The sequence below is a fragment of the Pseudomonas sp. RP-B7 genome, assembly GCF_059803535.1.
Map to the genome: position 1 here is coordinate 115098 of NZ_JAPFHC010000002.1, position 115343 is coordinate 230440.

A 115343-nucleotide genomic window follows, 5' to 3' on the forward strand; every position below is an offset into this window, starting at 1 on the left:
CAACGCCTGGAACGACACGCTGGCTTTTTGCGAGGCGACCATCACATCGGTGAGGTCCACGCCGCTTTTGCCGATTTCGAACGCGCTCGCCAATTGGTTGGACGCTTGTTGGGTGTCACTGACTTTATTGATTGCCGAACCGAGCATGTCGGCGAAACTGCTTTGGCCCAATTCCGGCGCTGGCGCGACGGATTTCGGTTGAGCCATGGCATCCATTTGCATGGAGCGCATATCCAACATCAACCGATTGAACTCAATACCCTGGCTCATGACCTTCTCTCTCCGACAACCCGCATTTTTTTTGACACTACGCCGCAATTACCAAGGGAAGTAGCAACAAGGGTGCCAGCTCTGTATCGATTCGTAAGAAAAGGCGACAAACCTTGTCGGTCTTAATACCGACTAGGTGGCAAACAGATAAGCTTCCACATCCATCCCCGCATCGCGCATCTGCGCCAGCTTGTAGCGCAGGGTGCGCGGGCTGATGCCCAGGCGTTCGGCAGCCTCTTTGCGCCGGCCGCGCTCGGCGCGCAGGGTGTCGATGATCATCTGAAATTCGCGGCGGCGCAGGTCGTCACCCAACGCTCCGGCAGACTCGGCCTCGGCCACCACTGGCGCGGGCGCCAAGGTCGGCACTGGCGCGGCACCGCTGCCCATGGCCAGGCAGAAATCCTGGGGTTGGATCAGGCCGCCCTGTTGCAGGATCAGCGCGCGCTGGATCGCGTTATCCAACTCGCGCACGTTGCCGGGCCACGGGTAGGCGATCAGGCAGGCCTGGGCCTCGGCCGACAGGCGCGCCTGGGCGTGCTTCATTTTTTTGACGTGGTTATTCAGCAGGCGCTCAGCCAGCGGCACGATGTCGGCCGGGCGTTCACGCAGCGGGCGCCAGGCCAGGGGGAACACCGAGAGCCGGTAGAACAGGTCTTCACGGAAGCGCCCCGCCGCCACTTCACCCGCCAGGTCGCGGTTGGTGGTGGCGACCACGCGAATATCCAATTGGATCGGTTTGCGCGCGCCGACCCGCTCCACCTCGCGCTCCTGTAGCACCCGCAGCAATTTGGCTTGCAGGCCCAGGGGCATTTCGGAGATTTCATCGAGCAGGATGGTGCCGCCGTCGGCCTGTTCGAACTTGCCGGCCTGAGCCGCGATGGCGCCGGTGAACGAGCCTTTTTCGTGGCCAAACAGGGTGGCTTCAAGCATGTTGTCCGGGATCGCCGCGCAGTTGATCGCAATGAACGGCTGGCTGGCGCGACTGGATTGCTGGTGGATGTAGCGCGCCAGCACCTCCTTGCCGGTGCCGGACTCGCCGGAGATCAGCACCGTGGAATCGCTGCGCGCGACACGGGCCGCCAGTTCCAGCAACTGGGCGCTGGCCGGCTCGAAGGCAATCGGGCCTTCGCCGTCGCTGGCCGAGACCACCCCAAGGGCATGGCGCGCGACCAGGTCGATCAAGGCCTTCGGCTCAAAAGGCTTGACCAGATAGTCCGCCGCCCCCTGACGCATGGCATCCACCGCGCGCTCTACCGCGCCGTGGGCCGTCATCAGCAACACTGGCAGCTGTGGCTGGCGCGCGCGCAGCAGGCCGAGCAATTGGTGACCATCCATGCCAGGCATGTTGACGTCGCTGACCACCAGGCTGAAGGACTCCTGCTCTACCGCCTCCAAGGCTTCCTCGGCCGAGCCGACCGCCCGATAGTCATGGCCCGCCAACAGCAGCGTGTCAGCCAGTGCTTCACGCAGGGCGCGGTCGTCTTCTACCAATAAAACCTTGATTGCCATGTTCGTTTACTCCGTGCTTGCCACGCCTGAAAACAGCGGCAAGGTCATCAATGCACAGGTGCCACGCCCCACACGGGAACGCAGCTGCAATTCTCCCTGATGGGCGCGTGCCACGGCCTTGACCACGGTCAGGCCGAGGCCCGTTCCGTTGGTCTTGGTGGTGAAAAAGGGTTCGCCCAGGCGCCGCAGTACCTGCGGGTCGATGCCGCTGCCACTGTCGCTGATGCACAGGCGCAGGGTTTGTTCGCGGCAGTACAGGTGAATCTTCAGGCGTGCGCCGGGGGCGCTGGCCTGGGTGGCGTTTTCGATCAGGTTGAGCAGCGCGCCGACCAGGGTGTCGCGATTGCACAGCAGTTCGCCGAGGTGGCTATCGCACTGCCAGCGCACCTGGACGTCCTGGATATGGGTACTCGCAGCCGCTTGCAGGGCACGCATCAGCTCGGCCGGGGTGATGCGATCGGTGAGCGGCAACTCGCCACGGGCGAACACCAGCATGTCGCGCACTTGGTGTTCCAACTCGTGCAGGCGTTCCTTGAGGCGCCCGGCAAACCGCTGCTGGGTCTGTGGTGGCAATTGCTCATCAGTCAAATGACTGGCGTAGATCAACGCGGCCGACAGCGGCGTACGGATCTGATGCGCCAAAGAAGCGACCATCCGCCCTAACGACGACAAACGCTCATGCCGCGCCAACTGGTCTTGCAGGTGACGGGTTTCGGTCAGGTCGTTGAGCAGCACCAACTGGCCGGGCTCGGCATCAAGCGAGCGGGTGGCGATGGACAGGCGGCGCCCGTCTTTCAGGGAGATTTCATGGCCGTCGTCTTCACGCGGGGCGAAACAGCGGGTGATGACGTGGCGCCACAGCTCGCCTTCCAGTGGCAGGCCGAGCAGGTCGCAGGCAGCCGGGTTGGCCTCGCGCACGCGGCCGTCTTCGTCGATGACGATCACGCCACCAGGCAACAGCGACAACAGGTTTTGCAGACGGTTGGCCAGGCGCTCTTTCTCGGCCAACTCTTCCATGCGCTGCGCACTGACCACGGCCAGCTCGCCTTTTAGCTCGGAAACCCGGGCTTCCAGCAGGCTGTAGGAGTCTGTCAATTGGCTGGACATCTGGTTGAACAGCGAAAAGGCCTGTTCCAGGCCATTGCGGCTGAGCTGCTCGGCGTCAGGCACCGAAGATAGTTGGGCGGCGTGGGGCATCATGCTCTCTCGCTTGGCTGACCGTCAGTTAAACGGAACGTTGCGAGGGCTGTAGCAATACCCGTGCCTAAAAAAAACCACTGAAGTTTCAGTGGTTTAAAAAACAGGCGTCAATCATCCGCCTGTTCATCACCTTCTCGACGGCTCATGCCGTACTTGCGCATCTTCTCCACCAGGGTGGTACGGCGGATACGCAAGCGCTCGGCGGCGCGGGCGACGATGCCGTTGGCGTCGTCCAGGGCCTGTTGGATCAGGCCTTGTTCCAGGTTGCCGAGGTAATCCTTCAGGTCGAGGCCTTCCGGCGGCAGCATGGCGGTGGAACCGAAGTCCGGGGTATGGCCGTTGATGGCTACACGCTCTTCCATGTCGCTGCGCAGGCTGTCGAGTTGCTCGTCTTCGTCGTCGACATAGCGGAATTTCTTCGGCAGCTCGACCACGCCGATCACACCGTAGGGGTGCATGATCGCCATGCGCTCGACCAGGTTGGCCAGCTCCCGCACGTTGCCCGGCCAGCCGTGGCGACACAGGGACATGATCGCCGCGGAGTTGAACCGGATCGAGCCGCGCTTTTCGTGCTCCATGCGCGAGATCAGTTCGTTCATCAGCAGCGGGATGTCTTCGACGCGCTCGCGCAGCGGGGCCATCTCGATCGGGAAGACGTTGAGGCGGTAGTACAGGTCTTCGCGGAAGCTGCCGACCTCGATCATGCTTTCGAGGTTTTTGTGGGTCGCCGCGATGATGCGTACATCGACGCTCTGGGTCTTGTTGCTGCCCACGCGCTCGAAGGTGCGCTCCTGCAACACGCGCAGCAGCTTGACCTGCATCGGCAGCGGCATGTCGCCGATTTCGTCGAGGAACAGGGTGCCGCCGTTGGCCAGCTCGAAACGCCCGGCACGGCTGGTGATCGCCCCGGTAAAGGCGCCCTTCTCGTGGCCGAACAATTCGCTTTCGAGCAGCTCTGCCGGGATCGCCCCGCAGTTGACCGGCACAAAGGGCCCGTCACGACGCTTGGAGTGGTAGTGCAGGTTGCGCGCCACCACTTCCTTGCCGGTGCCCGACTCGCCGAGGATCAGCACGCTGGCGTCGGTATCGGCCACTTGCTGCATCATCTGGCGCACATGCTGGATCGCACGGCTGGTGCCGACCAGGCTGCGGAACAGGTTGGGTTCACGGTGGCGACCGCGCTCGCGGGCCTGGTCGTACATCTCGCGATAGACCTGGGCGCGGTGCAGTGAATCAAGCAATTTGCTGTAGCTGGGCGGCATTTCCAGGGAGGAAAGTACCCGGCGACGCTGGTCTTCGGGCAGGTCGACGGGAGAAATTTCGCCAATTAGCAAAACTGGAAGGAACTCATCCCAGGTGGACAGTGTCTTTAACAAGCCCAAAACAGCGCCAGGAGCGTTTACCGTCCCGATCAGCACACAAATGACTTCACGGCTCGATGACAATGAGCTGACCGCCTGCTGCCAGTCATGGCTGCCGCAGGGCAGATTTTCTTCGCCAAGAAAATTCAAAATCACCGCTAAATCGCGGCGGCGGACGCTATCGTCATCAATCAGCAGAATTTTGGTTTCACGCCACATGCAATAGCAACTTCCCTAGTAAAACTTCCTGCCCAAGAATGAGGGCAATCAAGACGCTTGTACGATTTTGTACCTTACTAGACGTCTGAAATCTGAAAACAGCACTAGTTAAGTCAAAAATGCTGGCACAGTCAAATATATGACGCACCGTTCGGACCAACTGACGCTATTCAGCCGAACAGATGGTAAACCTTTGACGCATTTTTAGCTTGGTTGATCTGCGACATCTCTTCAAAAATCGCCTGTCTTTCGCCCGTCGTCACTTCCAGCAACTGCTGATATACCGCCAGCAGGCTCTCGAGTTTTTCGCGCAACATGCTCTCGTCTTCCGGCGCTTCGCTGAGCGCCTCATCGATCACACTGCGGCAACCCAGATCGAGCTCGCCAATAGCGTCCCAATTGCGTTCCGCCAGCGCGCCCATCAGCGCCTCGCGAGTTTCATCAATGCGTTGCAGTGCATGGCTCATGACGTGATCCTCAAGGCCCTCAGGCCTTATTCAGCGGCGGCCTGCGGCGCGCCAATAGCATCCCAGCCTTCTTTTACGGTAATCAGCAAACGGGCGACTTCGTCGATCATGTCCGCATCGTTATGCAGGTTCGCTTCCATCAGACGGTTGGTCATGTAGGCGTACAGGCTTTCCAACTGCTGGACGTAAGCCGGGTTGTCACTTTTCTCGGCGTCAAGCCCATCACGCAGGCCGATCACGATGTCGATGGCCTTGCCGAGCATCAAACCCTTTGCCGCGATGTCACCACGTGCCAACGCGCCTTTGGCCTGGGCCATGCGGTCGAGCCCACCTTCCATCAGCATCTGCACCAGACGATGAGGGCTGGCTTCGGAGATCTGAGCATGGGAATTGACCTTCTGGTATTGGCGAAGGGCTCTCATGGGATTCATGTTTCTACCTCGTGACGGGCGACAGCGGAAAGTGGTTGAGTAACCAATATGTCGACTGGCTCGCAAAAAGCTTTAGCGCCAGTCGTCTCTCGATAAAAAAGGCCAGGCAGGTCGCCTGGCCTTTTTTTATGACGCGGAATCAACTATTGGTCTTTACGTTGTTCAGCGCATTGAGCGTGGTCATGACACTGGTGCTTTGCTGGCGCAATTGGGCGACCAGGGTGTCCATGGCGTTGTATTTGGCCGACAGGCTGTTGGTGAGCAAGGTCATGCGCTCGTCCAGGGTGGACTGCTCCTTGGTCAGGTCCTTGAGCGTGTCCGACAAGGAGGTCGAACGCGTCGCCAGGATGCCGGTGCTGGCCTTGGCGAAATCGTCGGTGGCGCTTTTCATCCGCGCCAGCATGCCGTCCTTGCCGGAAAACATGCTGTTGATGTCGGCCGCGTTGGTTTTAACCGCTGCATCCCACTTCTTGTCATCGATCGTCAGCAGGCCAGTGGTCGAACTGGTGCTCACGCCAAATTGTGCCAGGGACTTCAACGCCCCTGTGCCCGACAGCGTGTTGAACTCGTTGCGAATCGCGCTCTGCAGGGAGCGCATGGTCGAGTCGCCCGTCAGCGTTGCCGCCGTGGTGCTACCGTCCAGGTTCTTGGTGACCTTGGTTTCGGCGTTCATCGCAGTGATCAAGGCGTTGTAGGTATCAATGAAACCCTTGACCCCGGACTTGAGCGCCGTGGTGTTGGTGCTCACCGTGATCAGCGTGGCGTTTCTCTCCGGATTCGGACTGACATCACCTGCCGTCTTGAGCGCGGAAACCGACACCAGCTTGATGTTCACGCCACTGAGTGCCCCTTCAATGTTGTTGGTCTTGGACACCGAAGAAACACCATCGATGCTGTACAACGCATCCTTGGGCTCATCAACGACACTAGCCCCGACATCCAATCCCGAATTACCCGAAAGCGTCAGGTCAGAGCCCGTACCCATCTTGGTCGACGTCAGGATCAACCGGGAACCATTGGAGTCGGTCTGGATGTTGGCGCTCAAACCCGACGTACCAAACTGGGTGTTGATCGAATCCCGCACCTGCTGCAAGGTCGCACCGGCCGGGATACTCACGTCATAGTCTTTGCTGGACTGGGTAATCGTCAGCGTCGTCGGCTTGTTGGTGGCATTCACCACCGAAGAAGTACCACCGGAAAAATTGGCACTCGACAGCTTCGACGCCTGGGCCAATTGGTTGACGATCAGTCGGAAGCTACCTGTCGAAGCGGTATTGCTGGAGGTCATGGTCGCGACTTTTTCATCCGAGGATGAACCGGTCAGGCCGGTAAAGCTGCTGTCCTTGGCCATCGTGTCGAGCGCACCACGAAACGCGTCCAGCGCCGCTTGAATCTTGCCGATCGAAGACAGCGTGGTGGTCGCTTTCGCTGATGCGGTATTGATCTGCGTCTGCTTGGGCACCTTTTCGGCGTTCACCAAGGACGTCACGATCGCCTGCGTATCGATATTAGAACCGATACCACTTACCGTTGAACCCGCCATCTTCGTATCTCCTGTTCGGTGGCTGCCGTTATCTTGACTTATTGCGCCTCAAGACCTGACAGCAACAAGTTTCATGCCAGCTCAGGCCTTGTCGTCGAACAACAAGCTGCTGGCGCTGGAAAGGCTCTGTGCCAGTTTCAATGCCGTTTCCGACGGAATCTGGCGAATCACTTCACCACTGTCGGTGGCGATGACCTTGACCACCACGCGATGGGTGGAGTCATCAATGGAAAAATCCAGGCTGCGCTGGGCAGCTTGAACGAATTCTCGAATATCGGTTACTGCTTGTTCCAGGTCGGCACGCTCAGGCTGTTTTGCTGTGGCGGCGGCTTCCTGGGCTTTTGGAACGGCTTTATCAGTCACTACCTGGGCAGATGCGCTTAGGGGTGCAACCGGCGGATAAGACTGGTTCAGCTTTACACTCATGTCCATGTCCAATCTCCTCTAAACCGAAAAAACGGAAGGGCACGTAGACGCACCCTTCCGTTAGTTACCAAGCGCTGGGATTACTGAAGCAGCTTCAGTACAGCGGATGGCAGCTGGTTAGCCTGCGACAGGATCGCGGTGGAAGCCGACTGCAGGGTTTGTTGCTTGGTCAGTTCGGCGGTTTCGGAAGCGAAGTCGACGTCCTGAACGGTGGAACGTGCAGCGGTGGAGTTCTTCTGAATGTTCTGCAGGTTGTCTGCAGTGGTAGTCAGACGGTTCTGAGTAGCACCCAGGCCCGAACGAACGCCGTCGATGGTGCCGATGGCCTTGTCGATAACAGCCAGCGCGTTTTGAGCGTTGGTAGAGTCGGTCACGTCGGTGTTAGAGATGGTGGTCTTGGTCGACGAAACGGTAGCAGCCGCGAACAAGTCCGATACACCAGTACCAGCGTCGCTCAGGGAGTAGCCTTTAGCCGAATCCAGGGAAACCTGACCGGTCACAACGATTGCAGCAGCACCCAGAGCAGCCGGGGTGGCGAATGCGCCAGCGCCGTCTTTTGCGCCAACCAGGATGTTGGTCTGAGCGTTGGCATCAGCACCCGAGAACGACAGGTTTTCGCCGGAATCCGACTTAACCGACAGGGTTTTGTTGGATTCGTCGTAGTTAACGCTGATGCCCAGTTTGGCAGCGTTCGATTTCAGCTGGTCAGCCAGGCCGGCCAGGTCCTTCACGCCGACGAAATCAACAGCATTACCGCCACCTACAGCCAGCTTGAAGTTCGACGGAGTGGCAGCGCCTACTTCCAGTTTGACTTCAGTGCTGGCGGTAGCGGTCAGGCCACCGATCGAACCGTTCAGGCCCGCAGCGATGTCTTTAGCCGAAGCGCCTGCAGCGTAAGTTACGGTTTTGGTCTGACCGTTGCCGGTAACAGTGATGTCGCCGCCAGCCAGGCCAGTGGCGCTAGGTGCGATGGCCTTGGTTTTGATCTGCTGCGAACCAATGTTGTTGGCTGCAACGTTTTCCAGGCTCAGGTTGATGGTTTCGTTAGCGTTGGCGCCAACCTGGATGGCTTTGGTACCGTACGAACCGTCCAGCAGCTTCTGGCCACCGAAAGTAGTGGTTTGCGAGATACGGGTCAGTTCCGAAGTCAGAGCCTGGTATTCGTCGTTGTTCGACTTACGGTCGTCAGCGCTCAGGGAACCGGTAGCGGAGGACAGAGCCAGGGTACGCATTTTTTGCAGGATGTCGGTCGAAGCCTGCATCGCGCCTTCAGCGGTCTGAGCGATGGAGATACCATCGTTCACGTTTTTTACTGCTTGGCCCAGGCCGTTGATTTGGCTGGTCAGGCGGTTAGCGATCTGCAGGCCTGCAGCGTCGTCTTTAGCGCTGTTGATACGCAGGCCGGAAGACAGGCGCTGCATGGAGGTGGCCAGGGCGCCGCCGGCTTTGTTCAGGTTGCCCTGAGTAGTGATCGAAGCAATGTTGGTGTTTACTGTTAAAGCCATGACGAAATCCTCGTTGGATGGATACTGCGGCTTCCGGCCCTGGCAACCGCCGGGTGTGGCCTGAGAACCTACGTAATAGTTATCGTCGTGCTGGGCAGTTGCTTGAGGATTTTTTTTGATTTTTTTGCTGGCGACGTGCCACCCCTTGCAATTCAAGGGCTTACGCAGGCAAAAAACCCCGGATTCATTGGCTTTTCTGGCGCCAAATAAAAAACGCCGATGATCTTTCGATCATCGGCGTTTTTTTTGTGCTATGCGCTAAAGGCTCACGGACGATGCAAAATCGCCGAACCCCACGACAGGCCCACCCCAAAACCGCTGATGGCTACGCGCTTCCAGGTCGCATCCATCACGTGCTTTTCCAGCAGCAATGGAATGCTCGACGACACGGTGTTGCCGGTCTCGACCATGTCCTTGATGAACTTGTCCACCGGCGCATCTTCAAACCGACGCGCCACGGCATCGACAATCGCCGCACTGCCCTGGTGGATGCAGAACGCATCGATGTCATCCGCTTGCAGATCCGACTCATTGAGCAGCTCGTGCAGATGCGCAGGCACTTTAAGCAGGGCAAAGTTGAACACCTGGCGACCGTTCATGAAGAACACGCCGTCGCTGACCTTCAGGTGCGGCGCGCCGGAACCGTCGGTGCCGAACTTGGACTTGCCCAGCAGCCAGGACGCGTCTTCGCCCATCCAGGTCGCGGTGGCAGCGTCACCGAACAGCATGGTGGTGTTGCGGTCTTCCGGATCAACGATCTTCGAATACGGGTCGGCGGTGATCAGCAGGCCGTTTTTCAGGCCAGTGGCTTCCATGAAGCCCTTCATCGCGTAGATGCCGTAGACGTAGCCGGAGCAGCCCAGGGAAATATCGAACGCCGCGACGTGAGTCGGCAAGCCGAGCTTGTCCTGGACGATGGCGGCCGTGTGGGGCAAACCCTCTTCATCACCGTTCTGGGTGACGACGATCAGCGCGTCGATGGACTCACGCTTCAAATCGGGGTTATTGGCAAACAAAGCGTTGACCGCCTCGACACACAGATCGGAGGTTTCCTGCGCGGCTTCCTTGCGCGGCAGGAACGCCGAACCGATCTTGCCAATGATGAACTCTTCATCCTTGGCGAATTTGGCACCCTGGGCGTAGTTATCGATCCCGTCGGCCGGCACGTAACTGGCGATGCTTTTTATGCCAATCATTGTGGCTTCCCAATACTAAATAGCTGGAGATCACCCCGCGAGTCGCCTCGCCGGGTGCTGACAATAAAGGGGGCAACCCCGCAAAAAACTCGCTGAAAGCCGCTGCGCAAGGACTCTGAGACGACTTATCCTTTTCACACGATACAGTGAAGATGCGCTTTATGACTCACAGGTCACTCAATTCTGTGTGGTTTATGCAAAACCTTCAAACAATTAAACCGCGTAAACGACAACGGCCCAGCCTGTTTCCAGGCTGGGCCGCTGGGGATGACGCCGTTTACATCTTGTTGAACAGGCTCAACTGCGAGACTTTCACAAATGCCAGCTGCGAGGCTTCGAGCATGGTTTGCTGCAAGGTCAGGTTGATCGCGGCCTCACCCATATCGACGTTGGCCAGGGCACTCATAGTGCTGGTATTGGCCAGACCGACACTGGTGTTTTCGCTGGACTGCACATTCAGCGCATTCTGCCGCGCACCGATGGAACCACGCACGTTATCCACCTGGTCGGTTGAGCTGGTCAGGTTACTGACGGCAGCGTTCAAGGCGTCCTGCAGCTTGACCCGTGCACCGGGAATTCCATCCGCCGGTTGCTCCAGAGCAATGCGCAGCTGACTCAAGGTATCGAGGGCGCTCTGGGTTTTCTGGGTACTGGCACCGACCGAAAACTGATCGCCGACATTCGGCGCGCCGCTCAGGCTGAACGTAACGCCCGCCGCCGTGATCGTCGGGCTCGGCGTGGCGGTCGCATCGATGACACCCGAATCAATCGCCTTGCTGTTGGGGGTGTAGGGCTGCGAAAACACCTCGTAGGCGTTCGGATCGGTATCGCTGAACTTGATCAGCACGCCACTGTTGGCCGGGAAGGTGCTGGCGTACTTGGCCGGGCTACTGACCGTGGCATTGGTCAGTTGCGTCGGCGACGTGTTACTCGCGGTGCGGGCGACGTTGAACGTGTCCGGCTTGGCCGAGAGCGTGAACTCACGCCCCTTGACCATCGCATCGGCATCCGGCCCGGAGGCCTTGTCGGTCAGGTCGACACTGATGTCGAACTTGACCCCGCGCAGGTTGACGCTGGCACTGCCCTCCTTGGTAGAGTCGAACGTCCCGTTGCCCGGAAGCTGCGAGGTAATGTCGTTGCCGCCTTTATCCGTCACCACATACTGGGTGCTGCTGGTGAAGGTCAGCTTGTACGGCTGGCCGTCGGCGTACGACTTGTTGTATTCAATACCCGACGTCACTAGGCCCGCCGAAATGGCGACCTTGTGATCGTCCACTTGCGACGGAGTAGTCGCGGGCGGCACGGGTGCAGGCGTGGTGTATGTGGACTTCGTGCGGCTGTTGTTGACCGCGCCTTCCAGGATCGTCTTGCCCGTATCGCCGGTGCGTACGGTCAGCGTCTCGGACACTTGCAGGCTCAGCTCATTTTCGTCGCCCTGATAGTTGTAAGTACCATCATTGTTGCGCGAATACGGCGGCGTGTCGGTCTTGGAACCGGAGAACAGGTATTTGCCCGCCGCGTCCTTGCTGTTGAGCAAGCCCAGCAACTGATCCTCAAGAGCACCCACTTCAACGGAAATGGATTTGCGGTCCGCATCGCTGGTCACGCCACCGGCCTTCAAGGCCAACTGGCTGGCCGCCTGGAGGGTGGTGTTGATCGCATCCAGCACGCTTTCTTGGTTGGTCAGCGAACTCTGGATATTGGTGATGTTGCCGCTGTACTGCGCCAGCATGTCTTTCTGTTGTTGCAGCATCAGCAAACGCTGCGCGGCAACCGGATCATCGGCGGCGGTCTGCACACGCACGCCTGAACTCGCCTGCTGCTGCGCCTTGACCACGCTGGAATAGTTATCCGTATAGCGAGTCGCGCTGGTGTCGAAATACTGCTGTGTCGAAATGCGCATCGTCCCAGGCTCCCTTAAAGACTATTGATCAGCGTGCTGAAGGTTTCTTGCGCGGCCTTGATGATCTGCGACGACGCGGTGTAGTACTGCTGAAACTTGATCATGTCGCCCGCCTCTTCGTCCAGGTTGACCTGGGACACCGAGTTGCGCGCATTCTTGTTGGCCGTCAGCAGCGCGTTGGTCGCGGTGGTGTCGGTGGTGGCCGCGGCCGCCTTGGCGCCGACGGTGGACACCAGCTTGCTGTTGGCCCCCACCAGGCTGGTGCCACCGCTGCCATCGGCGGCTGTACCGACGGTCGCCTTGGTCTGCAGGTCCAGCAGTTTCTGGGCGTTGCGGTTGTCGGAAACGCCCGTGGCATTGAACGAAAACGAGGTGCTGTCACCGTCGGTCGGCGAGCCGCCTACCGTGGTGTCGAAGCTGAAGCTCTTGGCCGGGCTCACCAGCGTGCCATCCGCAGCGCGCATCGGCACGTTGATGGTGATCTTGTTGGCCTGCCCCGGGACGATGCTGCCGGAGCCGATCGGATCGCCCTGGGCGTTATTGATCGTGTAGCTCTGGGTGCCATCGGCCGCCGGTTTGCCAAAGACCATTTTCACTGGCATCGAGTGCTCGATACCCACTTGCAACTGCGCGGTCGCGGCACCGCCGGCGATGTCCAGAGGCACTGTCAGGGTCGGCGGCGTGAAGGTGCCGGTGCCCTGGTTGGTCTTGCTGCCCTCGCCGGACAATGGCGCGGCAAAGGCAATCTTGCTCGGGTCGGTAAGGACCGTGCCGATTTCCTTGGCGCCGTTGGCGGTCGGGCTGACCTTGAAGCTGTCGCCCGGCTGCATGGTGCCGGTCTTGAGGGTCAAGGCGAAACCGTCGATCACCGGCGCCGGCTGGGTCGGGTCCAGGGTGAAGTTACCCATGGCCTTGCCATCGGAACGCACCACGCTGTACTTGTCGGCTGCGGTGAAGGTCACCTTGTAATCGAAGTTGGTCAGCTTGCTGCTGTCCTTGATCGTCACGTTCAGGCCACCGTCGCCGGTGTTGGACGCCGATGCCACGCTGCGCTGGGCAATCGAGGCGACACTGTTGATGTCCTTGAACATCGCGGCACCGAACTCGCCGTTGAGGTCCAGGCCCTGGCCCAACTGGCTGTTGATCACGTCGGACGTCACCGTGGCGATGCGGCCCAGGTCATTGATGGCCGGCGTCAACACGTCGCTGCGATACCGCAGCAGGCCGCCGATGCTACCACCACTGATCACGTTGCCCAGGTCGACCTTGGTGTTGCCGGCCATGTTCAACTGGATGGTGTATTGGCTTGCATCGCTGTCGCTCGGCACGGCGGAGATAGTGTTGGACTGGTCGCCCATCACCAGCGATTGGCCGGTGCCGGTGCTGACGCTGAACACGCCGTTCTTCTCGCTGGCGGTCACGCCGATCAGCTCATTGAGCGAGCGCACGGCTTCGGCACGCGCGTCCAGCAGGTTGGCCGGGGTAACGTTGCTCGAACCCTGAACCTGGTTGATCTGTTTGTTGAGGGACGCAATCGACGAGGTCAGCTGGTTGACCTGATCGCTCATGGAGGTCAGCTGACCGTTGATGGTCTCTTTCTGCGTGCTCAACTGGGTGGAAATCGCGTTGAAACGGTTGGTCAGGGTCTGCGCATTGGTCAGCAGGATCTGGCGCGCCGACGCATCGCTCGGGTTCGCCGAAGCCGTCTGCACCGCGGCGAAGAACGAACTGAGCACAGCGGACATGCCGGTGGTCTTGTCCGACAGGGTCTTGTCGACCGCACTTACCTGGTCCAGGTAGGCCTTGGCATCGCTGTTGAGCGAGGTGCTGTTCTGGTAGGCCGCGTCGAGGTATTCGTTATACACCCGGCGCACGTCGGCCAGGGTGGTGCCGCTGCCGATGAACACGCCGCCGTAAGGGTTCGACGCGTTGGCGCTCTGGGTAGTCTGCTGACGCGAATAGCCCGAGGTATTGGCGTTGGCAATGTTATTACTCAAGACCGACAACGATCCTTGAGCGGCATTGAGCCCTGACATCCCGATACTGAGCAAACTCATGGTTCAGACCTTATAAATGTGTGGTTGCGCCAGCGGCAGCGTAATTCTGGTAACTGTCCATCGTTTTGGCGATCTGCGAAATCTTGCTGGCATAGGCCGGGTCGGTTGCGTAACCGGCTTTTTGCAACTCGCGTACAAACTGTTCGGGGTTATCGGCCGATTTCACAACTTCTTTATAGCGATCATTGCTTTGCAGCAAGGTCACGAGGTCGTGGAAGCTGTCCTGGTACGAGGCGTAGGAACGGAACTGCGCCGTTTCCTTGACCATCGCGCCATCGCGGAACTCGCTGGTGATCGCACGGGCCTGACCGCCCTGCCAGCTCTGGCCGGCCTTGATGCCAAACAGGTTGTGGCTGCTGCTGCCGTCTTCGGCACGCATTACCGATTTGCCCCAGCCGGTTTCCAGGGCAGCCTGGGCCACCAGGTACTTCGGATCAACGCCAATCCGCGCGGCGGCGGCCTTGGCCATCGGCAACATGGTGGCGACGAACTCATCCTGGGAACTGAAGGCTTTTTTCGCTGGCGCCAGCGGCGGCTGGGCGATGGCGCGGCTGTAGATCTGCATGCGATCGCTGGGCACGGCAAAGCTGCGCGTGGTGCTGTTGACCACATTGTCATCGGCAGCGCTGTTACGCAGCGGTGCAGCCTTGGCGACCGTGGTGTCGGTGCTGGGCACGATGCCGGCCAGCAGGCGGTCGGTGAGTTTGCTCGGCAAGGCGATGCGGCGCTGGTTCATCAGCTCCATATCGTTGACGTGAGCGCTGGCAGTGCCTTCGGGCACCGCGACGCGATAGGCCCACAATGGACGCTGGCCATTGGAGCGACCGAGTGCACCGTCGGCCTGGGTACCGGCACCAATTTCCGTCGGCACATCGACCTTCTTCACCGGCTCTGCCGCCGCCGGGCCCTGCAAGGTGGCCGCCTGGGCGTCCACCGGCTTGTTCTTCTGCATCTGGCGCATCAACACATCGGCCAGGCCGATACCGCCGCCTTCGCGGGACATCGACACCGCCAACTGCTGGTCGTACATTTCCTGATACTGCTTGGCCGCCGGCGTGTTCATCGGGTTGTCCTTGCCCAACGCCTCGGTGGCCGAACGCATGGACTTGAGCATTTCGCTGACGAACAACGACTCAAACTCCTGCGCCACCTTGCGCATGTTGCCTTCGCTGTTCTTGTCGGCGCCGACCTTGAGCTGGTTAAGCCTGCCCAAGTCGGAGTAAGACCCCGAGTCCGCCGTGCTGCTGATCCCGCTCTTGCGCATATCCATGGCCATGGCCTCAGATCACGATCAGGTCGGCTTGCAAGGCGCCGGCCTGTTTCAATGCTTCAAGGATCGCCATCAAGTCGCCGGGCGCTGCGCCCACCTGGTTCACCGCACGGACAATCTCATCCAGGGTGGTGCCGGGGCCGAATTTGAACATCGGCTTGGCTTCTTGCTGAGCGTTGACACGCGAGCGCGGCACCACTGCCGTCTGGCCGTTGGACAACGGCCCAGGCTGGCTGACGATCGGGTCTTCGGTGATGGTCACGGTCAGGCTGCCGTGGGTCACCGCCGCCGGCGAAACCTTGACGTTCTGGCCGATCACGATGGTGCCGGTACGCGAGTTGATGATGACTTTGGCCACCGCCTGGCCCGGGTCGACTTCAAGGTTTTCCAGGATCGACAGGTAGTCCACCCGCTGGCTTGGGTCCAGCGGCGCGGTCACGCGGATCGAGCCGCCGTCGATGGCCTGGGCCACGCCAGGGCCGAGCATGTCGTTGATCTTGTCAACCACACGCTTGGCGGTGGTGAAGTCGGAACGGTTGAGGTTCAGGGTCAGGCTATTGCCTTGGTTGAAGCCGCTCGGCACGGTGCGTTCCACCGTGGCGCCGCCAGGAATCCGCCCGGCCGACGGCACGTTGACGGTGATCTTCGAACCGTCGCGACCTTCGGCGTCAAACCCGCCCACCACCAGGTTGCCCTGGGCAATGGCGTAGACGTTGCCGTCGATACCTTTGAGCGGCGTCATCAACAGGGTGCCGCCACGCAGGCTTTTCGAGTTACCGATGGACGACACGGTGATGTCCACCACCTGGCCCGGCTTGGAGAACGCCGGCAGGTCGGCACTGATCGACACGGCCGCGACGTTTTTCAGTTGCACGTTGCCCGAACCCGCCGGCACCTTGATGCCGAACTGCGAGAGCATGTTGTTGAAGGTCTGCAAGGTGAACGGGGTCTGGGTGGTCTGGTCACCCGTACCGTTGAGCCCCACCACCAGGCCGTAACCGATCAACTGGTTGGAACGCACGCCGGAGATGCTCGCGATGTCTTTCAGGCGCTCGGCCTGGGCGACGGCGCTCAGGGACAGCAAGAGTGCCGCTGCCATCAGCTGTTTGAGGTTCAAAGTCATCACCTAGAAAGGGAACAGCGGGCTAAGGAAGAAACGGTCGAACCAGCCCGGCTGACTTGCATCCGCAAACGAACCCGTACCCGAGTAGGTAATGCGTGCATCGGCAATCCGTGTGGACGGCACAGTGTTGTCGGTGGAGATGTCATCGGCACGGACCATGCCGGCAATGCGCACCAGCTCGTCACCGGTGTTGAGGGTCATCCACTTTTCACCGCGCACGGCGATGATGCCATTGGGCAGCACATCGGCCACGGTGACGGTGATCGAACCGGTCAGGCTGTTGCCCTGCCCCGCCGAACTCTTGCCGTTGGTGGCGCGATCACCGCTGTAGCCGGCGCTCAGGCTCAGGTCGCCATCGCCCAGTGGGTTGTTGGTGTTCGGCACGGCACCGAACAACGAGGTCAGGCCGATACCGGTCTTGCTGGTCTTGCCCACTTGGGAGTTGGCATTCTTGCTGGCCTGAGTCTTCTCGTTCAGGGTGATGGTGATGATGTCACCGACCCGGAACGCCTTGCGGTCGCTGTACAGGTTCTGTTCGAAACCGGCCTGGTAGATCGAGCCATTGTTGGCCGCCGCCGGCAGCGGCGTGCGTGGCAACACCGGCGCGTAGTACGGGTCATTGGGTTTTGGCGTAGGGGCGACACAGCCCGCGAGCACGGTGATCCCACTCAATGCCAGAACAGAAACGTAGCGATTCATGACCCTTACCTCACGGTGTTGCAGGCGCCCTCAAGAGCGCCCCATAGACTTGATTACAGATTCTGCGTGACAAACGAGAGCATCTGGTCGGCGGTGGAAATCACCTTGGAGTTCATCTCGTAGGCGCGCTGGGTGGTGATCATGTTGACCATCTCCTCAACCGTGCTCACGTTGGAGGTTTCCAGGGTGCTTTGCAGCGTGGTGCCGAAACCGTTCAGGCCAGGGGTGCCGATTTGCGGCGCGCCGCTGGAGGCGGTTTCGAGGAACAGGTTGTTGCCCATGGCTTGCAGACCGGCCGGGTTGATGAAGTCGGCGGTTTGCAGGTTGCCGATCACTTGCGACGCCGGGTTGCCGGCTACGGTGATCGACACGGTGCCGTCGTTGCCGACGGTGAAGGTCTTGGCATCTGCTGGCACGACAACCGCAGGCTCCAGGGCGAAACCGTTGGCGGTCACGATCTGGCCGTTGGAATCCAGGTGGAAAGTACCGTCGCGGGTGTAGGAGGTAGTGCCATCCGGTTGCAGGATCTGGAAGAAACCACGGCCGTTGATCGCCATGTCCAGCGGCTGGCCGGTCTGTTGCAGGTTACCGGCACTGAAGTTCTTCTGCGTGCCGACGATCTGCACACCGGTACCCAGTTGCAGGCCCGATGGCAGTTCGCTGTCCTGGGTCGACTGGGAGCCCGGCTGCTTCTTGATCTGGTAGAGCAGGTCCTGGAACTCGGCGCGGTCACGCTTGAAACCCGTGGTCGACACGTTCGCCAGGTTGTTGGAGATGGTGGTCAGGTTGGTGTCCTGGGCGGACAGACCGGTTTTGGCAACCCATAGAGCCGGAAGCATGCTGTTCTCCTCTGTGCGCCTGTTTGTTGGCGCGGCGTGGCAAATTAATTAGTGGGCTGCAATCAGCTCATCTGCATGACGCGAGTCATGGCCTGGTCGTCTTCTTTGGCGCTGTTCATCATCTTGATGTGCAGCTCGAACTGCTTGGAAAGCGCGAGCACTGCGGTCATTTCTTCCACCGCATTGACGTTGCTGGCCTGCAAGAAGCCCGAGGTCAGCTTGACGCCCGCATCGGCCTGGGCCGGCTGGCCATCCTTGGTGTGGATGGTGCCGTCGAGGCCTTTGGTCATATTCTTCAGGTCAGGCTGGACCAGCTTGATCCGGTCCACTTCAGCCATGACGCGCGGGCCTTCGCCCATGGCGCGGATGCTGATGGTGCCGTCGGCGCCCACTTCGATTTTCTGCTGGGGTGGCACCGCAATCGGGCCACCGTTGCCCATGATCGGCATGCCGTTGCCGGCACGCAGCACGCCCAACGCATCGACGTTCATGCTTGCGCTGCGCACGTAGGCCTCGCTGCCGTCAGGGGTTTGCACGGCCATCCAGCCGTCGCCGCTGACGGCCACGTCAAGGTCACGGCCGGTTTCGATCATCGCGCCAGGGGTGAAGTCGGTGGCCGGGCGTTCGGTCAGGGCAAACGCCCGCGCCGGAAAGCTGTCACCAAACACCGGCATCGAACGCGCCTGTTCCAGGTCGCGTTGGAAACCATTGGTGGAAATGTTCGCCAGGTTGTTGGCATGGGCCTTCTGCGCCAGAGCATTCTGGCTGGCGCCGGTCATTGCCACATAAAGGTACTTGTCCACGCTCTATCCTCTTTCTGACGGACGCTTGCCGCCCACCGCTGTACTGATAAGGGATAAGCAATTTGCGAACCAACTTTCAAAATGGCGTAAAAAGCCAATGAACACAGGGGGTTCAGGATTTTCCTCAAGCGTCGCGCCCAACAGATGAGTCGAAAAAACGGCGGAGTTATGCCGCTAACGGCAAACACCGGCGCCAAGGACCATCCCCCTCAAAAGATCTCGCCGCCCCAGCACAAACCAAGCCCGCGCATCCCGCAAAGTTGACTTGACTAATGCAACACAACCGAGACTTATTGATATAAATCTCAGGCCCTCTCTATTTATTATTTCAAAAATCACACGCACTGCGAAAACCGCCACCTCCACACACTCGCACAATTAGTTAAGGCATGTGTTTTAACTTGCATTCCACGACGCGCTGATAAGGCGCACTATTTTCCAATCGCGACCGGCACATAATTACATTTCCTCAAAAAAGCTCCCTTGCCGCACTTTTCCACCCGGCGTAACTTCCTCCCACCGCCTAACCGGCGGCGACCACTTACAACACCCAAGTCACTCCGCAATACACACTTATCCTCTTATACAAGGCCCACAAACATGTTTAGAGTTAACGACAACCCTTCAATCTATTTCAGGGAGCCTTACTTCCCAAACAACCACGACAGTCACTACGACCGACGCGATACTTACCGCACGTATACCGAACCCCATTACCACCGCTGCGATCGCGACCATAACGCAAACGGAGACTTTCCGGAGTTCGGACCGGATCGCGGGTACCGCCACGACCGTAGACTCCCCGACACCCATCGTGACTGGGACCACCGTTTCGACCGTCGACTGCCCGAAACCCGCCATGACCGGGACTACCACCCCCATCGTCGACTGCCCGAAACCCGTCATGACCGGGACTACCACCCCGACCGTCGACTGCCCGATACCCGCCATGACCGGGACTACCACCCCCATCGTCGACTACCCGAAACCCGTCATGACCGGGACTACCACCCCGACCGTCGACTGCCCGAAACCCGCCATGACCGGGACTACCACCCCGACCGTCGACTGCCCGATACCCGCCATGACCGGGACTGCCACCCCGACCGTCGACTGCCCGATACCCGCCATGACCGGGACTACAAACCCGACCGTCGACTGCCCGACTCTCGTCGCGACCCGGACGTTCGCCCTGCCCTCGACACATCTCAAACCACCCGGACCATTGAGGCAATAGGTCAATTACTCGACCGTATACCCAATCGAAAAACAGAGTTCGACCACGGTATTACGTCCGATGACATCCGAGCCGGCAAGTATGGAACGCTCCCACCAAACGCAAGGAAGGAGCTTGAAAAACTGGACGAAGGTCAAAACTACCGACTGGTCATTCTAAGTAGCGAAAAAGGTTTGGAGTCCGCCTGGATACCCACTGACGAGAACAAGCCCACCTTGACCCAACCGCTGAACGACGACGCTTCCAGGAAAAACATCGGACACCCAATATGGGACTTGCCAAACATAATTAAAACCAACGCAAACTCCATCAATCTTGGTGTAACTTCAGACGACTTAAAAAAAGGCGTACATGGCAAACTTTCACCAGAAATAAAGAAGAGCATGGACCTACTGACGCAAGGTAAAAACTATTCACTGGTCTCACTCCCCGATTACATGGGAAATGATACCTCCCTGCTCGTATGGGAAGAAAAAGGCAATCGAGACAACTACGTGCCCATTGGTTCTGTAGATGAGCGCTCACACTGATACCGCTCACGCACGCTAATTTGAACACTGCGCACCTTGCGTAGTGTTCAGCGCGCAACCCTATGGAACCGTTACTTGGTCACATGATGGTCCCGCAACTTATTGGCAATCGTGGTATGCGAAACCCCTAGCCGTTTACCTAACTGCCGGCTGCTGGGGTGTTCTGCGTACAGCGCCTCCAGCACCGCCTTCTCGAACCGTCCGACAATCTCTTCCAACCCACCCTCCAGGGAAAAATCGCCAAGGGGTTGACGCACCCCATAGTCCGGCAACCGAATATGCTCAACCTTCACTGTACCGCCCTCGCACAACGACACCGCCTGGAACAGCACGTTTTCCAGCTGCCGCACGTTGCCCGGCCAGTGGTAATGGCTGAGGCGCTCCATGGCCGCCGGCGCCAGCTTGGGCAGCGGGCAACCAATCTGGCGGCTGGCCTGGTCAAGGAAGTGATCAACCAATGGTGCCAAGCCATCCAGGCATTCGCGCAGCGGCGGGATATGCAGCGACAGCACGTTGAGCCGGTGGTAAAGGTCCTGGCGGAACTCACCACGGGCGCAGAGTTCCGACAAGTCCACTTGAGTCGCGCAGATCACCCGCACATCCAAGTAGACCTCTTCATCACTGCCCACACGCCGGAAGCAACCGTCCTGCAGGAAGCGCAGCAACTTCACCTGCAAGCGCGCACTCATTTCCCCGACACCATCGAGAAACAACGTCCCCCCCGCCGTCAGCTCCAGCAGCCCCAGCTTGCCTTCAGCCCGTGCGCCTTCAAATGCACCTGGGCCGTAACCGAACAATTCGGTCTCGGCCATCGACTCCGGCAAACCCGCGCAGTTGAGGGCCATCAACGGCGACTGCCCACGCGGGCTGGCCAGGTGGCAGGCACGCGCGAGCAATTCCTTGCCGGTGCCGGTTTCGCCTTCTATTAATAGCGGCGCATCCAGCGGTGCCATGCGCCGGGCCTCGCGGACCACGGCGGCCATGACCTTGGAGCTTTGGAAGATGCTGTCGAAACCGCGCAGCTCCTGCTTGCGTACGTTATAGATGCGCTCACCGACCCGATCGGCTCGGTGCAGGGTCAACACGGCACCGGCCATGGCTTCGCTGTCATCGTGCTCGGAAGATTGCAGCGGCGCGATGTCCGCCAGAAACACGTCGCCCTTGACCTTGACCCGCAGCCCGTTGATCCGCGATTTGCTCGCGCGCACCAGCTCCGGCAAATCGAAATCCTCGGCGTAGCGCGACAGCGGAATGCCCGGCACCTCATCCACCCGCACGCCCAGCAACTGCGCCGCGGCGCGGTTGGCGGCGACGATGGAGCCGCCCATGTCGATGGACAGCACCGGGAACTCCAGGGCGCCAAGCAGCGCATTGAGCTCCATATGCCGACGTTCGCTGGGCATCAGCCCTACCCTTTTCACACCAAACACCCCGGCAATCGCCTCGAATTGCGGGCGCAATGCCTGGAACTGCATGTTCACCAGGTTCGGGCAGAACAGATAGATGGCGTTGCCATGCTCACCGCCCACCTCGCCTTTGGCGACGTTGACGCCGTACTCCACCAGCAGGTTGAGGATGTCCCGCAGGATGCCGATGCGGTTCTGGCAGTGCACTTTGATACGCATGAAAAGACCCGAAAGGTGGGGAGGCGCCGCGTCTTTTTGTCGCTGGGCGCAGATAGTCGTCAAGATTATGTGACAGCTTGTGAGCTTTTCCCAGCCCAATGCAGCGCAAGATGCCACAAGCGTAACGATTACTTTACGAAAACCAGCGTATTTTCCTACACACCGTCGTCAGAGGCGGATGGATTCTTGCCCACGCCGGGTTATCAATAGAGGCACAGCAGGACATAACAAGAACGAATGCCTAGCAGGAGAGCCGTATGAAGCAGACGCAGTACGTGGCCCGCGAGCCCGATGCGCAAGGTTTTATCCACTACCCGCCGGAAGAACACGCGGTGTGGAACACCCTGATCACGCGCCAGTTGAAAGTGATCGAGGGTCGCGCCTGCCAGGAATACCTGGACGGCATCGACAAGCTCGGCCTGCCCCTGGACCGTATCCCGCAGTTGGGCGAGGTCAACAAAGTGCTGGCCGAGACCACCGGCTGGCAAGTCGCCCGCGTGCCGGCACTGATCCCCTTCCAGACCTTCTTCGAATTGCTCGCCAGCAAACAGTTTCCGGTAGCGACGTTCATCCGTACCCGTGAAGAGCTGGACTACCTGCAAGAACCGGATATTTTCCACGAGATCTTCGGCCACTGCCCGCTGCTGACCAACCCCTGGTTCGCCGAATTCACCCACACCTATGGCAAGCTCGGCCTCGCGGCCACCAAGGAGCAACGGGTGTACCTGGCGCGGCTGTACTGGATGACCATCGAGTTCGGCCTGGTCGATACGCCCGCCGGCCTGCGCATCTACGGTGGCGGCATTTTGTCGTCGCCCAAGGAGACGGTGTACAGCCTGTCGTCCGAACCCGAGCACCAAGCCTTCGATCCGCTGGAAGCGATGCGCACGCCGTATCGCATCGACATCCTGCAACCGCTGTACTTCGTATTGCCCGAGCTCAAGCGTCTGTTCGAAGTCGCGCAGGAGGACATCATGGGCATGGTCGAGCGCGGCATGCAGCTGGGTCTGCACGCGCCCAAGTTCCCGCCCAAACCCAAAGCCGCCTAAACCTCGGTTTTTTGCGCCAGGTGAGTCTGTTCCCTGGCCCCGCGTTGCTTTAGGGTGACGCCACTGACCTTCAAATACTCGAATTCAGGACACTTTCACATGACCACCTTGAACCAAGCCCACTGCGAAGCCTGCCGCGCCGACGCCCCGCAAGTCAGCGACGAAGAACTGCCGGTTCTGATCAAGCAGATCCCCGACTGGAATATCGAAGTGCGCGACGGCGTGATGCAGTTGGAAAAGGTCTTCCTGTTCAAGAACTTCAAATTCGCCCTGGCCTTCACCAACGCCATGGGTGAAATATCGGAAGCCGAAGGCCACCACCCAGGCCTGCTCACCGAGTGGGGCAAAGTCACCGTGACCTGGTGGAGCCACTCCATCAAGGGCCTACACCGCAACGACTTCATCATGGCCGCGCGCACCGACGAAGTGGCCAAGGACGCCGAGGGCCGCAAGTAATGCATTTTGATGCGATTGACCGCGTGCCCGGCGACCCGATCCTCGGGCTGATGGACCTGTATGCCCAGGACAGCAACCCGCACAAATTCGACCTCGGCGTTGGTGTGTATAAAGACGACCAGGGCCTGACGCCGATTCCCCACTCGGTAAAACTCGCCGAACAGCGCCTGGTGGACACGCAAACCACCAAGACCTACATCGGCGGCCACGGCAATGCCGCCTTCGGCACGTTGATCAGCCAACTGGTGCTCGGCAGCGACTCCACGCTGATCCACGCCCGCCGCGCCGGCGCTACCCAGACCCCGGGCGGCACCGGTGCCCTGCGCCTGAGCGCCGACTTCATCGCCCACAGCCTGCCCGGCCGTGGCGTATGGCTGAGCAACCCGACTTGGCCGATCCACGAAAGCATCTTCGCCAAGGCCGGGCTCAAGGTCAGCCACTACCCCTACGTGGGCGCGGACAATCGCCTGGATGTGGCAGCGATGCTCGCGACCCTCGCCACCATCCCCCACGGTGATGTGGTGCTGCTGCACGCGTGCTGCCATAACCCGACGGGGTTCGACCTGTCCCAGGATGACTGGCGCCAGGTGTTGCAGATCGTGCGCGAACGCCGGTTACTGCCCTTGATCGACTTCGCCTACCAGGGCTTTGGCGATGGCCTGGAGCAAGACGCCTGGGCGGTGCGGTTGTTTGCCGCCGAGCTGCCGGAAGTGTTGATCACCAGTTCCTGCTCGAAGAACTTCGGCCTGTACAGCGACCGTGTCGGCGCGCTGATCGTGTGCGCGGCGGATGCCGAAAAGCTGACGGATGTGCGCAGCCAACTGGCGAATATCGCGCGCAACCTGTGGTCGACACCGCCGGATCACGGCGCCGCGGTGGTCGCGACCATCCTCGGTGATGCTGGCCTGAAACAGCAGTGGAGCGAAGAAGTCGAAGCCATGCGTTCACGGATCGCGCACCTGCGCTCCGGTTTGGTCGAGGCCTTGGCCCCCCACGGTCTGGCCGAGCGTTTTGCTCATATTGGTGCGCAGCGCGGGATGTTTTCCTACACCGGTTTGAGTGCCGAGCAGGTCAAACAGCTGCGCGAGAAGCACAGCGTGTATATGGTCAATTCGGGGCGGGCCAACGTTGCCGGGATTGATGCGACGCGGTTGGCGCTGCTTGCCAAAGCGATCGCCGACGTTTCCAACTGACAAAACCCAGAGCTGGCCTGTGTGGGGGCTGGCTTGTGTGGGAGCTGGCTTGCCTGCGATAGCGGTGTGTCAGCCCCACATTTTTCACTGATAGACAGCTATCGCAGGCAAGCCAGCTCCCACATTTGGACCGAGGACAACCTCTCAGCCAGCAACCATTTCGGCCTTGAGCTGCGCCTCTTTGGCCTGCGCATCCGCCAACCGATACAACTCGATCTGCCCATCCCAGTGCTCGATCAGCGCCGTGCACGACTCCACCCAATCCCCGCAATTGAGGTAGTCCACCTCGCCCACCTTGCGAATCTCCGCATGGTGGATATGCCCGCACACCACCCCGTGCAGCTCACGCTTGGTGACCTCATGGGCGATGGCTTCTTCGAAATCGCTGATGAAGTTCACGGCCGTCTTCACCTTGTGCTTCAGATACGCCGACAGCGACCAGTAACCGTAGCCATACCGCGCGCGCCAGTGATTGAGCCAGCGGTTCAGCGTGAGGGTGAATTCGTAGGCCGAATCGCCAAGGAACGCCAGCCAGCGGTGATAACGGGTGATCACGTCAAACTGGTCACCGTGGATCACCAGCAGATGGCGACCGTCGGCCGTCACGTGCACCGCTTCGTCGACCAACTGGATATTGCCCAGGATCAGCTTCGAATAACGGCGCAGGAATTCGTCATGGTTGCCGGTGACGTAGATCACTTCAGTGCCACGCTTGGCCATGGTCAGCAGGCGACGGATCACATTGGTGTGAGCCTGGGGCCAATACATGCCGCCGCGCAGTTTCCAGCCATCGATAATGTCGCCCACCAGATAGATTTTGTCGGCCTGGTAGCCCTTGAGGAATTGCGACAGATGTTCGGCCTGGCAATCCCGGGTGCCCAGGTGCACGTCGGAAATCCACAGGGTACGCACCCGTTGCTTGCGGCTGGGCTTGATCAACTCGGCACTGGTCATGGGTGTCCCTCGACGGTGTTTTCGCGAGCTTGCGCCAGGGCGATTAATAGCCCATGACAACTGTGCGTCAGTCTGATGACAGCGCCCGCAAGACGCGAAGCGTTGTAGACTGCGACAGCCTGCCCCAGGAGACCGCGATGAGACCGATCCTCACGCTACGCCATTACACCACCGCCCCGATTGCCCACAGCCACGAGCATGCGCAACTGGTGTTCGGCCTGTCCGGGCACCTGGATTTCGAGGTCGATGGCCGTGGCAGCCAGGTGCGGGAAAGCAGCGTGATGGTGCTGCCCTACGACGCCCACCACGCCTGCGACAGCCGCGACGGCAGCCGCTGCCTGGTGCTGGACGTGCCCACCGAGCACTGGGTGCTGCAATCCTTGGGCGAGCACGCCGACGCCAGCCGCCGCCTGCTCGATCAACCGGCGCGCCTGGCCTTGGACGCCCGCCAACACCAACTGGTGCAATGGCTGGCCCGCAGTCCGGTGGACGACCCGCTGATCGTGCAGCAAGGCGCGGTGTTGCTGCTGGCCAGTCTCAATCATCCCCAGGAGCAGCCGCTGGCGGGCAAGCGCCTGCCGTATGCCGCGTTCAATGCGCACATCGAACGCCATGTCGCCCATCCCTTGCAGGTCGCCGACCTCGCACGCATCGCCGACCTGTCGGTGCCGCGCCTGCATGCGCGGTTCGTGGCTGAATGCGGGCAGACGCCCATGGACTACATCCGCAGCCGACGCCTGCAACTGGCCCTCGGTTTGCTGCGAAGTACCCCGCTGCCCATCGGCGAAATCGCCGAGCGAGTCGGCTACAGCTCGCAAAGCGCGTTTGCCGCCGCGATGCTGCGCGAGTTTGGCGCTTCGCCAGGCGCGCTGCGACGTTCAGCGTAGAAGAGTCCTGCGCTAAAAATCGCGAGTCGTACGACAGACACCCACGCCTGCAACCCCCTAGACTGGGCTTCTGTCACCTCGTTGTTTCAAGGATCGCAATGACTCCCCGTTCAGCCCTTGGCGCTCTGCATATCGGCGCATTGATGTTTGGCCTCACCGGCGTATTCGGCAAGCTGGCGGCGGCGTCGCCGGCCATTATCGTGTTTGGTCGCGCCGCGTTCGCCGTGCTGGCCCTGGCGGTGTTCGCGCGTTTCGCCAGCAATGCCCCCTGGAAACACCTGGAAAGCCGCGACTGGCGCCGGCTGCTGGTCAGCGGCGTATTGCTGGCGGCGCATTGGGTGACGTTCTTCATGGCGGTCAAGGTCGCCGGCGTGGCCGTTGCCACGCTGGGCTTTACCGCGTTCCCGGCGTTTACCGTGATCCTCGAAGGGCTGATCTTCCGCGAACGCATCCGCGCCAACGAAGTGCTGCTGGTGGTGCTGGTCAGCATCGGCCTGGTGTTGGTCACGCCAGACTTCAACCTCGCCAGCGCGGCCACCGGCGGCTTGCTCTGGGGCATCGCGTCGGGGCTGCTGTTTTCCCTGCTGTCGCTGAACAACCGCGCCAGCTCCGGACGGATTCCAGCGGTGCAGGCGGCGCTGTGCCAGAACGTGGTGGTCGCCGCCCTGCTCTTGCCCGTGGCGGCGCCTGGTCTGGCGGACGTGCGGGGCATTGATTGGCTGTGGATCGGCCTGCTCGGGGTGTTCTGCACCGGCCTGGCCCACAGCCTGTTTGTCGCCAGCCTCGCGGTGATCAAGGCGCGCACCGCGTCGGTGGTGTTCGCCATGGAACCGGTCTATGGCATCACCGTGGCCTGGCTGCTGTTCGCCGAAACCCCGACCTTACGCATGTTGCTCGGTGGCCTGCTGATCATCGTCGCCATTGTGCTGTCGGGGCTGATGGGCAGTGCGAGCCAGGCCAAACAACCCGCGACAACGGCCTGATCTATACTTTAAACATCCGCAACAGCCAGTAGTCGTTCAACGGGTACCCGACAGCTCGATGACAGCCCTGGTGTTTTCCGAAGTTGCTGCAAGCGAGTGGTCACCCCATTAACGCGATGCAGGAGCTTTACCATGGAAATGCTCATCAACTTGTTGGTTCAAATCATCAGCGGCGCAGTCGGTGGCAACATCGCCGGCATGACCAAACAAAGTATGGGGACCGGGCTCAACACCTTTCTCGGCGGTATCGGCGGATTGGTACTGGGCCAGATTGTTTCGGCACTGACCGGCACCGCCGGCACCGAAGCACTGGATGTGGCAGCGGTCGGCAGCAATATCGTCGGCGGTGGCGTCGGCGGGTTGGTGCTGACGTGGGTCATCGGCTTCATCAAGCAAAAGCTCGACGCCAAATAGGTGCCCGGCCACCGCCCTCTGGGGCGGCGGCCTTTACGGCGTGCGGTCGTTGTGCCCGAGGTCGCGTTGCGGGTCGATCCTGTCGCGCACGCGCTGCTTGAGTACCTTGGCTTCGGGGAAACCGCCATCAAGCTTGCGCTCCCAGATCTGCACGCCGTCGCAGGTGATGCGAAATGCGCCACCTGTGGCCGGCTCCAGCGCCACCCTGCCCAAGTCATCGGCGAAGGTGCTCAACAGTTCCTGGGCCAGCCACGCGGCGCGCAACAGCCACTGGCATTGGGTGCAATAGGTGATGACGATCTCGGGTTTGCACGTGGACATTTTTTGACAGGCTCCTGGCGTAACGGGCTCGGGGGTTCGGGTGGCTATAATACCGGCCTTTATCGCCCAGCCCCGAGATTCACGATGCGCCGCCTGTTGTCCTGCCTACTGCTGTGCCTGCTCCCCCTCCTCGCCCAAGCCGTTGAAAGCCCACGCCCGAAAATCGGCCTGGTGCTCTCCGGCGGCGCCGCCCGAGGCTTGTCGCATATCGGCGTGCTCAAGGCCCTGGAAGAACAGGGCATCCAGATCGATGCCATTGCCGGCACCAGCATGGGCGCTGTGATCGGCGGGCTGTACGCCTCCGGCTACAAGATCGACGAACTGGAAAAGCTCGCGCTGAGCATCGACTGGCAACAGGCCCTGTCCGACGCGCCGCCACGGGAAGACGTGCCGTTCCGGCGCAAGCAGGATGACCGCGATTTCCTGATCAAACAGAAACTCAGCTTTCGCGACGACGGCAGCCTGGGCTTGCCACTGGGTGTGATCCAGGGCCAGAACCTGGCGTTGCTGCTGGAAAGCATGTTCGCCCACGCCAGCAACACGCGAAATTTCGACAAGCTGCCGATCCCGTTTCGTGCCGTAGCCACCGACATCACCACCGGGGAAAAGGTGGTATTTCGCAAGGGCCATCTGCCCCAGGTGATCCGCGCCAGCATGTCGATCCCGGCGGTGTTCGCCCCGGTGGAACTGGACGGCCGACTGCTGGTGGACGGCGGCATGACCGACAATATCCCGCTGGATGTGGCGCGGGAGATGGGCGTGGATATCGCCATCGTGGTGGACATCGGCACCCCGCTACGTTCGCGCAAACAACTGGCAACGGTGGTGGACGTACTCAACCAATCCATCACCCTGATGACCCGGCGTAATTCCGAAGAACAGCTCAAGGACCTGCACCCCAAGGACGTGCTGATCCAGCCGCCCCTGGCCGCCTACGGCGTGACCGACTTCGGCCGCGCCAAGGACATGATCGACGCCGGCTACCGCGCCACCCGCGCCCTCGACTTACGCCTGGCGCACCTGCGTCCCGCCGCCCCCATCGACGCGCAATTGATCGCTGCACGCACGCCGGGCGAGCGCACGCCAGTGATTACCGCGATCAACGTGGAAAACGACTCCAAGGTCAGCGACGACGTCATCCGCTACTACATTCGCCAACCCTTGGGCGAACCGCTCAACCTGGGGCGCCTGCAAACCGACATGGGCACCTTGTACGGCCTGGATTACTTCGAGCAAGTGCAATATCGCGTGGTGAAAAAGGGCCAGGACAACACCTTGGTCATCAGCGCACGGGGCAAGCGCGCCGGCACCGACTACCTGCGCCTGGGCCTGAACCTGTCGGACGACATGCGCGGCGACAGTGCCTTCAACCTCGGCGCCAGCTACCGCATGAACGGCATCAACCGCCTCGGCGCCGAATGGCTGACGCGCGTGCAGATCGGTGATCGCCAGGAGCTGTACAGCGAGTTCTACCAGCCACTGGATACCGGCTCACGCTACTTCGTCGCGCCTTATATCAGCGCCCAGGCGCAGAACGTGGAACTGATCCTCGATAACGACCCTATCTCCGAATACCGCCTGGAACGCTACGGCTTTGGCTTGAACCTGGGGCGCCAGATCGGCAACAGCGGCGAAATCCGCTTTGGCGTCGGCGAAGCCTGGGGCAAGGCGGATGTGCGCATCGGCGACCGCGACCTGCCGAGCGTGAGCTTCAGCGAAGGCTTCTATGAGCTGAAGTACTCCTTCGACTCCCTGGATAACGTGTACTTCCCCCATACCGGCGAAGACATCGGCCTGGCCTACCGGGAATTCGAACCGGGGCTCGGCTCGGACCAGCGCTACCGCCAGTGGGAATTCAAGCTGGACAAGGCCATGAGCAGCGGCCCGGACACCCTGATCCTGGGCGGGCGCTACGGGCGTACGCTGGATAAATCCGACGTGGTGATTTCCAGCTTCCTGCTGGGTGGCGCGCGACAGTTGTCGGGGTTTCGCGAGGATGCCATCTCGGGACAGAACATCAGCCTGATGCGCGCGGTGTATTACCGCCGGCTGACGCCGCGCTCGTACTTGCCGCTGGATTTCCCACTGTACCTGGGTGCGTCAGTGGAACGCGGGCGGGCGTGGAACAACGACAACGAGTTCGACAGTGGGTATATCAACGCGGCGAGCGTTTTCCTGGGCTTCGATACGCCGTTGGGGCCGCTGAATTTCAGCTATGGGTTCAATGATGACAATCAGAAGGCGGTGTACCTGAACCTGGGCCAAACCTTCTAGAAAGCCGAACACAAAACCAAATGTGGGAGCGGGCTTGCCCGCGAAAGCGGTGGCTCAGCCAATGAACCTGTTGACTGACACACCACATTCGCGAGCAAGCCCGCTCCCACAGTTTGATCAATTAGTCGTATCCGAAATCAGGACTTTTCCAGGTTCGCCAGGATGTGCCCGTGCACCCGCATGCACACGCGCATATCCTCTTCATCCACACCTACAAACAGCTCACGGCGCAATTGAGTGGCAATTGTCTCGATCTGGTCGATCAACGGGCGCGCGGTATCACACAGCAGGATACGCTTGGCACGGCGGTCTTCGACCACAGCCTGGCGTTGCACCAGGCCTTGGCTTTCCAGGCTGTCGAGCAGCCTGGCCAAAGTTGGCCCTTCTACGCCGACACTTTGTGCGAGCTCACGCTGGGTAGGGGCTTCTTCGAACCGGGCCAGGTGCAACAGCACCAGCCAGCGTGCCTGGGACAACCCCAGCCCCGCCAGACGGCGATCCAGTTCGGCGCGCCAACCTCGGGACATTTGCGCCAACTGCATGCCAAAGCGGTGTTGATCGGTTAACGGCATAAAAAACTCATGGTTTAGACTGAAAATAAAGTGTGGCTAATTATTAGTCAGCTAAGCATGAGCCCTGCCAACAGGCAAGAGGTGCTATGTACTGATTCGTTACATTGTCGTAATTGGCACACTAAATTTCGAATTCAGACTGCAATGCGGCACGTACGCAGTACAAAACCCCTTCAGGCACACGCCCGGTGAACAACGGCGCGATCTCCGCCACAGGTGGCAATTCGCCCTCTCCGTCAAGGAACGCGTCCTGGATTTCGCCGAGCAGATCCTCCGGCAGATCAAGTGCCTGTTCCAGCGACAGCTGCTGGGCGCCAATGGACTCCGCCAAAAGGGTGTAGACGTTCTTCTCCGAACATTGCAACTGGCCAGCGATCTGGATCGGCGTCATGCCGGCGCGCGCCAGGCTGATCAGTTCGTGGCGAATATCCGCGACTTCCTTCGGCGCTTCGGCCTGGCCACCGAGCACTTCGAGGAACGCCTGCCCATAACGCTCCAGCTTGCGCGCACCCACGCCACTGACCCGGGCCATTTGCGCCATCGTTGTCGGCTGCTCGCGCAGCATCTCCAGCAAGGTGGAGTCGGGGAAGATGACGTACGGCGGCACGCTGTGTTCCTGGGCCAATTTGCGCCGCAGGGTGCGCAAGGCTTCCCACTGTTCACGCTCTTCGCCACGCACCAGTTGGCTGGCCTGGCTGGTGCTGGTCTTCGCAGTGGTTTGCGGCTTGAGGTCGCGGCGTAATTCAAGGCTGACTTCGCCCTTGAGCAGCGGCCGGCAACTGTCATTCAAGCGCAGGCCGCCATAGCCCTCGATGTCGATGTCCACCAGGCCACGCGCGACCATCTGCCGGAACAGCGAGCGCCACTCCCCTTCGGCGCGGGCCTTGCCAACGCCATAGACCGAGAGTTTTTCATGACCGAAGCTGCGGACCTTTTCGTTGTCCTTGCCCAGCAGTACATCCACCAAATGGCCAACGCCATAACGCTGGCCGGTGCGATAGATGGCGGACAAGCCCTGGCGTGCCGGCTCGGTGGCATCCCAGGTCTGCACGCCATCGGTGCAGTTGTCACAATGGCCACAGGGCTCGGGCATGTCTTCGTCGAAATAGGCGAGCAACGTCTGGCGGCGGCAGCGGGTTTCTTCACACAGCGAGAGCATGGCGTCGAGCTTGTGCTGTTCCAGGCGCTTGTGACGCTCGTCGCCTTCGGAGTTTTGCAGCATCTGCTTGAGCATCACCACGTCTTGCAGGCCGTAGACCATCCACGCATCCGCCGGCAGGCCGTCACGGCCCGCACGGCCGGTTTCCTGGTAGTACGCCTCAAGGGACTTGGGCAGGTCCATGTGCGCCACAAAGCGCACGTTGGATTTGTCGATCCCCATGCCAAACGCAATGGTGGCGACCATGATCAGGCCTTCCTCGTTGAGGAAGCGCTTCTGGTGCGCCGAACGCGTTTCGTTGGGCAGGCCTGCGTGGTACGGCAACGCCGGGTAGCCCTGCTCGCAGAGGAACGCCGCGACTTCATCGACCTTCTTGCGCGACAGGCAATAGACGATGCCCGCATCGCTGCGCCGCTCGGAGAGGAACGCGAGCAGCTGCTTGCGCGGCTGCTCCTTGGGCACGATGCGGTAGAAAATATTCGGGCGGTCGAAGCTCGACAGGAAACGCTCGGCGTTCTGCAAATGCAGGCGCTCGACGATTTCTTCGCGGGTCCGTTTGTCGGCAGTGGCGGTCAGGGCGATACGCGGCACATCGGGAAACAGCTCGGCCAACTGGCCCAGTTGCAGGTATTCGCGCCGGAAATCGTGGCCCCATTGCGATACGCAGTGGGCTTCATCGATGGCGAACAGGGCGATTTCCAGGCTCTGCAGGAACGCCAGCATGCGCGGCTGTACCAGGCGCTCGGGCGCCAGATAGAGCATCTTCACCTCGCCGCGCTTGATCCGCGCGGCCAGGTCGCGCTGCTGTTCGGCGCTGAGGGTGGAGTTCAAGGACGCTGCGGCGACGCCCAGTTCTTCGAGGGTCGCAACCTGGTCGTCCATCAACGCGATCAGCGGCGACACCACCACCGCCAGCCCGTTGCGCAACAGCGCCGGCACCTGGAAGCACAACGACTTGCCGCCGCCGGTAGGCATCAGTACCAGGGCATCACCGCCACTGGCCACGCGCTCAATGATCGCACCCTGGCGGCCACGAAAACTGTCGTAGCCGAAGATGTCCTTGAGGACGCGTTGAGCCTGCTCGAGCATGTAAAACTCCAAAATATCGCCGAAATCCCTCTGTACAGGCTGGCCGAAAAAATCCGTCCTCACGGGAAATAATCCGTAAGCGAAGTTTTCGCGGGTTGGCGCTTGGCCTGCAAGGGCATCACAAAACGCGGCAGTATACCCGAGCGACACCCGGCAAAGGGCGCGGCTGACGAATAGCGGCGGCGATCTAATCTGCCATGCGGCTGGCCTGGGCGCTCAAGAAAGCCTAGAATTCAGCATCGTTTATTCCCAAGGTAGTCCTTCAATGTCCTTCGCTGAGCAACTAACCCGCCTGCAAGCCTTCCTCGACGCCGATGAGCTGCATGACGAGGCGCTGGACTACGTGGCCGCCCACGGCTACCTGACCGCCCTGTCCATCTGTGCCGAGCCTGTTCCTGATCGTGAATGGATCGACGCCCTGTTCGCCGAAGAGCCGCACTACGCCGACGCCGCCCAGCGCGAAGAAATCGAATCGACCCTGATCGCCCTCAAAGCCCACATCGGTCGCCAACTGGCCTCCGACGAGGAGTTCGAGCTGCCGTGCGACCTGGACCTGGGCGAAGAGCCGGACGACTCCGACTTGCGCGGCTGGTGCATCGGCTTCATGGAAGGCGTGTTCCTGCGCGAAGCCGCCTGGTTCGAAACCGCCGAGGAAGAAGTCAGCGAGATGCTGCTGCCGATCATGGTCGGTTCGGGCCTGTTCGACGACCAGCCAGAGTTCGCCGACATCGCCTCCGACGCCAACCTGATGGACGACATGATCGTACAGATCCCGGAAGCCCTGACCGCCCTGTACCTGCTGTGCAACGCCCCTGACGAAAAACCGGCGATCCTCAAGCCACGTCACCACTGAGTCGTTTGCCCGTGACACCCATGGGCAATCGCTCGCCTCTCCTGCGTTACGTGCTGCTGGCCATCGGCTGGCTGAGCGTAGCGCTGGGGGTGATTGGCATTTTCCTGCCGGTGTTGCCGACCACGCCCTTCCTGCTCCTCGCCGCCGCCTGCTTCGCCCGCAGCTCTCCGCGCTTCTACCACTGGCTGGTGGAACACCCGCGCCTGGGCCCGTGGATTCGCGATTACCTGGACGGCAACGGCATCCCCCTCAAAGGCAAGGTCTACGCCATCGGTTTGATGTGGCTGAGTATCGGCCTGTCCTGCTATCTGGTACCTCTACCGTGGGCACGCGGCTTCATGCTGACCAGTGCCGTGCTGGTGTCGATCTACATCCTGCGCCAGAAAACCCTGCCGCCGCGCTAGACACGCCCTGCGACATTCTCCCTCACACGACCTTGGTCGACACTGACTAACCCCATGCATCATGCGAGACTGTCCAACCGGGCCTGAAATGCCCGGGCGTTCTTATGCTCGGAGTTACCATGACGCTGTCCAGCGGGCTGATCGCCGCCGTTGCCCTGGCCTATATGGCCATTATGTTCGCCATCGCCTTTTATGGTGACCGCCGCCGTGCGCCGCTGCCGCCCCGCATGCGTGCCTGGGTGTACAGCCTGTCGCTGGCAGTCTACTGCACCAGTTGGACCTTCTTTGGCTCTGTAGGGCAAGCTGCCGAACAGTTGTGGGCGTTTTTACCGATCTACCTGGGACCGGTGCTGCTACTGGTGCTGGCACCTTGGGTGCTGCAAAAGATGATCCTGATCAGCAAGCAGGAAAACATCACCTCCATCGCCGACTTTATCGCCGCACGCTACGGCAAATCCCAATCCCTGGCCGTGGTGGTGGCGCTGATCTGCCTGGTCGGCGTACTGCCCTATATCGCCCTGCAACTCAAAGGCATCGTGCTGGGGGTGAACCTGCTGATCGGCGCAGGTGCCGACACCACGGGCACCCGCGCCCAGGACACGGCGCTGATCGTGTCACTGGTTCTGGCCCTGTTCACCATCGTCTTCGGCACCCGCAACCTCGACGCCACCGAGCACCACCGTGGCATGGTGCTGGCGATTGCGTTTGAGTCGCTGGTCAAGCTGTTCGCCTTTCTCGCGGTCGGCGCGTTTGTGACCTACGGCCTGTATGACGGTTTCGGCGACCTGTTCAGCCAGGCGATGCTTGCACCGCGCCTCGACGAATACTGGAAAGAGACAGTCAACTGGCCGTCGATGGTGGTGCAGACCGGCGTGGCCATGATGGCGATCATCTGCCTGCCCCGGCAGTTCCATGTGACGGTGGTGGAGAACATCGACCCGCAGGACCTGCGCCTGGCCAAATGGGTATTCCCCGCCTACCTGATCCTCGCCGCACTGTTCGTCGTCCCTATCGCCCTCGGCGGCAAGATGCTGTTGCCCGGTTCGGTATTGCCGGACTCCTACGTAATCAGCCTGCCCATGGCCGAAGCGCATCCGGCCCTCGCCGTACTGGCGTTTATCGGCGGCGCCTCGGCAGCCACCGGCATGGTGATCGTGGCGAGCATCGCCCTGTCGACCATGGTCTCCAACGACATGTTGCTACCCTGGCTGTTGCGCCGTTCCAGCGCCGAGCGGCCGTTCGAAGTGTTCCGGCACTGGATGCTCTCGGTACGCCGGGTCAGCATCGTGATCATCCTTCTGCTGGCCTACGTGAGCTATCGCTTGCTGGGCTCCACCGCGAGCCTGGCGACCATCGGCCAGATCGCCTTTGCCGCCGTGACCCAACTGGCACCGGCGATGCTGGGTGCGTTGTATTGGAAGCAGGCCAACCGGCGCGGCGTGTTTGCCGGCTTGGCGGCGGGGACTTTCCTGTGGTTCTACACCCTGGTCCTACCTGTGACGGCGAAAAGTCTCGGCTGGTCGCTAAGTCTTTTCCCTGGCCTGACGTGGATGCACTCCCATCCGTTTGGCTTGTCCGTGACCTCATTGACCCTGGGCACCGTGTTCTCCCTGGCAGGCAACTTCACGCTGTTCGTGTGGGTGTCGATGCTGTCGCGCACACGGGTGTCCGAGCACTGGCAGGCTGGGCGTTTTATCGGCCAGGAAATCAGCCAGCGCGCCAACGCACGCTCGATGCTGTCGGTACAGATCAGCGACCTGCTCAGCCTGGCCGCACGTTTTGTCGGCGAAGAACGCGCCCAGCAGAGTTTTATCCGCTTCGCCTATCGCCAGGGCAAAGGCTTCAACCCCAACCAGAACGCCGACAACGATTGGATCGCCCACACCGAACGCCTGCTGGCCGGTGTGCTCGGCGCTTCGTCGACACGCGCTGTAGTAAAAGCCGCGATTGAAGGTCGGGAAATGCAACTGGAGGACGTCGTACGTATCGCCGACGAAGCCTCCGAGGTGCTGCAATTCAACCGGGCCCTGCTGCAAGGTGCGATTGAAAACATTACCCAGGGCATCAGCGTGGTGGACCAGTCTCTCAAGTTGGTGGCGTGGAACCGGCGCTACCTGGAGCTGTTCAACTACCCGGAAGGCCTGATCAGCGTCGGCCGGCCGATTGCCGACATCATCCGTTACAACGCCGAGCGCGGCCTGTGCGGGCCGGGTGAGGCCGAAGTCCATGTGGCGCGTCGCCTGCACTGGATGCGCCAGGGCCGCGCGCACACCTCAGAGCGCTTGTTCCCCAACGGGCGGGTGATCGAGCTGATCGGCAACCCGATGCCTGGCGGTGGTTTCGTCATGAGCTTCACCGACATCACCGCGTTCCGCGAAGCCGAGCAAGCGCTCACTGAGGCCAACGAGGGCCTTGAGCAGCGGGTGACCGAGCGCACCCATGAACTGTCGCAGCTCAACGTGGCACTCACTGACGCCAAGGGCGTGGCCGAATCCGCCAGCCAGTCGAAGACCCGTTTCCTCGCGGCGGTCAGCCATGACCTGATGCAACCACTCAACGCCGCCCGGCTGTTTTCCGCCGCGCTGTCACACCAGAACGACGGCATGTCCAGTGAAGCCCGGCAATTGGTGCAGCATCTGGACAGCTCGCTGCGTTCCGCCGAGGACCTGATCAGCGACCTGCTGGACATCTCGCGCCTGGAAAACGGCAAGATCAACCCGCAGCGCCAACCCTTTGCACTCAATGAGCTGTTCGACACCCTCGGCGCCGAGTTCAAGGCCCTGGCCCAGGAACAAGGCTTGCGCTTTCGCGTGCGCGGCAGCCGTTTGCGGGTGGACAGCGACATCAAGCTGCTGCGGCGAATCTTGCAGAATTTTCTCACCAACGCCTTCCGCTATGCCGACGGCCCGGTGCTGCTTGGCGTACGTCGCCGCGAGGGCGAGCTATGCCTGGAAGTCTGGGACCGTGGCCCCGGCATTCCACTGGATAAACAGAAGGTGATCTTCGAAGAGTTCAAGCGTCTCGACAGCCACCAGACCCGCGCGGAAAAGGGCCTGGGCCTGGGCCTGGCAATTGCCGATGGCTTGTGTCGCGTACTGGGCCACCCGTTGCGCGTGCGCTCCTGGCCGGGCAAGGGCAGTGTGTTCAGCGTCAGTGTGCCGTTGGCGCGCAACCAGGCCAGCCCACGGGTGTTGGCGACACTGGAGAACGGCCAGCCGCTGAGTGGCGCGCAAGTGCTGTGCGTGGACAACGAAGAGAGCATCCTGATCGGCATGCGCAGCCTGCTGAGTCGTTGGGGCTGCCAGGTGTGGACGGCTACCGACCAGGCGCAATGCGCGGCACTGCTGGCAGACGGCGTGCGTCCGCAACTGGCCTTGGTGGATTACCACCTGGACCATGGCGAAACCGGCACCGAGTTGATGGGTTGGTTGCGCGCGCAATTGGCCGAGCCGATTCCCGGCGTGGTGATCAGCGCCGATGGCCGTCCGGAGATGGTGGCCGAGGTGCACGCGGCCGGGCTGGATTATCTGGCCAAGCCGGTGAAGCCGGCGGCGTTGCGCGCGTTGCTGAGTAGGCATTTGCCACTGTAGCCAGGCCGTGCTCGATCGGAATTGTGGGCGGGGTTTATTCAGGCAGATGGGCAACGCCATCGGAATCGGTCATTGCCCGTTCCAGCAGGTCGGCAGGGAGACTTTTGCTGGCACGCGCACCAAGCAACTTTAACTGCTCGGTACGGCTGACCAGATTTCCGCGGCCATCTGTAAGCTTGTTCCGCGCCGAGCTGTAAGCCTTATCCAACTGCTGCAGACGATTGCCTACTTCATCCAGGTCCTGGATAAACAACACGAACTTGTCGTACAGCCAACCGGCACGCTCGGCGATTTCACGGGCGTTCTGGCTCTGACGCTCCTGCTTCCACAGGCTGTCAATCACCCGCAAGGTGGCGAGCAAAGTGGTCGGGCTGACGATCACGATATGGCGGTCGAACGCTTCCTGGAACAGGTTCGGTTCAGCCTGCAGCGCGGCGGAAAACGCCGCCTCGATCGGCACGAACAACAATACGAAATCCAGGCTATGCAAGCCTTCGAGGCGCTTGTAATCCTTGCCGGCCAAGCCTTTGACGTGATTGCGCAGGGACAATACGTGTTGCTTGAGCGCCGCTTGGCCGATCACTTCGTCGTCCGCGCCGACATACTGTTGATAGGCGGTCAGGCTGACCTTCGAGTCGACCACCACCTGCTTGTCGCCGGGCAACATGATCAGCACGTCGGGCTGGAAGCGCTCACCGTCCGGGCCCTTGAGGCTGACCTGAGTCTGGTATTCACGGCCCTTCTCCAGGCCAGCGTGCTCCAGCACCCGCTCAAGGATCAGTTCGCCCCAGTTGCCCTGGGTTTTCTGGCCCTTGAGGGCGCGGGTCAGGTTGGTGGCCTCGTCCGACAGACGCAGGTTCAGTTGCTGTAGGCGCTCCAGTTCCTTGGCCAGGGAAAAGCGCTCGCGGGCTTCATTCTGATAGCTTTCTTCCACACGTTTTTCGAAGGATTGAATGCGTTCCTTCAACGGGTCGAGCAACTGGCCGAGGCGTTCCTGGCTGGTCTCGGCAAAGCGCTGTTCGCGCTCATCGAAGATCTTGCCGGCCAGTTCGGCGAACTGCGCACGCAGCTCGTCACGCGAACCTTGCAGGTCAGTGAGGCGTTGCTGGTGGCTGTCCTGTTGCTCGCGCAACTCGGCGCGCAAGGCCGCCGACAGTGCATCGAGGCGGCGTAGCTCGGTGTCCTTGGCGTTGCGGTCGAGGTTCCAGGCGTGGGCGGCGTCGCGGGCATTGTCGCGGTCGATCTGCAACAGTTCGACTTCACGGCGCAAGGCGGCCAAGTCAGCTTGCTTGGCGGCGTTGGCGTGGCTCAGGTCGCTGATTTCGTCGCGACTGGCGTCCAGTTGAGCCGCCAGGCCTTCCTGGGCCAGTTGCGCAGTCGCCAGGCGCTCTTCGAGCAGCTCCCAGCCGGTGGTGCGGGCGGTCAGCCGCCGTTGAAGCTGCCAGCACACGGCCAACAGAGGCAACGCGGCGCCAGCAAGGCCCAGGGCAACACTGGTCCAGTCAAAAACCATAGCCATTTCTGCCATTACCGAAAAAGAGCAAGGTTAACGGAGCATAGGGTCTGACGACAGCTCAGTCTTCGACCTGGCCCAGTTCGCGTTGGGCGCGACGATCACCGGCGCGGGCAGCCTGGCGCAATAGGTCATGGCCGATGCGGCGGTCGCGGGCGTTACCGCATTCACGGCACATCAGCTGGCCCAGGCGGCTCTGGGCGGCCACCACGCCATCACGGGCAGGCTGCTTGAGCAAACGCCCGGCGAAGTGTTTGACGTTGGTGCTGTGCCCCAGGCGCGGGCTGTCGAGCAGCCACAAGGCAACCTTCAAGGAGAAACGCTTGGGTGCGGTAACAGTCTGGGGGGTGTCGGTAACAGAAGGTGATACTGAGCGAAACTTCATAAAGCACTGTGGGGCAGATCGGAAGGCGCGCCACTCTACTCTTTTTTTCGTACAGGTAAAGCTGAAAAATCTCAGCACGCCCGTTCTAGAGCAAGCGCTAGGGACAATCCACAGAAGCTGTGGATAACTCAGTGGACAACCCCCCTTTAACCCGCGCAAAGGCCCGTGGAACGGGGGCCGCAGTCAAACTGACGATTTTTTCACCAATTAAAAAAAGCGAGATTTTTCATTGACTTAAATTTCCATTGCAGGCTAAAGGCGGCCCTGCTAAGGAGTTGACAGGTTGGTTACACACTCCGCAACTAATGTGCACAAGTCCCGATCAGACGGTTATATCGGCGGCTTTTTTTGCTGCGACTTCTACGAAAAACGTTACCGGCGAGTCGCGTGGGAGGACTTTCCAAATCGATACAGGCTGGCCACACTGCTCTACCCATAACGCAAGCGTGCACCGCCCATGAAAGGAATTCTGTTATTCGCACTCCTGCTGCTCGCAATCTGCGCAACCGCCCTGGGCATCAACGCGGCCCTGCCCGCGCCTGACGGCGCGTTGTTTGCCATCGCCATCCTGCTGTCGGCCGCCTTTACTGCCATAAGCCTGTGCATCGAGTTGGGTGACGGCAGGATCAACGACATGCGCGACGTGATGCAGGTGATTGAAGCCGGCCAGTCCTGGCGCCTGACCCTGGCGGCGTACGCCTTGGGTTGCTCCCTGGCCGCAGCCGCTACGGTGCTGATCTATCGCAGCCTGATAGGGGGTTGATTGAAGTTTTTTGGCTAGCACACTTTCTTTCCTTGTTTCAATCCGTTACTATCCGCGGCGTTAGTACCAAGCTGAAAGTCAATTCTGGTCGAACAACTCCCCCGAACAACGCGGGACCGACCACCTCGATGGTTTCCAGGTATCACTTGCGACGACACTGCCTTTGAACAAGCAAAGGGTGCCGCGAAGTTTCAATACTCTGACCGAACCAACCTGCAAATTGATCAGGATCTTCACCCTGGGCCCAGAACCTTTGCCCCTGTTGTGTTGCCTGCCCTCCTAAGTACCTACCTGCCAGCCCAAGCGCGCCTAACTTATTAGCGCTTCAAACTGGCTGCTTTGTTCCAGTCGGGTTCTTCGTTTGATCAATGGTGATCAACGTTACTGGAACGTTTTAACGTTGCACGGTTCTTATCCGTGTCATTTGTAGGAACACCAATAATATGAACGCTCAAATCCATACTCAGGATGCCATTCGCACCCTCACCAACGCTTTTGCACCAATGAATTGCCTGATCATGGCTGCTCGCAAAGGCTGCTTCAGCTTCACCCTGGTCAACGAACACGGCATCGCTCGTCACAGCGAACGCCTGTACCCCGATCAATACTCCAGCGCCGAGCCGCTGCAGGCCGTGATCGAGCGTACCCGTCAGGCACTGACTGCCTGATCGACCCGAGTCGCTGAAACACAAAAAACCCTGTTTAAAACACAGGGTTTTTTATTGCCTTGAATGTGTAGATTCGGCTTTTTTACTAAGTTCAAACAGATATAAACGATATAACTAAATGAATAAGATGTTTTAAAAACAGTCCTTTACATCATGAATATGACACTACACTTCAACTCAAGCGGCATGATCCGCTTCCGGCGAGCCTGAGATCCGATCCACCGCTGCCAAGCCCCCACCTCTCAGGCCTCGTCGACCACTTCCGTCACGGATTGAGGCTTGTATGGGTATCGCTGCCAGCGAATTGTGTCGTTATGTGATCCGGCCAACGTTGATGTACCTGGGCCGCCACAACCAGACGGCTGAAGCCCTGCTACTGGGCATCGCGGCCAGCCAGTCGGAACTCGGCTCCGCCTTGCACGACCGGCGCGGCCATGGCCTGTACAGCATCACCGAACCTCGCCATCGCGCCCTGTGGGACAACTACCTGGCGCTGGACCCCGAACGCGCCAGCCTGGTACGCGGCTTGGCCAGCCAACATGCCTTTCTCAGTGCTCCCCAACTGGAACTCACCGTAAACCTGCGTTACGCCACCGCCATTGCCTGGCTATTGGTGGAACAACATCACCCCGCCCTGCCCCCTCCCGGCGATGTTTTAGCCATGGCACGTATCTGGAAAGAAATATTTCATCCCCAAGGAAGGCTGCGCGATTTCACGCAAACCTGGCAAACCTGTGTTTCACCCATGAATCACGCGGTTTGCTGACCGGGCAATTTGCAAGATTCGCCAAAAAACCCGAATTTTGGTCGGATTGTCCTACAAAACCGCTCTATCTCCTGCATTACAGCCTATAGCGCGATGTGAGATTTATTGATACTTTCCGCAGCGGTGATCACCACGGAGTTCTAATAATGAAAAAAGTAATGCTCAAGACCACACTTAGCCTCGCCGTTGCCATGGCATCCTCCCAACTGTTCGCAAGCGGTTTCGCACTCAACGAACAGAGCGTCAGCGGGATGGGTACGGGTTTCGCAGGTCGCTCCTCTTCTGCCGATGATGCAAGCACTGTCTACGGTAACCCTGCCGGTATGTCCCGCCTGAATGGCCAGCAAGTCACCGGTGGTGTTGCGGCTATCGATGCGTCGACCAATATCAAGGATACGGGTGGCGTTTCCAGCGGCTCCAACAAAGGTGACATGGTTCCATTCACCGCCGTACCTTTCGGTTTCTACACCAACAAACTCAACGATCAGTGGGCTGTCGGCTTCGGCGTGTACGCACCGTTCGGCCTGGTCACCGACTATGAAAACGGCTTCCAGGGCCGTGGTTTCGGCAGCAAGAGCGAAGTGAAGGTGATGACCTTCCAGCCAACTGTCAGCTATGCCTTCAACGACCGCGTGTCCATCGGTTTCGGTCCGACCATCAACCGGATCTCCGGGGTACTGGAATCGGAAAAAACCCTTAACGCGGCACTTCCCGACACCAACGTCAAGATCAAGGGTGACGACACCGCGCTGGGCTTCAACATCGGCGTGCTGGTCCAGGCAACCGATACCACCCGCGTCGGCCTGACCTACCACTCCAAGGTCAACTACAAGCTGGAAGGCCACACCACCGTCAGCGGCCCAGCGCAGACTCAAGGCTTCCTGCGTAACAACCGTTACGACGCCTCGCTGAAAATCGAGACTCCGGAATCCTACGACCTGTCGGTCACTCAAGACCTGACTGACGCCTGGAAACTCTACGCCGGTACCACCTGGACTCGCTGGAGCCGCCTGAAAGAGATCACCGTCAACAACGAAGGCGTGACCGGAGCCAACGGCGGCATTCTCGCCCCGAGCCGAATCAGCAGCATCACCGAGAAACAAGACTGGCACGACACCTGGGCTTACGCCGTGGGCACCTCGTACCAGCTGACCAAGCAGGTTGTGCTGCGTACCGGCCTGACCTTCGACCAGTCGCCAACCAACAACCAGGACCGCTCGCCACGTATCCCTACCGGCGACCGGACGATTTTCAGCGTTGGCCTGGGCTACGCAGTCATGGACAACATGACCATCGACCTGGCGTATTCCTACCTGAAGGAAGAGGACGTGAAGGTGAACAACACCGCCGCGCCGTCGAGCTACCGCGCCAAGTATGAAAACAGTGCCAACGGTTTCGGCCTGGGCATGACTTACAAGTTCTGATTCAGAACCGCGCAAAAAAGCCCCGCTCTCCTGCAAAGGAGGCGGGGCTTTTTGATGGCTGACGATCAGGGCTTCGAAGCCAACGCCTTCTCCACCGCTTCGATCAAATCCGGGCTGTCCGGCTTGGTCAGGCTGGAAAAATCAGCAATCACCTTGCCCTGGCGGTCGACCACATACTTGTAGAAATTCCACTTCGGCGCATTACTCTGCTGCGCCAATACCTTGAACAAATGCACCGCATCCGGCCCCTTGACCTTCTGCGGTTCGGTCATGGTGAAGGTCACGCCGTAATTCACGTAGCAGACCTTGGCAGTCTCCTCGCCGGTCTTGGCCTCTTGCTTGAAGTCATCTGAAGGCACACCGATCACTTCCAGCCCTTGATCCTTGTAACGTTGATACAAGGCTTCTAGGCCTTTGAACTGCGGGGCGAACCCACAGAAGCTCGCGGTATTGACGATCACCAGGGGCTTTCCAGCAAAACGCTGGCACAAGTCGATGGATTCCTTGGCCCGCAGCTTGGGCAATTGGCCCTCCAGCAACGGCGGGCAATCGGCGGCCATTGCGGCACTGCCAATCGCCATCAGCACGGGTACAGCGAGCCAGCGCATCTGCATGTCGTGTGTCCTTGAAAAAGTCAGAGTCCGAACTTAACAGATCGACATACCCAGTTGCATCAACGCCAGGCCACCGTGCTGCCAACCCCACCAGGCGAGCAGCGTCAGGACCAACCCCGCCGCGATCAGCAAACCCCTTGCCGCTATGCTCATGCCGCCTCCATCTGCGCCTGCAAACGTGCCACCGGCCGCTCGCGCACGGGCCAATTCAATGCCGCCGCGAGCAGGCTCAACGCGATTGCGCCCTGCCAGATCAAATCGTAGTTACCGGTTCGATCATAGACCACCCCGCCCAGCCAACCACCAAGGAAGGAACCGATCTGATGGAACAGGAACACAATCCCGCCAAGCATCGAGAGATTTCGTACGCCAAATAGCGTCGCGACCGTGCCGTTGGTCAGCGGCACGGTGGACAGCCACAACAAGCCCATCGCCATGCCGAACAGGTAGGCGCTGGCCTGGGTCACCGGCGCCCACAGGAACAAGACGATGACCACGGCGCGCAGCAGATACAACGCGGTCAACAAGCGCGGTTTGGACATACGCCCACCGAGCCAGCCAGCGGTGTAGGTGCCGATGATATTGAACAGGCCAATCAACGCCAGCACCGTGGTACCTGTGGTTGCAGGCAGATGTTGGTCCACCAGGTAGGCCGGCAGATGCACGCCGATAAACACGACCTGGAAGCCGCAGACGAAAAAACCAAACGCCAGCAGCCAAAACCCTGAGTGGCCGCACGCTTCTTTCAACGCTTCGCCCAAGGTTTGCTGACCCGCCATCGCCGGCAGCGGGCGATCCTTGAGCATGCCGACCAGCGGCAGAATCAACGCCACCATCAGGCCCAACGCCAGCAACGCAGCGGACCAGCCCAACCAACTGATCAAACCCAAAGTGCCTGGCACCATGGCGAACTGGCCAAACGAACCGGCCGCGCTCGCGATCCCCATCGCCATACTGCGTTTTTCCGGCGCGACGGCACGGCCAACCACGCCGAGAATCACCGAAAATGAGGTGCCGGACAGGCCGATACCAATCAGCAAGCCTGCACTGAGGGATAACGACCACGCCGAGTCGGACAAGCCCATGAATACCAGGCCCACGGCGTACAGCACCCCACCGACAAACACCACTTTGGTCGCACCGAAACGGTCCGCCAACGCACCGGCAAACGGCTGCGCCAGGCCCCACACCAGATTCTGCAAGGCGATAGCCAGGGCGAAGGTGCCGCGCCCCCAACCGAATTCGGCGCTCATCGGTGCCAGGAACAGGCCGAAGCCATGCCGCACGCCCAAGGACAACGCCAGGATCAGCGCACTCCCCACAAGGATCCAACCACTGGTGCGCCACATCGAGGTCATTTCTTATTCTCCGTTCGCGGGTATATACCCGCTTGTATTGGAACAGACCCGCCGTCAGGCGAGTTCGTCCAGCAAGGCCAACAAGGTTTCGCGTTTATCTGCGCCGAGTTGATCGATCAATTTCTGCTGCGCTGCTTCCCACGCCGGTAACGCCGCGGCTAATCGTTGCGCACCGGCCTCGGTCAACAGTACCAGGCGGTTGCGCAGGTCATTGCCTTCCACCAGTTGCACCAGGCCTTCGCCTTCCAGCACCCGCAGGTTGCGCCCCAAGGTGCTGCGGTCCAGGCCCATGGCTTCCGCCAGGCTGGAAATGCTCGGTTGATCCAGACGCTGCAAGTTGCACAGCAAAGAATACTGGGCAACGTTGATCCCGAAGCCGTCGAGAGCGCCGTCGTAATGCCTGCTGACGCCACGGGCGGCACGTCGCAGGTTGGTGCATAAACATTGGGAGGCAAGCATGGAACGTGTATATACCCGCGATTAAGGATTTGCAAGAAAGTGTTACAGCGCCAAACCGACCAGAACCGCGACTTCCAGCAGTTCCAGCAAGGCCCCGGCAGTGTCGCCCGTGGTGCCACCGAGGCGCTTGACCATCAGGTGGCGCAAACCGACAAAACATAGCGCCGCGAGCAGCACCGCGATCCCGCCGCTGAAACCACCGATCAGCAGGCACGCCAAGCCACTGAGGATCAGCACCTGTTGGGCCACAACTCTCGGTAAATGATCCGACAGCGCCTGCCCCAACCCGCCGGCACGCACGTAGCGCGTGGTCAGGAACAAGCCCAGCATCGATGCGCGCCCGATCAGTGGCGCCAGGATCAGCGCTGCGCCGTTATGCTGCTCGATCAACGCCACCAGCGCGGTGAACTTGAGCAGCAGCACCAGACCCAGCGTGACCACGGCAATCGGCCCACTGCGCGGGTCCTTCATGATGGTCAGCGTGCGCTCGCGGTCGCCGAAGCCACCAAGCCAGGCATCGGCGCTGTCGGCCAGGCCATCGAGGTGCAAGCCGCCACTGAGCAACACCCAGGCGGTCAGCAACAACGCGGCATGCAGCAACAACGGGGCGCCCATCAACAACGCGTTCAAGCCCCACAACAGCGAGCCGAACAACAGGCCGACCAGCGGATAAAACAGCAACGAGCGCCCCAGCTCCTGCGGCTGCGGCATGCCCGGTAGGCGAATCGGCAAGCTACTGAGAAATTGCAGGGCGATCCAGAACGGCAACATCGTCAGATTCCTTCCTTCAGCACGCCGTCAGCCGCGACCTGCAGATTGAACAGCGCGCCATGGCCGACTTCGACATTCAGCAATTGCTCACGGGGCAAGCCCCGCGCCCGCGCCAGCAACAAGCGCATCACGCCGCCGTGACTGACCAACAACACCCGCTCACCGGCGTGCGCTTGATGCAAGCGTGCGACGGCACCCAGAACGCGGTCGGAAAAGTCGCTGACCGCCTCGCCCTCAGGCGGTGTAAAGCTGTAGGGATCTGCCCAGAACAAGCCGAGCGCTTCGGCATCGGTCTCCATCAGCGCCGCAGCACTTTGGCCTTCCCAGGCGCCGAAGTGCAGCTCTTGCAGATCCGGCTCCAGGCTGACCGGCACCTGCAACTGAGCGCCCAACTCTTCGGCAAAACGGGCGCAACGCTGCAAAGGCGAGCTGACCAGCCGATGCCACGGCCCCTGGGCCACCACGGCGGCGCGCATCTGCTCCCAGCCCTTGGCGGTCAGCGCGTCGTCCAGGCTGCCGCGCAGGCCGCCGCCCAGCTCGGTCTCGCCGTGGCGCAACAGGTCCAGGTGCAAAGTCATGCCGGGCGGTCTGCCACGGCGGCTTCGGCGAAGGTGGCCATCTGGCCGTGCAAGGCACACGCCAGGCGCAACAATGGCACCGCCAGGGCCGCACCGCTACCTTCGCCCAGGCGCAGGCCGAGCTCCAGCAGCGGCTGGGCGTCGAGGCTTTGCAGCACGAGACGATGGCCTGGCTCGGCGCCCCGGTGGCCGAACACCAGCCATTCGCGGCAGCCCGGGTTCAGGCGTGTGGCCACCAGCGCGGCGACGCTGCAGATAAACCCGTCCACCAGCACCACGATGCCTTCCTGGGCGCAGGCCAGGTATGCGCCGACCAGCGCTGCAATTTCAAAGCCGCCGAGATTGAACAGGGTGTGCAACACGTCATCGCGCTGCCCGGCGTGCACCGCCAGTGCCCGCTCGATCACCGCAACCTTGTGACTGACGCCTTGGGCATTCAAGCCGGTGCCCGGCCCCGTCAGATCGCTGACCGGGCAATCGAGCAACGCACGCGCCAGCGCACTGGCGGCAGTGGTGTTGCCGATGCCCATCTCACCGCCGATAAACAACTGCGCACCGCTCGCCAGTGCGCGACGCGCACTGTCACGACCGGCTTGCAACGCCAACCGCCCCTGGGCTCCAGTCATCGCCGGGCCGTTGACGAAGTTGGCGGTGCCCGCGCCGATGTTCAGGTGACGTACCCCAGGCAGGTTCAGCGACGGCGTGACCGTGCCGAGGTCGATCACTTCCAACTGCGCGTCCAACTGCCGCGCCAGTACGCTGATAGCGGCACCGCCGGTGACAAAGTTATGCAGCATCTGCCCGGTGACTTCCTGGGGAAACGCCGACACGCCTTCGGCGACCACACCATGATCACCGGCAAAGATCGCGATCCACAGTTGATCCACCGAAGGTTTGACCTGCCCCTGCAAGCCGGCCAATTGCACGGCCAACGCTTCCAGCTGGCCAAGGGAACCCGCCGGTTTGGTCAGTTGCTGCTGACGCGCCAAGGCTTGTTCGTACGCCGCAGTGTCAATCGCCTTACATGGGTTGAGCCACCAGATGTCAGTCATAACGCAGTACCTTTCAAAGTCAGGGGCAGGCCGGCAACCGTCAGGACAACACGCTGACAACGCTCAGCCAAAGCTTGATGCAGCCAACCGGCTTCATCCACATAGCGGCGAGTCAATTCGCCCAGCGGCACGACACCGAGGCCGGTCTCGTTGCTGACAAAAATGATTTCACCCGGCAGCGCGGCCAGGGTTTCCAGCAGTTGATCGCGCTCGAACGCCAGGCGCTGGGGGTCTTCGAGCATCAGCAGGTTGGTCAGCCACAGCGTCAGGCAATCCACCAACAGGCAGCGGCCGGCGGCGGCGTTTTCGCGCAGGACGCGGGCGAGTTCGACGGGTTCTTCGATCAGCCCCCAGTGGTCGGGGCGACGCTGGCGATGCAGGGCGACGCGTTCGTTCATCTCACCGTCCAGCGGCTGGCTGGTGGCGATGTAGATGACCGGCAACGCGCTGTCGCTGGCGAGCTTTTCGGCGAGACGGCTTTTGCCGGAGCGGGCGCCGCCGAGGATCAGTTGCAGCATAAGGTCACACCTTCCTGTGGGAGCAGTGCAGCAGTTGAAACCCACATACAGTTAAATCCCACACAGCGTGCGCAGCAATTCAGTGTCCAGGTGGTTCTCCACCAAGTCCGCCAACCGCTCGATGTCACGCTCGCGCAACGCGTGGTAATCCACGCTTTGCACATCCTGCAAGCCCGCCCAGCGCAGCAACGCGCTGCACGCGGCCGGGGTTTCGAACAGGCCGTGAAGGTAGGTGCCGAGGATCTGCCCATCCGCACTCTGGGCGCCGTCGCTGCGACCGTCATCCAACAACACGGCGGCGTTCGCCAGCGCGCTGCCGGACGTCACGCCCGCATGGATCTCATACCCGCTGACCTCGGCGTTTTCCAACAGCAGGCGCCCGCGCACGTTGCGCAGCTGCTTTTCTTCTTCCAGCGTGGTGCTGAAGGCCAGCAGCCCCAAGCCATGGCTGGAGCCCGACGGCCCTTCCAGGCCCAACGGGTCGTGAACCTGCTCGCCGAGCATCTGCAAGCCGCCGCAAATGCCAAGCACTTTGCCGCCATAGCGCAAATGTCGCGCCACGGCGCTGTCCCAGCCGTTGGCACGCAAGTAGGCCAGGTCGCTGCGCACGCTTTTCGAGCCCGGCAGGATGATCAGGTCGGCAGGCGGAATCGGCTGGCCCGGCCCGACAAATTGCAAATCCACCTGGGGATGCAGGCGCAGCGGGTCGAAATCCGTGTGGTTGCTGATGCGCGGCAACACCGGCACCACCACCTTGAGCACTTGGGCGGCCTTGTCGATCTGGCGCTTGTCGATACCATCTTCGGCTTCCAGGTGCAGGTCCATCACGTAGGGCAATACGCCCACCACAGGCTTGCCGGTGCGCGCTTGCAGCCAATCCAGGCCGGGTTGCAACAACGCAATATCGCCGCGAAAACGGTTGATGATGAAGCCTTTGACCCGCGCCTGTTCGCTCGGCGAAAGCAATTCCAGGGTGCCGACCAGGTGCGCGAATACGCCGCCACGATTGATGTCGGCGATCAGCAGCACCGGGCAATCCACGGCTTCGGCGAAGCCCATGTTGGCGATGTCGTTGGCGCGCAGGTTGATCTCCGCCGGGGAGCCCGCGCCCTCCACCATCACCACCGGATAGGCATCGCTCAGGCGTGCATGGGAGGCCAGCACGGCTTGCATCGCGATGGCTTTGTAATCGTGATAGGCCACGGCGTTCATGCTGGTGACGGCACGGCCGTGGATGATCACCTGGGAACCGGTGTCACTGTTGGGCTTGAGCAGCACCGGGTTCATGTCGGTATGGGGCGCCAGGTTGGCGGCCTGGGCCTGCACGGCTTGGGCGCGGCCGATCTCGCCACCTTCGGCCGTCACGGCGCTGTTGAGGGCCATGTTCTGCGGCTTGAACGGCGCCACGGCCACGCCCTGACGGACCAGCCAACGGCACAGCGCGGTGACCAGGGTGCTCTTGCCGGCATCGGAGGTGGTGCCTTGCACCATCAGCGTACTCATGCAGCGTCCTTGTAGGCTGTCAGCGCTTCGTCAAGGCGCAGCCAATCGGCGGCGCTATCAGGCAAGCCAAAACGCAGGCTGCTGTCGTGAACGAACAGGCGCAGCAAGATGCCGCGCTGCGCCATGAATTCGTGCATGCGCTCGGCATGCGGGGTGATCAGCCATTGGAACAAGGCACAGCCGCCGTGGGGTTGGAAGCCGTGGCGCTCAAGCAGGTCGAACAGCCGCTGGCTGGCCTCGATACAACGCTCGCGCTGGCGCGTGTGCCCGGCCGTATCCGCCAGGCAGACTTGGCCCAGCACGCGGGTGGGGCCGCTGACGGCCCAGGGTCCCACCTGCTCGGCAAGCAGCCTGAGCAACTTGCGCTCGGCCAGGACAAAACCGAGGCGCACACCGGCCAACCCAAAGAACTTGCCGAACGAGCGCAACACAATCAACCCGACCTGATGGGCCTGGCTCGCCAGGCTCAGGTGCGGCGTGACGTCCATGAAGGCTTCATCCACCACCAGCCAGCCGCCCCGCTGCGCCAGCCGCGCGTGCCAGTCCAGCAGGCGTTGCGGACTCAGGCTGAGGCCGGTGGGATTGTTCGGATTGACCACCACCAGCACGTCGAGGTTGTCGAGAAAGAAGTCGACTTCCTGCTCCAGCACTTCGCGCACCACATAACCGGCGCGGCGCCAGGCTTCGGCGTGTTCGGCATAGCACGGCGACAGCACGCCGACCTTGCCCGCCCGCCGCAAGCGCGGCAACAGTTGGATCGCCGCCTGGGAGCCCGGCACCGGCAGCAAATGGGCGGCGCCGTAATATTCGCTGGCGGCGCGTTCCAGGCCGTCGTCGGTTTCCGGCAAGCGCGCCCAGGCCCGCAGCGGAATTTCCGGGATCGCCCACGGCCACGGCGCGAGGCCGCTGGACAGGTCGAGCCAATCGGCCTCGGCAATCCCGTATTGAATCGCTGCCTTGCGCAGCCGGCCACCGTGCTCAAGCATAGAATTGCGCCCCCGCGCATAGGATCAGCAGCCACAACCATACGCCGCGCTGCACCAGTTGCCAGCCTCGGTCGATGGAGTCCGCATCCGCCGCCGGGCCTTCGCCCAGTTGCGGACGTTGATGTACTTCGCCGTGATAAATCGCGGCGCCGCCCAATTCGACACCCAGCGCACCAGCGCCGGCCGCCATCACCGGGCCGGCGTTGGGGCTGTCCCACGTCGGGCCCTGGGTACGCCAGCACTTCAACGCCAGGCGGGTTTTGCCCAGCAACGCGTAGGTCAATGCCACCAGGCGCGCAGGAATATAGTTCAGCACGTCGTCGATCTTGGCCGCCGCCCAACCGAAACGTTCGAAGCGTTCGTTGCGATAGCCCCACATGGCGTCGAGGGTGTTGCTCAGGCGGTACAGCACCACGCCCGGCACACCGGCAACGACAAACCAGAACAGCGCGGCGAATACCGCGTCGCTGCCGTTCTCCAGTACCGACTCGGTGGCGGCGCGGGCGACTTCGGTACGGTCCAGTTCGCTGGTCTGACGGCTGACAAGGTAACTCACACGTTTTCGCGCTTCGTCCAGGTCATCACTGCGCAGCGCCTGGGCGACCGGGATCACGTGCTCGCCAAGGCTGCGCATGCCGAGGGCGCAGTACAACGCCAGGATCTCCAAGATCCAGCCGATATACGGCGCCCACGACAAAGCCGTGGCCAGCAGGGTCAACGGCACCACGGCGATAAACCACGCGGTCACGCCATGGCTGCGCCAGCCCCGGCCACCGCTGTTGAAGCGTTGCTCGATGCGCCCGGCGAAATTGCCGAACGCCACCAGCGGATGCCAGCGCCTGGGTTCGCCCAGCAGCGCATCCAGCGCGACTGCGGCGACACACAGCAAGGCCACACTCATTGACTCACTCCCCAAGAATTTTCGTACAGCATGTCACTCAGCGGCCGCGGCTCGGTCCAGCCTTCGAGTTGCAACATCGGCGCCGGGTAGAACGCAGCGACCGGGCCCAGGCACAGCACGGCCAGGGGTTTGGCGCCGGGCGGCAGGCCCAGCAGGTCGGCCAGGGCCTGGGGCTCGAACAGCGAGACCCAGCCCATGCCCAGGCCTTCGACGCGGGCAGCCAGCCACAGGTTCTGGATGGCACAGGACAGCGAGGCCATGTCCATTTCCGGCAAGGTGCGACGACCGAAGATGTGGCGCTCGCGGTCGTCCATCAGCGCTGCTACCAATACCTCGGCGCAATCGTGGATGCCTTCGACCTTGAGCTTCATGAATTCGTCGGAGCGCTCGCCCAGGGCTTCGGCGGTGCGGATGCGTTCTTCTTCCACCAGTTGCTGGATTTGCCCACGCAGTTGGCGGTCGCTGATACGGATGAAGCGCCAGGGTTGCATCAGGCCGACGCTGGGCGCCTGGTGTGCGGCCTGGAGCAGGCGCTGCAGCAGTTCAGGCGCGACGGTGCCGCCGCTGAAGTGGCGCATGTCGCGGCGTTCGGCGATGGCGCGGTAGACGGCCTGGCGGTCGGCCTCTGGGAAGGCGTTGTCGGTCATGGCCTCTTCGCGGGCAAGCCCGCTCCCACATTGGATTGGGTTTCGACGCGATCCCCTGTGGGAGCTGGCTTGCCTGCGATAGCGCCCTCCCGGTCTGGCGCAAACAGTGCCGCCACCGCCGCCGGATTCGACGGAAAGTAAAAGTGCACGTAGGAAGCCGTCATCCGCCCCTGTCGGAAAACCGCCTCGGCACCACGCCCACCGTTGGGGCTCACGCCACGGGCAATCGGCGTGCAGTCGGTGCTGGTCAGGGAGTGGTGATAGGTGTGACCGCGCAATGTGCCTTCCGGCAGTTCGACATTTTGCAGGGCCAGGGCGGCCAGTTTCTTTTGCATCACGGCATCGCCCTGCAGCAGACCGAGCAACTCGGCGCGCTGGCCGTCGACATCGGTGAGCGAGTCCAGCAGGTACAACATGCCGCCGCACTCGGCGAGCAGTGGTTTGCCAGCAGCGTGATGGGCACGGATCGCATCGAGCATCGCGGTGTTTTCCGACAGCGCCTGGTGATGCAATTCCGGGTAACCACCCGGCAGATACAGGCTGTCGGCGTCAGGCAATTGGCGGTCATGGATCGGCGAGAAGAAGTGCAACTCGGCGCCCATCGCCCGCAACAGATCGAGGCTGGCGCCGTAGGTGAAGGCGAAGGCTTCGTCGCGAGCCACGGCAATGCGTACGCCGTTGAGCAACGGCTCGGCCTCAATGATCTGCGGCGCAGCGAACGTCACCGGCGGCGGCAATGCGACTTCGCAACTGCTGCCCAGGGCTTGGGCGGCGGCATCGAGGCGCAGGTCGAGGTCATTCAGTTCGCTGGCTTGTACCAGGCCCAGGTGGCGGCTGGGCAATTCGATCCCGGTCTCGCGGGACAGCGCCCCGTACCAGCGCAGGCCTTCGGTCAGACTGCCTTCGAGCAATTGTGCGTGGCGCAGCGTGCCCACGCGGTTGGCCAGCACGCCGGCGAACGGCAGGTCCGGCTGATAACGCGCCAGGCCCAGCGCGAGGGCGCCGAAGGTCTGGGCCATGGCGGTGCCGTCGATCACACCGAGCACCGGCACGCCAAAGTGGCGCGCCAGGTCAGCGCTGGACGGCGTGCCGTCGAACAGGCCCATCACGCCTTCAATGAGGATCAGGTCTGCCTCGCCGGCGGCTTCCCACAACAGGCGACGACTTTCCTGCTCTCCCACCATCCACATGTCCAATTGATACACCGGCGCACCACTGGCGCGCTCGTGGATCATCGGGTCGAGAAAGTCCGGCCCGCATTTGAACACGCGCACCTTGCGCCCCAGGTTGCGGTGCAAACGGGCGAGCGCGGCGGTGACGGTGGTTTTGCCCTGGCCGGACGCCGGTGCGGCGATCAAGACGGCCGGGCAATGACGGGGCTGATTCAAAGTTCGACGCCCTTCTGTGCCTTGATACCGGCCTGGAACGCGTGCTTGAGCATGCCCATTTCGGTGACGGTGTCGCCCATTTCGATCAGCTCGGGCTTGGCGCCACGGCCGGTGACCACTACGTGTTGCATCGGCGGACGGGCTTGCAGGTCGCTGAGTACTTGGTCCAGATCGAGGTAGCCGTGTTTGAGGGCGATGTTCAGTTCGTCAAGGACGACAAGGCCGATGGTGGGATCTTGCAGCAGCTCGCGGGACACCGCCCAGGCGGCTTCGGCGGCGGCGATGTCACGTTGGCGGTCCTGGGTTTCCCAGGTGAAGCCTTCGCCCATGACGTGAAAACGCACTTGCTCAGGGAAGCGGCGGAAGAACAGCTCTTCGCCCGTGCTGTTGCGCCCCTTGATGAACTGCACCACACCGCACTGCATGCCGTGGCCCATGGCCCGAGCCAGCATGCCGAACGCAGAGCTGCTCTTGCCTTTGCCGTTGCCGGTGAGCACCAGCAGCAAACCGCATTCGTTGGGCGAGTTGGCGATGCGCTCGTCGATCACGGCTTTTTTGCGCAGCATGCGCGCCAGGTGGCGTTCGTCGCGTTCAGGGGAATCGGTCATGGCAGCTCTCCGTTGGGGCTGGACAAAAAACGGCGGGCAGGAAAAAGACAAAACAGACAGCCAAGCATCGCCCACCGTGATGCTGTTGGATGTTTCAGGCCGGTCTCCGGGCTCATGAGTGGCGATCGCCGACGCTGCGCCTTCCCATATCGCGGGGCGATACAGTGGCAGAAAGCAGGGTCTTGACTCATTTACCGTTGCGGGGGCAGCGCCGGGATCGCGGCAGCACTGTGTACAAGTGCGCTCACTCACCGGCTTCCCTGTTTCACTCGGTCGACCCGTGGGTCACAGAGCACCTGGAACAAGTCGCGAAGGGTAGAGGGTTGGGGGTGGAGCGTCAATTAAAGCCGGCTTCGCACTTGAACCATCGGACCGCTGCATGCCTCTACCCTTGCAGGTACCCAGGAGAAAAACATGCACAAGACCCGACTTGCCCTACTGATCATGTTCGCAGGCGCCCTCGCCGCCTGCGGTGAAAGTTCGACCTTGCAAGTGTCTGACGGAACCGGGCCTTCCCCCAAGCTACCGGAGCCGAACAAGACCCTGATCCCCACGGTAAACATCGCGCCAGCCATCGGCTGGCCTGCGGGTGCGAAGCCAACTCCCGCCGCGGGCACCCAGGTGGCGGCGTTTGCCGAGGGCCTGGACCACCCGCGCTGGCTGTATGTGCTGCCCAATGGCGACGTACTGGTGGCAGAAACCAATGCGCCGCCCAAACCCGATGACTCAAAGGGCATTCGTGGCTGGGTGATGGAAAAGGTCATGGGCCGAGCCGGTGCAGGTGTGCCTAGCCCGAACCGCATCACGTTGCTGCGCGATGCCGACCACGATGGCATCGCCGAGACCCGGACAGTATTTCTTGAAAACCTCAATTCGCCCTTCGGCATGACCCTGGTGGGCAATGATCTGTATGTGGCGGACTCGGACAAGCTGCTGCGCTTCCCCTACCAACCGGGAGCAACCGCGATCAAGGCAGCCGGTACCAAGGTGGTCGACCTACCCGGCGGCAGCATCAACCACCACTGGACCAAGAACGTGGTGGCGAGCAAAGACGGCCGCAAGCTGTATGTAAGCGTAGGCTCCAACAGCAACGTTGGTGAAAACGGCCTGCAGGCAGAAGAAGGCCGGGCGGCGATCTGGGAAGTAGACCGCGCCAGCGGCCAGCACCGCATTTTCGCCTCGGGCCTGCGCAACCCTAACGGCATGGCCTGGGAACCACAAAGCGGCAAGCTGTGGACGGCGGTGAACGAGCGCGATGAAATCGGTAGCGACCTGGTGCCGGACTACATCACCTCGGTTCAGGATGGCGCCTTCTATGGCTGGCCGTTCAGCTACTACGGACAGCATGTGGATGCGCGAGTCAATCCGCAAAACCTCGACCTGGTGGCCAAGGCGATTGCACCATACTACGCCGTAGGCCCGCATACCGCCTCGCTGGGACTGACGTTTGCCGAGAACAGCAAATTGCCCGCCCCCTTCACGAATGGCGCATTCATCGGCCAGCATGGTTCGTGGAATCGCAAGCCCCACAGTGGCTACAAGGTGATCTTCGTACCGTTCGAGGCTGGCCAGCCCAAGGGACAGCCGGTGGATGTGCTGACCGGGTTCCTCGACAAAGATGAGAAAGCCATGGGCCGGCCGGTGGGCGTGGTGATTGATCAGCAGGGGGATTTGCTGGTGGCAGATGATGTGGGAAATAAGGTGTGGCGGGTGTCGGCGGCTAAGTAGACAGGCTTCAGACCACCACAAAACCCATGTGGGAGCGGGCTTGCTCGCGAAGGCGGTGTGTCAGTCACAGATGTGTGGTCTGATCCGGCGCCTTCGCGAGCAAGCCCGCTCCCACACAAGCCCGCTCCCACATTCAGATCTCTGTCAGCTCAGGGATTACGTGCCAGATTCCCTGGCAACACGCGCTTGGCGCTCAGGTAAGCATTCTGCCAATACGCCTTGGACAAGGTGTCCAGCTTCACCGTGCCGCCGGTTTGCGGCGCGTGCACGAAGCGGCCCTCGCCCACATAGATGCCGGCATGGCTGACCTGTGAGCCGCCGCCGGTGGCAAAGAACAGCAGATCACCGGTTTGCAGGTTCTCTTCACTCACATCCTGGGCGCGCATCACGATCAGTTCGCGGGTGGTGCGTGGCAGGGAGATGCCGGCCGCATCGCGGTAGACAAAACCGATCAGGCCGCTGCAATCAAAGCCTGAGTCCGGCGTGTTGCCGCCCCAGCGATAAGGCGTACCGACCAGGCCGAGCGCGCGAAAGAGCACGTCTTCGGCGACAGGCGAGAAATTCTGGGTGGAATAGTTGAACACCGGCTTGGGCTTCACCGCTACGGGAGCGGGCGGTGGACGGCTGGCGCAGGCGCTGAGGAGCGCGGCGCAAACAATAAGAATCAGGCGGGCCGAGGTCGACATGTGCAGAACAATCCTGGTCTGGATGCGGCTTTCGCTGCCGAACGCTGAAAACCAGAACGCGCAAGCAGAGCTCGCGCGTACGGTTTACAACAATATCCAGGGATTCTAGCGCTTACACGTCAAACTTCAAGTATCACTTTAAGTTTACTTGCTAGCGGTAACCGTCGTCGGGGCCATGGCGAGTGCACGCTTGGCTTCGATGAAGGTTTTGCTCCAGTAGCTATCGCCCAGGTTGTCGACTCGGACACCGCCACTGCGACGGCTGCTGGAGTGGATAAACTGGTTATCGCCCAGGTAGATACCGGCATGGCTTACGCGACCACGGCCAGCAGTACTAAAGAAAAGCAGATCACCGGGCTTGAGGTTGTTGCGTGCGACCAACGGTGCATTCACGTTGATCATTTCGCGAGTGGAGCGTGGCAGGTTCATGCCAGCTTCTTCACGAAACAGGTAGCCGATGAAGCCGCTGCAGTCGAAACCGGCTTCAGAGGTACCACCGAAACGGTAACGGGTACCGATCAGGGACATGCCGCGTTCGAGAATGCTGTCGGCCAGGACTGGAAGCTGGTAAGGCTTGTTGCCGGAGAAGGCGCCCAGTTCCTTTTCAGTCGCCAGCTCTTCTTCATAAACAGAAGCAGACTGTGCAGCGACGAATTTTGCCTGATTTTGAACCTGAGGTTTTTGCTGCTCGGCCACCTGTTGAGGGTGGGAGGCGCAACCAAACAACAAGGTAACGAGTGCGAGAGGCACGAGGGGTGCGAAGCGATTTAGCATGGGCACGACCGTGGCTGATGTGTAAAGAAGCCGAGACTATGCCCGCTATCAGATCGATTTGCAAATTCAATCGTGATCTATGTGACTTCTTGTTTGGACGATGACATCTAAGCCCTTAACACCCTATGCGACCGATTTGCGTGGCCAACCCGGCCCAAACGCAGGTTTTCTGGCGCCTGGATTTTGCCGAAAGCCCCGAAAACAAAGGGCTGGCTACCAGCCGAGGGTTTCCTTGAGGAAAGGAATCGTCAGCTTGCGCTGGGCTTGCAGAGAGGCCTGATCGAGCTGTTCGAGCAAATCGAACAACGCGCTCATGCTGCGGGTACCGCGGGTCAGAATGAAGTGCCCGACCTCATCGGTGAGGTGCAGGCCGCGACGGGAGGCCCGCAATTGCAGGGCACGCAATTTGTCCTCGTCAGACAGGGGACGCATCTGGAAGATCAGCGCCAGGGTCAGGCGAGATTTGAGATCCGCCAGCTTGACCGGCAGCTCCCGCGGCGAGGTGGATGCAGCGATCAGCAAGCGCCGGCCGCTGTCACGCAAACGGTTGAACAGATGAAACAACGCCTCTTCCCACTCCGCCTTGCCGGCGATGGCCTGTAGATCGTCCAGGCAGACCAGCTCATATTGCTCAAGGTGGTCGAAGATACCGATACCGCGATCCATCAACTCGGCCAACGGCAAATAAACCGCCGGCTCGCCCATCTGTTCAAAACGCAAACACGCGGCCTGCAACAGGTGAGTACGCCCTACGCCGTGCTTGCCCCACAGATAGATCAGGCTTTCGGTCCACCCGGCGTCGGCTTCGCAGAGCCGCTCGACATAGCCGAGTGCAGCGGCATTGGCGCCTGGGTAGTAGTTGATAAAGGTGGCGTCGTCACGCAGACGCACACCCAAGGGCAGCTGAATCGGTTTCATGCTGACTGAACGGCTCCAAACGAACCGCTAGTGGCCTCTGTGTAAAGTTTGCAAAGTTTATACCCGTGACGCCGGGCGCACAATGCAGCAGACCACAAGCAAAATCAAAGGTTTGCGTTAACTTACCGGTTTTGCGCGGATTGTTTGACGCCCCACCCCCAGAAACAACAAACCCGACCAAGGCCGGGTTTGTGACGCAACGTTTACAGATCAGGGTCTTCGACCCCCGTGTACACATCCGAATCCTTGTACAAGTCATGCACATGGCGCACCAGCACCATGATCACCGCCGCCACCGGCAACGCCAGCAAGATGCCAGTAAAGCCGAACAGCTCTCCGCCCGCCAGGATCGCAAAGATCACCGCCACCGGGTGCAGACCGATCCGATCCCCCACCAACAACGGCGTGAGCACCATGCCTTCGAGCGCCTGGCCGACCATGAACACCGCGACAATCCCGAGCATCGGGTACAGGTCGCCACCAAACTGGAACAACCCGGCCACCAGCGCCGCGCCGATACCAATCACAAAGCCCATGTACGGCACGATGGCCGCCAGGCCGGCGATCAGGCCAATCAACAAGCCCAGTTCCAGGCCGATCGCCATCAGGCCGGCAGCATAGATAACCCCCAGGGCCAGCATCACCAGCAACTGACCGCGCACAAACGCACCCAGCACCTCATGACACTCCTCTGCCAGCGAGACGATGCGCTCTTCACGGTTGCGCGGCAGCAGGCTGCGGATCTTGGCCATCATGATGTCCCAGTCGCGCAGTAGGTAGAACGCCACCACCGGGATCAGCACCAGATTGGTCAACCAGCCTATCAGCGCCAGGCTGGACGCCGTGGCCTGGCTGAGTACGACGCCGACAATATCGGTGGTCTGCCCCATATGCTCGCTGATCGCGGCCTTGACCTTGTCGAACTTCCAGAACCCATTCGCCAGCCCCAGCTTGGCCTGGGCCCACGGCATCGCCGTGTGCTGCAGCCAATCCAGCATCTGCGGGGCCAGTTCATAGAGGCGGAACAATTGCTTGGCCAACATCGGCACCAGCACCAGCACCAGCGCCGTGATGATCAGGGTGAACAAGGCGAAAACCGTCACCACGCCCCAGGTCCGTGACAAGCCGACCTTCTCCAGGCGATCCACCACCGGATCAAACAGGTAGGCCAGCAGCAACGCAACCAGGAACGGCGTCAGGATCGAATGCAGCAAGAAAACAAACGCGCACAGCAGGACCAGCCCACCAAGCCACACCCAACGACGCGTATCCGCCATAAACCACTCCATTGCTTCTATATAAGGAAGAACTGTTACCAACGAAACCGCAGTTGCGCCGCAGGCGTTGCTGCCGCTGGTGCTTCACCAGGCCCAACCTCCTGCAACTTGGCCAGGCCCAACTGAGTACGCAATTGATCGACACTGCCGTTGACGCGATAGACGATGCGGTCGCCATCCACAGACTGCGGCTGGCCACCAAACGGCTCGAGCAGATGCCCCAGGGCGGCATAGCGCTCCAGGTTCATGCCTTGTACTTCGAGCAACTGCTCGCTGCTTACCCCGGCCTTGACCGCAAAGCGCGGTGCCAGCTTCTGGCTGACCGCCAGCATGACGGCATCGGCCACCGCGCCCGTATCGGCGCCTTGGACGCTGCCCTGCTCGCTCTTGTCGCCCAGCCACAAGCGCCACTTGGCCTGCCACTGGTTGCCTTCCTGGCGTGCATGCACGGCCAACAGGGCATCCGCGCCGTAGCGCTCGGAGGCGGCGCGCAGTGGCGTGGCGTCGGCGCTTTCCAGGTTGGACGCGGTGGCCACTACCTGCTCTTCCAAGTCACCCAGCGGCAGCCGCAACGGCAGCCCACGGTGCTGCGCCGCGCGACGCAGTGCCTGGGCGACGCTTTGGCCATCACCGACCAGACTGCTGCCTTCGGTAGAGTCATTCAGCCACCAGCCAAGGATCGACGGCCGGTTGCTGCCCCAGATCGACAGACCCGCATCACGCAAGGCGCGATCGGTGCTGACCGGGTCAAAATCCACTTGCAGGCTTTCCGGCGGGCCGGCGTCGTAGCCGTATTGCGTGATGATTTGCTGCGGGTCCTTGCGAACCGCCGCCAGGCCCGGGCCATCGGCGGCCTTGGCGTCGCCGGTCAGGCGGATCACCAGGGTTTGCACGGCACGCTGGGTCGCCTGGTCGCGCTCTTGCGGCGACTGGCTACTGACGGGTTCGAGCACTTGATACAGGCCATTGAGGGTTTCGGCATGACTCGCCAGGCTGACCAACGACAAGCAGCCTACAAAGAAGAATTTACACAGACGCATGGAAGATTCCCGAACGACAAATTTAGCGGCTGGAACAGACCGCGTGAATTCGGCTTACCAGGGCTGTGACCACAGCGGCTGGCAAAACATTCACGGGTATCGGTAAGTTTTCGTACTGTCATAACGATAGCGGGTTCAAGGCTATACCTTAATACGTACCAAAGCAGACCGGATTAGCATTTTTTTAACCCATATGCCTCTGCCCGTCGGCCCGAGGATGGCCGCTGCCCCTCAAGCCTGATAAAATCGCGCGCCTTCGCAGACCGTCAACGGCGTGGCCTTTATAAAAGCCCCCGCCCGCCCGGTCGTTACCCCTGAATCCCCCCTAAAGGCCTGGATCATGAGCAAGCAACCCTCCCTGAGCTACAAGGACGCCGGTGTAGACATCGACGCCGGTGAAGCATTGGTCGAACGCATCAAGAGCGTCGCCAAGCGCACTGCGCGCCCCGAAGTCATGGGCGGCCTGGGCGGTTTCGGCGCCCTCTGCGAGATCCCGGCCGGCTACAAACAGCCAGTGCTGGTCTCCGGCACCGACGGCGTGGGCACCAAGCTGCGCCTGGCACTGAACCTGAACAAGCACGACAGCATCGGCATCGACCTGGTGGCCATGTGCGTCAACGACCTGGTGGTGTGCGGCGCCGAGCCATTGTTCTTTCTGGACTACTACGCCACCGGCAAGCTCAACGTCGAGACCGCCACCCAGGTTGTGACCGGCATTGGCGCCGGTTGCGAACTGTCGGGTTGCTCCCTGGTCGGCGGCGAAACCGCTGAAATGCCAGGCATGTACGAAGGCGAAGACTACGACCTGGCCGGCTTCTGCGTCGGTGTGGTCGAGAAAGCCGAGATCATCGACGGCTCCAAGGTTGCCGCCGGTGATGCCCTGCTCGCCCTGCCATCGTCCGGCCCGCACTCCAACGGCTACTCGCTGATCCGCAAGATCATCGAAGTGTCCGGCGCCGACATCGAAAACATCCAGCTCGACGGCAAACCGCTGACCGACCTGCTGATGGCCCCGACCCGCATCTACGTCAAGCCACTGCTCAAGCTGATCAAGGACACTGGCGCCGTCAAGGCCATGGCCCACATCACGGGTGGCGGCCTGCTGGACAACATCCCGCGCGTGCTGCCAAAAGGCGCCCAGGCGATTGTCGACGTGGCCAGCTGGCAGCGTCCTGCAGTCTTCGACTGGCTGCAAGAGAAAGGCAACGTCAACGAAAACGAAATGCACCGCGTGCTGAACTGCGGCGTCGGCATGGTCATCTGCGTGGCCCAAGAGCACGTTGAAACCGCGTTGAACGTACTGCGTGAAGCGGGCGAGCAGCCCTGGGTCATCGGTCAGATCGCCACCGCACCGGAAGGCGCGGCCCAGGTTGAACTGAAGAACCTCAAGGCTCATTGATGTCCCAGACCTGTGATGTCGTGGTGCTGCTCTCCGGCACCGGCAGTAACTTGCAGGCCCTGATCGACAGCACGCGCACCGGCGACAGCCCGGTGCGCATCGCTGCGGTGATCTCCAACCGCAGCGACGCGTTCGGCCTGCAACGCGCCAGCGACGCGGGTATCGCCACCCGCTCCCTGGATCACAAGGCCTTCGAAGGCCGCGAAGCCTTCGATGCCGCCTTGGTCGAACTGATCGACGCCTTCAATCCCAAACTCGTGGTCCTCGCCGGTTTCATGCGCATCCTCAGCGCTGATTTCGTGCGGCACTATGCTGGGCGCCTGCTCAACATCCACCCTTCCCTCCTGCCTAAATACAAAGGCATGCACACGCACCAGCGGGCGCTCGACGCCGGCGACAGCGAGCATGGCTGCAGCGTGCACTTCGTCACCGAGGAACTCGATGGCGGGCCTCTGGTCGTACAGGCAGTGGTTCCGGTAGAGTCGGATGACTCAGCGCAGAGCCTTGCGCAACGGGTTCACGCCCAGGAACACAGGATTTACCCGCTGGCAGTGCGCTGGTTTGCCGAGGGGCGGTTGATTCTTGGTGAGCAGGGTGCATTATTGGACGGTCAGTTACTCGCGGCCAGCGGCCACTTGATTCGAACCTAGGAGATTTTATGCGTCGCGCCTTGCTCTTCGCTTTTGCTCTGTTTGCCTTGCCTGCCGTGCAAGCGGCAGACCTTCACCCTTTCTCCGTTAGCTACACCGCCGACTGGAAACAGTTGCCCATGAGTGGTTCGGCTGAACGCAGCCTGGCCAAGAATGGCGACGGCACCTGGACCTTGAACTTCAAGGCTTCCATGATGATCGCCAGCCTCACCGAAACCAGCGTGATCCTGTTTGACAAGGACACCCTGCAACCGAAGAGCTACATCTTCGAACGCGGTGGCCTGGGCAAAGCCAAGAAGATCAACCTGGACTTTGATCAAACCGCCAAGAAAGTCACCGGTTTTGAAAACAAAGACCCGGTCAACGTGGCCCTGCAAAGCGGCATGCTCGACAAGTCGACCTACCAGCTGGCCCTGCAGCGCGACGTTGCCGCTGGCAAGAAAAGCATGAGCTACAACGTGGTCGAAGGCACCGACGTCGACACCTACGACTTCCGCGTGATCGGCCCGGAAAAGGTCCAGACCAAGGTCGGCTCCATCGACGCGATCAAGGTTGAGCGCGTGCGTGACCCAACCCAAAGCAAGCGCATCACCCAGATGTGGTTTGCCAAGGACCAGGGCGGCATCCTGGTTGCCCTGCGTCAGGTCGAGACTGACGGCAAGGAATACAACATCATGCTGCAAGACGGTACGGTTGACGGCAAGGCTGTCAAAGGTAGCTGATCGGCTGATGAGTCAAAAAAAGAGCCTCGCTGACTGCGGGGCTTTTTTTTGCCTGCGGATTCTATGTAGAGGCTTGCCTGCGATGGCGATAGCGGGCTCTCAACATGAAACTTCTGTCATAAAACTCCAGCACCCATACCGCAACCCCCCAATCCTCAAGGCCTGCAGCACTGTTGCAGTTCCTGCAATGAATTGTTGCGCGAAAAGTCGGTTTACTTAGCAAGCTAACAAAACATATAACAAAGGCCTGCGACGACTTGCCGCAGACCCACCAGAGATTGGAGCAAGCAGATGACTGTAAAAGTAACTGAACGCGACGATGCACATATGTCCCATGAAGCGCTGGGCCATGGGATTCACATCTGGGATGTACACCAACAAGACCTGCTGGTCGGCATGTTTCACAACGAGAGTGACGCTCACAATTATAAGAACGAGCTCGAGTCGCTTGAGATGAAACGCCAGGCAGAAAGCTCCTGAGTATCGAAATCCTATAGGTGCTCCAGCCCACGCAGCCGGAGTACCTATCAACAAAAACCCCGCCTTTTGAGCGGGGTTTGTTGTTTCTACAGCCTTACCACATCAGATCATCCGGGATCTGGTAGGCGGCGTATGGATCATCCTCGTCCGGCACCTGGCTTTCGGTGAGGATGTTGAGCTGCACGATGCGCTCTGGCGCACGCTCCTGGATCTTCAGCGCCGCTTCACGCGGGATCACCTCGTAACCACCACCGTGATGCACGATCGCCAAGGAGCCGTTGCTCAGCTTGTTGCGCATCAACGTGTTGACCGACAGGCGCTTGACCTTCTTGTCATCCACGAAGTTGTAGTAATCCTCGGTGGTCAGCTTGGGCAGGCGCGAGGTCTCGATCAGTTGCTTGACCTGGGCCGTGCGGGCCTTGGCCTCGGCTTTTTCCTGCTGCTGGCGATTGAGTTCCTGGTCGCGCTTGACCTTCTCGGCCTTCGCTTCGGCAGCCAGGCGGGCCTGGGTGTCATCGGCCTCGATCTGGCCCTTGTGGACCAGGCGCTGCTGCTTCTGTTTCTCTTTGCCGACCTGCTTGGCCTGCTTTTGGTTGACCAGACCTGCTTTGAGCAACTGATCGCGAAGGGAAATGCTCATGGTGCTTACTCACTTAGGCAGCCGCTCAACCGCAGCTGGACATGTTCTTTTCCTGGCGTTTGGCTTCACCCCACAGGGCGTCCAACTCTTCGAGGGTGCAATCTTCTATGGATTGATGCGTATCGCGCAATGCCTGTTCGATAAATCGGAAACGTCGTTCGAACTTGGCATTGGCGCCACGCAGCGCGGTTTCCGGGTCGACCTTGAGGTGACGGGCCAGGTTGACCGCGGCAAATAGCAGGTCGCCAACTTCATCGGCGATGGCGGCTGGGTCGTTGTCAGCCATGGCTTCGAGTACTTCATCCAGCTCTTCGCGGACGTTGTCCACCACCGGCAAGGCGGATGGCCAGTCAAAACCGACCTGGCTGGCGCGCTTTTGCAACTTGGCGGCACGAGACAAGGATGGCAGCGCCGTGGGTACGTCATCGAGCAGGGACAGTTGCTCCGGTACGGAGGACTTTTCCGCACGCTCCTCGGCCTTGATCTGCTCCCAACGGTGCTTGACCTGCTCTTCGTTCAACCGGGGGGTATCCAGCGGTGCGTACAGATCGCCGCTGGGAAACACGTGGGGATGACGACGGATCAGCTTGCGCGTGATGCTGTCGATCACGCCGGCAAATTCGAAACGCCCTTCTTCCCGAGCCAGCTGGCTGTAATACACCACCTGGAACAACAGGTCGCCGAGCTCGCCTTGCAGGTGATCGAAGTCACCGCGCTCGATGGCATCGGCGACTTCGTAGGCTTCTTCAAGGGTATGCGGGACGATGGTGGCGTAGGTTTGCTTGATGTCCCACGGGCAGCCGTATTGCGGGTCGCGCAGGCGGTTCATCAGGTGCAGCAGGTCATCTAGTGAATACATCAGTTTCTGTCCGATCAAGTGGGCACGCAGAAGATCAAATGTGGGAGCGGGCTTGCTCGCGAATGCGCAGTGTCAGCCAATGAATCTGGCACTGACACACCGTATTCGCGAGCAAGCCCGCTCCCACGAAAGCCCTCCCACATGTTAGCCCGCGTTCATCCAGCTAATCATGGCGTACGGTTACGCCGCGTCTCGATGATGTTCGGCAACTGGGAAATCCGCCCCAGCAACCGCCCCAACGCGTCCAGGCCCGGGATCTCGATGGTCAAGGACATCAACGCGGTGTTGTCCTCTTTGTTCGAGCGGGTGTTGACCGCCAGCACGTTGATCCGCTCGTTGAGCAGCACTTGCGACACGTCCCGCAGCAAACCGGAACGGTCGTAGGCACGAATGACGATGTCCACCGGATAGGTAAGGACCGGCACCGGGCCCCAGCTGACCTGAATGATCCGCTCCGGCTCACGCCCGCCCAGTTGCAGCACCGAAGCGCAGTCCTGGCGGTGAATGCTCACGCCACGGCCCTGGGTGATGTAGCCGACGATCGCGTCGCCCGGCAACGGCTGGCAGCAGCCGGCCATTTGCGTCATCAGGTTGCCCACGCCCTGGATCTGGATGTCGCCGCGTTTGCCCGGCTTGTAGCCGGTGGCTTTGCGCGGGATCAACTCCAGCTGCTCGCTGCCGCGCTCCGGTTCGACCAGTTGTTGCGCCAGGTTGACCAGTTGCGCCAGGCGCAGGTCGCCGGCACCGAGGGCGGCGAACATGTCTTCGGCGATCTTCATGTTGGCCTTTTCGGCCAGCTTGTCGAAGTCCACCTGCGGCAGGCCCAGGCGGGCCAGTTCGCGTTCGAGCAGGGTCTTGCCGGCGGCGACGTTCTGGTCGCGCGCCTGCAACTTGAACCAGTGCACGATCTTCGCCCGCGCCCGCGACGTGGTGATGTAGCCCAGGTTCGGGTTCAGCCAGTCGCGGCTCGGCGTGCCGTGCTTGCTGGTGATGATCTCGACCTGTTCACCGGTTTGCAGGCTGTAGTTGAGCGGCACGATGCGCCCGTTGATCTTGGCGCCCCGGCAGTTGTGGCCGATCTCGGTGTGTACGCGGTAAGCGAAGTCCAGCGGCGTGGCGCCCTTGGGCAGGTCGATGGCATGGCCGTCAGGGGTAAAGATGTAGACCCGGTCCGGCTCGATGTCCACGCGCAACTGTTCGGCGAGGCCGCCAATGTCGCCGAGTTCTTCGTGCCATTCCAGGACTTGGCGCAGCCAGGAGATTTTCTCTTCGTACTGGTTGGACCCGGCCTTGACGTCGGTGCCCTTGTAGCGCCAGTGCGCACACACGCCCAACTCGGCCTCTTCGTGCATGGCGTGGGTGCGGATCTGCACTTCCAGCACTTTGCCCTCAGGGCCGATCACGGCGGTGTGCAGCGAGCGGTAGCCGTTTTCCTTGGGGTTGGCGATGTAGTCGTCAAACTCCTTGGGAATATGCCGCCACAGGGTGTGGACGATGCCCAGCGCGGTGTAGCAGTCGCGCATTTCCGGCACCAGCACACGCACGGCGCGCACATCGTAGATCTGGCTGAAGGCCAGGCCCTTGCGCTGCATTTTGCGCCAGATGGAATAGATGTGCTTGGCGCGGCCGCTGATGTCGGCATCGACGCCGGTAGCCTGCAACTCGGAGCGCAGCTGGTTCATCACATCGGTGATAAAGCGCTCACGGTCCAGCCGCCGCTCGTGCAACAGCGTGGCGATCTGTTTGTATTGATCGGGTTCGAGGTAGCGGAAGGACAAGTCCTCCAGCTCCCACTTGATATGGCCGATGCCCAGGCGGTGTGCCAGCGGCGCGTAGATGTCGAACACCTCGCGGGCCACACGGTTGCGTTTTTCGTCGTCGGCGGTCTTCACCGCCCGAATCGCGCAGGTGCGTTCGGCCAGCTTGATCAGGGCGACGCGTACGTCATCGACCATCGCCACCAGCATCTTGCGCAGGTTTTCCACCTGGCCCTGGGTGCCCAGCACCATCGACTGGCGCGGGCTGAGGCTGGCGCTAATGGCGGCCATGCGCAGCACGCCGTCGATCAGCTTGGCCACCACGGCGCCGAAACGCTGGCTGACCAGCGGCAACGCGATATGCCCTTCACGCACGCCGCGATAGAGCACGGCGGCGATCAGCGAATCCTGGTCCAGCTTGAGATCGGCAAGGATCTCGGCGATCTCGAGCCCGGTGCGAAAGCTCGAAGTGCCTTCGGCCCACAGGTTCTTGGCCGCATTGTCTTGTTGCTCAGACTCGCGAGCGAACTCGCAGGCTGCCTTCAAGGCTTCACGGTCCAGTGCCGGGTCGACACTGACGGCATGATCCAGCCATGCCTCGAGATTGATACTGCCGTCGGTGTTGATCGGCTGGTGTGCTCTCACCTGTACCATCTTGCTTACCTTCCCTACGACGCACCTCTGATGCGCCAAAATCATCGCCGACTTTACTGCGAACTCCGTGGCAGATCACAGGCCCTGGAGAACGCAGGCCAGTCGGATTAAACGGGCATCCTAGCCCGCTTCAAATAACGCCATGGCCTCGACATGCGCTGTCTGCGGAAACATGTCGAGGATCCCGGCACGTTTTAGCCGGTAGCCTTGCTTGACCAACTCAACCGTGTCCCGCGCCAGCGTCGCCGGGTTGCAGGACACATACACCAGGCGCTTGGCCCCCAGAGTGGCGAGCTTGCGCACAACCTCTTGGGCACCATCGCGGGGTGGGTCCAAGAGTACCGCAGAAAAGCCCTGTTTGGCCCATTCTGCGTCAGTCAAAGGCTGGGACAAATCGGCCTGAAAAAACTGCGCATTATGCAAATTGTTGCTGACGGCATTAAGCGCCGCCCGATCCACCATGGTCTGCACGCCCTCCACCGCGACCACTTCGCGTACTTGTCTGGCCAGTGGCAGGGCAAAGTTGCCCAGGCCGCAAAACAGGTCCAATACGCGTTCGTCAGGCTGTGGGGCCAGCCATTCCAGGGCCTGGGCCACCATCGCCGCGTTGACAGCGGCGTTGACTTGCACGAAGTCGCCGGGACGGTAGGCCAGTTCCAGGCCCCACTGCTCCAGCTGAAAACCCAACGCGGCATCGGCATCCACCGGCTCCGGCTGGCCCTCGCCATGCAGCCACAACTGGGCTTGATGGAACGCGCAGAATTCTTTCAATACCAGCAGGTCCGCGTCCGACAATGGCGCCATATGCCGCAGCAGCACGGCGATGGATGTACCGCTGAACAGCTCCACATGCCCCAGGGCCTGGGGTTTGCTCAGGCGGCGCAGCATGTTCGGCAGACGCTGCATGATCGGTTGCAAGGCCTGTACCAGCACCGGGCAATCATCGATGGCGACGATGTCCTGGCTGGCGACCGCGCGAAAACCCACTTCAAGTTTTTTCGCCTTGGCATCCCAACGCACCGCTACACGGGCACGGCGACGGTAGCCGAATTCCGGACCGCTCAAAGGTGCGGCCCACTCCTGCGGTTCGACACCCGCCACGCGGGACAGTTGCTCGGCGAGCATGCGCTGTTTCAGGGCAAGTTGTTCGCCATGGGGCAAGTGCTGCACGCTGCAACCGCCACAGCGGCCCACGTGGGCACACGGCGCCGGGCGGCGCAGTTCGCTGGCCTTGAACACCCGTTCGGTGCGCGCCTCGACCACTTTGCCGTGGGCCCCCAACACCCGCGCTTCGACTTCTTCACCGGCCAGCGCACCATTCACGAACCAGGTGCGGCCTTCGAAGAACACGATGCCACGGCCATCGTTGGCCAGGCGCTCGATGGTCAGGCGTTGTTTCTTGCCCACTGGAATCTGCGGGGCCCGGCTGCCGCCCGTCGGTTGGAAGCGCAGGCCTCTCTCGTGCTTGGCCATCAGTTGGGTTCGTCGAAAATGCCGGTCGACAAGTAACGGTCGCCACGGTCACAGATGATCGCGACGATCACCGCGTTTTCCACTTCTTGGGACAAACGCAACATACCCGCCACGGCGCCACCGGAAGACACGCCGCAGAAGATGCCTTCTTCACGGGCCAGGCGCCGGGTGGTGTCTTCGGCTTCACGCTGGGCCATGTCGATGATGCGGTCCACGCGCGTCGCGTTGTAGATCTTCGGCAGATACTCTTCGGGCCAGCGGCGGATACCCGGGATGGCTGCGCCTTCCATCGGTTGCAGGCCGACGATCTGGATCGCCGGGTTCTGCTCCTTGAGGTAGCGCGAGTTGCCCATGATGGTGCCGGTGGTGCCCATGGAACTGACGAAATGGGTGATGGTGCCCCCGGTCTGGCGCCAGATTTCCGGGCCGGTGCTGGTGTAGTGCGCCTCGGGGTTGTCGCCATTGGCAAACTGGTCCAGCACCAGGCCACGGCCTTCGGCGGCCATGCGCTCGGCGAGGTCGCGGGCGCCTTCCATGCCTTCTTCCTGGGTCACCAGCACCAACTGGGCGCCGTAGGCGGTCATCGCCGCCTTGCGCTCGGCGCTGCCGTTGTCGGGCATGATCAGGATCATCTTGTAACCCTTGATCGCGGCGGCCATGGCCAGGGCGATCCCGGTGTTACCCGAGGTGGCTTCGATCAGGGTGTCGCCGGGCTTGATCTGCCCGCGCAACTCGGCGCGGGTGATCATCGACAGCGCAGGGCGGTCCTTCACGGAGCCGGCCGGGTTGTTCCCTTCGAGCTTGAGCAACAGGGTATTGCTGGTTTCTCCCGCCATGCGTTGCAAGCGGACCAGGGGCGTGTTGCCGACGCAATCGGCAATTGTAGGGTACTGCAAGGTCATGGCGTATTCGCAATCCAGACTGCGGGGGCGGACATCATACCGGGAAAGCCCGGCGGGCCATATCACGCAAAGTAAGGTGCTTATTGCTGATAGGCATAAGCAACATTGGCGGCACCTGTGAAGTTGGCCCACTCACCTTCTGTCAACGCCAGAAGCAAGCGGTCCTCATCGACTGAGCGCCGGCTGGACAGGTCATTGGCCAACGCCAGGTAAGCCCCATCGCTCAGTTCTGCACGGTTGACTCTATCCAAGGCGTCCTCCAGCGCCTGATCGTAATGCCCCAGCGTGGCTTGAAGACGCACCTGATACTTGGCTTGCAGGAACTGCCGCCAATACGTCTTCTCAATCAGCCACCCAGGCCAGTCCAACCTCGTCTCGCCCGCCAGGATGCCGTTAAGCATCGCGGCAACGCTCTCGGGGCTGGGGGTGCCCAACGTCCGATCCAGCCGTTGATCGAAGCCCAGGGGGAGGTCCAGGGCCGCGGACAAGGCAATTCGGTAAGCCAGTATGCGTGTGCCCGCCAGCTCCGGTGTCTGATGCGGATCGAACAAAAGCACAGCGTTCGTGATGGCCGCCAAGCGGCTGCTGGCCCGCAAACAATTGAGCAGCGGCATCCCATCGCCGTCGCCCCCGGTGAGCAGTTCGAACATTCTGAACTTGAGCTCCAAATTGTTGAGCGACACCATGCAACCGTTCACGCCAGCGCTCATGTCGTACCGATGCTCGAACAGGATCGTCGCCAGTTGCGGGGTGTTGGCAGCCCCTTCGATCAAGCGCCAGACTCTGCCGGTGAGGTCTTCTCGCAGGGCTCGGTAACCCACGGCAACAAACTTGGGATCAGCGGCAACACGCTCGATCAGCGTGAAAAACCGCGCAAAAATCTCCCGCCCCTGCAAGTCCTGCCAAAGCGCGAGGTGCGACGGTACGTCCCTGACCGCCAGCACCGCCAACCAGCGGTCGGGACCGGCAGTAACGGGAATATCATGCGGATGCAATCCGAAATGAATGCCAGAACGCCCCGGCTGCTCGCGATAAACACGAAGCATCTGAAGCGTGCCCTGCGACAAGGGGTTGCCGGACAGGTCCATGGCGCGATGGACATCAGCGTAGATAAACAAGTCAGACCGAGTCAGCACTTGGATGCGGTTGTTTGCGAGGTCAAACACCTCCAGCCATTTCAGGGTGACAGCCCCCTTGGGCAGGCTTTCCAACTGAGTGTTGCGCAGGTTCAGATAGCGCAGGTGTTTCAAACCCGACAAGTTCAGTCGCTGTCCTTGGCGAAGGGGGTTCGAGGACAAATCCAACACGCGCAATTGCGTCAGCTCACTCAGCCGGATCACATCGCCCAGCCTGAACTTGAGTCGATTGTTGCCCAGGTACAAGGCCCTCAGCCGCGGGACCTCGGAAAGCCCCGGCGGCATCTGCTCGAACCTGTTGTCGCTCAGGTAAAGCCGCGTCACGCCCGGGAAACAGCGCAGGAAACGCGTAGGCAATTGAGACAGTTGGTTTCGCTTCAGGCTCAATACCTCCACGTGTCCGAAATGCGCGCCCAACGTGGGCAGATCGGTCAGGTCCAGGCCATCGAGATTCAGTTCCTTGACCATGGCCGTCCCGTGAGTCGAGGCCTCCCTGGCCCAACATCGCTGGATACGTACAACCGCCTGCGCCCGGGCCTCCCGCGCGGGGCCCGTCGTGCCATGAAGCCATCGCCCCAGCGCAACGTTCATCGCCTCACGTTCGTTGTAGAGATAGTCGATCATCCCATCGCGTTCTCGAACCGAGTCGCCTGCGTCCCGCCACAGCTGTAGAACCTCGTCGTCGGTTCTCGCCGGATACAACACGCGCAAGCGCGCTACCTGGGCGCGCTCCATCGGCCTCAGCCCTCTACCGCTCAGCGGATAAGCGATGCGCCCATCCGCAACACGCTGTGGCGGATGGAAATGCGGACGGCGCCCCACACGCCTCTGGGTCTCGGCAAACTCCCATATGCGTTGCAGACGCCAACGCACCTGCTCGAGCAATTCCCCCTCCCCGGCGCCCTGGGTGAACCCCAATGACTGCCGCTCGGCCAGCGGCAGCGCGGCCAGTAACACCTCAAGGAATGGACCCGGGCGTCCCACTGGCTGTCGCCGCCCGTTTGCCTGGGGGAGATAGGCCTGATACTGGTGGGATACCCGCTCCACCATGCACTTGAGCGCTGCATCGAACGGGCCGACGCTGGTCTGCATAAAACCGCCTTGCCACACTTCAACCCGAAGGTGCGCCGGCCAACCGTCTATTTGCGCCAATGCATGCAGGAGCGCGGTCGCACTGTTCTCATCGGCGCTGGCCGGCAGGTGCGCGCTCTCCAGAATCCTGGTTTTGCGCAGGTATTGCACCCACCATCGGATCGCCGAGGTCAGCGTCAACGGGACCACCCCGCTCTCCAGGCTGCGGCGCTCGGCCGGGGTGACAGCGCGCACCAGGTCTTCGGCGACCCGGTTGGTCAAATCGGGGTAGTCACGCTGCAGCACTTGGGCCAGTGGGTCATTGGAATGCCGGCGATCAGGGCATAACGCCTCGAAGAACAGGTGTTCCATCTGCGGCTTGTCCAGCGCCACTTTTGCCTCCAGCACGGTGATCTGATCGGAATGCGCGACGCCCTTGCGCCCCACCAGTGCATCGGCGCGATCGGCACCGACTTCGCCCAGCATCCGCTCGAAAAAAGCCGCACCAACGTCCATACCGGCCTTGACCCGCTGATGGACCGTGAAGCGCTCAAGGGTATCCAGCAGGACGGCGGGGGGAAGCTCATTGCGTACATGCACCCGGCGCAGCATGTCTGTTGTCACCCCGCTGATCCGCAGCACCTGTTCAATCGCATCCGGCCCCAGCGCACGGGCCAACGGCCCCAGTCGATAAAACGGTCGTTGGCCGTCCCAAGTCAGCGGGTCTTCCCATTCATGGCGCCACGCGCCGGCGCCGTTATGGGTGAGGGCCGGGGCGTAAGCGTCGTTCAACGAGGGGTGCTGGATGCGCCACGGCTGTGCCGGGTCCGCTTGGGCGACCTTGAAACAGTCGCCTTCGATAAACAGGTAGCGCGCCGAGCCGAGGGCATACAGGCCCAGCGCGTCGGGCTCGGTGCCGATGCGTGAAATATCGTCGCTACGGGCGTACGCCGCGATCTCACGTCGATACGGATAGAACGTGCCGTCGGGCGCACGATTGCGCACCAGCGCCTGGGCGACTTGGTGACGCAGATCGCCGATGGCCTGCGCCGCCGAGAGCCCCAGGCGGGCACGGTCTTGCTCTGACAACTGGCTCACGATGAGGGCGTAGAAGCTGTCGGCGCCAGTGAACATCTCGCCGCTGCGGTGCGCCTGTGCGTCATACGCCGCGAACCGCCCCAGGCGATGATCGATCACGACCAGGGTTCGATCTCGAGTGCCCTTGGAAACATAAGGCACCGGCTGCTCGGCCCAGCTGACGACCAGTGCTCGCCCGAGCCCATCACTCAACACGCCATGGGCATACGCGGCCGCCCAATTCTGGGTTTGCCGGTCAAAGCGGCGGCGGTGGAACAGGCCATCGACAATGGCCTCCCGACGCGCTCCCCGACGGGCCGCGCGCAAGGCGTCATACAGCGCTTCAGGCTGCAATTGCGAAGTCAGCAACTGCATCTGTTGGTGTGCCGACAAGGGATGTTCGCGCAGCACCTCAAGCAAGCGTGCCAGGCTCACCTGTGGGTGCAGTGCCTGCAATTGCGCAACCACCGCCGGCATGGACAACTCGTGGCCGACGCGATCAGGCAACAATTGCCGCACGCCCCTGCTGGCCCCCTTGGCCGTCGAGCGACTGGCCCCGGCGAAGCGCGTCAGTGCCTCAAACAACTCGATGCTCAAGGTCTTGGCCAGCGCCGCCAGTTGCTGGCGAATCAGCGGTGCGCCCGCGGCAAAAACTGTCGGCATCAGCGCGGCGATGGCATTCGGCAGATGCACGACGCGACGACTCGTGGGCCCATAGGCGAATTGATAGTTTTCCAGGGCGATGACGGTGACCGTTTCTGTCGGCGGTCCCATCGTATTGGCGCTGTAGCGTCGCAGCTCCAGGCCTTGCTGATTGGCAATGCTCAACGCGGTGTTTGCCGGCCAGTCCGCCAACTGGGTGAGCAGCGGCGCCATGACCTCAACAGCACCGACGGGCGCAGGGTGATCGGGATTGGCGCCCTGGCTTACCCAGTCGATCAACCGGTCAGTGTTGAAACGCTGCACCGCCTCAACCAGTGACGCCGAAGGCGGCGCGCCCTCCCACACTTGGTTCAGGGCAGCATGCGCGGTGGCACTTGAATCGAGCACGGCGTCCAGCGCACGGGAAGGCACATCCTTCGCGCCGAGCATTCGTTCGAGCAACTGCGGGCCCGTCGGGTGCCGAGGGTCGATGACCGTGTGCGACCGCGAGAGTTGCTGATAAAGACGCTGATGCCGACGCTGCACGGTGAACGCCAGCCGGGTATGCATGCGGCCGCTGATCAATAAATCGGCCAGATCGACAAATGCCTGCAGCAGTTCGCCTGGCCGCCCCTGCAACGCCTGATGCCCCCCGCCGATCAAGCCCTGGGTCAACGCGACGAACATGCCAAACACGCGTGCCCGCCCCAGCCCGTTGGGTGCTCCCGGCACCGGAATCAACAACAGGTTGAGGATTTCATTGAGCAAGGCCTGGAACACCTCGATCACGCTCGGCATCAACCCGGGCATCTCGTTGGCCAGTTCTTGCAGGTTGGCGCGGCAACGCTTGATGTAGAAGGCGCTCAAGCAGACCACGGGCACCTTCTGCACCGGGGTGCGCACACTGCCAATGCTCTGGGCCTTGTCGAGCGAGGGAATGGACTGCGCCAATGCGTAAAGCAGTTGGGCGACGTCATTGAGGCCCTGGGGTCGGACAGAAGCTTTGGCAAGCTGCTTTACGCGTGCACAGTCACGCAGTGACATCATCTGATACAGCCAATCGACCTCGCCTCTGCGGTAGAAGCCCTGGAAGGCGACGTGAAATTCCTCACAGGCTTCGCGGTGGCTGGCATGGTGACGCAACGAGCCACCAGGACGATTCGGGAAGAAGCTGAAGGCGCCCCGGCAACCACTGACGGAAAACACGATATGGGGAATGCTCAGGCTGTCGCCGGGGGGCGGGCCGACGTATTGCCCGGTGAACCCCAGGGATTGCGGCAACCAACTGAGGTTGTCCACCCCGTGGGGGATAAACAGCAGCATTTCCTCAACGTTCTCCCAGCGCACCCCTCCCACCAACGCTTGCTTCACGGCCTGATAACACGCCCTGTCCACCCGGCTTGCGGCAGTGGTTCTCAGGGCCTCGATCAGCGCGAATTCGAACTCAGCCGCGGCCAGTGCCATGACCCGCCCGCCCAACTCGGCGGAGGCCGACAGTGCCTGATCCAGACGCGCCTTGAGTTGCCCGCCGAGATCCAGCCTGCGCACCAGCGCTATGAAATCAGCCGCGTTGGCATTTATACCCTCGTCAAGAAAGCTGGCGTCAGCCAACCCCGTGCGGCCGGGATAACTCCAGCCGGTCAGCCCGTCGTAGTTGATGCACGCGGCGTCCCACAGGGTGAGGCTGGCGGTTTTTATCACATCGCCATCGGCGCCACGGCGAACACGATTGGCCGATTGAAGGTAACGCGTATGGATCTGTGCGACTTTCGGGTCGATGTCCTGACCCGTCAGGGATTTCAGGCCTTGGCGCAGCGACGCCAGGGCCTGTTGCTCGAAAGCCAGGGTCAGTTCATGAATGCCTTGTTCCAGAGCGTATTGCGCAGAAACCCACGCCCGTTGCAGACGTACGTATTCAAACCGCTCGTCGTCGTTGAGTTCACCGAGAAAGGCATCGAACTTTACCCGGTATCCGTCCAGGGCCTGCAAGGCAGACCACTGCGCACGCGACATCAGCGGCCCGGGATGCTGCGCCATAAACGCGGCCAACGTGTCAGGGGAATTCGGTTCAGCCATAGGTACGCTCCTTAAATGAACGAGCCTACCCAGTCGCCATCAGCCGCTCCGGTAGCTATGTAGCGCCACGCATCAAGCGTGGTTTTTGGCGAAGACCAAAGGCCCCATCGCGGCGATCTGCCCTTCGATCAACGCCTCGAACGGCTGGAGCAACGGCTCGAACGAAGTCGGCGCCTCCAGCACCTGCAAGGCCTGCACAATCGCCTCGACCGTCGACAACGCCCCCGGTCCCGGCGCCTTGCGCAGCCGATAACGGGAGACGGCGCCTTCGGCCAGGCTCACCCTGGGCAACGCCGCCAGCAACGGGTTGAGGTGCAACAGTTTGCGCGCCTTGCGCCAGGTGCCGTCAGGCACCACCAGCAACAACGGCTGATCGTCAGGTGTATACCCTTGCAATGGCTGGGCATCGTCGCCGGGAAACAACAACCGCGCCTGATAACCCGGCGGGTTCAACAACGCCGGCAAATCAGCAAACACCTCGCCCACCACCAACTGCGCATTGTTCAGCCCCAATGCCGCCAACCGTGCCGTGTTGAGTGCGTGGTTGACCTCGCTCGGGTGCTGCAACAGCAACACCCGGGTGCGGCTGTCGAGGCTGGGTATCAGCGGGCACAGGCAATGGGCAAGAGGCCTGAGGCAACGGGAGCATTGGGGTCTGGACATGGTTTCAGGCCTGGTTGAGCTGGGTTTTGAGCAAGTCGCGAAAGGTCTGGATCAGTGGCTCACGGCTGCGACCTCGGCGCATGATCATCGAGAACGGCGCCTGGTAGCCGAAGGTCGCCGGCAGCAAGACGCGCAAGTCGCCCTTGTCGGCCCAGGCCTGGGCGTAGTGTTCGGGCAGGTAGCCGATGTAGGCACCGGACAGCACCAGGATCAGTTGTGCCTCCATACTTTCCACCGTGGCGGCGCTGTGCTTGAAGCCGTGGCGCGCCAGTTCCGCCTGGCTCCAGTAGCCGCGCCCGACCATGCGCTGCTGGGTGATCACCTGCTCGGGGATGCGCCGCTCGTTGAACAACGGGTGGCGGGTGCTGCAATACAACCAGTGCTGTTCGCGGTACAGCGGCATGTAGATCAGCCCGCTCATGCGGTTGGAGAAGGCGCCGATGGCCAGGTCGAGACGGTTGTCCTGCACGCCCAGTTGCAGTTCGTAAGGGCTCATCACCGACAAATGCAGGTGCACCGCCGGGTGTTCGAGGCTGTAGGCGCCGATGACTTCGGCGAACGGCAAGGCTTTGTCGCTGACGGTGGAGTCAAGCACGCCGAGCTTGAGGGTACCGCGCAACTCGCCTTTCAACGCCGCGGCGTACTGCTCGAAGCCTTCCAACTCGCCGAGCAGGCGCAGGGTTTCCTGATGGAACAGCTCGCCCTTGCTGGTCAGGCTGAACCCGCCCCGCCCACGGTGGCACAACACCAGACCCAGCGCCGACTCCAGCTGGCTCATATAGGTGCTGATGGCCGACGTGGACAGGTTGAGCTCGTGCTGGGCACTGGCGAACCCCTGGTGGCGTACGACGCTGACGAAGATGCGCAAGAGTTTCAGGTCGGGCAAGGCGTTGGCCATGGGGTCTCCGAAGGCACACACATAATCCTGTGGGAGCCAGCTCCCACATTTGAACGGAGTTTACCTCAGGGATTAGTTTAGAAAAATCTGAACTAAGTATTTGCCCCTGCCGATTCTTTCGCCTCGGGGTATTTCGCAGAATCGGCCTCTAATAAACACAACAACGATGAGGCACTCCCGTGGACAAGATTTTCCACCAACCACTGGGCGGCAACGAAATGCCGCGCTTTGCCGGCATCGCCACCATGATGCGACTTCCCCACCTGCAAACCGCCAAGGGCCTGGACGCCGCCTTTATCGGCGTGCCCCTGGACATCGGCACCTCGCTGCGCGCCGGCACCCGTTTCGGGCCACGCGAAATCCGCGCCGAATCGGTGATGATCCGCCCCTACAACATGGCCACTGGCGCGGCACCGTTCGACTCGCTGTCGGTGGCCGACATCGGCGACGTGGCGATCAACACCTTCAACCTGCTCGACGCCGTACGCATCATCGAAGAAGCCTACGACGAGATCCTCGAACACAATGTGATCCCCATGACCCTGGGCGGTGACCACACCATCACCCTGCCGATCCTGCGGGCGATCCACAAGAAACACGGCAAGGTCGGGCTGGTGCACATCGATGCCCACGCCGATGTGAACGACCATATGTTCGGCGAGAAAATCGCCCACGGCACCACCTTCCGCCGCGCCGTGGAGGAAGGTTTGCTTGATTGCGACCGCGTGGTGCAGATCGGCCTGCGCGCCCAGGGCTACACCGCCGAAGACTTCAACTGGAGCCGCAAGCAGGGCTTTCGTGTGGTCCAGGCCGAAGAATGCTGGCACCACTCCCTTGCGCCATTGATGGCCGAAGTGCGGGAAAAAGTCGGTGGCGGCCCGGTGTACCTGAGCTTCGACATCGACGGCATCGACCCGGCCTGGGCACCGGGCACCGGCACCCCGGAAATCGGCGGGCTGACCACCATCCAGGCCATCGAGATCATCCGCGGCTGCCAGGGCCTCGACCTGATTGGTTGTGACCTGGTAGAAGTTTCGCCGCCCTACGACACCACCGGCAACACCTCGCTGCTCGGCGCCAACCTGCTGTACGAGATGCTCTGCGTACTGCCTGGCGTGGCGCACCGCTGATGAGCACGCGCGAGGTGCTGCAAGCCGCCGCCGACCTGGTGGCGGCCTTCGCCCGCAATGACCGCGCCGCCTACTTCGGCGCGTTCACGGCCGATGCCAGCTTTGTGTTCTACACCCTGCCCCAGCCACTGCTCAGTCGCGACGCCTACCAGGCGTTGTGGGACAGCTGGCGCCGGGACGAGGGCTTCGAAGTGCTGTCCTGCACGTCGAGCAACGCCGTGGTCAGCCTGCAAGGTGACGTGGCGATTTTTATGCATGACGTGGCCACCGAGCTGCGCATGAACGGGGAGCAATTTTTTAGCCAGGAACGCGAAACCATTGTCTTCAAACGGCAAGGGAATCGCACAGAACAAAAACAAGGCCTGTGGCTGGCCTGTCACGAACATTTGTCCGCTATGCCGGAAGGGCTGCCGCCCCCTTAGCCAATGTGATCGGAGCTGATCATGAATAATAAAAACAACGATAAAAGTATTCGCAAGATAGAAACCAACGGGGTCGAGCAGATCCCGGACCATGAACGTACCGCCGGGCCCAAGGATCTGTTCCGCCTGATCTTCGGCGGTGCCAATACCTTTGCCACCGCCGTGCTGGGTTCCTTTCCCGTGCTGTTCGGCCTGTCGTTCCAGGCCGGGGTGTGGGCGATTGTGCTCGGCGTGCTGGTGGGGGCGCTGATCCTGGCGCCCATGGGCCTGTTCGGGCCGATCAACGGCACCAACAACGCGGTGTCGTCCGGTGCGCACTTCGGCGTGCACGGGCGGATTGTCGGCTCGTTTCTGTCACTGCTGACGGCGATTGCCTTCTTCTCACTGTCGGTGTGGAGTTCAGGCGATGCGCTGGTGGGCGGTGCGAAACGTCTGGTAGGCCTACCGGAAACCGACCTGACCCTGGGCCTGGCCTACGGCGTGTTCGCGATCCTGGTGCTGACCGTGTGCATCTACGGCTTTCGCTTCATGCTGTGGGTCAACCGCATCGCGGTGTGGGCGGCGAGTCTCCTGTTTTTACTCGGGATCTTCGCCTTCGCGCCGACCTTCGACAGCCACTTCGCCGGCACCGTCGCCATGGGCCAGAGCGGCTTCTGGGCGGCGTTTATCGGCGCGGCGCTGGTGGCCATGAGCAACCCGATTTCCTTCGGCGCGTTCCTCGGGGACTGGTCGCGTTACATCCCGCGTGAGACGCCGAAAATGCGCATCATGCTGGCCGTGGTCCTGGCCCAGATCGCCACATTGATCCCGTTCCTGTTCGGCCTGGCCACCGCGACCATCGTGGCAGTCAAGGCCCCGGACTACATCGCGGCCAACAACTACGTCGGCGGTTTGCTCGCGGTGGCGCCGAGCTGGTTCTTCCTGCCGGTGTGCCTGATTGCGGTGATCGGCGGCATGTCCACCGGCACCACATCGCTGTATGGCACGGGGTTGGACATGTCCAGCGTGTTCCCGCGCCTGCTGTCGCGGGTCAAGGCGACACTGCTGATTGGGCTGATGTCGATTGCCTTCATCTTTATCGGACGTTTCGCCGCCAACCTGGTGCAGAGCGTGTCGACCTTCGCCGTGCTGATCATCACCTGCACCACACCGTGGATGGTGATGATGATCATCGGCCTGATCGTGCGTCGCGGCTTCTATTGCCCGGATGACTTGCAAGTGTTCACCCGTGGTGAAAGTGGCGGCCGCTACTGGTTCAGCCATGGCTGGAACTGGCGCGGGCTGGGGGCCTGGATTCCGAGTGCGCTGGTGGGCCTGTGCTTCGTCAACCTGCCGGGGCAGTTCGTTGGGCCACTGGGCAACCTGGCCGATGGCATCGACATCAGTCTGCCGGTGACGCTGGGGCTGGCGTCGGTGGTGTACCTGACCTTGCTGCGTGTGTTTCCTGAGCCGGCTGCGGTGTATGGGCCGGCCTTTGTGGCGAGGGAACTTGCTCCCGCCGGGGTGCGAAGCGGCCCTAAAACAGCAGCCTCCAGCTTCGCAGGCGAGCGGGAACAAGCGCCCTCGCCACACCAAGCTTCGTCATCACAATAAGAAATCGGAGAATCGCCGTCATGGCTTTGGATTTATTCGTCGTACTCATCTACGCCGCCGGCATGCTCGTGCTCGGCTATTACGGCATGCGTCGCGCCAAGACCCACGAAGACTACCTGGTGGCCGGCCGCAACCTCGGCCCGTCGCTGTACATGGGCACCATGGCCGCCACCGTGTTGGGCGGTGCCTCCACCGTCGGCACCGTGCGCCTGGGCTATGTGCATGGTATTTCCGGCTTCTGGCTGTGCGCCGCATTGGGCATGGGGATCATTGCGCTGAACCTGTTCCTCGCCAAGCCGCTGCTCAAGCTGAAGATCTTCACCGTCACCCAGGTGTTGGAAAAACGCTACAACCCCATGGCCCGCCAAGCGAGCGCGGTGATCATGCTGGCCTACGCGCTGATGATCGGCGTGACCTCGATCCTGGCCATCGGTACCGTGCTGCAAGTGCTGTTCGGCCTGCCGTTCTGGATCTCGGTGCTGCTCGGCGGTGGCGTGGTGGTGGTGTACTCGACCATTGGCGGCATGTGGTCGCTGACCCTCACCGACATCGTGCAGTTCGTGATCAAGACCGTCGGCCTGATGTTTATCCTGCTGCCGATCTGCCTGTACCGCGTCGGCGGCTGGGATGAACTGGTGGCCAAGCTACCCGCGTCCAACTTCAGCTTCACCGCGATTGGCTGGGACACGATCATCACCTACTTCATGATCTACTTTTTCGGCATCCTGATTGGCCAGGACATCTGGCAGCGCGTGTTCACCGCCCGCGACGAAAAGGTCGCCAAGTACGCAGGCACTTTCGCCGGTTTCTACTGCATCCTCTACGGCCTGGCCTGTGCGTTGATCGGCATGGCCGCCCATGTGCTGATCCCGGACCTGGACAACGTGAACAACGCGTTTGCCGCCATCGTCAAAGTCTCGCTGCCCGATGGCATCCGTGGCCTGGTGATCGCTGCGGCACTGGCCGCCATGATGTCCACCGCCAGTGCCGGCTTGCTGGCCGCCTCCACCGTTCTGACCGAAGACCTGCTGCCGCGCCTGCGTGGCGGTAAACAGTCGAGCCTGGCGATCAACCGTTTGTTCACGATGCTGACCGGTGTTGCCGTGCTGGGTATCGCGCTGGTGGTGAATGATGTGATCAGCGCGCTGACCCTGGCCTACAACCTGCTAGTGGGCGGTATGTTGATCCCGCTGATCGGGGCGATTTTCTGGAAGCGTGCGACCACCTCCGGCGCGATCACCTCGATGACCCTGGGCTTTGTGACGGCGCTGGTGTTCATGTTCAAGGATGGCCTGGACGCGAACACGCCGATCTACTACAGCCTGGCGATAGGGCTGGTGAGTTTTGTGCTGGTCAGTGTGCTGTCGCGCAAGCCACAGGCAGCAACGGCTCGCGCGGTGTGATGCGCAACCGGGTTTAGAGCGGTTTCTTCAGCGGGCACGACGTCGGATGTCGTGCCCGTTTTTTTACCTGCAACTGGCGCCTTGTGGTTGGCCTGGAGGAGTCCGGGACCAGAGAGGCCCATACCCGTCCCTGTGTCGCGCCTGCGGCATATGTTCCACCGGCCACGATTTGATGGTAGGCAGAGCCATGGACTATCGACAATCCATCTGAAGTACCGAGAAACAGCAGCCAGTTTAATGTGGAAGCGGGCTTGCTCGCGAAGGCGGTGTACCCGTCAATCTTTCATCGACTGATACGCCACCTTCGCGAGCAAGCCCGCTCCCACATTGTTAATTCAATGTCGACCAGCGTTTATCTGCGACGCGGCCGGCGCTGCTCATCATCCGTGCGGATCGGCACCGGCTGCAGGGGCGGCTCGATCAGGCCCAGTGCAACACCGAGGTCATGGAGCCAGTTTTGAATTTTCTCTTTCATGGTTGCCCCCTTTGAGGGTAATGCGGGTCGGCGGTCAATTCTTTCGCCTCTTCCTACAGGATAGTAGCCCTAAGTCCTACGCATTGCTTGTACGAAACCACAACGAACTATTACTGAATTCATTGAAATCCTGACGAATCGCTCAAGCACTTGCGCGTGTGTCTTGCTCGAGCCCGACCTTGCCTTCTTGCTGCAGGTCGATCCATGCATTGAGGTTAGCGCCGAGCATACCCTTTCGCCACATCAGCCAGGTGGTCGCAGTGGCAAAATGCCCTGTCAGCGGATGAACGGACACGCTGTCCTTGCCCGGCAGGCTGTCGAGCATGGATTCGGACATCAGCGCCACCCCCGAACCGGCGATCACACAGGCCAGCATGCCCTGATAGGACTCGATCTCGATTGCCCGCCCCATTGCTACGTGTTCGTGGGAAAACCACGTTTCCAGCCGTGTGCGATAGGCGCAACTGCGTCGGAAGGTGAACACCGCACGCCCCGCCACATCCTGCGGCCCACGCACAGGTGGGTGGTCAGCCTCGCAAATCAACACCAAGCGTTCTTCGCACAGGGCCACACCCTCCAGACTCGCGATGGTAATTGGGCCGTCCACAAAGGCGGCATCCAGGCGACCGGTAATCAACCCTTCGAGCAACTCACCGCTGGGCGCCGATTGCACCTGAAGGTTCACCATCGGATACGCCTTGTGATAGCGGGCCAACAGCTTAGGCAAATGCACCGCTGCCGTGCTGTACATGCTGCCCAGCACAAAGTCGCCGGCCGGTTGTCCGCCCTGGACCGCGCCGTGGGCTTCGTCATGCAGCGCGAGCAGACGGGTGCTGTAGTCCAGCAGCACCTTACCCGCAGGAGAAAGTTGCAAGCGCTGGCGTTCTCGCACGAACAGTTCAACGCCGAGTTGCTCCTCCATCTGCTTGAGCCGCGTCGACAGGTTCGACGGCACACGGTGCAGGCGCTCAGCTGCGCGGGTGATGGAGCCCTCCTCTGCCACCGCCTGGAAAATGCGCAATTGACTGAACTCCATACCTTTCTCCAAAACTGAATAAGTTACTCACTATTATTCAATTTTACAGAAAGTCAATGCGCTTTAGGCTGAAGATCACTCGCTAACCCGCAGGAACACAGCATGTCAGCCCGCACCCGCCTACTCGCCAGCTTTATCGCCCTGATGATGGCCATGGGCATTGGCCGCTTCGCCCTCACCCCACAAATGCCGCACCTGCTGAGTGAGGGGCAGATCGACCTGACTGGCGCCGGCCTGATCGCTGCTGCCAATTACCTGGGCTATTTCGTCGGCGCGGTGGATTCGATCTTCGCCCGCAGCCATCACCACGTACGCGGCCGCCTGTATGGCGGGCTGTGGCTGTGTGTGCTGCTGACACTTGCGTCGTACTGGGCCCACGGTTTCTGGCCGCACGTGTTGTTGCGCTTCGGCACCGGCGTTGCGAGCGCCTGGGCGCTGGTGATGATCACCAGCCTGAGCCAACCCCTGGCGCTTGCCGCTGGCCAGCCGCGCCTGGGGGCGTTGGTATTTGCCGGTCCGGGATTGGGGATCTTGCTGACGGGCTTGCTGGCACTGGTCTCGAACCTGCTGGGACAGGATAGCGCCACCTTGTGGCTGGTGTATGGGGCCGTGGCGCTGGTGATGTTGCTCGCCGTGCTGCCCTACCTGCCCCGGCCGACAGCCACCTCTGCACCCACTGCCAGTGCTGGCCGCAACCAGAGCATCGCCCACTTGGGCTGGATCTACTTTCTGTTCGGCTTGGGCTACATCATCCCGGCGACCTTTCTGTCACAGATGGCCAGTGCGCAGTTCAGCGGCGCCTGGCAGGCCGATCTGTTCTGGCCGTGTTTCGGCCTGGCAGCAGCGCTAGGCGTGGTTGTCGCCAGCCTGCGCCGCAAGGACCCGAACACCACGCGGCGCTGGCTGATGACCACGCTGTGGCTACAGGGTGCCGGTGTGTTCGCCTGCTTGCTGGGCAATGGCTGGGGTCTGGCGCTGGGCGTGTCGCTGTGTGGTGCGCCGTTCCTGGCGTGTATGCAATTGGTAATGGCGCGCTTGAGAGAAATCGCGCCCCACGGCTACCAGCGCAGCACCGGTTTGCTGACTGCCAGTTTTGCCATGGGCCAGTTGAGCGGGCCGTTGCTGGCTTCGGTGAGCAGTCATCTGAGCGGCGGCCTGCACCCGGCGTTGGTGATCGCCGGATGCGGCCTGCTGGTGGCAGGTGCGCTGCTCAGCCGGCAACCAGGGGCACAGGCACACGAAGCTGTTCACGACGCGCCAGCACCAGGAAGAACAGCCCACCCAGGAAGCACCCGGTGAACCAGGCGAAGTTGGCCATGCCTTGCAACGCCGGGGTGAAGGTGATCGCGACACCGACCAATGTCGCCGGCACCAGCGCCTTGACCGCCGTCCAGTTCACGCCGCCATCGAAGTAATAACGACCGCCTGGGCTGTCGTCGAACAGCGCATCCACGTCGATCTGCTGCTTTTTGATCAGGTAGAAGTCCACCAGCAGGATGCCGAACAACGGCCCGATAAACGCAGCGAGGATGTCCAGGGTGTAGTGGATCATCAGCGGGTTGTTGAACAGGTTCCACGGGGTAATGAAGATCGATGCCACGGCGGCGATCATGCCACCGGCGCGCCAGCTGATTTTGCTCGGCGCGACGTTGGCGAAATCGAACGCCGGGGAAACAAAATTGGCAACAATATTGATGCCGATGGTGGCAGTCACAAAGGCAAAGGCGCCGAGCAGCACGGCCATGCTGTTATCGATGCGCGACACGGTGGCAATCGGGTCGTGGAGCATTTCACCAAACACCGGCAAAGTGCCCGAGACGATCACCACGGTGACCAGCGAGAACGCCAGGAAATTTACCGGCAGCCCCCAGAAATTGCCGCGTCGCACGTCGTGCATGCTGCGGCAGTAGCGACTGAAATCGCCGAAGTTCAACGTCGGGCCGGAGAAGTACGACACCACCAACGCCGTTGCCACGATCACCTGACCAAACGCCTGCCAGCCCGACAGGGATTTTTCCGATAGGGTGAAGCTGATATTCGCCCAGCCCGCCTTCCACACGATCCACCCCGCCAGGGCAAACATCACCGCATACACCACCGGCCCGGCCCAATCGATAAAGCGGCGGATGGACTCCATGCCGGCCCAGAACACCGCCGCTTGCAGCACCCACAAGCTTAGGAAACCAAACCAGCCGAGGTAGGACAGGCCCGCAAAATGCGGCTCTGCATACACCGCCATTTGTGGGAAAAAGCGCAGCACCACGATGATCAGGGCGCTGGAAGCCAGATAGGTCTGAATCCCATACCAGGCCACGGCAATCAAGCCACGAATCACCGCAGGAATATTCGCGCCAAACACCCCAAAGGCCAGTCGGCAAATTACCGGGTACGGTACGGCGGCTTGCTGGCTCGGCTTGGCCACCAGGTTGGCGATCAACTGCACGATGCAGATACCGGTGAGCAAGGCGATCAATACCTGCCAACTGGCCAGCCCCAGGGCGAACAGGCTGGCGGCGAACACATAGCCGCCGACGCTGTGCACGTCGCTCATCCAGAACGCGAAAATGTTGTACCAGGTCCACTTCTGCGGCAGTGGGCCCAGGTCCTGGTTGTACAGGCGCGGGCTGTAGCCTTTGGGCAATTGTTCGGTCATCGCTGGGCTCCTCGTAATACCGGCCTGCGCTGCCGTAGCACTGTGCATACGGTAGGCGGCATGGTTTGTATACGAAGCAGTCAGCAGAATGCGTGCCAATGGCACACAATCCCTACCGAATCACGCCCCAAACAGCTTGACCAATGATGGGATGCGGGGACTTCGCTCAGCAACGGTGCACAAAAATCCTGTACACAATCACTGGCGCACCCGATCTGCACACAAATACCCAAGCGTGCAGCATGCCGCCGTCAGGCAGGTGCCCCAGGCCATGTCCATCAGCGCCAACCCGCCAGACCAGCCGTGCAGCGTGGCCCAGTTGCTCAGGTCATAAGTGCCGTAGGCGACCAGGCCCAACAAGGCCCCCAGACGCGCCGCACGCTGCCAACTCGCGCTGGGCAAGACGACAAACACCACGCAGCCGAGGACATACAGGAGATAGAAGAGTACTGCGGGCACTAACCGTGGCTGATCAAGCATCAGCGGGCCCAGCAGGGATTTGTAGGTCGGGCCCATGAGGACGCCGAGCCAGAGGCCGTCAAGCACCAGGAACGCGAGCAAGGTGCCGAGGTAGGCGAATACTGATTTTTTGGACATGACACACCTCTGGCAGAAGACAGCCTGTCGTGGCGAGGGCACCACCTCCCTCGCCACCACAAGCCCTTTCATACAAAGAGGAACGTCGATCAGCTTAGTTCAATGCGATCCGCATGAATCACGATCTGGCCCTGCTTGTAGAGGGCACCGATAGCCTTCTTGAAGTTGCCCTTGCTCACGCCAAACAAGTTGCTGATCACCGCCGGGTCGCTTTTGTCGCTGACCGGCAAGGTGCCGTTGTTTTCACGCAACTTGGCGAGGATCTTGGAGTTCAGGCTGGAGGCCGCTTCCTGGCCCACCGGCTGCAGGCTCAGGCTGATGTTGCCATCGGCGCGGATCTCTTTGATAAAGCCTTTCTCTTCCTTGCCCGGACGCAGGAACTTGAACACTTCGTTCTTGTGGATCAGGCCCCAGTGCTTGTTGTTGATGATCGCCTTGAAGCCCATGTCGGTGGCTTCGGCCACCAGCAGATTGACTTCCTGGCCCACCTCGTAGTTGGCCGGCGTCTTGTCCAGGTAGCGATCCAGGCGTGCAGTGGCGGTGATGCGCTTGGTGTGTTTGTCGAGGTAGACGTGCACCACGCAATATTCACCGGCGGTCATCTGGCGCTTTTCTTCCGAATACGGCAGCAACAGATCCTTGGGCAGACCCCAATCGAGGAAGACGCCGATACTGTTGACTTCGACGACTTTCAAACTGGCAAATTCGCCCACTTGAACTTTCGGTTTTTCAGTGGTGGCGATAAGTTTGTCATCGCTGTCCAGATAAATGAAAACGTTCAGCCAATCTTCATCTTCACTGGGAATATCTTTGGGGATATACCGATTAGGCAAGAGGATTTCACCGTCTTGCGCACCATCCAGGTACAAACCAAAGTTAGTGTGTTTAACCACTTGCAAGCTGTTGTAGCGCCCGACTAAAGCCATTTCCAATACCCTCGTTACGTGGGCGGCATTCTACCCGAGTTGTGCCCGCCACGCGCGCGCGCCTGAAAAATCGAGGGCTGGCGTGGCGCGGTGGTGGCAGCGCCCCGCTCGTCTGATCATTGCGCTGAATTTCACTGGCGCACATGCCACTCACCACCCAGTGGTTTCGAGTTAAAACAGTAAGTTAGGGGCTTATTTCAAGGATAAACTTTGCTTATTTCCTGGCGCAGCACTTATTCCCGGAGGATATTTACCAAGCAATTGTCAAGTATTTCCTGTACGATGCCTGGCCAAGTTAATTTTCTACAGGTTAGTGGCCGCCATGCGCGTAAAAGCATCCAACAGCAAAGCAAAGCCAGCTCCCGCCGTTGAAACCAGCGAATCGATCAACAGCCAGATTGCTGCATTCCTCAAGTCCGGTGGCGAAATCCAGCAAATTGCCAAGGGCGTGAGCGGCCAGACTTTCGGCCCGTCCAAGCAGATCAGCCTGGGTAAAAAGTAATACCGCGCAACACACCTGGTCCCTAAGCGCCTTGCCATCAAGGCGCTAGGACTAGAGCCCGAAGCACCCTCCCGACACATCCAACATTGCGTCAATCGACGAACGGGGCTCAACCCCGCGCATTCGCCGGTATGCTTGCACACGTCTAGCACGGGCATCTGCCCGATTTTTCCCCGGTTACTGCTCCTCGCTTTTCATGGAGTGAAGCATGTTCAAAGCGTGCATTTTCCTGCTCACTGCCCTGGCAGCCAGCCCCCTCGCCCAAGCGCAGATCTTTCAGCGCGAATTGGGCGACTTCGACCTGAAATTGGGCACCACACCCAGCCGCAGCATGGCCCAGGGTCTGGTCAAGCCGACGTCTCCGGGCAGCGACTCATTCCACGGCGGCCTCGACCTGAGCCACGACAGCGGCCTGTACTTCGGCCAATTCTCCCCCAGCATGGGCCTGTCGCCAGACAGCACCCTCGAAGTCGACTCCTACATGGGCTTCAAGCACCCGTTCGACCAGACCCTGGGCTACGAAGTCGGCCTGATCCACTACAGCTATCCCAAGCTAAGCCCCCTCGACAGCCAGGAGTTCTACGGCGGCCTGAACCTGCTGGGCAATCGCTTCGGCGCCTCCTTCAGCAACGACCCGGACCGCCAGGACAGCACCCTGTTCGCCGACCTCAGTGGCACCCAACCGTTCGGCATCGGCGTCAGCCTGAAATACACCACTCATCAGTTGGGCACCCCGGCCACCGTCGACGGTGGCTCCATCAGCAGCTTCAGTGATTGGTCGGTGCAATTCTCCCGACAGTGGATGGGCGTTGACCTGAACCTGATCTACAGCGACTCCAGCCTCAGCGGCAGCAATTGCTCGGCCTACTCCGGACACAACTCGCAATGCGATGGCCTGTTGACGTTGAAGGCGGTGCGGTCGTTTTATTGATGGGCTGAACTGTTGCATCCCATGCGAGTTCACATACCTCAATCCCTCGCGCGAAAGGACCCGCCCATGCTGCAACGGCTCAAACTCCTGACGGTGCTGCTGACCCTAAGCCTGGTGCTGGCCGGCTGCAATCGCGTCGGCCTGGCCTACCGCAACCTCGATGTGATCATCCCCTGGACCCTCAACGACTACCTGGACATGAATGCCGGGCAGAAGAGCTGGTTCAACGACACCCTCAAGGAGCACCTGGCCTGGCACTGCAGCACACAACTGCCGGGCTACCTCGACTGGCTCGACCGCCTGCAACAGATGGCCGACAACCATCAGGTCAGCGATGCCGCGCTGCAAGCGCGAACCGCCGAAGCCAAGCAGGCCATCACTCAAATCGCGCGGCAGATCACCCCGTCGGCCATCGAGTTGCTGCAAGGCCTGGACGACCAGCAGGTGCGGAACATGAACGCGGCCCTGGCCAAGGACCTGCGCAAACGCCAGGACGAGTACCTCAAACCGCCACTGGCCGAGCAAATCAAGGACCGTGCCGAGCGCATGAACAAACGCCTGGATGCCTGGATCGGCCCGCTCAGTGCCAGCCAGCAGGCGCGCGTCAGCGCCTGGTCCAGCGCGCTGGGCGAACAGAACCAGGCCTGGATCGGCAACCGCGCCCAGTGGCAGGCGCAGTTCAGCGCCGCCGTGAGGCAACGCCACAGCGCCGGCTTCGCGCCGAAGATCGAGCAACTGCTGGTGGACCGCGAAAGCCTGTGGACCCCGCAATACAGTGCCGCTTACGCACAAACGGAGGCCGAGGCCCGCAGCCTGATTGTCGACGTGATGGCCGAGACCACGGTGCAACAACGCCAGAAACTCACCCAGAAAATCGCCAAGGTGCGCAGCGACTTGCAGGCACTCAAATGCCTGCAAAGCGCAAAAGGTTAATCCGGCGCCAAGGTGCCCAGCCAGGCGACCAACCCGAGGATCAACACCACGGCGCCAAACTCCACCGCGATGCTGCGGCGCAACGCCCGGGTCGCCGTCGCGTTGTCGCCTGAGGTCAGGGACCGCTGCAACCATGGCGTCAGGTGAAAGCGATTGAGCGCCGCCAACCCCAGCATCAAGCCGAACACCGCCAACTTGAGGCCCAACAACAGTGCATAAAGCCCCTCGCTGAGCCCGTCCGGATTCAGCCCGACCACCAGCAGGTAATTGGTCACGCCCGTCACGATCAGCACCGCGACAAACCCCATGCCGACCCGCTCGAAGCCCACCAACGCCTGCGCCAACGCCTCGACATGCGGCGCGCCGGGTAACGACGGGCTCATCAACAACAGCCCGAACGCAGCCAACGCGCCGACCCAACCCGCCGCCGCCAGCAAATGCGCAATGTCGCTGATCAAATGCCACACCCCCAGCGCGCCCTCGTGCATCACCCCATGCCCGGCCCATGCCAGCGTCACCAGTGCGACGCCGCCGCACAACGTGGCCAGCCGGGGGTTGAGCAGCACCACGACCAGCGCCACAAGACGCAGGCACCACGTCCATCCCAGTTCGGTGTGCGCCAGCATCATCTGCACATGCGGCCACAGCGTTTGCCAGTCCTCGGCACCACTCATGGCTTGGGTCATGGACACCATCGACAGCACCGACAGCAGCACTCCCAGGCTCGCCATCCACCGCAGCAGCCGCCTCACATCCAACTGGCAGTGCCTTGCGTAGAGGCCAAACAAACCCAGGCCAAACACCAGCATCAAGTCCAGGTACAGCACAAACCGCAACAACACCGGGATCATTTCACTCATGGCTGGACGCTGAACGCCACGTTACCGAGGATCGGATGCGTATCCGACGACACCGCACGCCAGTCCACCCGGTAGGTGCCGGGCGCCAACAGCGAAGCGGGCTTGATCAACATCACTTTCGGGTCGCTACTGGCCGCGACACTGGCTTTGACCGGCATCGGCGCATGGGCCATGCCGGGCATTGCAGTCATGCTCAGCTTGGCCCCGGAAAACTGCGTCAGCAGGTTTTCCGAGAAGTGCAGCTCTATCACCACCGGCGCAACGCCCTGGGCACCGTCCGCGGGGATGGAGGCCAACAGTTTAGGGTGCGCCGAGAGCGTAAAACTGGCGCCCCATCCGACCGACAGCACAGCGCCCACCAACAGCGTTTTCAACATCGACATGCAAGGCTCCAAGCCGCTCATGGCGGCGAGTTATAAGAATAGTGAAACGTCAGAACCACAGGCGCACGCCGACGACCCAGCGCAGTTGGCTGACGTCCTCACCGTCTTCCCGGGTGTATTGCGCGGTCTGGCCATAGCGGCGGTTCCAGGTGACGCCCACGTAGGGCGCGAATTCACGTCGCACTTCGTAGCGCAGCCTCAGGCCCAGCTCGCTGTCCGACAGCCCCGAGCCGACGCCGCGCTGCGGATCGTTGCGTCCATACATATTGAGTTCGGCGGTGGGCTGCAGGATCAGCCGGTTGCTCAGCAGAATGTCGTAGTCACCTTCCAGGCGTGCGGCGGTGTGGCCGGATTCACCGACAAACAGCGTCGCTTCGGCCTCGAAGCCGTACAGCGCCATGCCCTGCACGCCAAAGGCGGCCCAGGTTTGGCCGTCGCCGGGTTTGAAATCCTGGCGTACGCCGCCGACCAAGTCCCACCACGGGCTGATGGCATGCCCCCACAGGGCCTGGGCCTCGGCACTTTCCGTGCGCCCGGCACTGCGCTCACCCTCGCTACGCAACCACAGGCGGTCGATGTCACCGCCGACCCAACCCTTGATGTCCCAGCTCAGCGCACCGTCACCCTCGCCGCCCTGCCATTCCAACTGGTTGACCAGCAACATCGAATGCACGGCGCTGTCGTGCACCATGTGCCCACCCGGCGCGTTGTACACCGCCGCGCGGTCTGCGTCGGTCAACGGCGGGATCGGCGTGCGGCTCTCGGTGAGAGCCGGGGAGGCAGGGCTCATGCCCTGAAACTCGTCCGCCAACGCCAGCGGGCCAAACGTCAGTGCGATGAACCCAGAGGCCATCCAGGCACTTCTATTCACATGCTTATTCATGCACGCGCACCTCACGAAACATGCCCATCTCCATGTGGTACAGCAGGTGGCAGTGATAAGCCCATCGGCCCAGCGCATCTGCCGTCACGCGGTAGCTGCGCCGCGACCCCGGCGGCATGTCGATGGTGTGTTTGCGCACCTGGAACTGGCCGTTCTCGTCCTCCAGGTCGCTCCACAGGCCGTGCAGGTGGATCGGATGGCTCATCATGGTGTCGTTGACCAACACCAGCCGCACCCGCTCGCCGTAGGTCAATGCCAGAGGCTCGGCATCGGAAAATTTCACGCCATTGAACGACCAGGCGAACTTCTCCATGTGCCCGGTCAGATGCAACTCGATCGTGCGGCTGGGATCGCGGCCGTCGGGGTCTTCGAAGGTGCTGCGCAGGTCGGCGTAGGTCAGCACGCGCCGGCCGTTGTTGCGCAGGCCGATGCCGGGGTCGTCGAGCTTGGGCAGCGGGTTCATGGCCTGCATGTCCACCAGCGGGTTATTGCCTTCGCTGGCCGGATGGCTCTGCATCGCCATGGCACTGTGGTCCATGCCGGCCATCTGCGGCATATCGGCCATGGCGCCGTGGTCCATGCCGGCCATCTGCGGCATATCGGCCATGGCGCCGTGGTCCATGCCACCCATGCCCATGTCGTCCATGGTGATCCAGGGACGTGGCTCCAGCGTCGGCACTGGCGCCGTGGCGCCAGCCTGGCGGGCCAGCGTGCCGCGGGCGAAACCGCTGCGGTCCATCGACTGCGCAAACACCGTGTAAGCCTGCGCCGTAGGCTCGACCAGCACGTCGAACGTCTCGGCGACGGCAATGCGAAACTCATCAACCCTGACCGGCGTCACCGATTGGCCATCGGCGGCAATCACGGTCATTTTCAGCCCCGGGATGCGCACATCGAAGTAGCTCATGGCCGAGCCGTTGATAAAGCGCAGGCGAACCGTCTCGCCCGCCTCGAACAACCCGGTCCAGTTGCGTTCGGGCGGCTGGCCGTTGAGCAGGTAGGTGTAGGTCTCGCCGCTGACGTCGGCCAGGTCCGTGGGGTTCATCTTCATCTGCGCCCACATCAGGCGGTCGGCGGCCGTGGCCTTCCAGCCCTGCGCCCCCACATCGCGGACAAAATCGCCGACGGTGGGTTTGTGCAGGTTGTAGTAATCGGACTGCTTCTTGAGGGTTTTCATCAGGGCGACGGGATCTTCGTCGGTCCAATCCGAGAGCATCACCACATAGTCACGCTGCACCGTGAACGGCTCGGGTTCACGGGGATCGATCACCAGCGGGCCATACACGCCCTGCTGTTCCTGGAATCCGGAATGGCTGTGATACCAGTAGGTGCCGTGCTGCTTGAGGGTGAACTGGTAGACAAACACCCCGCCCGGCTCGATGCCCTTGAAGCTCAGGCCAGGCACGCCGTCCATGGTCGAGGGCAGCAGGATGCCGTGCCAGTGGATCGAGGTCGGCTCGGCCAGGCGGTTTTTCACGCGCAGGGTCACGGTGTCGCCTTCGCGCCAGCGCAGCAACGGGCCGGGCAGGCTGCCATTGATGGTCAGCGCGGTGCGGTTGCGGCCGGTGAGGTTGACCGGGGTCTGGTCGATGAACAACTCAAACTCGGTGCCCGCCAGCACAGTAGGCTGGCCGGGGCTGGTGAGGGCCCAGACCGGGCTGCGCCAGAGCCCGAGCCCGCCAAGCAAGCCGCCGGCGGCGAGGCCTTTGACAAAGGTGCGTCGTGAGGGGGTGAAGTGCATGCCGATTCAAGTCCGTCAGTTGAATGGCCGCAGATTAGGCAGGGATGGCTGTCAGCCACCTTAGCGCCAGATTACTGATCTGACAGGTTCGCCCGGCGCCACAGCGGGCACCGGGACGTGAAGGGCCTCAGGCGATCTGGGCTTTTGCGGCCACCTCGGCAAATGTCGCCGGGTCCAGCGCGTCGACCTGCTCATCCAACACCTGGCGCGGGTGGTCGTTGCCCGGAATCGAGCTGTCGATCAGCGCCAGCAATTGGGCACCCAGCGGGGTGAGAATGAAGTTCTCGCCGTTGCCGCCCTCCTCCTCAGGCCGCGATTCAATAAAGCCGCGCTTGAACAACAGCGCTTCATAATCCGCAGCAGTCTTTTTCAACGCATCCAGATTGCCGCTGGACTCGCCTGCCGTAGCCTTCTCGGCGGCCTCTTGTTCAGCGTATTTGCGCGGCGCGAAGCTGCCTTCGCCGTTCTGTACTTCATGCAACAGGCGTTCGATCAGATCCCAGTTGTAAGTCGTCATCCCTATTCCTCCTGCAGGCCGACGGAAAAGTGGCCCGATACGCGGTGGACAGGCCTCGCTAAGCGCCGTTCAGTCCAGCCGACGAAGCTGCATAACCGGCGGACATAAAAAAACCGGACAATCGTCCGGTTCTTTCACATCACCCCTGCCTTACTCGGCAGCCGGTGCTTCTGGCTTGCGGCGCTTGAGCGGGGCCATGCCGTCCTTGCTGACGAGCGACAGGTTGTCGGTCTTCGGCCGGTTGGCGATCTTGCGCTTGGTCGGCGACTTGGCACCGGTTTTCTTTTTGTCACCCTTGGCGTCGGTCTTTTTCTTCTTCACGCCAACGGCCTTGCCCGACGCCTTGACCTTCTTCGGCCCGGTGTAGGTGCCTTTGACTTCCTTGATGGTACGGCGCTCGAACGACTGCTTGAGGTAGCGCTCGATGCTCGACATCAGGTTCCAGTCGCCGTGGCAGATCAGCGAGATGGCCAGGCCATCGTTGCCGGCACGCCCGGTACGACCGATACGGTGCACGTATTCGTCGCCGCTGCGGGGCATGTCGAAGTTGATCACCAGGTCCAGGCCGTCCACGTCCAGCCCGCGTGCGGCAACGTCGGTGGCCACGAGGATCTTCACGCCGCCGGCCTTGAGGCGGTCGATGGCCAGCTTGCGGTCCTTCTGGTCTTTCTCGCCGTGCAGCACGAACGCCTTGTAATCCTGGGCAACCAGGCGACCGTAGATGCGGTCGGCGGCAGCGCGGGTGTTGGTGAACACGATGGCCTTCTGATAGGTCTCGTTGGCCAACAGCCAGTTGAGGATCTGCTCTTTGTGCACGTTATGGTCGGCGGTGACGATCTGCTGGCGCGTGGTCGCGTTCAGGTCGCTGACGTTGTTGACCTGCAAGTGCTCAGGGTTGTTCAGCACCTTGGCGACCATGTCGCGCAGGGTCGAACCGCCGGTGGTGGCGGAGAATAGCATGGTCTGCTGGCGGTTGACGCACTCGCCCACCAGACGCTGCACGTCGTCGGCAAAGCCCATGTCGAGCATGCGGTCGGCTTCGTCCAGCACCAGTACTTCGACTTCCTTGAGGTCAAGGTTGCCGGCGTTGAGTTGCTCGATCATGCGGCCCGGTGTGCCGATCAGGATGTCCGGCACCTTGCGCAGCATGGCGGCCTGCACCTTGAAGTCTTCGCCGCCGGTAATGATGCCGGACTTGATGAAGGTGAACTGCGAGAAGCGCTCCACTTCCTTCAGGGTCTGCTGGGCCAGCTCACGGGTCGGCAGCAGGATCAGGGTCTTGATGCTCACGCGGACCTTGGCCGGGCCGATCAGGCGGTTCAACACCGGCAGGACAAAAGCCGCGGTCTTGCCGCTGCCGGTTTGAGCTGTCACCCGCAGGTCACGCCCTTCGAGCGCGAGCGGGATGGCCGCTGCTTGCACAGGCGTTGGCTCGACAAATTTAAGCTCGGCCACGGCTTTGAGCAGGCGTTCGTGCAGGGCGAATTGGGAAAACACGGGTGCTACCTCGAAGAAATACAAAATATCAGCTGCATAGGGTAACGGTTTCGGGCGTCCAAACCGAGTTTCTTTACGCGAACGGTGCTAATCAGCCGCTTTTTTGTCAGGACTTTTGTCCAAGAGGCCAACTTTGTAGCACTTCAATGCTCTAATCGCCCCGTCTTGTCCCACAGAAGAATCGGTTTCACCCATGGATATAAAACAGCTCTGGCTCAACGTCCAAGACCTTTGGGGCGCCCTCGATGAACACCCGTTGCTGCACGCCAGCCTCGGCCTCCTGGTGTTGCTGGTGGTGGCGCTGTTGCTCGGACGGATGGCGCGCTACCTGATCCTGCACACCATCAAGTTGCTCGGCCGGCAACCGGCCCTGCACTGGCTCAATGACCTGCGGCACAACAAAGTCTTCCACCGCCTGGCGCAAATGACGCCATCACTGGTGATCCAGTTCGGCCTGTATCTGGTGCCCGACCTGAGCAAGACAGCGATCCTGTTCATCGGCAACGTGGCCCTGGCGATCAGCATCCTGTTCCTGACGCTGGCCATGAGCGCCCTGCTCAACGCCCTGCTGGACATCTACGCGCGCACCGAACATGCGCGCACTCGCTCGATCAAGGGCTACGTGCAGCTGGCGAAAATGGTCCTGTATGTATTTGGCGCGATCATCATCGTCGCCACCCTGATCGACCGTTCGCCGCTATTGCTGCTGTCGGGTCTTGGCGCCATGTCGGCCGTGATCCTGTTGGTGTACAAGGACACCCTGCTGTCGTTCGTCGCCAGCGTGCAACTGACCAGCAACGACATGCTGCGGGTCGGCGACTGGATCGAAATGCCCCAGGTCGGCGCCGATGGCGATGTGGTGGACATCACCCTGCACACGGTCAAGGTGCAGAACTTCGACAAGACCATCGTCTCCATCCCCACCTGGCGCCTGATGTCCGAGTCGTTCAAGAACTGGCGCGGCATGCAGGCCTCGGGCGGGCGACGGATCAAGCGCAGCCTGTTTATCGACGCCAGCGGCGTGCGCTTCCTGCGCGACGATGAAGAGGTACGCATGACCCAGGTGCACCTGCTCACCGACTACATCGGGCGCAAGCAGGCCGAGCTCAAGGCGTGGAACGAAGCCCAGGGCCACAGTGCGCAACTGTCGGCCAACCGACGGCGCATGACCAACCTCGGCACCTTTCGCGCCTACGCCCTGGCCTATCTGAAAAGCCACCCGGACATCCAGCCGAACATGACCTGCATGGTGCGCCAGATGCAAACCACCGCCCAGGGTGTGCCGCTAGAGATCTACTGCTTCACGCGCACCACGGCGTGGGCGGATTACGAGCGCATCCAAGGGGATATTTTTGATTATCTGCTGGCGGTGTTGCCGGAGTTTGGTCTGAGCCTGTATCAGCAGCCGAGTGGCAATGACTTGCGCGCTGGGATGCTGCCGGCCCTGCTCGGTGCCAGTCATTTACCACCGTTGGAAAACAAATCTGCCTAGCACCACCAACCATTTGTGGGAGCGGGCTTGCCCGCGATGGCGGTGTATCAGTCGAAAGATTCACAAACTGACACTCCCCCATCGCGGGCAAGCCCGCTCCCACAGGGTCAGTGGGGGATTTGCCAGCGCAGGCTCACCGCGACGCGCACAACGCCTTGATCTGGTGCTTGGGCGCTTGATCACGCAGGCACACTGCGCCCTTCAGGCCGGCTTTTTCCCAGGCCTGGGTGGCAGCGGAACCTGCCAGGTTGGCGTCGTCGCAGCCAATGGCAAAAGCGCTCAAGGCGCGCTGGCGCTCCTCATAGTTCGCATACGCATTGCGCGAAAGTTCCTCTGCCGACTCAGAGAGCTTTTCCACCTGAGTCGAAAAGGCCGAGCACGACTCATGTGCGCTTTTACGCAGCGTTGCCGCGGCCACTTCTTCAGCATTGGCGGCAGCGGCCTTCGCCACGGGGTCGACTTGTGCGCGCAACCAGTCGGTGGCGGGCTGTTTTTGCGTCGCGACAAAATCAGCGATGGTTTGCAACCAAACCGTTGGGTGTGGGGTTTCAGCGACTGTCACGGTCAAGTTCACAGGGCCGGCATAGCTTTCACCCTTTTCCCCTTCCTGGGCCGGCAGGTTGACCCATAGCCCACTGGTTTGCAGCGAGTTGTCAGTGCTCACGGTTTTCGGCGTAACCCCATCTCCGCCGATGAACACCTCCATGACCTTATCCCCCGTTGATTGAGTCGACATGCCGGGCTTGGAGGCCGAGACCAGGATTGAAAAGCCCTTGACCTTATCTTCGTTCATGGTGGTCACGGGCTTGGGGTAATAAATCTTGTAGACCTGTGGGATGACCGTCGAGGCCGGGCCGCCTTTGGGCACTTTAAATGAGATCTGTGCGAAGAACGTCGGCGTGCCCAGGCTCCATTCCTTCCACTTATCCACCATTTCTATCGCCACGCCGCTCTTGCAGTTGACAGGGTTGTACCAGTTGCCCTGACTCTTACCTGCTGTTTGCGGACAGAACTCACCTTTCTTCACACGTGGCGCCACGACGACATACAGACAACCCCGCATCCTCACCGTCTCTCCCTGCACGCCGAACAGATAGTCCGGGTTTTGCCCGATGATAGTCACCGTCTCTCTATCGGCCTTTGCCGCTTGCGCCACCGCATCGGTCAGGTAACCCACGACCCATTCACTGACTTTGTCCACGCCGAACGTCAATGCCTTGACCCCCAATGCACTCTCGCTCACCCCGCCGGATGCACTGCACGCACTGTTGCTGAAAAACGCCCTGGCAATGACGGTCCCTTGTTCAGAGTCTCGGGGTTTGACATCAAAGTATCCGCACCCAGCAGCCAGGCAACTCAAGAACACAATCCAGATTGTCTTCAGCATTTTAGAGACCTCCATTTTTTCCAACGTTGAATGCCGAATACATCGAGCCATCAAAGCTCCCGCTGGATTCAGCACAGGCCGGCCAACCTTCATCTTCGTCAAAACCCGGGGTTCCAGAATGGACGCCTACATACTCGATAACGGCGCCTTGCCCGTTGGCTTTTTCATAAGCGGAGAGAATCATCGGGCTACCGCTGAAACCCTTGGATGTCTGGCACGTGTGGTAGATACAGGCCGGGCCGACGGCCTGCACCCTGCACTGTGCGGCGTCGGCGGCACTCCAACGGAAAGCGTCTAGCCAGCTGGGGCGAGCCGTGCCCGTAGCCACGCTGCGCGAGGGCTCAAGCATGGCCAACGCTTCATCGAGCAGCGCAAAGGGGCCACCGATCCATAACAGCTGTTCTGCTTGCGGCGTCTTGTATAAGGCTTCAGGCAGTGCTTCAGCGCCAGGCTCTCGTAATGTCAGGGCTGGGACACGTACCGGGTCCTGGTCGATGTCAAAGCGCTTGAACACTTGCAACCGCTCTATATCCGCGTTCGAAACCACTACCCTGCGCTTGAGATCCACACTTTGAATGGTGATAGTCGAGGGCAATGCAGAGCGGAACTCGTCGCGTACCTTTCCATCCGTTTGCCGGATAAAGCAGTGGCGCGCCGTCATCAATGTGCGCTCGTCCAGAAGCATCCCAGTACAAAACGCACGCCCCTGATAAGCCATTACCACCACTGAACGCTTGGGGATTTCAGGGTTGGGCACATTCGGCGCGCTGCCGGAATCGTCCAGGCAACCACGGTCCAACGCCACCAGGGTGACCGCATATTTGCGGTCCCGTGGCAGTGGCACCAGGCCACGCAGTTCGCCGACCGAGCTGCCACAGCCCATCACTCTGCCTCGGTTGATCGGCTGGTGCTGAGGGGCTCCGTTCACAATCGGTGACCCGATGGGATCTGGTTCTATGGTTTGCTGGTTTTCACCGCCACCGCGTTTCAGTCTCACCGCTGCTTGGTTTTCCAATGCCGCGCTTCCCATCCGCGCAGCGTTTGATAACCAAGCCGCGGCGTCCTGATGCGCTTGAAAGCTGTTGAACGAGTCAACCAGGCGATCCTTCGCAAATTCCCTCTCGAACCCACCCTCGTCCTGTGCCAAAGCAGGCGCCGCAAAGGTCAGGAAAAAAGACAGGACGAGGAAAACAGCTGAAGCACTGCCGATGGAAGCAGCGCTGAGGGCGCGCAAACGTGGTAAACAAGCAGCCATTATGTACACCTTTCATCTCAAGGATAAAAAAGGCCTCAGGCGCTCAATCACGCTGATACGACAAGTACTTCAAAGAAGGGACCGACCCGTTGGGTCGGCTTCTCAAACCTTACTCACGGTGATGATCCGTTGGGTTGGATACCTACACCGGTGAGCTTAGCCAGCATTGCGCTGGCGTCCATCGGGAAGCGAAAAATATCAATCCGCCCAACTCAAACCGAAGATACGCGGCGCTCAACCCCCAACCGACTGATCCACACCGCCGCCAAAATCACCAACCCGCCCAACGCCAAGCGCCCCAGCGGCTCATGCTGGTTCCAGATCAGCAAATTCAGCAGCAACCCCACCGGCACATGCAGGTTGTTCATCACCGCCAGCGTGCCGCCCTGCACCAGGCAGGCGCCCTTGTTCCACCAGTACATGCCCAGTGCCGTGCTGACCAACCCCAGGAATACCAGCACGCCCCATTGCAACGGTGCATCGGGCAGGAAGTTGGCCTTGCCGAACAACAGGAACGCCGGCAACACCACCAGTAATGCGCCCACATAGAAGAAACCGAAACGCCGGTAATGCGGCAGGTCGCTCGGGTAGCGCTGGACCAGATGCTTGTACATCACCTGCCCGGCGGCATAGGTGAAGTTGGCCAGTTGCAGCAGCAGGAAGCCACCCAGGAAGTGCGGGGTGATCTGGTCGAAGCGAATCACCGCCGCGCCCGCCACCGCCACCAGTGCGGCGACCAGCGCCCAGGGGTTGAAGCGGCGGTTGAGGGCGTCTTCGATCAGGGTCACGTGCAACGGCGTGAGAATGGTGAACAGCAGCACCTCCGGCACCGTGAGCACGCGAAAGCTCAGGTACAGGCACACGTAGGTCACGCCAAATTGCAGCGCGCCAATCACCAGCATGCCGCGCATGAACCCCGGTTCCACCGAACGCCAGCGGGTCAGCGGGATAAACACCAGGCCGGCCAGCAACACGCGCACCAGCACGGCGAAGTAGCTGTCGACGTGACCGGCGAGGTACTCGCCGATCAAGCTGAAGGAAAATGCCTGAATCAGGGTGACAACCAGTAGATAGCCCATGCGCGCCTCGCTTCGAATGGGCGGGACATTAAAGGTTTTCGGCGCTTGACGAAACTCAGGGCAAAAAAAACCCGACCTCGCTAAAGCGGCAGTCGGGCAGGAGCACTCAGGAGCAAAAAGTGCAAAGGGAGGTTCATTACGCGTACTTGAAGGGTTTGCGTGGCACTAGATAAACACCGCGCGATTATCTGACGATTAAAGGATCAGGCGACCTGTGCCAACAGCGCCTTGGCGTGGTTGATGCCCTTTTCCTGGAAGTCACCGCTCAGGTTCACGCCTTCGGCATGAATGAACGTCACGTCGTGGATGCCGATAAAGCCCATGACCTGGCGCAGGTACGGTTCCTGGTGATCCGACGTGGCGCCGATGTGGATGCCGCCGCGGGCGGTCAACACGATGGCGCGCTTGCCAGTGAGCAAGCCCTGCGGGCCGGTGGCGGTGTATTTGAACGTCACACCGGCGCGCAGCACGTGGTCCAGCCAGGCCTTGAGGGTGCTGGGGATGGCGAAGTTGTACATCGGCGCGGCCATCACCAGCACGTCGGCGGCGAGTAATTCGTCGGTCAATGCGTTGGAGCGGTCGAGGCTGGCCTGTTCGCTGGCGCTACGCTGATCTGCAGGTTTCATCCAACCGCCCAGCAGGTCGGCATCCAGGTGTGGCAACGGGTTGAGGGCCACGTCACGGACGGTGATCCGGTCCGCCGGGTGGGCGGCCTGCCATTGGCTGATGAACTGCTGGGTCAGCTGGCGGGAGATCGAGCCTTGCTGGCGGGCGCTGCTTTCGATGATCAGAACGTTGGACATGGCTGCGTAGGCTCCATCTGTAAATGCTGTAAGTCGATGGAGTGGAGATTAAACAGAGCCAATTCGATAAAAAAGCGCAAAAAACTGCTATAACCCATCTATAAATTTGTTTATAAGCGGAGTATTCCTCTGGAGATGCTCCGCTGTCGGGTTATTTCGGGCTGCAAGCCAGGGCAATGCGCATCTTGATGATGGCGCGGTTGAACTTGACGGTGGTGTTGGTGCTTTTACCTGCCGGCACCGTGACCTTGCGATTGCGTGGCGCTTCCGGGCCGTTGGTGAAGGTTACCGAACACACTGCATCGTTGGTGCCGTAGTTATTCAGGCGGATCGAACTGATGTCACCGTCCACATCGGAGGCGGTGTAATCAATGCTCACGCCGTCGATCTTTTTCGTCACGTCGATGGAATAGGCAAACGCGCTCAGCGGCAGCAGCGCCAGCAACACACAACAGAATTTTCTCATTCGGTGGTCTCCAATAAGGACCGCCAGCTTAGGACAAGAGGAACCCATCTTGAAAGCGCCCCGCGTTACCCTCGATCAATGGCGCACGCTGCAGGCCGTGGTCGACCACGGCGGCTTCGCTCAGGCGGCTGAAGCGCTGCACCGTTCGCAGTCCTCGGTGAGCTACACCGTGGCCCGCATGCAAGACCAGCTTGGCGTGCCGCTGTTGCGCATCGACGGGCGCAAGGCCGTGCTCACCGACGCCGGCGAAGTGCTGTTACGCCGCTCGCGGCAACTGGTGAAGAATGCCAGCCAGCTGGAAGACCTCGCCCACCATATGGAACAGGGCTGGGAAGCCGAAGTGCGCCTGGTGGTAGACGCCGCCTACCCGAATGCACGCCTGGTGCGCGCCCTCTCGGCCTTTATGCCGCAGAGCCGTGGCTGCCGCGTGCGCCTGCGCGAGGAGGTGCTGTCCGGCGTGGAAGAGTTGTTGATCGAAGGCGTGGCTGACCTGGCGATCTGCGGGTTCAGTATCCCCGGTTACCTGGGCACGGAAATGAGCGACGTGGAATTTGTCGCCGTGGCCCACCCCGAACACGCCCTGCACCGCATGAACCGCGAACTGAGCTTCCAGGACCTGGAAAGCCAGATGCAGGTGGTGATCCGCGACTCCGGCCGCCAGCAACCGCGCGATGTAGGCTGGCTCGGCGCCGAGCAGCGCTGGACCGTCGGCAGCCTGGCCACCGCCGCATCATTCGTGGGCAGCGGCCTGGGCTTTGCCTGGTTGCCCCGGCACATGATCGAACGCGAACTCAGCGAAGGCGTGCTCAAGCAGCTACCCTTGGAACAGGGCGGCAGCCGTCACCCCACGTTCTACCTCTACTCGAACAAGGACAAACCCCTGGGGCCCGCGACGCAGATCCTCGTGGAACTGCTGCGGACCTTTGACACCGCCCCGTTGGACGCACCTTTCGCCGCCCCCCAGCAAGCCTGAAACGGAGTTCACCCATGGCCTGGTTCGACCACGAGGGATGCAGCCTGCACTACGAGGAATACGGCCACGGCACCCCACTGATCCTGATCCACGGCCTGGGCTCCAGCAGCCAGGATTGGGAATTGCAGATTCCAGTGCTGGCCAGGCATTACCGCCTGATCGTGGTAGACGTGCGAGGTCATGGCCGCTCGGATAAACCCCGTGAGCGCTACAGCATCCGGGGTTTCACTGACGACCTGATTGCCTTGTTCGAGCACCTGAGCCTACCGCCGGCCCACGTGGTGGGCTTGTCCATGGGCGGCATGATCGCCTTCCAACTGGCGGTGGACGAACCGGCCCTGCTCAAGAGCCTGTGCATCGTCAACAGCGCGCCCGAAGTGAAAGTTCGCAGCGCCGACGATTACTGGCAATGGGCCAAGCGCTGGAGCCTGGCGCGGTTGCTGAGCCTGGCCACGATCGGCAAGGCGTTGGGCGAGCGGTTGTTCCCCAAACCGGCGCAGGCCGGCCTGCGTCGCAAGATGGCCGAACGCTGGGCAAAAAACGACAAACGTGCTTATCTCGCCAGCTTCGATGCAATTGTGGGCTGGGGGGTGCAGGAACATCTTTCCCGAATTACCTGTCCTACGCTGGTCATCAGCGCCGACCACGACTACACCCCCGTGGCGCAGAAACAAAACTATGTAAAACTGCTGCCCGATGCGCGACTGGTGGTGATCGAAGATTCCCGCCATGCCACGCCGCTGGATCAACCCGAAGTCTTTAACGCTACCTTGCTCGATTTTCTAAAGACAGTCGAAACCACTACCCAGGATCACTGACCCATGCTGAAAAAAATCGCCTTCTTTGCCGGTTCCGTTCTATTCGCTGCCAACCTGATGGCGGCCGAGGCTGCCAAGGCGCCCCGCGTCGAAATCATCACCACCAACGGCAACATCGAAATCGAACTGGACCCGGTCAAGGCGCCGATCAGTACCAAGAACTTCCTGGCCTACGTGGACAAGGGTTTCTACACCAACACGATTTTCCACCGCGTGATCCCGGGTTTCATGATCCAGGGCGGCGGGTTCACCCCACAGATGTCGCAAAAGCCGACCGAAGCGCCGATCCGCAACGAAGCCAGCAACGGCCTGCATAACGTGCGCGGCACCTTGTCCATGGCCCGCACCAACGACCCGAACTCGGCCACCAGCCAGTTCTTCATCAACGTTGCCGACAATGCGTTCCTCGACCCGGGCCGTGACGCCGGTTACGCGGTGTTCGCCAAGGTGGTCAAGGGCATGGACGTGGTCGATGTCATCGTCAACTCCCAGACCACCACCAAGCAGGGCATGCAGAACGTGCCAATCGATCCTGTCCTGATCAAGTCGGCCAAGCGCATCGACTGAGGTCCGCAGGAGGTTCCGCGCGTGGCCCACAAGGCCGCGCGCGCATTTGAAAGGAGAGCCCGCCCTGCGGGCGTCATACCTAATGCTCTATCGTCGTTTTGAACAACTGATCGATATTTTCCGCGACGCACCCAGCGACGCCCCACCCGATAAAGTCCTGCCCTTCTACCTCTATTACCTGCGCCAGGTCTGGCCGCATTTCGCCGCCTTGCTGGTGGTGGGCCTGATCGGTGCGCTGATCGAAGTCGCGCTGTTCAGCTACCTGAGCCGCATCATCGACCTGGCCCAGGGCACACCGCCCGCGAATTTCTTCCAGGTGCACAGCACCGAGCTGATCTGGATGGCCGTGGTCGCCCTGCTGCTGCGCCCGATCTTCGGCGCCCTGCATGACCTGCTGGTGCACCAGACCATCAGCCCCGGCATGACCAGCCTGATCCGCTGGCAGAACCACAGCTACGTGCTCAAGCAGAGCCTGAATTTCTTCCAGAACGACTTCGCCGGGCGCATCGCCCAGCGCATCATGCAAACCGGCAACTCCCTGCGCGACTCCGCCGTGGCCGCCGTGGACGCGATCTGGCACGTGGCGATCTACGCCATCAGTTCCCTGGTGCTGTTTGCCGAGGCCGACTGGCGCCTGATGATCCCACTGGTGACCTGGATCATCTGCTACAGCCTGGCGCTGCGTTACTTCGTGCCACGGGTGAAGGAACGTTCGGTGATTTCCTCCGAGGCGCGCTCCAAGTTGATGGGCCGCATCGTCGACGGCTACACCAACATCACCACCTTGAAACTGTTCGCCCATACCCAATACGAGCAGCAGTACGCCAAGGAAGCGATCATCGAGCAGACCGAAAAGACCCAACTGGCCAGCCGTGTCGTCACCAGCATGGATATCGTGATCACCACCATGAACGGCCTGCTGATCGTCACCACCACCGGCCTGGCCTTGTGGTTGTGGACGCAGTCGCTGATCTCGGTGGGCGCCATCGCGCTGGCCACCGGCCTGGTGATCCGTATCGTCAACATGTCCGGTTGGATCATGTGGGTGGTCAACGGCATTTTCGAAAACATCGGCATGGTGCAGGACGGTTTGAAAACCATCGCCCAGCCGCTGGCGGTGATCGACCGCGAGCACGCCCCGCGCCTGACGGTGCCCCACGGCGAAGTGCGCTTCGAGCACGTGGATTTCCACTACGGCAAGAAGAGCGGGATCATTGGCGGGCTGAACCTGGAGATCAAGGCCGGCGAGAAAATCGGCCTGATCGGCCCGTCCGGCGCGGGCAAGTCGACCCTGGTCAACCTGCTGCTGCGCCTGTATGACCTGCAAGGCGGGCGCATCCTGATCGACGGACAGAACATCGCCGACGTGGCCCAGGAATCCCTGCGTGCGCAGATCGGCATGATCACCCAGGACACCTCGTTGCTGCACCGTTCGATCCGCGACAACTTGCTGTACGGCAAGCCGGACGCCACCGACGAAGAACTCTGGGCGGCGGTGCACAAGGCGCGTGCCGATGAGTTCATCCCGTTGCTGTCGGACTCCGAAGGCCGCACCGGGCTGGATGCCCATGTGGGCGAACGCGGGGTGAAACTCTCCGGTGGGCAGCGCCAGCGCATCGCGATTGCCCGCGTGCTGCTCAAGGACGCGCCGATCCTGATCATGGACGAAGCGACCTCGGCACTGGACTCGGAAGTGGAAGCGGCGATCCAGGAAAGCCTGGAAACCCTGATGCAGGGCAAGACCGTGATCGCGATTGCCCACCGCCTGTCCACCATTGCGCGGATGGACCGCCTGGTGGTGCTGGAGAAAGGCCAGATCGCCGAGACGGGCAGCCATGCCGAGTTGCTGGCCCATGGCGGGCTGTATGCGCGGCTGTGGCAGCACCAGACCGGCGGCTTTGTCGGCATCGACTAATAATCTACCGCTCAAACACAGTTCAACCTGTGGGAGCGGGCTTGTGTGGGAGCGGGCTTGCTCGCGAATGCGGTGTGTCAGTCAAAACAACTGTGACTGACACACCGCATTCGCGAGCAAGCCCGCTCCCACATTTGATCAGTGCCAGGCGCCAGATTTCATTGAGCCCTTCCCCATGCGAGCGCTGGATTTGCGCCGCAACCGTGCTGTACTCAGAACAGTGCCCAGACGGGCGCTGAAGTAAATCTGCAGGGAGCATCACTGTTTTACTGATTCGGTAGAGCGATCTATCAAGGACGTGCTGCATGTCTTTGTTCAAACGTTCAATCACTGAGGGGTTGGGTACGTTTTGGCTGGTGTTGGGCGGTTGCGGGAGTGCGGTATTGGCCGCAGCGTTCCCGGCAGTCGGGATTGGTTTGCTGGGGGTGTCCCTGGCGTTCGGGTTGACGGTGCTGACCATGGCGTTTGCCATCGGACATATCAGCGGTTGTCACCTCAACCCAGCGGTGTCGGTGGGGCTGGTCGTGGGCGGGAGGTTTCCGGCCAGGGAGTTGCCGGCGTACATCGTCGCCCAGGTCGTCGGCGGCACGGTTGCCGCCGCATTGTTGTACTTCATTGCCAGTGGCAAACCCGGCTTCGAACTGGCCTCGGGCCTGGCGTCGAACGGTTATGGCGAGCATTCGCCCGGCGGTTATTCGATGGCAGCGGGGTTTGTCAGTGAGCTGGTGATGACCGCGATGTTCGTGCTGATCATCCTCGGCGCCACCGACCACCGCGCCCCGAAGGGCCTCGCGCCAATCGCCATCGGCCTGGCCTTGACGCTGATCCACCTGATCTCCATTCCCGTGACCAACACCTCGGTCAACCCGGCGCGCAGTACCGGCCCGGCGCTGATCGTCGGCGGGTGGGCGATCCAGCAGTTGTGGATGTTCTGGCTCGCGCCGATCCTCGGTGCGGTGGCGGGTGGTTTTACCTACCGATGGCTCGGCAAGGAAGAGCCTGCCTAGTAGTGAGCGGGCTTGCCCCCCAGCGCGGGGCAAGCCCGCTCACTACATGGTTATAGCTGGCGGTATGGCAATGCGGTTCGCGCCTCTTCGGCATAGGCCACGATCCCTACCCGTTCACGCTCCAGGAAATCCTCTACGGCCGTCTTCAACCCCGCGTGCCGCAAGTAATGCCACGACCGCGTGATCACCGGCTCAAACCCGCGAATCAACTTGTGCTCGCCCTGCGCGCCAGCATCGAAACGTTGCACGCCGTGGGCGATGGCGTAGTCCATGCCCTGGTAGAAACAGGTTTCGAAATGCAGGCGGTCGAATTCCGCCAGGCAGCCCCAGTAACGGCCGTAGAAACTGTCGCCACCGATCAGGCTGAACGCCATGGCCACCGGCCGTGTGCCTTGTTTGGCCAGCACCACGCGAATCGCTGCGGGCATGCGTTCGGCAAGCAGGCTGAAAAACTCGCGGGTCAGGTACGGTGATTGGCGGCGCACCGCGTAGGTGTTGGCGTAGCAGGCGTAGACAAAATCCCACTGCGCCTCGCTCAGCTCATGGCCTTGCAGCCATTCGAAGTCGATGCCCTGCCCGGCCACTTGCTCACGCTCCTTGCGCATCTGTTTACGCTTGCGCGAGCTGAGGGCGTCGAGGAAGTCCTGGAAGTCGCGGTAGCCACGGTTCTGCCAGTGGAATTGACAGCCCAGGCGCTGCAGCCAGCCCGGTTGCTGCGCCAACGCTGCGTCGGCCAGATCGTCGGTGAAGTTGACGTGGGCGCTGGAGAGCCCTTCGATTTCCAGATAGCCCGGCAGCCTCTTGAGCAGCTCGAAACCGTCCTCGGCACTCGCCGCCAGCAAACGTGGCCCGCTGACCGGGCTGAACGGCACGGCCGTCAGCAACTTGGGGTAGTACTCGATACCGGCCCGTTCACAGGCGTCCGCCCAGCCATGGTCAAACACGTACTCGCCATAGGAGTGCCACTTGCGATAGCAGGGCAGCGCCGCCACCAGCCGCTCGCCTTCCCAGTGCAGCAGATGCTCCGGTTGCCACCCCGAATGCGGGCCGACACTGCCACTGTCCTCCAGCGCACTCAGGAACGCGTGCCGCACAAACGGCTGGGCGTCCGCCACGAGTGCATCCCAGGTCTGTGGGGCGATTTCGGACAGGCTGATCAGACGTTGCAGCGGCATCGGCATCCTCATTTCTTGGGGGTGTGAAAGCCTCGCGAGTATCGCTTATCGGCGGCTTTCGCACACCCTCGAATCGCCGGACAAGGCTCTAAACCAATAGTTCCCAGCATGAATAATTTGTCATCTAGATGACATCACTTCGCCACTGCGCCGTCATAAACGATCGCGATACTGACGCCTGTTTTTAGAGCGCCTGGTGCTACCAGGCGGCATTTTTTTCCGTCCGTCATTGGTCGGTTGTGTCCTGGATGGTTTGCCATCCCTCCTCACTTTCGGAGATTGATATGCGTCTTGCTTCCACTAAAACTGCGGCGATCCTGTGCGGTGGCCTGTTGCTGGCCCTGAGCGTACCGGCCAGCGCTGCAGTCGACGCTAAATTGCTCGACATGCTCAAGGCCAACGGCCAGATCACCAACGCCCAATACAGCGAACTGCAAGCTGAGCTGGCACGGGATCAGAAAGAACAGCAGATCGCACGGCAAGCTCAACAAGAGACCAACGAACAGATCGCGGCCACCGCGAAAAAAACCAACGAACTGAGCAGCTTCGACCAGAAGCTGGCCTGGGCGGCCAAGACTCAGTTCAAGGGTGACGTACGTTTCCGTCAGGAAACCGTGAAAATCCAGGGTGAATCCAACAACGGCGGCCGTGACAAGGATCGCCAGCGCATCCGTGCCCGCCTCGGCGCCTACACCGAGATCAACTCGCAAGTCGACACCGGTATCCGCATTGCCACAGGTAGCAGCGACGACGCGCGCTCCACCAACCAGGATCAGGACAACTACTTCGACAAGAAGTCGATCTGGCTGGACCTCGGCTACATTGACTACCACCCGGACCAGATCAAGAACCTGCACGTGATCGGCGGCAAGATGCTGCAACCGTGGGTCAACATGGGCGACGTGATCTGGGATAGCGACATCAACCCAGAAGGCCTGGCAGTCACCTACAAATACCCACTGGGCAGCAGCGCCGAGCTGTTCGGCAGCCTCGGCAACTACAACCTCAAGGACAACGTCGACGGCGACGGCGTGCAATTCCGCCACGACCTGCGCCTGACCTCCGGCCAGCTGGGGACGCGCTTCTCGGTCACCGACAACCTGAAAATGACCCTGGGCGGCAGCGTCTACGCCTACCAGAATGACAAGGACAGCCGTTGCACAACCACCACCACGCCTTGCGCACTGGCGGTCAACGGTAACTCGGCCGACAACCAGTTCCGCCTGTATGAAGGTTTCGCCCAAGCCGACATCGGCGGCCTGGCAGTGCCTCTGGCGTTCTACGGCCAGTACGTGAAAAACAACGACGCCGTGACCGACCAGGACACCGCCTGGCTGATCGGCGCCAAGTCCAAGGTGTTCGGTTTCAACCTGGACTACAACTACCGCGACACTCAACGTAACGCTGTAGTGGGTGCCTTCACCGACTCGGACTTCGCCAACGGCACCACGGGTTCGCGCGGTCACAAAATGAAGGTCAGCTATGACATCGACAAGAACTTCGCACTCGGTGCCACGTACTTCCTGACCAAGGCCGACTACGCCAGCCGAACCCAGCGTGACGCCAACACCAACACCCTGCAGCTGGACGCAGAAGCCAAGTTCTAAGAGTCAGTGTTACGAGCCTTGGGCCAGGACGGCCCAAGGTGGCTGCAACAGTCTCTCGTGGTCGGATCGGTCCCCATCATCCGTCCGCTCCCGCCACGCGAGCCTGCCTATTCCCCGCCTTTCTGATCCTTGAGCCGCTCGGCAGCCAATTGCTGCGCCAAGGCATCCACATCCCCTACCGGCTCTTGCGGCAGCAGCTTCAGCGTAGCCTGCATCAAACGCATCTGGCGGATAAACCGTCGGCAGTTCGGGCAGAACATCAAGTGATGACGCACCAGCAGACGCTCGCGAAAGGTCAATTGCCCATCAAGATAGTCACTGGACCGCGCCACTTGTTCTTTACAGGTCAGCATTCGCCCGTTTCCTCAAAATGCTCCACCGTGGCGAAGACTTTAAGCCGTGCCCGATGCAGCAGCACACGGACATTGGAGAGTGAGAGCGTCAGAAGATTACAGATCTCTTCCAACTCCAGGCCCTGGCGCTCACGCAGCACCAGCACGCTGCTCTGCAACTGCGACAGGCTCGACAAGGTGTGCTCCAGGCAGTCGCGCAGTTCGCCTTCGGTGAGCAAGGCTTCCGGGGTGTCCTGGTGCCAGGCATAGGGGGCGACGGCCCAGTGGCCATCGTCCGGGGTGAAGCGGTCATCGCCGATGGTGCCATGGGGTGATGGCAGGTCGTCGAGCAGCACTTCACGGCGGTTCTGCTTGTAGCGTCCCTTGGCGGCGTTGGCGGTAATGGTCAATAGCCAGGTCTTGAGGCTGGAGCGCCCTTCGAACCTGGACAGGTTGCGGACCACCGAGAGCCAAGCGTCCTGCACGATTTCATCGGCATGGCGCTGGCCGACGATCGCATAGGCCACCGCGCGCATGGCGCTCTGGTAGGTGCTGACCAATTCCTTGTAGGCCCGCTGCTCCCCCTTGAGCAGGCGTTCAAGCAGATCCGCGTCGTCGGCTGCTGCCATGGGCTACCTCAATTTCACTTTGAACATGCGATCACTGTGGGAGCCAGCTCCCACCCATTGACCACGCCCTCCCCACCGATCAGCGTTTACGCAGGATCACGCTGCCGATCGAGTAGCCTGCGCCGAACGAGCTGAGCACCGCCACGGAGCCCTTGGGCAAATCGTCCTGGTAAGTATGGAACGCAATCACCGAACCCGCCGAACTGGTATTGGCGTAGGTGTCGAGGATCACCGGCGCTTCTTCCACCGTGGCTTCGCGGCCCAGCAGTTTCTTCACGATCAGGTGGTTCATGCTCAGGTTGGCCTGGTGCAGCCAGAAACGCTTCACATCGGCGACGTTCAACTGGTTTTCCGCCAGGTGCACACCAATCAGCTCGGCCACCATCGGGCACACATCGCGGAAGACCTTGCGGCCTTCCTGCACGAACAGTTTGTCGGGCGCGCCGATGCCCTCTTCCGCCGCGCGGTTGAGGAAGCCGAAGTTGTTGCGGATGTTATTGGAGAACTTGGTCAGCAGCTTGGTGCTGACCACGTCGAACTGGTGCTCGGAGGTCGCCAGGTCGGCACGTTCGAGGACGACGGCGGTGGCCGCATCACCAAAGATGAAGTGGCTGTCGCGGTCACGGAAATTCAAGTGGCCGGTGCAGACTTCCGGGTTGACCATCAGGATCGCCCGGGCCTGGCCCAGTTGGATGCTGTTGGCAGCGTTCTGGATGCCGAACGTGGCCGAGGAGCACGCCACGTTCATGTCAAAGCCGAAACCCTCGATACCCAGGGCTTCCTGGACTTCAATGGCAATGGCCGGATAGGCGCGTTGCAGGTTGGAACAGGCGACGATCACGCCGTCGATGTCAGCGGCAGTCTTGCCGGCACGCTGCAGGGCTTGTTCGGCGGCGCCGATGGCCATCTGGCAGAGCACCGACCATTCGTCGTTACTGCGCTCGGGCAGGCGCGGGGTCATGCGCTGCGGGTCGAGAATGCCTTCCTTGTCCATCACGAAACGGCTCTTGATGCCCGAGGCTTTTTCGATGAAGGCTGCACTGGACTCGGTCAGCGCCTGAACTTCACCGCGCTCGATGGCGGCGGCGTTGTCGGTGTTGAAGTGCTGGACGTAGGTATTGAAAGACTGCACCAGCTCTTCGTTGGAGATGCTGTTGGCCGGGGTATACAGGCCAGTGCCGCTGATGACGACGTTATGCACGGTCGTTCCTCTAAATCTGTCAGGCAGGGAATGTTGGTACCTTCGTACCAAACTGTAAGTAGTCCGAATCCGCCCAGCGGACATCAAACTGGCATCGCTTTATTCCATCGCGCCGTGGCTGCAACCGCCAGCCTGTAACGACGATCCCGGCATTTATAGGCGCGAAGTTTGCCACAACCCTCGGAGTTTGGCGCTATCTGCGCACAAACACCGTTTTCCCTTGGAATGCTCCCACAGGGGGGGTTGTGTTGGATTTCAGGGTTCTACCTGGCTCCATTGCTTGCTCAGGCGCTTGTCGGAAATCGGCACCTTGGTGCCCAACTGCTGGCCAAACAACGACACCCGGTACTCTTCCAACCACCAGCGGTAGAGCTCTAGCTGAGGATCGCGCTTGCCTTCCTGGGCGTGTTTTTTCAGGCGATTCTCGTACTGCGCCCACAAACCGGCCAACTCGCCGCTCCAGACCCGGTCCTTCTGTACCTGGCTCGGCAGTTTCTCCAGACGCAGCTCGATGGCCTTGAGATAGCGTGGCAGTTCCTTGAACCACTGCGCCGGGGTTTCCCGTACAAAACCGGGATACACCAGGTTGCCCAGTTGCTGCTTGATGTCATTCAGGGCTACGGCCTGAGCCAGGTCGATCTTGCCTTTGAAACGTTTTTGCAGTGCGTGCCAGAGCTTCAGAACCTCCAGGGTCAAGCGTGCCAGGCGTTCAGCATGCTCGGTCCAACTGCCGCGCTTGCGCTCGGCCAAGGCGGCCAAACCCGCGCCGTCACGCGGCAGGCTGGTTTCGCCTTCGAGCACGCAGGTGTCGAGGCTGGCCAGCAGGATGTCTTCCACCAGTGCATCGATACGCCCCAGTTCGCGGTACATCAACCCCAACTCAGTCAGGCCGGGCAATTTGCCGCGCAGGAATTTGGCCGGTTCCGCCAGTTGCTGCATCAGCAAACGCTGCAAGGCGCGGCGGTGTTGGAATTCAGCTTCGGCGGCCGTGGAAAAACGCCCTTCCTTGACCGTACCGTTTTCCTCCACCAACGCCGGATAAACCGTCATCGACAGGCCGGCGATCTTTTGCTGGGTCTTCTGCGCCACCGCCGCGAACACCTTGGCCTCTACTGGCTGTTGGCTTTTCGCGGTTTGCGGCACCGCCAGCGCGGCCTGGCTGGCTTCGGCGAAGCGTGCGGTCAACTCGGCCAGGTCGCGGCCTTCGCCGAGGAACTTGCCTTGGCCATCGACCACTTCCAGGTTCATCTTCAGATGGTTGTCCACCTGCTGCGCCGCCTCGGCCCAGGCTTCATCGCTGACGCGGGCACCGGTCATGCG

General features: G+C 61.2%; 106 protein-coding genes and 1 riboswitch (2 of these 107 cut by a window edge). Of the genes, 35 read left to right on the plus strand and 71 right to left on the minus strand.

Features of this window, described 5'->3' with window-relative positions:
* The 17 genes from fliE to OPU96_RS03405 form a co-directional block, all read right to left on the minus strand.
* On the minus strand, positions 1-270 hold the 5' portion of the coding sequence (gene fliE / locus OPU96_RS03325) for a flagellar hook-basal body complex protein FliE (protein WP_192297013.1). Its footprint begins 60 nt before the window's first position; the window shows 270 of its 330 coding nt (coding positions 1-270); its start codon is at positions 268-270; the stop codon falls past the left edge of the window.
* A 132-nt stretch (positions 271-402) separates the two neighbouring features.
* The gene (locus OPU96_RS03330; RefSeq protein WP_498558643.1) at positions 403-1779 is read right to left on the minus strand and encodes a sigma-54-dependent transcriptional regulator; all 1377 of its coding nucleotides are present in this window, start codon (positions 1777-1779) and stop codon (positions 403-405) included.
* Between the two features lie 6 nt (positions 1780-1785).
* Positions 1786-2976 carry a sensor histidine kinase gene (locus tag OPU96_RS03335; protein ID WP_305392793.1) on the minus strand — a complete coding sequence of 397 codons (1191 nt, stop codon included), beginning with the start codon at positions 2974-2976 and terminating at the stop codon, positions 1786-1788.
* A 110-nt stretch (positions 2977-3086) separates the two neighbouring features.
* Positions 3087-4559, minus strand: a complete 1473-nt coding sequence (locus OPU96_RS03340) for a sigma-54 dependent transcriptional regulator (RefSeq protein ID WP_192297016.1) — start codon at positions 4557-4559, stop codon at positions 3087-3089.
* Positions 4560-4729: 170 nt separating this feature from the next.
* Entirely contained in the window at positions 4730-5026 is a 297-nt protein-coding gene (gene fliT, locus OPU96_RS03345) for a flagellar protein FliT (protein WP_192297017.1), read from the minus strand.
* A gap of 26 nt (positions 5027-5052) precedes the next feature.
* Entirely contained in the window at positions 5053-5457 is a 405-nt protein-coding gene (gene fliS / locus OPU96_RS03350; protein WP_498558644.1) for a flagellar export chaperone FliS, read from the minus strand.
* 139 nt (positions 5458-5596) lie between these two features.
* Positions 5597-7000: a flagellar filament capping protein FliD gene (fliD, locus tag OPU96_RS03355; RefSeq protein WP_498558645.1), complete on the minus strand. Its 1404-nt coding sequence runs from the start codon at positions 6998-7000 to the stop codon at positions 5597-5599.
* A gap of 81 nt (positions 7001-7081) precedes the next feature.
* Positions 7082-7432: a flagellar protein FlaG gene (locus tag OPU96_RS03360; RefSeq protein WP_192297020.1), complete on the minus strand. Its 351-nt coding sequence runs from the start codon at positions 7430-7432 to the stop codon at positions 7082-7084.
* A gap of 74 nt (positions 7433-7506) precedes the next feature.
* Complete coding sequence (locus OPU96_RS03365; RefSeq protein WP_498558646.1) at positions 7507-8931, minus strand: flagellin N-terminal helical domain-containing protein; 1425 nt, start codon at positions 8929-8931, stop codon at positions 7507-7509.
* Positions 8932-9197: 266 nt separating this feature from the next.
* Entirely contained in the window at positions 9198-10127 is a 930-nt protein-coding gene (locus tag OPU96_RS03370; RefSeq protein ID WP_192297022.1) for a ketoacyl-ACP synthase III, read from the minus strand.
* A gap of 277 nt (positions 10128-10404) precedes the next feature.
* Positions 10405-12030: a flagellar hook-associated protein 3 gene (locus tag OPU96_RS03375; RefSeq protein WP_498558647.1), complete on the minus strand. Its 1626-nt coding sequence runs from the start codon at positions 12028-12030 to the stop codon at positions 10405-10407.
* Between the two features lie 14 nt (positions 12031-12044).
* Positions 12045-14087, minus strand: coding sequence for a flagellar hook-associated protein FlgK (gene flgK, locus OPU96_RS03380; RefSeq protein ID WP_192297024.1), 2043 nt, complete (start codon positions 14085-14087; stop codon positions 12045-12047).
* 10 nt (positions 14088-14097) lie between these two features.
* A complete protein-coding gene (gene flgJ / locus OPU96_RS03385) occupies positions 14098-15363 on the minus strand; it encodes a flagellar assembly peptidoglycan hydrolase FlgJ (RefSeq protein WP_226454986.1) in 1266 nt (421 codons plus the stop codon).
* Positions 15364-15367: 4 nt separating this feature from the next.
* Positions 15368-16480 (minus strand): flagellar basal body P-ring protein FlgI, encoded by a 1113-nt coding sequence (locus tag OPU96_RS03390; RefSeq protein WP_370694869.1) that lies wholly within the window; start codon positions 16478-16480, stop codon positions 15368-15370.
* Positions 16481-16483: 3 nt separating this feature from the next.
* Positions 16484-17179 (minus strand): flagellar basal body L-ring protein FlgH, encoded by a 696-nt coding sequence (gene flgH / locus OPU96_RS03395; protein ID WP_192297026.1) that lies wholly within the window; start codon positions 17177-17179, stop codon positions 16484-16486.
* Between the two features lie 53 nt (positions 17180-17232).
* The gene (gene flgG, locus OPU96_RS03400; protein ID WP_498558648.1) at positions 17233-18018 is read right to left on the minus strand and encodes a flagellar basal-body rod protein FlgG; all 786 of its coding nucleotides are present in this window, start codon (positions 18016-18018) and stop codon (positions 17233-17235) included.
* Positions 18019-18080: 62 nt separating this feature from the next.
* Complete coding sequence (locus tag OPU96_RS03405) at positions 18081-18821, minus strand: flagellar basal body rod protein FlgF (protein ID WP_192297027.1); 741 nt, start codon at positions 18819-18821, stop codon at positions 18081-18083.
* A 600-nt stretch (positions 18822-19421) separates the two neighbouring features.
* On the opposite strand from OPU96_RS03405, the gene OPU96_RS03410 reads away from it, so the two are divergent.
* Positions 19422-20588, plus strand: coding sequence for a hypothetical protein (locus OPU96_RS03410; protein ID WP_498558649.1), 1167 nt, complete (start codon positions 19422-19424; stop codon positions 20586-20588).
* 71 nt (positions 20589-20659) lie between these two features.
* On the opposite strand, the gene OPU96_RS03415 is transcribed toward OPU96_RS03410, so the two are convergent.
* Entirely contained in the window at positions 20660-22213 is a 1554-nt protein-coding gene (locus tag OPU96_RS03415; protein ID WP_226454984.1) for a sigma-54-dependent transcriptional regulator, read from the minus strand.
* 257 nt (positions 22214-22470) lie between these two features.
* Here OPU96_RS03415 and phhA point away from each other — a divergent pair, with 257 nt between their 5' ends.
* From phhA to OPU96_RS03430, 3 genes are all read left to right on the plus strand, one after another.
* The gene (gene phhA / locus OPU96_RS03420; protein WP_192297030.1) at positions 22471-23262 is read left to right on the plus strand and encodes a phenylalanine 4-monooxygenase; all 792 of its coding nucleotides are present in this window, start codon (positions 22471-22473) and stop codon (positions 23260-23262) included.
* A gap of 99 nt (positions 23263-23361) precedes the next feature.
* A complete protein-coding gene (locus OPU96_RS03425; RefSeq protein WP_017134918.1) occupies positions 23362-23718 on the plus strand; it encodes a 4a-hydroxytetrahydrobiopterin dehydratase in 357 nt (118 codons plus the stop codon).
* On the plus strand, positions 23718-24911 hold the full coding sequence (locus tag OPU96_RS03430; protein WP_192297031.1) for an amino acid aminotransferase: 1194 nt from the start codon (positions 23718-23720) through the stop codon (positions 24909-24911). The genes OPU96_RS03425 and OPU96_RS03430 overlap by 1 nt, the downstream gene beginning before the upstream one ends.
* 144 nt (positions 24912-25055) lie before the next feature.
* Here the strand turns inward: OPU96_RS03430 and OPU96_RS03435 are convergent, their stop codons facing one another.
* The gene (locus tag OPU96_RS03435) at positions 25056-25865 is read right to left on the minus strand and encodes a UDP-2,3-diacylglucosamine diphosphatase (protein ID WP_192297032.1); all 810 of its coding nucleotides are present in this window, start codon (positions 25863-25865) and stop codon (positions 25056-25058) included.
* A gap of 137 nt (positions 25866-26002) precedes the next feature.
* Between OPU96_RS03435 and OPU96_RS03440 the strand changes: the two genes are divergently transcribed.
* From OPU96_RS03440 to OPU96_RS03450, 3 genes are all read left to right on the plus strand, one after another.
* Entirely contained in the window at positions 26003-26752 is a 750-nt protein-coding gene (locus OPU96_RS03440) for an AraC family transcriptional regulator (RefSeq protein WP_192297033.1), read from the plus strand.
* A gap of 98 nt (positions 26753-26850) precedes the next feature.
* Entirely contained in the window at positions 26851-27735 is an 885-nt protein-coding gene (locus OPU96_RS03445; RefSeq protein ID WP_192297034.1) for a DMT family transporter, read from the plus strand.
* 132 nt (positions 27736-27867) lie between these two features.
* Positions 27868-28149 carry a hypothetical protein gene (locus OPU96_RS03450; RefSeq protein WP_192297035.1) on the plus strand — a complete coding sequence of 94 codons (282 nt, stop codon included), beginning with the start codon at positions 27868-27870 and terminating at the stop codon, positions 28147-28149.
* A gap of 33 nt (positions 28150-28182) precedes the next feature.
* Here the strand turns inward: OPU96_RS03450 and OPU96_RS03455 are convergent, their stop codons facing one another.
* Entirely contained in the window at positions 28183-28470 is a 288-nt protein-coding gene (locus tag OPU96_RS03455; protein ID WP_498558650.1) for an Rdx family protein, read from the minus strand.
* A gap of 84 nt (positions 28471-28554) precedes the next feature.
* Between OPU96_RS03455 and OPU96_RS03460 the strand changes: the two genes are divergently transcribed.
* Positions 28555-30744 (plus strand): patatin-like phospholipase family protein, encoded by a 2190-nt coding sequence (locus tag OPU96_RS03460; RefSeq protein WP_192297037.1) that lies wholly within the window; start codon positions 28555-28557, stop codon positions 30742-30744.
* A gap of 137 nt (positions 30745-30881) precedes the next feature.
* Here OPU96_RS03460 and OPU96_RS03465 read toward each other — a convergent pair whose 3' ends face one another.
* Together OPU96_RS03465 and recQ are read right to left on the minus strand one after the other, a co-directional pair.
* Positions 30882-31316 carry a MarR family transcriptional regulator gene (locus tag OPU96_RS03465; RefSeq protein ID WP_192297038.1) on the minus strand — a complete coding sequence of 145 codons (435 nt, stop codon included), beginning with the start codon at positions 31314-31316 and terminating at the stop codon, positions 30882-30884.
* Between the two features lie 121 nt (positions 31317-31437).
* Positions 31438-33564, minus strand: coding sequence for a DNA helicase RecQ (recQ, locus tag OPU96_RS03470; RefSeq protein ID WP_192297039.1), 2127 nt, complete (start codon positions 33562-33564; stop codon positions 31438-31440).
* A gap of 265 nt (positions 33565-33829) precedes the next feature.
* Between recQ and OPU96_RS03475 the strand changes: the two genes are divergently transcribed.
* From OPU96_RS03475 to OPU96_RS03485, 3 genes are all read left to right on the plus strand, one after another.
* The gene (locus OPU96_RS03475) at positions 33830-34417 is read left to right on the plus strand and encodes a UPF0149 family protein (protein ID WP_192297040.1); all 588 of its coding nucleotides are present in this window, start codon (positions 33830-33832) and stop codon (positions 34415-34417) included.
* 20 nt (positions 34418-34437) lie between these two features.
* On the plus strand, positions 34438-34821 hold the full coding sequence (locus OPU96_RS03480; protein WP_192297041.1) for a YbaN family protein: 384 nt from the start codon (positions 34438-34440) through the stop codon (positions 34819-34821).
* 119 nt (positions 34822-34940) lie between these two features.
* A complete protein-coding gene (locus tag OPU96_RS03485) occupies positions 34941-38411 on the plus strand; it encodes a hybrid sensor histidine kinase/response regulator (RefSeq protein ID WP_498558651.1) in 3471 nt (1156 codons plus the stop codon).
* A 34-nt stretch (positions 38412-38445) separates the two neighbouring features.
* Here the strand turns inward: OPU96_RS03485 and OPU96_RS03490 are convergent, their stop codons facing one another.
* Together OPU96_RS03490 and OPU96_RS03495 are read right to left on the minus strand one after the other, a co-directional pair.
* Positions 38446-39924 (minus strand): DNA recombination protein RmuC, encoded by a 1479-nt coding sequence (locus OPU96_RS03490; RefSeq protein ID WP_412547860.1) that lies wholly within the window; start codon positions 39922-39924, stop codon positions 38446-38448.
* A gap of 61 nt (positions 39925-39985) precedes the next feature.
* The gene (locus tag OPU96_RS03495) at positions 39986-40309 is read right to left on the minus strand and encodes an SEL1-like repeat protein (protein WP_192297043.1); all 324 of its coding nucleotides are present in this window, start codon (positions 40307-40309) and stop codon (positions 39986-39988) included.
* A gap of 457 nt (positions 40310-40766) precedes the next feature.
* Here OPU96_RS03495 and OPU96_RS03500 point away from each other — a divergent pair, with 457 nt between their 5' ends.
* The 4 genes from OPU96_RS03500 (at position 40767) to OPU96_RS03515 (ending at position 43930) form a co-directional block, all read left to right on the plus strand.
* Positions 40767-41072: a hypothetical protein gene (locus OPU96_RS03500; protein WP_226454977.1), complete on the plus strand. Its 306-nt coding sequence runs from the start codon at positions 40767-40769 to the stop codon at positions 41070-41072.
* A gap of 443 nt (positions 41073-41515) precedes the next feature.
* Positions 41516-41740, plus strand: a complete 225-nt coding sequence (locus tag OPU96_RS03505) for a hypothetical protein (protein ID WP_005790139.1) — start codon at positions 41516-41518, stop codon at positions 41738-41740.
* Between the two features lie 283 nt (positions 41741-42023).
* A complete protein-coding gene (locus OPU96_RS03510; protein ID WP_192297045.1) occupies positions 42024-42506 on the plus strand; it encodes a hypothetical protein in 483 nt (160 codons plus the stop codon).
* A 146-nt stretch (positions 42507-42652) separates the two neighbouring features.
* Entirely contained in the window at positions 42653-43930 is a 1278-nt protein-coding gene (locus tag OPU96_RS03515; RefSeq protein ID WP_498558652.1) for an OmpP1/FadL family transporter, read from the plus strand.
* A gap of 65 nt (positions 43931-43995) precedes the next feature.
* Here the strand turns inward: OPU96_RS03515 and OPU96_RS03520 are convergent, their stop codons facing one another.
* The 13 genes from OPU96_RS03520 to cobO form a co-directional block, all read right to left on the minus strand.
* A complete protein-coding gene (locus OPU96_RS03520) occupies positions 43996-44544 on the minus strand; it encodes a glutathione peroxidase (protein WP_226454975.1) in 549 nt (182 codons plus the stop codon).
* Between the two features lie 149 nt (positions 44545-44693).
* Positions 44694-45893, minus strand: a complete 1200-nt coding sequence (locus tag OPU96_RS03525; RefSeq protein WP_226455219.1) for an MFS transporter — start codon at positions 45891-45893, stop codon at positions 44694-44696.
* Positions 45894-45956: 63 nt separating this feature from the next.
* Entirely contained in the window at positions 45957-46361 is a 405-nt protein-coding gene (locus tag OPU96_RS03530) for a MarR family winged helix-turn-helix transcriptional regulator (RefSeq protein WP_192297048.1), read from the minus strand.
* Positions 46362-46403: 42 nt separating this feature from the next.
* On the minus strand, positions 46404-47132 hold the full coding sequence (locus OPU96_RS03535) for an adenosylcobinamide-GDP ribazoletransferase (protein ID WP_498558653.1): 729 nt from the start codon (positions 47130-47132) through the stop codon (positions 46404-46406).
* 2 nt (positions 47133-47134) lie between these two features.
* Positions 47135-47710: an alpha-ribazole phosphatase family protein gene (cobC, locus tag OPU96_RS03540; protein ID WP_226454973.1), complete on the minus strand. Its 576-nt coding sequence runs from the start codon at positions 47708-47710 to the stop codon at positions 47135-47137.
* The gene (cobT, locus tag OPU96_RS03545; RefSeq protein ID WP_498558654.1) at positions 47707-48762 is read right to left on the minus strand and encodes a nicotinate-nucleotide--dimethylbenzimidazole phosphoribosyltransferase; all 1056 of its coding nucleotides are present in this window, start codon (positions 48760-48762) and stop codon (positions 47707-47709) included. The genes cobC and cobT overlap by 4 nt, the downstream gene beginning before the upstream one ends.
* A complete protein-coding gene (cobU, locus tag OPU96_RS03550; protein WP_226454971.1) occupies positions 48759-49280 on the minus strand; it encodes a bifunctional adenosylcobinamide kinase/adenosylcobinamide-phosphate guanylyltransferase in 522 nt (173 codons plus the stop codon). The genes cobT and cobU overlap by 4 nt, the downstream gene beginning before the upstream one ends.
* A 51-nt stretch (positions 49281-49331) precedes the next feature.
* Positions 49332-50783 carry a cobyric acid synthase gene (locus OPU96_RS03555; RefSeq protein WP_305391317.1) on the minus strand — a complete coding sequence of 484 codons (1452 nt, stop codon included), beginning with the start codon at positions 50781-50783 and terminating at the stop codon, positions 49332-49334.
* Positions 50780-51769, minus strand: coding sequence for a threonine-phosphate decarboxylase CobD (gene cobD / locus OPU96_RS03560; protein WP_305391318.1), 990 nt, complete (start codon positions 51767-51769; stop codon positions 50780-50782). Before cobD ends, OPU96_RS03555 begins: the two co-directional genes overlap by 4 nt.
* A complete protein-coding gene (gene cbiB, locus OPU96_RS03565) occupies positions 51762-52670 on the minus strand; it encodes an adenosylcobinamide-phosphate synthase CbiB (RefSeq protein ID WP_192297055.1) in 909 nt (302 codons plus the stop codon). Before cbiB ends, cobD begins: the two co-directional genes overlap by 8 nt.
* Positions 52667-53317, minus strand: coding sequence for a 5,6-dimethylbenzimidazole synthase (bluB, locus tag OPU96_RS03570; RefSeq protein ID WP_192297056.1), 651 nt, complete (start codon positions 53315-53317; stop codon positions 52667-52669). Before bluB ends, cbiB begins: the two co-directional genes overlap by 4 nt.
* Positions 53314-54705 carry a cobyrinic acid a,c-diamide synthase CobB gene (locus OPU96_RS03575; RefSeq protein WP_226454968.1) on the minus strand — a complete coding sequence of 464 codons (1392 nt, stop codon included), beginning with the start codon at positions 54703-54705 and terminating at the stop codon, positions 53314-53316. The genes bluB and OPU96_RS03575 overlap by 4 nt, the downstream gene beginning before the upstream one ends.
* Positions 54702-55313, minus strand: coding sequence for a cob(I)yrinic acid a,c-diamide adenosyltransferase (gene cobO, locus OPU96_RS03580; RefSeq protein WP_015885241.1), 612 nt, complete (start codon positions 55311-55313; stop codon positions 54702-54704). The genes OPU96_RS03575 and cobO overlap by 4 nt, the downstream gene beginning before the upstream one ends.
* Before the next feature lie 80 nt (positions 55314-55393).
* Positions 55394-55628: riboswitch (cobalamin riboswitch) on the minus strand.
* Positions 55629-55727: 99 nt separating this feature from the next.
* On the opposite strand from cobO, the gene OPU96_RS03585 reads away from it, so the two are divergent.
* A complete protein-coding gene (locus tag OPU96_RS03585; protein ID WP_498558655.1) occupies positions 55728-57041 on the plus strand; it encodes a PQQ-dependent sugar dehydrogenase in 1314 nt (437 codons plus the stop codon).
* 149 nt (positions 57042-57190) lie between these two features.
* Here OPU96_RS03585 and OPU96_RS03590 read toward each other — a convergent pair whose 3' ends face one another.
* The 5 genes from OPU96_RS03590 to OPU96_RS03610 all read right to left on the minus strand — a co-directional run bounded on the left by OPU96_RS03590 (position 57191) and on the right by OPU96_RS03610 (position 61736).
* Positions 57191-57727: a C40 family peptidase gene (locus OPU96_RS03590; protein WP_226454966.1), complete on the minus strand. Its 537-nt coding sequence runs from the start codon at positions 57725-57727 to the stop codon at positions 57191-57193.
* A gap of 144 nt (positions 57728-57871) precedes the next feature.
* Positions 57872-58501 carry a C40 family peptidase gene (locus OPU96_RS03595; protein WP_192297061.1) on the minus strand — a complete coding sequence of 210 codons (630 nt, stop codon included), beginning with the start codon at positions 58499-58501 and terminating at the stop codon, positions 57872-57874.
* Positions 58502-58714: 213 nt separating this feature from the next.
* Positions 58715-59419, minus strand: coding sequence for a DnaA regulatory inactivator Hda (gene hda / locus OPU96_RS03600; protein WP_058422138.1), 705 nt, complete (start codon positions 59417-59419; stop codon positions 58715-58717).
* Between the two features lie 203 nt (positions 59420-59622).
* Positions 59623-60696 (minus strand): AI-2E family transporter, encoded by a 1074-nt coding sequence (locus OPU96_RS03605; RefSeq protein WP_498558656.1) that lies wholly within the window; start codon positions 60694-60696, stop codon positions 59623-59625.
* Positions 60697-60731: 35 nt separating this feature from the next.
* Positions 60732-61736, minus strand: coding sequence for a DUF2066 domain-containing protein (locus OPU96_RS03610; RefSeq protein WP_226454965.1), 1005 nt, complete (start codon positions 61734-61736; stop codon positions 60732-60734).
* A gap of 340 nt (positions 61737-62076) precedes the next feature.
* Here OPU96_RS03610 and purM point away from each other — a divergent pair, with 340 nt between their 5' ends.
* The 4 genes from purM to OPU96_RS03630 all read left to right on the plus strand — a co-directional run bounded on the left by purM (position 62077) and on the right by OPU96_RS03630 (position 64987).
* Complete coding sequence (purM, locus tag OPU96_RS03615) at positions 62077-63135, plus strand: phosphoribosylformylglycinamidine cyclo-ligase (RefSeq protein WP_192297065.1); 1059 nt, start codon at positions 62077-62079, stop codon at positions 63133-63135.
* Positions 63135-63785, plus strand: coding sequence for a phosphoribosylglycinamide formyltransferase (gene purN / locus OPU96_RS03620; RefSeq protein WP_192297066.1), 651 nt, complete (start codon positions 63135-63137; stop codon positions 63783-63785). Before purM ends, purN begins: the two co-directional genes overlap by 1 nt.
* Positions 63786-63793: 8 nt before the next feature.
* Positions 63794-64507 (plus strand): DUF3108 domain-containing protein, encoded by a 714-nt coding sequence (locus OPU96_RS03625; protein WP_192297067.1) that lies wholly within the window; start codon positions 63794-63796, stop codon positions 64505-64507.
* A gap of 291 nt (positions 64508-64798) precedes the next feature.
* Entirely contained in the window at positions 64799-64987 is a 189-nt protein-coding gene (locus OPU96_RS03630; protein ID WP_017734626.1) for a hypothetical protein, read from the plus strand.
* 94 nt (positions 64988-65081) lie between these two features.
* On the opposite strand, the gene OPU96_RS03635 is transcribed toward OPU96_RS03630, so the two are convergent.
* From OPU96_RS03635 to OPU96_RS03670, 8 genes are all read right to left on the minus strand, one after another.
* On the minus strand, positions 65082-65627 hold the full coding sequence (locus OPU96_RS03635; RefSeq protein WP_105694808.1) for a DUF2058 domain-containing protein: 546 nt from the start codon (positions 65625-65627) through the stop codon (positions 65082-65084).
* A gap of 25 nt (positions 65628-65652) precedes the next feature.
* The gene (mazG, locus tag OPU96_RS03640) at positions 65653-66486 is read right to left on the minus strand and encodes a nucleoside triphosphate pyrophosphohydrolase (RefSeq protein WP_226454964.1); all 834 of its coding nucleotides are present in this window, start codon (positions 66484-66486) and stop codon (positions 65653-65655) included.
* 167 nt (positions 66487-66653) lie between these two features.
* Positions 66654-68897, minus strand: coding sequence for a GTP diphosphokinase (gene relA, locus OPU96_RS03645; RefSeq protein ID WP_192297069.1), 2244 nt, complete (start codon positions 68895-68897; stop codon positions 66654-66656).
* 120 nt (positions 68898-69017) lie between these two features.
* A complete protein-coding gene (rlmD, locus tag OPU96_RS03650) occupies positions 69018-70370 on the minus strand; it encodes a 23S rRNA (uracil(1939)-C(5))-methyltransferase RlmD (RefSeq protein ID WP_226454963.1) in 1353 nt (450 codons plus the stop codon).
* Complete coding sequence (gene cysM, locus OPU96_RS03655) at positions 70370-71272, minus strand: cysteine synthase CysM (RefSeq protein WP_192297071.1); 903 nt, start codon at positions 71270-71272, stop codon at positions 70370-70372. The genes rlmD and cysM overlap by 1 nt, the downstream gene beginning before the upstream one ends.
* An 80-nt stretch (positions 71273-71352) precedes the next feature.
* Positions 71353-77274: an NEL-type E3 ubiquitin ligase domain-containing protein gene (locus OPU96_RS03660; protein WP_498558657.1), complete on the minus strand. Its 5922-nt coding sequence runs from the start codon at positions 77272-77274 to the stop codon at positions 71353-71355.
* A gap of 72 nt (positions 77275-77346) precedes the next feature.
* Positions 77347-77937, minus strand: coding sequence for a tRNA-uridine aminocarboxypropyltransferase (locus OPU96_RS03665; protein ID WP_192297073.1), 591 nt, complete (start codon positions 77935-77937; stop codon positions 77347-77349).
* Positions 77938-77941: 4 nt separating this feature from the next.
* Positions 77942-78835: a LysR family transcriptional regulator gene (locus OPU96_RS03670; RefSeq protein ID WP_003193084.1), complete on the minus strand. Its 894-nt coding sequence runs from the start codon at positions 78833-78835 to the stop codon at positions 77942-77944.
* 179 nt (positions 78836-79014) lie between these two features.
* On the opposite strand from OPU96_RS03670, the gene speB reads away from it, so the two are divergent.
* The 4 genes from speB to OPU96_RS03690 are packed head-to-tail and all read left to right on the plus strand — an operon-like array spanning position 79015 to position 83383.
* Positions 79015-79965 carry an agmatinase gene (gene speB / locus OPU96_RS03675; protein ID WP_003175388.1) on the plus strand — a complete coding sequence of 317 codons (951 nt, stop codon included), beginning with the start codon at positions 79015-79017 and terminating at the stop codon, positions 79963-79965.
* Positions 79965-80387 carry a YybH family protein gene (locus OPU96_RS03680; RefSeq protein ID WP_226454960.1) on the plus strand — a complete coding sequence of 141 codons (423 nt, stop codon included), beginning with the start codon at positions 79965-79967 and terminating at the stop codon, positions 80385-80387. Before speB ends, OPU96_RS03680 begins: the two co-directional genes overlap by 1 nt.
* Positions 80388-80408: 21 nt before the next feature.
* A complete protein-coding gene (locus OPU96_RS03685; RefSeq protein WP_226454959.1) occupies positions 80409-81980 on the plus strand; it encodes a purine-cytosine permease family protein in 1572 nt (523 codons plus the stop codon).
* A 20-nt stretch (positions 81981-82000) separates the two neighbouring features.
* Positions 82001-83383 (plus strand): sodium:solute symporter family protein, encoded by a 1383-nt coding sequence (locus tag OPU96_RS03690; protein WP_192297076.1) that lies wholly within the window; start codon positions 82001-82003, stop codon positions 83381-83383.
* Positions 83384-83735: 352 nt separating this feature from the next.
* Here the strand turns inward: OPU96_RS03690 and OPU96_RS03695 are convergent, their stop codons facing one another.
* Positions 83736-83858, minus strand: a complete 123-nt coding sequence (locus tag OPU96_RS03695; RefSeq protein WP_003193089.1) for a PA1414 family protein — start codon at positions 83856-83858, stop codon at positions 83736-83738.
* 142 nt (positions 83859-84000) lie between these two features.
* Complete coding sequence (ptrR, locus tag OPU96_RS03700; protein WP_192297077.1) at positions 84001-84894, minus strand: putrescine utilization regulator PtrR; 894 nt, start codon at positions 84892-84894, stop codon at positions 84001-84003.
* A 102-nt stretch (positions 84895-84996) separates the two neighbouring features.
* On the opposite strand from ptrR, the gene OPU96_RS03705 reads away from it, so the two are divergent.
* Positions 84997-86193 (plus strand): MFS transporter, encoded by a 1197-nt coding sequence (locus tag OPU96_RS03705; RefSeq protein WP_226454958.1) that lies wholly within the window; start codon positions 84997-84999, stop codon positions 86191-86193.
* On the opposite strand, the gene OPU96_RS03710 is transcribed toward OPU96_RS03705, so the two are convergent.
* The 3 genes from OPU96_RS03710 to OPU96_RS03720 all read right to left on the minus strand — a co-directional run bounded on the left by OPU96_RS03710 (position 86105) and on the right by OPU96_RS03720 (position 89070).
* Positions 86105-87547, minus strand: a complete 1443-nt coding sequence (locus OPU96_RS03710) for an NCS1 family nucleobase:cation symporter-1 (protein WP_226454957.1) — start codon at positions 87545-87547, stop codon at positions 86105-86107. The genes OPU96_RS03705 and OPU96_RS03710 overlap by 89 nt on opposite strands.
* Positions 87548-87745: 198 nt before the next feature.
* Positions 87746-88144 (minus strand): DUF2177 family protein, encoded by a 399-nt coding sequence (locus OPU96_RS03715; protein WP_192297080.1) that lies wholly within the window; start codon positions 88142-88144, stop codon positions 87746-87748.
* Positions 88145-88233: 89 nt separating this feature from the next.
* On the minus strand, positions 88234-89070 hold the full coding sequence (locus OPU96_RS03720) for a CvfB family protein (RefSeq protein WP_192297081.1): 837 nt from the start codon (positions 89068-89070) through the stop codon (positions 88234-88236).
* Between the two features lie 322 nt (positions 89071-89392).
* On the opposite strand from OPU96_RS03720, the gene OPU96_RS03725 reads away from it, so the two are divergent.
* From OPU96_RS03725 to OPU96_RS03735, 3 genes are all read left to right on the plus strand, one after another.
* Positions 89393-89572, plus strand: coding sequence for a PFL_1563 family small protein (locus OPU96_RS03725; RefSeq protein ID WP_003193095.1), 180 nt, complete (start codon positions 89393-89395; stop codon positions 89570-89572).
* Positions 89573-89780: 208 nt separating this feature from the next.
* Complete coding sequence (locus tag OPU96_RS03730) at positions 89781-90503, plus strand: TorF family putative porin (protein ID WP_305391323.1); 723 nt, start codon at positions 89781-89783, stop codon at positions 90501-90503.
* A gap of 66 nt (positions 90504-90569) precedes the next feature.
* A complete protein-coding gene (locus OPU96_RS03735) occupies positions 90570-91436 on the plus strand; it encodes a DUF6279 family lipoprotein (RefSeq protein ID WP_498558658.1) in 867 nt (288 codons plus the stop codon).
* Here the strand turns inward: OPU96_RS03735 and copD are convergent.
* From copD to OPU96_RS03765, 6 genes are all read right to left on the minus strand, one after another.
* A complete protein-coding gene (gene copD, locus OPU96_RS03740) occupies positions 91433-92296 on the minus strand; it encodes a copper homeostasis membrane protein CopD (RefSeq protein ID WP_498558659.1) in 864 nt (287 codons plus the stop codon). The genes OPU96_RS03735 and copD overlap by 4 nt on opposite strands.
* On the minus strand, positions 92293-92679 hold the full coding sequence (gene copC / locus OPU96_RS03745) for a copper homeostasis periplasmic binding protein CopC (protein WP_498558660.1): 387 nt from the start codon (positions 92677-92679) through the stop codon (positions 92293-92295). Before copC ends, copD begins: the two co-directional genes overlap by 4 nt.
* A gap of 49 nt (positions 92680-92728) precedes the next feature.
* Complete coding sequence (locus tag OPU96_RS03750; RefSeq protein ID WP_226455218.1) at positions 92729-93532, minus strand: copper resistance protein B; 804 nt, start codon at positions 93530-93532, stop codon at positions 92729-92731.
* 22 nt (positions 93533-93554) lie between these two features.
* Positions 93555-95303, minus strand: coding sequence for a copper resistance system multicopper oxidase (locus OPU96_RS03755; protein ID WP_498558661.1), 1749 nt, complete (start codon positions 95301-95303; stop codon positions 93555-93557).
* 127 nt (positions 95304-95430) lie between these two features.
* The gene (locus OPU96_RS03760) at positions 95431-95820 is read right to left on the minus strand and encodes a transcriptional regulator (protein ID WP_498558662.1); all 390 of its coding nucleotides are present in this window, start codon (positions 95818-95820) and stop codon (positions 95431-95433) included.
* 150 nt (positions 95821-95970) lie between these two features.
* Entirely contained in the window at positions 95971-97317 is a 1347-nt protein-coding gene (locus OPU96_RS03765) for a DEAD/DEAH box helicase (RefSeq protein ID WP_135288619.1), read from the minus strand.
* Positions 97318-97510: 193 nt separating this feature from the next.
* Here OPU96_RS03765 and OPU96_RS03770 point away from each other — a divergent pair, with 193 nt between their 5' ends.
* The gene (locus OPU96_RS03770; RefSeq protein WP_305391324.1) at positions 97511-98809 is read left to right on the plus strand and encodes a mechanosensitive ion channel family protein; all 1299 of its coding nucleotides are present in this window, start codon (positions 97511-97513) and stop codon (positions 98807-98809) included.
* Between the two features lie 133 nt (positions 98810-98942).
* Here OPU96_RS03770 and OPU96_RS03775 read toward each other — a convergent pair whose 3' ends face one another.
* From OPU96_RS03775 to OPU96_RS03795, 5 genes are all read right to left on the minus strand, one after another.
* A complete protein-coding gene (locus tag OPU96_RS03775) occupies positions 98943-100196 on the minus strand; it encodes a hypothetical protein (protein ID WP_305391325.1) in 1254 nt (417 codons plus the stop codon).
* A 1-nt stretch (position 100197) separates the two neighbouring features.
* Positions 100198-101451, minus strand: coding sequence for a trypsin-like serine protease (locus tag OPU96_RS03780; RefSeq protein ID WP_498558663.1), 1254 nt, complete (start codon positions 101449-101451; stop codon positions 100198-100200).
* A gap of 212 nt (positions 101452-101663) precedes the next feature.
* Entirely contained in the window at positions 101664-102530 is an 867-nt protein-coding gene (locus OPU96_RS03785) for a carboxylate/amino acid/amine transporter (RefSeq protein WP_498558664.1), read from the minus strand.
* A 203-nt stretch (positions 102531-102733) separates the two neighbouring features.
* Complete coding sequence (locus tag OPU96_RS03790; protein ID WP_305391328.1) at positions 102734-103333, minus strand: FMN-dependent NADH-azoreductase; 600 nt, start codon at positions 103331-103333, stop codon at positions 102734-102736.
* Between the two features lie 151 nt (positions 103334-103484).
* Positions 103485-103799 carry a 3-phosphoglycerate kinase gene (locus OPU96_RS03795; protein ID WP_192297094.1) on the minus strand — a complete coding sequence of 105 codons (315 nt, stop codon included), beginning with the start codon at positions 103797-103799 and terminating at the stop codon, positions 103485-103487.
* A 49-nt stretch (positions 103800-103848) separates the two neighbouring features.
* On the opposite strand from OPU96_RS03795, the gene OPU96_RS03800 reads away from it, so the two are divergent.
* The 5 genes from OPU96_RS03800 to aqpZ all read left to right on the plus strand — a co-directional run bounded on the left by OPU96_RS03800 (position 103849) and on the right by aqpZ (position 109079).
* The gene (locus tag OPU96_RS03800; RefSeq protein WP_498558665.1) at positions 103849-104772 is read left to right on the plus strand and encodes a PA3225 family LysR-type transcriptional regulator; all 924 of its coding nucleotides are present in this window, start codon (positions 103849-103851) and stop codon (positions 104770-104772) included.
* 14 nt (positions 104773-104786) lie between these two features.
* Positions 104787-105590 carry an alpha/beta fold hydrolase gene (locus OPU96_RS03805; protein ID WP_226454945.1) on the plus strand — a complete coding sequence of 268 codons (804 nt, stop codon included), beginning with the start codon at positions 104787-104789 and terminating at the stop codon, positions 105588-105590.
* Between the two features lie 3 nt (positions 105591-105593).
* Positions 105594-106157, plus strand: coding sequence for a peptidylprolyl isomerase (locus tag OPU96_RS03810; RefSeq protein WP_226454944.1), 564 nt, complete (start codon positions 105594-105596; stop codon positions 106155-106157).
* 82 nt (positions 106158-106239) lie between these two features.
* Complete coding sequence (locus OPU96_RS03815; RefSeq protein ID WP_226454943.1) at positions 106240-108072, plus strand: ABC transporter ATP-binding protein; 1833 nt, start codon at positions 106240-106242, stop codon at positions 108070-108072.
* A gap of 305 nt (positions 108073-108377) precedes the next feature.
* On the plus strand, positions 108378-109079 hold the full coding sequence (gene aqpZ / locus OPU96_RS03820) for an aquaporin Z (RefSeq protein WP_498558666.1): 702 nt from the start codon (positions 108378-108380) through the stop codon (positions 109077-109079).
* 50 nt (positions 109080-109129) lie between these two features.
* On the opposite strand, the gene OPU96_RS03825 is transcribed toward aqpZ, so the two are convergent.
* A complete protein-coding gene (locus tag OPU96_RS03825) occupies positions 109130-110254 on the minus strand; it encodes a GNAT family N-acetyltransferase (RefSeq protein ID WP_498558667.1) in 1125 nt (374 codons plus the stop codon).
* 284 nt (positions 110255-110538) lie between these two features.
* Here OPU96_RS03825 and OPU96_RS03830 point away from each other — a divergent pair, with 284 nt between their 5' ends.
* Positions 110539-111861 (plus strand): putative porin, encoded by a 1323-nt coding sequence (locus tag OPU96_RS03830; RefSeq protein ID WP_192297101.1) that lies wholly within the window; start codon positions 110539-110541, stop codon positions 111859-111861.
* A gap of 107 nt (positions 111862-111968) precedes the next feature.
* Here OPU96_RS03830 and OPU96_RS03835 read toward each other — a convergent pair whose 3' ends face one another.
* The 4 genes from OPU96_RS03835 to hrpA form a co-directional block, all read right to left on the minus strand.
* A complete protein-coding gene (locus tag OPU96_RS03835) occupies positions 111969-112214 on the minus strand; it encodes an anti-sigma factor family protein (protein WP_192297102.1) in 246 nt (81 codons plus the stop codon).
* A complete protein-coding gene (locus OPU96_RS03840; RefSeq protein WP_226454940.1) occupies positions 112208-112822 on the minus strand; it encodes an RNA polymerase sigma factor in 615 nt (204 codons plus the stop codon). The genes OPU96_RS03835 and OPU96_RS03840 overlap by 7 nt, the downstream gene beginning before the upstream one ends.
* Positions 112823-112901: 79 nt before the next feature.
* Positions 112902-114023, minus strand: coding sequence for a beta-ketoacyl-ACP synthase III (locus OPU96_RS03845; RefSeq protein WP_192297104.1), 1122 nt, complete (start codon positions 114021-114023; stop codon positions 112902-112904).
* Between the two features lie 255 nt (positions 114024-114278).
* A protein-coding gene (hrpA, locus tag OPU96_RS03850; RefSeq protein ID WP_305391330.1) for an ATP-dependent RNA helicase HrpA crosses the window boundary here: on the minus strand, positions 114279-115343 show its 3' end. 2847 nt of this gene lie beyond the right edge of the window; the window shows 1065 of its 3912 coding nt (coding positions 2848-3912); its start codon lies beyond the right edge, outside the window; it ends in the stop codon at positions 114279-114281.

Excerpts from the sequence above, each read along its gene's own strand:
- OPU96_RS03665 (WP_192297073.1), bottom strand. The coding sequence starts at position 77,937 with ATGTCCAGACCCCAATGCTCCCGTTGCCTCAGGCCTCTTGCCCATTGC.
- OPU96_RS03810 (WP_226454944.1), top strand. The coding sequence starts at position 105,594 with ATGCTGAAAAAAATCGCCTTCTTTGCCGGTTCCGTTCTATTCGCTGCC.
- OPU96_RS03465 (WP_192297038.1), bottom strand. The coding sequence starts at position 31,316 with ATGCCGTTAACCGATCAACACCGCTTTGGCATGCAGTTGGCGCAAATG.
- OPU96_RS03495 (WP_192297043.1), bottom strand. The coding sequence starts at position 40,309 with ATGAAGTTTCGCTCAGTATCACCTTCTGTTACCGACACCCCCCAGACT.
- cysM (WP_192297071.1), bottom strand. The coding sequence starts at position 71,272 with ATGACCTTGCAGTACCCTACAATTGCCGATTGCGTCGGCAACACGCCC.
- OPU96_RS03785 (WP_498558664.1), bottom strand. The coding sequence starts at position 102,530 with ATGGGCTATCTACTGGTTGTCACCCTGATTCAGGCATTTTCCTTCAGC.
- cobT (WP_498558654.1), bottom strand. The coding sequence starts at position 48,762 with ATGACTGACATCTGGTGGCTCAACCCATGTAAGGCGATTGACACTGCG.
- aqpZ (WP_498558666.1), top strand. The coding sequence starts at position 108,378 with ATGTCTTTGTTCAAACGTTCAATCACTGAGGGGTTGGGTACGTTTTGG.
- OPU96_RS03335 (WP_305392793.1), bottom strand. The coding sequence starts at position 2,976 with ATGCCCCACGCCGCCCAACTATCTTCGGTGCCTGACGCCGAGCAGCTC.
- flgJ (WP_226454986.1), bottom strand. The coding sequence starts at position 15,363 with ATGGCCATGGATATGCGCAAGAGCGGGATCAGCAGCACGGCGGACTCG.
- OPU96_RS03590 (WP_226454966.1), bottom strand. The coding sequence starts at position 57,727 with ATGTCGACCTCGGCCCGCCTGATTCTTATTGTTTGCGCCGCGCTCCTC.
- OPU96_RS03460 (WP_192297037.1), top strand. The coding sequence starts at position 28,555 with ATGCGCCGCCTGTTGTCCTGCCTACTGCTGTGCCTGCTCCCCCTCCTC.
- OPU96_RS03760 (WP_498558662.1), bottom strand. The coding sequence starts at position 95,820 with ATGACGACTTACAACTGGGATCTGATCGAACGCCTGTTGCATGAAGTA.
- OPU96_RS03510 (WP_192297045.1), top strand. The coding sequence starts at position 42,024 with ATGGGTATCGCTGCCAGCGAATTGTGTCGTTATGTGATCCGGCCAACG.
- OPU96_RS03450 (WP_192297035.1), top strand. The coding sequence starts at position 27,868 with ATGGAAATGCTCATCAACTTGTTGGTTCAAATCATCAGCGGCGCAGTC.
- OPU96_RS03770 (WP_305391324.1), top strand. The coding sequence starts at position 97,511 with ATGGATATAAAACAGCTCTGGCTCAACGTCCAAGACCTTTGGGGCGCC.
- cobO (WP_015885241.1), bottom strand. The coding sequence starts at position 55,313 with ATGACCGATTCCCCTGAACGCGACGAACGCCACCTGGCGCGCATGCTG.
- recQ (WP_192297039.1), bottom strand. The coding sequence starts at position 33,564 with ATGCTCGAGCAGGCTCAACGCGTCCTCAAGGACATCTTCGGCTACGAC.
- OPU96_RS03530 (WP_192297048.1), bottom strand. The coding sequence starts at position 46,361 with ATGCTTGCCTCCCAATGTTTATGCACCAACCTGCGACGTGCCGCCCGT.
- OPU96_RS03485 (WP_498558651.1), top strand. The coding sequence starts at position 34,941 with ATGACGCTGTCCAGCGGGCTGATCGCCGCCGTTGCCCTGGCCTATATG.
- OPU96_RS03775 (WP_305391325.1), bottom strand. The coding sequence starts at position 100,196 with ATGCTGAAGACAATCTGGATTGTGTTCTTGAGTTGCCTGGCTGCTGGG.
- cobU (WP_226454971.1), bottom strand. The coding sequence starts at position 49,280 with ATGCTGCAACTGATCCTCGGCGGCGCCCGCTCCGGCAAAAGCCGTCTC.
- OPU96_RS03730 (WP_305391323.1), top strand. The coding sequence starts at position 89,781 with ATGTTCAAAGCGTGCATTTTCCTGCTCACTGCCCTGGCAGCCAGCCCC.
- OPU96_RS03500 (WP_226454977.1), top strand. The coding sequence starts at position 40,767 with ATGAAAGGAATTCTGTTATTCGCACTCCTGCTGCTCGCAATCTGCGCA.
- OPU96_RS03455 (WP_498558650.1), bottom strand. The coding sequence starts at position 28,470 with ATGTCCACGTGCAAACCCGAGATCGTCATCACCTATTGCACCCAATGC.
- ptrR (WP_192297077.1), bottom strand. The coding sequence starts at position 84,894 with ATGGAGTTCAGTCAATTGCGCATTTTCCAGGCGGTGGCAGAGGAGGGC.
- OPU96_RS03690 (WP_192297076.1), top strand. The coding sequence starts at position 82,001 with ATGGCTTTGGATTTATTCGTCGTACTCATCTACGCCGCCGGCATGCTC.
- relA (WP_192297069.1), bottom strand. The coding sequence starts at position 68,897 with ATGGTACAGGTGAGAGCACACCAGCCGATCAACACCGACGGCAGTATC.
- OPU96_RS03525 (WP_226455219.1), bottom strand. The coding sequence starts at position 45,893 with ATGTGGCGCACCAGTGGTTGGATCCTTGTGGGGAGTGCGCTGATCCTG.
- OPU96_RS03680 (WP_226454960.1), top strand. The coding sequence starts at position 79,965 with ATGAGCACGCGCGAGGTGCTGCAAGCCGCCGCCGACCTGGTGGCGGCC.
- phhA (WP_192297030.1), top strand. The coding sequence starts at position 22,471 with ATGAAGCAGACGCAGTACGTGGCCCGCGAGCCCGATGCGCAAGGTTTT.
- OPU96_RS03750 (WP_226455218.1), bottom strand. The coding sequence starts at position 93,532 with ATGGCCTCTGGGTTCATCGCACTGACGTTTGGCCCGCTGGCGTTGGCG.
- OPU96_RS03755 (WP_498558661.1), bottom strand. The coding sequence starts at position 95,303 with ATGCACTTCACCCCCTCACGACGCACCTTTGTCAAAGGCCTCGCCGCC.
- OPU96_RS03625 (WP_192297067.1), top strand. The coding sequence starts at position 63,794 with ATGCGTCGCGCCTTGCTCTTCGCTTTTGCTCTGTTTGCCTTGCCTGCC.
- fliD (WP_498558645.1), bottom strand. The coding sequence starts at position 7,000 with ATGGCGGGTTCAACGGTAAGTGGTATCGGTTCTAATATCGATACGCAG.
- OPU96_RS03520 (WP_226454975.1), bottom strand. The coding sequence starts at position 44,544 with ATGCAGATGCGCTGGCTCGCTGTACCCGTGCTGATGGCGATTGGCAGT.
- rlmD (WP_226454963.1), bottom strand. The coding sequence starts at position 70,370 with ATGGCCAAGCACGAGAGAGGCCTGCGCTTCCAACCGACGGGCGGCAGC.
- OPU96_RS03670 (WP_003193084.1), bottom strand. The coding sequence starts at position 78,835 with ATGGCCAACGCCTTGCCCGACCTGAAACTCTTGCGCATCTTCGTCAGC.
- OPU96_RS03515 (WP_498558652.1), top strand. The coding sequence starts at position 42,653 with ATGAAAAAAGTAATGCTCAAGACCACACTTAGCCTCGCCGTTGCCATG.
- OPU96_RS03805 (WP_226454945.1), top strand. The coding sequence starts at position 104,787 with ATGGCCTGGTTCGACCACGAGGGATGCAGCCTGCACTACGAGGAATAC.
- flgG (WP_498558648.1), bottom strand. The coding sequence starts at position 18,018 with ATGCTTCCGGCTCTATGGGTTGCCAAAACCGGTCTGTCCGCCCAGGAC.
- flgK (WP_192297024.1), bottom strand. The coding sequence starts at position 14,087 with ATGAGTTTGCTCAGTATCGGGATGTCAGGGCTCAATGCCGCTCAAGGA.
- OPU96_RS03375 (WP_498558647.1), bottom strand. The coding sequence starts at position 12,030 with ATGCGCATTTCGACACAGCAGTATTTCGACACCAGCGCGACTCGCTAT.
- OPU96_RS03535 (WP_498558653.1), bottom strand. The coding sequence starts at position 47,132 with ATGTTGCCGTTCTGGATCGCCCTGCAATTTCTCAGTAGCTTGCCGATT.
- OPU96_RS03635 (WP_105694808.1), bottom strand. The coding sequence starts at position 65,627 with ATGAGCATTTCCCTTCGCGATCAGTTGCTCAAAGCAGGTCTGGTCAAC.
- cobC (WP_226454973.1), bottom strand. The coding sequence starts at position 47,710 with ATGACTTTGCACCTGGACCTGTTGCGCCACGGCGAGACCGAGCTGGGC.
- OPU96_RS03660 (WP_498558657.1), bottom strand. The coding sequence starts at position 77,274 with ATGGCTGAACCGAATTCCCCTGACACGTTGGCCGCGTTTATGGCGCAG.
- OPU96_RS03780 (WP_498558663.1), bottom strand. The coding sequence starts at position 101,451 with ATGGCTGCTTGTTTACCACGTTTGCGCGCCCTCAGCGCTGCTTCCATC.
- OPU96_RS03365 (WP_498558646.1), bottom strand. The coding sequence starts at position 8,931 with ATGGCTTTAACAGTAAACACCAACATTGCTTCGATCACTACTCAGGGC.
- OPU96_RS03790 (WP_305391328.1), bottom strand. The coding sequence starts at position 103,333 with ATGTCCAACGTTCTGATCATCGAAAGCAGCGCCCGCCAGCAAGGCTCG.
- flgH (WP_192297026.1), bottom strand. The coding sequence starts at position 17,179 with ATGAATCGCTACGTTTCTGTTCTGGCATTGAGTGGGATCACCGTGCTC.
- OPU96_RS03795 (WP_192297094.1), bottom strand. The coding sequence starts at position 103,799 with ATGAGAAAATTCTGTTGTGTGTTGCTGGCGCTGCTGCCGCTGAGCGCG.
- OPU96_RS03825 (WP_498558667.1), bottom strand. The coding sequence starts at position 110,254 with ATGCCGCTGCAACGTCTGATCAGCCTGTCCGAAATCGCCCCACAGACC.
- OPU96_RS03480 (WP_192297041.1), top strand. The coding sequence starts at position 34,438 with ATGGGCAATCGCTCGCCTCTCCTGCGTTACGTGCTGCTGGCCATCGGC.
- OPU96_RS03440 (WP_192297033.1), top strand. The coding sequence starts at position 26,003 with ATGAGACCGATCCTCACGCTACGCCATTACACCACCGCCCCGATTGCC.
- fliS (WP_498558644.1), bottom strand. The coding sequence starts at position 5,457 with ATGAATCCCATGAGAGCCCTTCGCCAATACCAGAAGGTCAATTCCCAT.
- OPU96_RS03705 (WP_226454958.1), top strand. The coding sequence starts at position 84,997 with ATGTCAGCCCGCACCCGCCTACTCGCCAGCTTTATCGCCCTGATGATG.
- OPU96_RS03360 (WP_192297020.1), bottom strand. The coding sequence starts at position 7,432 with ATGGACATGAGTGTAAAGCTGAACCAGTCTTATCCGCCGGTTGCACCC.
- OPU96_RS03830 (WP_192297101.1), top strand. The coding sequence starts at position 110,539 with ATGCGTCTTGCTTCCACTAAAACTGCGGCGATCCTGTGCGGTGGCCTG.
- OPU96_RS03430 (WP_192297031.1), top strand. The coding sequence starts at position 23,718 with ATGCATTTTGATGCGATTGACCGCGTGCCCGGCGACCCGATCCTCGGG.
- copD (WP_498558659.1), bottom strand. The coding sequence starts at position 92,296 with ATGAGTGAAATGATCCCGGTGTTGTTGCGGTTTGTGCTGTACCTGGAC.
- bluB (WP_192297056.1), bottom strand. The coding sequence starts at position 53,317 with ATGACCGACAACGCCTTCCCAGAGGCCGACCGCCAGGCCGTCTACCGC.
- OPU96_RS03505 (WP_005790139.1), top strand. The coding sequence starts at position 41,516 with ATGAACGCTCAAATCCATACTCAGGATGCCATTCGCACCCTCACCAAC.
- OPU96_RS03425 (WP_017134918.1), top strand. The coding sequence starts at position 23,362 with ATGACCACCTTGAACCAAGCCCACTGCGAAGCCTGCCGCGCCGACGCC.
- purM (WP_192297065.1), top strand. The coding sequence starts at position 62,077 with ATGAGCAAGCAACCCTCCCTGAGCTACAAGGACGCCGGTGTAGACATC.
- OPU96_RS03725 (WP_003193095.1), top strand. The coding sequence starts at position 89,393 with ATGCGCGTAAAAGCATCCAACAGCAAAGCAAAGCCAGCTCCCGCCGTT.
- cbiB (WP_192297055.1), bottom strand. The coding sequence starts at position 52,670 with ATGAGTGTGGCCTTGCTGTGTGTCGCCGCAGTCGCGCTGGATGCGCTG.
- OPU96_RS03340 (WP_192297016.1), bottom strand. The coding sequence starts at position 4,559 with ATGTGGCGTGAAACCAAAATTCTGCTGATTGATGACGATAGCGTCCGC.
- OPU96_RS03835 (WP_192297102.1), bottom strand. The coding sequence starts at position 112,214 with ATGCTGACCTGTAAAGAACAAGTGGCGCGGTCCAGTGACTATCTTGAT.
- copC (WP_498558660.1), bottom strand. The coding sequence starts at position 92,679 with ATGTCGATGTTGAAAACGCTGTTGGTGGGCGCTGTGCTGTCGGTCGGA.
- OPU96_RS03445 (WP_192297034.1), top strand. The coding sequence starts at position 26,851 with ATGACTCCCCGTTCAGCCCTTGGCGCTCTGCATATCGGCGCATTGATG.
- OPU96_RS03610 (WP_226454965.1), bottom strand. The coding sequence starts at position 61,736 with ATGCGTCTGTGTAAATTCTTCTTTGTAGGCTGCTTGTCGTTGGTCAGC.
- OPU96_RS03630 (WP_017734626.1), top strand. The coding sequence starts at position 64,799 with ATGACTGTAAAAGTAACTGAACGCGACGATGCACATATGTCCCATGAA.
- hda (WP_058422138.1), bottom strand. The coding sequence starts at position 59,419 with ATGAAACCGATTCAGCTGCCCTTGGGTGTGCGTCTGCGTGACGACGCC.
- OPU96_RS03605 (WP_498558656.1), bottom strand. The coding sequence starts at position 60,696 with ATGGCGGATACGCGTCGTTGGGTGTGGCTTGGTGGGCTGGTCCTGCTG.
- OPU96_RS03435 (WP_192297032.1), bottom strand. The coding sequence starts at position 25,865 with ATGACCAGTGCCGAGTTGATCAAGCCCAGCCGCAAGCAACGGGTGCGT.
- fliT (WP_192297017.1), bottom strand. The coding sequence starts at position 5,026 with ATGAGCCATGCACTGCAACGCATTGATGAAACTCGCGAGGCGCTGATG.
- OPU96_RS03695 (WP_003193089.1), bottom strand. The coding sequence starts at position 83,858 with ATGAAAGAGAAAATTCAAAACTGGCTCCATGACCTCGGTGTTGCACTG.
- cobD (WP_305391318.1), bottom strand. The coding sequence starts at position 51,769 with ATGCTTGAGCACGGTGGCCGGCTGCGCAAGGCAGCGATTCAATACGGG.
- OPU96_RS03330 (WP_498558643.1), bottom strand. The coding sequence starts at position 1,779 with ATGGCAATCAAGGTTTTATTGGTAGAAGACGACCGCGCCCTGCGTGAA.
- OPU96_RS03475 (WP_192297040.1), top strand. The coding sequence starts at position 33,830 with ATGTCCTTCGCTGAGCAACTAACCCGCCTGCAAGCCTTCCTCGACGCC.
- OPU96_RS03595 (WP_192297061.1), bottom strand. The coding sequence starts at position 58,501 with ATGCTAAATCGCTTCGCACCCCTCGTGCCTCTCGCACTCGTTACCTTG.
- OPU96_RS03715 (WP_192297080.1), bottom strand. The coding sequence starts at position 88,144 with ATGTCCAAAAAATCAGTATTCGCCTACCTCGGCACCTTGCTCGCGTTC.
- OPU96_RS03735 (WP_498558658.1), top strand. The coding sequence starts at position 90,570 with ATGCTGCAACGGCTCAAACTCCTGACGGTGCTGCTGACCCTAAGCCTG.
- OPU96_RS03490 (WP_412547860.1), bottom strand. The coding sequence starts at position 39,924 with ATGGTTTTTGACTGGACCAGTGTTGCCCTGGGCCTTGCTGGCGCCGCG.
- OPU96_RS03585 (WP_498558655.1), top strand. The coding sequence starts at position 55,728 with ATGCACAAGACCCGACTTGCCCTACTGATCATGTTCGCAGGCGCCCTC.
- OPU96_RS03685 (WP_226454959.1), top strand. The coding sequence starts at position 80,409 with ATGAATAATAAAAACAACGATAAAAGTATTCGCAAGATAGAAACCAAC.
- mazG (WP_226454964.1), bottom strand. The coding sequence starts at position 66,486 with ATGTATTCACTAGATGACCTGCTGCACCTGATGAACCGCCTGCGCGAC.
- OPU96_RS03555 (WP_305391317.1), bottom strand. The coding sequence starts at position 50,783 with ATGAGTACGCTGATGGTGCAAGGCACCACCTCCGATGCCGGCAAGAGC.
- OPU96_RS03415 (WP_226454984.1), bottom strand. The coding sequence starts at position 22,213 with ATGCGTATCAAAGTGCACTGCCAGAACCGCATCGGCATCCTGCGGGAC.
- OPU96_RS03815 (WP_226454943.1), top strand. The coding sequence starts at position 106,240 with ATGCTCTATCGTCGTTTTGAACAACTGATCGATATTTTCCGCGACGCA.
- OPU96_RS03720 (WP_192297081.1), bottom strand. The coding sequence starts at position 89,070 with ATGGCTTTAGTCGGGCGCTACAACAGCTTGCAAGTGGTTAAACACACT.
- OPU96_RS03390 (WP_370694869.1), bottom strand. The coding sequence starts at position 16,480 with ATGACTTTGAACCTCAAACAGCTGATGGCAGCGGCACTCTTGCTGTCC.
- OPU96_RS03710 (WP_226454957.1), bottom strand. The coding sequence starts at position 87,547 with ATGACCGAACAATTGCCCAAAGGCTACAGCCCGCGCCTGTACAACCAG.
- purN (WP_192297066.1), top strand. The coding sequence starts at position 63,135 with ATGTCCCAGACCTGTGATGTCGTGGTGCTGCTCTCCGGCACCGGCAGT.
- OPU96_RS03840 (WP_226454940.1), bottom strand. The coding sequence starts at position 112,822 with ATGGCAGCAGCCGACGACGCGGATCTGCTTGAACGCCTGCTCAAGGGG.
- OPU96_RS03410 (WP_498558649.1), top strand. The coding sequence starts at position 19,422 with ATGTTTAGAGTTAACGACAACCCTTCAATCTATTTCAGGGAGCCTTAC.
- OPU96_RS03370 (WP_192297022.1), bottom strand. The coding sequence starts at position 10,127 with ATGATTGGCATAAAAAGCATCGCCAGTTACGTGCCGGCCGACGGGATC.